Origin of the sequence: Enterobacter sp. Y17, assembly GCF_019730495.1 — a bacterium.
GTDB lineage: Bacteria > Pseudomonadota > Gammaproteobacteria > Enterobacterales > Enterobacteriaceae > Enterobacter > Enterobacter asburiae_B.
This window is the reverse complement of sequence record NZ_JAASKP010000001.1, coordinates 2886220-3001562: the sequence shown is the minus strand read 5'-3', so window position 1 is coordinate 3001562 and position 115343 is coordinate 2886220. Positions and strand designations below refer to the sequence as shown.

General features: G+C 56.1%; 105 protein-coding genes, 1 tRNA gene and 1 pseudogene (2 of these 107 only partly in view). 49 read left to right on the top strand and 58 right to left on the bottom strand.

All coding sequences use genetic code 11. The features are described 5' to 3' along the window. Both HCH49_RS14105 and HCH49_RS14100 read right to left on the bottom strand, forming a co-directional pair. Window positions 1-764: the 5' portion of an AraC family transcriptional regulator gene (locus tag HCH49_RS14105; protein ID WP_033144477.1), read on the bottom strand. It extends 61 nt beyond the left edge of the window; the window shows 764 of its 825 coding nt (coding positions 1-764); the start codon lies at window positions 762-764; its stop codon lies off the left edge, out of view. 48 nt (window positions 765-812) lie between these two features. Then, the gene (locus tag HCH49_RS14100; RefSeq protein ID WP_033144478.1) at window positions 813-1856 is read right to left on the bottom strand and encodes a GlxA family transcriptional regulator; all 1044 of its coding nucleotides are present in this window, start codon (window positions 1854-1856) and stop codon (window positions 813-815) included. Between the two features lie 620 nt (window positions 1857-2476). Here HCH49_RS14100 and HCH49_RS14095 point away from each other — a divergent pair. Beyond that, window positions 2477-3931: a beta-ketoacyl synthase gene (locus HCH49_RS14095; protein WP_260454082.1), complete on the top strand. Its 1455-nt coding sequence runs from the start codon at window positions 2477-2479 to the stop codon at window positions 3929-3931. An 85-nt stretch (window positions 3932-4016) separates the two neighbouring features. Here the strand turns inward: HCH49_RS14095 and HCH49_RS14090 are convergent, their stop codons facing one another. Beyond that, window positions 4017-4865 carry an SDR family oxidoreductase gene (locus HCH49_RS14090; RefSeq protein WP_033144480.1) on the bottom strand — a complete coding sequence of 283 codons (849 nt, stop codon included), beginning with the start codon at window positions 4863-4865 and terminating at the stop codon, window positions 4017-4019. An 84-nt stretch (window positions 4866-4949) separates the two neighbouring features. On the opposite strand from HCH49_RS14090, the gene HCH49_RS14085 reads away from it, so the two are divergent. Continuing rightward, complete coding sequence (locus HCH49_RS14085) at window positions 4950-5336, top strand: winged helix-turn-helix transcriptional regulator (RefSeq protein WP_023331869.1); 387 nt, start codon at window positions 4950-4952, stop codon at window positions 5334-5336. Between the two features lie 479 nt (window positions 5337-5815). Here the strand turns inward: HCH49_RS14085 and HCH49_RS14080 are convergent, their stop codons facing one another. Next, on the bottom strand, window positions 5816-7759 hold the full coding sequence (locus HCH49_RS14080) for a bifunctional 2',3'-cyclic-nucleotide 2'-phosphodiesterase/3'-nucleotidase (RefSeq protein WP_221702863.1): 1944 nt from the start codon (window positions 7757-7759) through the stop codon (window positions 5816-5818). A 190-nt stretch (window positions 7760-7949) separates the two neighbouring features. Here HCH49_RS14080 and cysQ point away from each other — a divergent pair, with 190 nt between their 5' ends. Beyond that, window positions 7950-8690 carry a 3'(2'),5'-bisphosphate nucleotidase CysQ gene (gene cysQ / locus HCH49_RS14075; RefSeq protein WP_023310160.1) on the top strand — a complete coding sequence of 247 codons (741 nt, stop codon included), beginning with the start codon at window positions 7950-7952 and terminating at the stop codon, window positions 8688-8690. Here cysQ and HCH49_RS14070 read toward each other — a convergent pair. After that, a complete protein-coding gene (locus HCH49_RS14070; RefSeq protein ID WP_047059492.1) occupies window positions 8684-9241 on the bottom strand; it encodes a YtfJ family protein in 558 nt (185 codons plus the stop codon). The genes cysQ and HCH49_RS14070 overlap by 7 nt on opposite strands. 324 nt (window positions 9242-9565) lie before the next feature. On the opposite strand from HCH49_RS14070, the gene HCH49_RS14065 reads away from it, so the two are divergent. Continuing rightward, window positions 9566-9772, top strand: coding sequence for a DUF1107 domain-containing protein (locus HCH49_RS14065; protein ID WP_008501430.1), 207 nt, complete (start codon window positions 9566-9568; stop codon window positions 9770-9772). 71 nt (window positions 9773-9843) lie between these two features. Here the strand turns inward: HCH49_RS14065 and HCH49_RS14060 are convergent, their stop codons facing one another. Then, window positions 9844-11181 carry a hemolysin family protein gene (locus HCH49_RS14060; RefSeq protein ID WP_032662457.1) on the bottom strand — a complete coding sequence of 446 codons (1338 nt, stop codon included), beginning with the start codon at window positions 11179-11181 and terminating at the stop codon, window positions 9844-9846. 212 nt (window positions 11182-11393) lie between these two features. Beyond that, entirely contained in the window at window positions 11394-12035 is a 642-nt protein-coding gene (gene msrA / locus HCH49_RS14055; protein WP_029741954.1) for a peptide-methionine (S)-S-oxide reductase MsrA, read from the bottom strand. A 224-nt stretch (window positions 12036-12259) separates the two neighbouring features. On the opposite strand from msrA, the gene tamA reads away from it, so the two are divergent. Genes tamA through HCH49_RS14040 form a run of 3 tightly spaced genes read left to right on the top strand, consistent with a single transcriptional unit; the run spans window position 12260 to window position 18113 of the window. After that, a complete protein-coding gene (gene tamA / locus HCH49_RS14050) occupies window positions 12260-13993 on the top strand; it encodes an autotransporter assembly complex protein TamA (protein WP_033144487.1) in 1734 nt (577 codons plus the stop codon). Next, entirely contained in the window at window positions 13990-17766 is a 3777-nt protein-coding gene (tamB, locus tag HCH49_RS14045) for an autotransporter assembly complex protein TamB (protein WP_221702862.1), read from the top strand. The genes tamA and tamB overlap by 4 nt, the downstream gene beginning before the upstream one ends. A 2-nt stretch (window positions 17767-17768) precedes the next feature. Next, on the top strand, window positions 17769-18113 hold the full coding sequence (locus tag HCH49_RS14040; protein ID WP_014830431.1) for a gamma-glutamylcyclotransferase: 345 nt from the start codon (window positions 17769-17771) through the stop codon (window positions 18111-18113). Window positions 18114-18428: 315 nt separating this feature from the next. Here the strand turns inward: HCH49_RS14040 and HCH49_RS14035 are convergent, their stop codons facing one another. From HCH49_RS14035 to ppa, 3 genes are all read right to left on the bottom strand, one after another. Beyond that, window positions 18429-18899, bottom strand: coding sequence for a hypothetical protein (locus tag HCH49_RS14035; protein WP_221702861.1), 471 nt, complete (start codon window positions 18897-18899; stop codon window positions 18429-18431). After that, window positions 18896-19480 (bottom strand): hypothetical protein, encoded by a 585-nt coding sequence (locus HCH49_RS14030; protein ID WP_032662463.1) that lies wholly within the window; start codon window positions 19478-19480, stop codon window positions 18896-18898. The genes HCH49_RS14035 and HCH49_RS14030 overlap by 4 nt, the downstream gene beginning before the upstream one ends. Before the next feature lie 223 nt (window positions 19481-19703). Further along, window positions 19704-20234, bottom strand: coding sequence for an inorganic diphosphatase (gene ppa, locus HCH49_RS14025; protein WP_010427397.1), 531 nt, complete (start codon window positions 20232-20234; stop codon window positions 19704-19706). A gap of 309 nt (window positions 20235-20543) precedes the next feature. Here ppa and ytfQ point away from each other — a divergent pair, with 309 nt between their 5' ends. From ytfQ to HCH49_RS14000, 5 genes are all read left to right on the top strand, one after another. Next, window positions 20544-21500, top strand: a complete 957-nt coding sequence (gene ytfQ / locus HCH49_RS14020) for a galactofuranose ABC transporter substrate-binding protein YtfQ (protein ID WP_014882271.1) — start codon at window positions 20544-20546, stop codon at window positions 21498-21500. Between the two features lie 133 nt (window positions 21501-21633). Continuing rightward, window positions 21634-23136, top strand: a complete 1503-nt coding sequence (gene ytfR, locus HCH49_RS14015; protein ID WP_094935140.1) for a galactofuranose ABC transporter, ATP-binding protein YtfR — start codon at window positions 21634-21636, stop codon at window positions 23134-23136. A 10-nt stretch (window positions 23137-23146) separates the two neighbouring features. Beyond that, complete coding sequence (gene ytfT, locus HCH49_RS14010) at window positions 23147-24172, top strand: galactofuranose ABC transporter, ATP-binding protein YtfT (protein ID WP_165356711.1); 1026 nt, start codon at window positions 23147-23149, stop codon at window positions 24170-24172. Further along, window positions 24159-25160 carry a galactofuranose ABC transporter, permease protein YjfF gene (gene yjfF / locus HCH49_RS14005; RefSeq protein WP_087823520.1) on the top strand — a complete coding sequence of 334 codons (1002 nt, stop codon included), beginning with the start codon at window positions 24159-24161 and terminating at the stop codon, window positions 25158-25160. The genes ytfT and yjfF overlap by 14 nt, the downstream gene beginning before the upstream one ends. A gap of 93 nt (window positions 25161-25253) precedes the next feature. Beyond that, window positions 25254-26825, top strand: coding sequence for a methyl-accepting chemotaxis protein (locus tag HCH49_RS14000; protein WP_221702860.1), 1572 nt, complete (start codon window positions 25254-25256; stop codon window positions 26823-26825). Here HCH49_RS14000 and HCH49_RS13995 read toward each other — a convergent pair. Further along, on the bottom strand, window positions 26797-27153 hold the full coding sequence (locus tag HCH49_RS13995) for a LysR family transcriptional regulator (RefSeq protein WP_033144492.1): 357 nt from the start codon (window positions 27151-27153) through the stop codon (window positions 26797-26799). The two genes, HCH49_RS14000 and HCH49_RS13995, sit on opposite strands and share 29 nt — an antisense overlap. Window positions 27154-27303: 150 nt before the next feature. Next, window positions 27304-28302, bottom strand: coding sequence for a class 1 fructose-bisphosphatase (gene fbp, locus HCH49_RS13990; protein WP_023310178.1), 999 nt, complete (start codon window positions 28300-28302; stop codon window positions 27304-27306). A gap of 197 nt (window positions 28303-28499) precedes the next feature. On the opposite strand from fbp, the gene mpl reads away from it, so the two are divergent. Continuing rightward, entirely contained in the window at window positions 28500-29879 is a 1380-nt protein-coding gene (gene mpl / locus HCH49_RS13985) for a UDP-N-acetylmuramate:L-alanyl-gamma-D-glutamyl-meso-diaminopimelate ligase (protein WP_029739256.1), read from the top strand. 76 nt (window positions 29880-29955) lie between these two features. Here the strand turns inward: mpl and yjgA are convergent, their stop codons facing one another. Further along, window positions 29956-30507, bottom strand: a complete 552-nt coding sequence (gene yjgA / locus HCH49_RS13980; protein WP_029739257.1) for a ribosome biogenesis factor YjgA — start codon at window positions 30505-30507, stop codon at window positions 29956-29958. 95 nt (window positions 30508-30602) lie between these two features. Here yjgA and pmbA point away from each other — a divergent pair, with 95 nt between their 5' ends. The 12 genes from pmbA to HCH49_RS13920 all read left to right on the top strand — a co-directional run bounded on the left by pmbA (window position 30603) and on the right by HCH49_RS13920 (window position 41363). After that, the gene (pmbA, locus tag HCH49_RS13975) at window positions 30603-31955 is read left to right on the top strand and encodes a metalloprotease PmbA (RefSeq protein ID WP_023310180.1); all 1353 of its coding nucleotides are present in this window, start codon (window positions 30603-30605) and stop codon (window positions 31953-31955) included. Window positions 31956-31996: 41 nt separating this feature from the next. Continuing rightward, the gene (gene cybC, locus HCH49_RS13970) at window positions 31997-32383 is read left to right on the top strand and encodes a cytochrome b562 (RefSeq protein WP_008501412.1); all 387 of its coding nucleotides are present in this window, start codon (window positions 31997-31999) and stop codon (window positions 32381-32383) included. Window positions 32384-32699: 316 nt separating this feature from the next. Next, complete coding sequence (locus tag HCH49_RS13965) at window positions 32700-33038, top strand: glycine dehydrogenase (protein ID WP_221702859.1); 339 nt, start codon at window positions 32700-32702, stop codon at window positions 33036-33038. A 10-nt stretch (window positions 33039-33048) separates the two neighbouring features. After that, window positions 33049-33411, top strand: a complete 363-nt coding sequence (locus HCH49_RS13960) for an SFCGS family glycine-rich protein (protein ID WP_023293430.1) — start codon at window positions 33049-33051, stop codon at window positions 33409-33411. Between the two features lie 2 nt (window positions 33412-33413). Beyond that, a complete protein-coding gene (locus tag HCH49_RS13955) occupies window positions 33414-33713 on the top strand; it encodes a DUF4312 family protein (RefSeq protein WP_006810338.1) in 300 nt (99 codons plus the stop codon). 22 nt (window positions 33714-33735) lie between these two features. After that, window positions 33736-34512, top strand: a complete 777-nt coding sequence (locus tag HCH49_RS13950) for a DUF4311 domain-containing protein (protein ID WP_023310182.1) — start codon at window positions 33736-33738, stop codon at window positions 34510-34512. A gap of 13 nt (window positions 34513-34525) precedes the next feature. Further along, window positions 34526-35167: a DUF4310 family protein gene (locus HCH49_RS13945; protein ID WP_023310183.1), complete on the top strand. Its 642-nt coding sequence runs from the start codon at window positions 34526-34528 to the stop codon at window positions 35165-35167. A 42-nt stretch (window positions 35168-35209) separates the two neighbouring features. After that, window positions 35210-36343 carry an amidohydrolase/deacetylase family metallohydrolase gene (locus HCH49_RS13940; RefSeq protein WP_221702858.1) on the top strand — a complete coding sequence of 378 codons (1134 nt, stop codon included), beginning with the start codon at window positions 35210-35212 and terminating at the stop codon, window positions 36341-36343. Further along, entirely contained in the window at window positions 36327-37445 is a 1119-nt protein-coding gene (locus HCH49_RS13935; RefSeq protein ID WP_047059507.1) for a DgaE family pyridoxal phosphate-dependent ammonia lyase, read from the top strand. Before HCH49_RS13940 ends, HCH49_RS13935 begins: the two co-directional genes overlap by 17 nt. Then, window positions 37442-38182, top strand: coding sequence for a 2-dehydro-3-deoxy-phosphogluconate aldolase (gene dagF / locus HCH49_RS13930; RefSeq protein WP_023310186.1), 741 nt, complete (start codon window positions 37442-37444; stop codon window positions 38180-38182). Before HCH49_RS13935 ends, dagF begins: the two co-directional genes overlap by 4 nt. 114 nt (window positions 38183-38296) lie before the next feature. Next, the gene (locus HCH49_RS13925) at window positions 38297-39433 is read left to right on the top strand and encodes a lactonase family protein (protein WP_221702857.1); all 1137 of its coding nucleotides are present in this window, start codon (window positions 38297-38299) and stop codon (window positions 39431-39433) included. 19 nt (window positions 39434-39452) lie between these two features. Continuing rightward, window positions 39453-41363 (top strand): transcription antiterminator, encoded by a 1911-nt coding sequence (locus tag HCH49_RS13920; RefSeq protein WP_221702856.1) that lies wholly within the window; start codon window positions 39453-39455, stop codon window positions 41361-41363. Window positions 41364-41395: 32 nt separating this feature from the next. On the opposite strand, the gene nrdG is transcribed toward HCH49_RS13920, so the two are convergent. From nrdG to treR, 5 genes are all read right to left on the bottom strand, one after another. Then, complete coding sequence (gene nrdG / locus HCH49_RS13915; RefSeq protein ID WP_048980697.1) at window positions 41396-41860, bottom strand: anaerobic ribonucleoside-triphosphate reductase-activating protein; 465 nt, start codon at window positions 41858-41860, stop codon at window positions 41396-41398. Window positions 41861-42001: 141 nt separating this feature from the next. Beyond that, window positions 42002-44140, bottom strand: coding sequence for an anaerobic ribonucleoside-triphosphate reductase (nrdD, locus tag HCH49_RS13910; protein ID WP_032662478.1), 2139 nt, complete (start codon window positions 44138-44140; stop codon window positions 42002-42004). Window positions 44141-44516: 376 nt separating this feature from the next. Beyond that, the gene (treC, locus tag HCH49_RS13905) at window positions 44517-46160 is read right to left on the bottom strand and encodes an alpha,alpha-phosphotrehalase (protein WP_221702855.1); all 1644 of its coding nucleotides are present in this window, start codon (window positions 46158-46160) and stop codon (window positions 44517-44519) included. 51 nt (window positions 46161-46211) lie between these two features. Beyond that, complete coding sequence (treB, locus tag HCH49_RS13900; protein ID WP_029739268.1) at window positions 46212-47630, bottom strand: PTS trehalose transporter subunit IIBC; 1419 nt, start codon at window positions 47628-47630, stop codon at window positions 46212-46214. A gap of 128 nt (window positions 47631-47758) precedes the next feature. Next, window positions 47759-48706 (bottom strand): trehalose operon repressor TreR, encoded by a 948-nt coding sequence (gene treR / locus HCH49_RS13895; RefSeq protein WP_047174646.1) that lies wholly within the window; start codon window positions 48704-48706, stop codon window positions 47759-47761. A gap of 388 nt (window positions 48707-49094) precedes the next feature. On the opposite strand from treR, the gene mgtA reads away from it, so the two are divergent. Both mgtA and HCH49_RS13885 read left to right on the top strand, forming a co-directional pair. Next, window positions 49095-51803, top strand: coding sequence for a magnesium-translocating P-type ATPase (mgtA, locus tag HCH49_RS13890; protein ID WP_221702854.1), 2709 nt, complete (start codon window positions 49095-49097; stop codon window positions 51801-51803). Window positions 51804-52130: 327 nt separating this feature from the next. Beyond that, window positions 52131-54515, top strand: a complete 2385-nt coding sequence (locus HCH49_RS13885) for a beta-N-acetylhexosaminidase (RefSeq protein WP_221702853.1) — start codon at window positions 52131-52133, stop codon at window positions 54513-54515. Between the two features lie 51 nt (window positions 54516-54566). On the opposite strand, the gene ridA is transcribed toward HCH49_RS13885, so the two are convergent. The 4 genes from ridA to HCH49_RS13865 form a co-directional block, all read right to left on the bottom strand. Next, window positions 54567-54953, bottom strand: a complete 387-nt coding sequence (gene ridA, locus HCH49_RS13880) for a 2-iminobutanoate/2-iminopropanoate deaminase (RefSeq protein WP_008501391.1) — start codon at window positions 54951-54953, stop codon at window positions 54567-54569. A gap of 73 nt (window positions 54954-55026) precedes the next feature. Beyond that, the gene (gene pyrI, locus HCH49_RS13875) at window positions 55027-55488 is read right to left on the bottom strand and encodes an aspartate carbamoyltransferase regulatory subunit (protein ID WP_023310197.1); all 462 of its coding nucleotides are present in this window, start codon (window positions 55486-55488) and stop codon (window positions 55027-55029) included. A gap of 12 nt (window positions 55489-55500) precedes the next feature. Further along, window positions 55501-56433: an aspartate carbamoyltransferase gene (gene pyrB / locus HCH49_RS13870; protein WP_023310198.1), complete on the bottom strand. Its 933-nt coding sequence runs from the start codon at window positions 56431-56433 to the stop codon at window positions 55501-55503. A gap of 34 nt (window positions 56434-56467) precedes the next feature. Further along, window positions 56468-56572 carry a pyrBI operon leader peptide gene (locus HCH49_RS13865; protein WP_221702852.1) on the bottom strand — a complete coding sequence of 35 codons (105 nt, stop codon included), beginning with the start codon at window positions 56570-56572 and terminating at the stop codon, window positions 56468-56470. On the opposite strand from HCH49_RS13865, the pseudogene HCH49_RS13860 reads away from it, so the two are divergent. Then, window positions 56552-56669 (top strand): annotated as a pseudogene (locus HCH49_RS13860) (hypothetical protein). The gene HCH49_RS13865 and the pseudogene HCH49_RS13860 overlap by 21 nt on opposite strands. Window positions 56670-56672: 3 nt before the next feature. Here the strand turns inward: HCH49_RS13860 and HCH49_RS13855 are convergent. From HCH49_RS13855 to arcA, 5 genes are all read right to left on the bottom strand, one after another. Continuing rightward, the gene (locus tag HCH49_RS13855) at window positions 56673-57152 is read right to left on the bottom strand and encodes an arginine repressor (protein ID WP_029739272.1); all 480 of its coding nucleotides are present in this window, start codon (window positions 57150-57152) and stop codon (window positions 56673-56675) included. A gap of 80 nt (window positions 57153-57232) precedes the next feature. After that, window positions 57233-58636, bottom strand: a complete 1404-nt coding sequence (locus tag HCH49_RS13850) for a YfcC family protein (RefSeq protein ID WP_047059521.1) — start codon at window positions 58634-58636, stop codon at window positions 57233-57235. Window positions 58637-58683: 47 nt separating this feature from the next. Then, entirely contained in the window at window positions 58684-59688 is a 1005-nt protein-coding gene (gene argF, locus HCH49_RS13845; RefSeq protein ID WP_032647051.1) for an ornithine carbamoyltransferase, read from the bottom strand. Between the two features lie 120 nt (window positions 59689-59808). Next, window positions 59809-60720 carry a carbamate kinase gene (gene arcC, locus HCH49_RS13840; RefSeq protein ID WP_033144506.1) on the bottom strand — a complete coding sequence of 304 codons (912 nt, stop codon included), beginning with the start codon at window positions 60718-60720 and terminating at the stop codon, window positions 59809-59811. Window positions 60721-60730: 10 nt separating this feature from the next. Then, complete coding sequence (gene arcA / locus HCH49_RS13835; RefSeq protein ID WP_221702851.1) at window positions 60731-61951, bottom strand: arginine deiminase; 1221 nt, start codon at window positions 61949-61951, stop codon at window positions 60731-60733. 675 nt (window positions 61952-62626) lie between these two features. Here arcA and HCH49_RS13830 point away from each other — a divergent pair. Next, entirely contained in the window at window positions 62627-63079 is a 453-nt protein-coding gene (locus HCH49_RS13830) for a YhcH/YjgK/YiaL family protein (protein WP_221702850.1), read from the top strand. A 180-nt stretch (window positions 63080-63259) separates the two neighbouring features. Here HCH49_RS13830 and HCH49_RS13825 read toward each other — a convergent pair whose 3' ends face one another. The 4 genes from HCH49_RS13825 to argL form a co-directional block, all read right to left on the bottom strand. Continuing rightward, window positions 63260-63712 carry a DUF3828 domain-containing protein gene (locus tag HCH49_RS13825; RefSeq protein ID WP_221702849.1) on the bottom strand — a complete coding sequence of 151 codons (453 nt, stop codon included), beginning with the start codon at window positions 63710-63712 and terminating at the stop codon, window positions 63260-63262. A gap of 1 nt (window position 63713) precedes the next feature. Then, complete coding sequence (locus tag HCH49_RS13820; protein WP_221702848.1) at window positions 63714-64076, bottom strand: CHAP domain-containing protein; 363 nt, start codon at window positions 64074-64076, stop codon at window positions 63714-63716. A 264-nt stretch (window positions 64077-64340) separates the two neighbouring features. After that, the gene (gene argF, locus HCH49_RS13815) at window positions 64341-65345 is read right to left on the bottom strand and encodes an ornithine carbamoyltransferase (RefSeq protein ID WP_047059078.1); all 1005 of its coding nucleotides are present in this window, start codon (window positions 65343-65345) and stop codon (window positions 64341-64343) included. Then, complete coding sequence (argL, locus tag HCH49_RS13810) at window positions 65315-65410, bottom strand: putative translational regulatory protein ArgL (RefSeq protein ID WP_213705005.1); 96 nt, start codon at window positions 65408-65410, stop codon at window positions 65315-65317. The genes argF (HCH49_RS13815) and argL overlap by 31 nt, the downstream gene beginning before the upstream one ends. Before the next feature lie 99 nt (window positions 65411-65509). Between argL and rraB the strand changes: the two genes are divergently transcribed. The 10 genes from rraB (at window position 65510) to HCH49_RS13760 (ending at window position 74315) form a co-directional block, all read left to right on the top strand. Then, entirely contained in the window at window positions 65510-65935 is a 426-nt protein-coding gene (gene rraB, locus HCH49_RS13805; protein WP_029739283.1) for a ribonuclease E inhibitor RraB, read from the top strand. A 46-nt stretch (window positions 65936-65981) separates the two neighbouring features. Continuing rightward, window positions 65982-66740, top strand: a complete 759-nt coding sequence (gene miaE / locus HCH49_RS13800; RefSeq protein WP_221702847.1) for a tRNA isopentenyl-2-thiomethyl-A-37 hydroxylase MiaE — start codon at window positions 65982-65984, stop codon at window positions 66738-66740. Window positions 66741-66770: 30 nt separating this feature from the next. Further along, window positions 66771-67493 (top strand): hypothetical protein, encoded by a 723-nt coding sequence (locus tag HCH49_RS13795; RefSeq protein WP_048980674.1) that lies wholly within the window; start codon window positions 66771-66773, stop codon window positions 67491-67493. 106 nt (window positions 67494-67599) lie between these two features. Then, a tRNA-Leu gene (locus HCH49_RS13790) sits at window positions 67600-67684 on the top strand. Window positions 67685-68361: 677 nt separating this feature from the next. Then, complete coding sequence (locus HCH49_RS13785) at window positions 68362-69408, top strand: adenine-specific methyltransferase EcoRI family protein (protein ID WP_221702846.1); 1047 nt, start codon at window positions 68362-68364, stop codon at window positions 69406-69408. Window positions 69409-69440: 32 nt separating this feature from the next. Continuing rightward, entirely contained in the window at window positions 69441-70463 is a 1023-nt protein-coding gene (locus tag HCH49_RS13780) for a DNA adenine methylase (RefSeq protein WP_221702845.1), read from the top strand. Window positions 70464-70465: 2 nt separating this feature from the next. Further along, entirely contained in the window at window positions 70466-71014 is a 549-nt protein-coding gene (locus HCH49_RS13775) for a hypothetical protein (RefSeq protein WP_221702844.1), read from the top strand. Between the two features lie 8 nt (window positions 71015-71022). Continuing rightward, complete coding sequence (locus tag HCH49_RS13770; protein ID WP_221702843.1) at window positions 71023-72204, top strand: AAA family ATPase; 1182 nt, start codon at window positions 71023-71025, stop codon at window positions 72202-72204. Continuing rightward, window positions 72201-73493: an McrC family protein gene (locus tag HCH49_RS13765; RefSeq protein WP_221702842.1), complete on the top strand. Its 1293-nt coding sequence runs from the start codon at window positions 72201-72203 to the stop codon at window positions 73491-73493. The genes HCH49_RS13770 and HCH49_RS13765 overlap by 4 nt, the downstream gene beginning before the upstream one ends. Window positions 73494-73847: 354 nt before the next feature. After that, window positions 73848-74315 (top strand): SymE family type I addiction module toxin, encoded by a 468-nt coding sequence (locus HCH49_RS13760; RefSeq protein WP_211438493.1) that lies wholly within the window; start codon window positions 73848-73850, stop codon window positions 74313-74315. 58 nt (window positions 74316-74373) lie between these two features. Here HCH49_RS13760 and HCH49_RS13755 read toward each other — a convergent pair whose 3' ends face one another. The 3 genes from HCH49_RS13755 to trpS form a co-directional block, all read right to left on the bottom strand. Beyond that, window positions 74374-74745, bottom strand: a complete 372-nt coding sequence (locus tag HCH49_RS13755; protein ID WP_221702841.1) for a hypothetical protein — start codon at window positions 74743-74745, stop codon at window positions 74374-74376. A gap of 54 nt (window positions 74746-74799) precedes the next feature. Next, entirely contained in the window at window positions 74800-75144 is a 345-nt protein-coding gene (locus HCH49_RS13750; protein ID WP_221702840.1) for a hypothetical protein, read from the bottom strand. 177 nt (window positions 75145-75321) lie between these two features. Continuing rightward, complete coding sequence (trpS, locus tag HCH49_RS13745; RefSeq protein ID WP_221702839.1) at window positions 75322-76326, bottom strand: tryptophan--tRNA ligase; 1005 nt, start codon at window positions 76324-76326, stop codon at window positions 75322-75324. A gap of 199 nt (window positions 76327-76525) precedes the next feature. On the opposite strand from trpS, the gene fosA reads away from it, so the two are divergent. Continuing rightward, window positions 76526-76951 carry a FosA/FosA2 family fosfomycin resistance glutathione transferase gene (gene fosA, locus HCH49_RS13740; protein ID WP_221702838.1) on the top strand — a complete coding sequence of 142 codons (426 nt, stop codon included), beginning with the start codon at window positions 76526-76528 and terminating at the stop codon, window positions 76949-76951. A 108-nt stretch (window positions 76952-77059) separates the two neighbouring features. On the opposite strand, the gene HCH49_RS13735 is transcribed toward fosA, so the two are convergent. From HCH49_RS13735 to HCH49_RS13720, 4 genes are read right to left on the bottom strand one after another with little or no spacing between them, the layout of a single operon-like run. Beyond that, window positions 77060-77881, bottom strand: coding sequence for an alpha/beta fold hydrolase (locus HCH49_RS13735; protein WP_033144516.1), 822 nt, complete (start codon window positions 77879-77881; stop codon window positions 77060-77062). Window positions 77882-77911: 30 nt separating this feature from the next. After that, window positions 77912-79531, bottom strand: coding sequence for an MFS transporter (locus HCH49_RS13730; protein ID WP_221702837.1), 1620 nt, complete (start codon window positions 79529-79531; stop codon window positions 77912-77914). Next, complete coding sequence (locus tag HCH49_RS13725) at window positions 79528-79935, bottom strand: DoxX family protein (RefSeq protein WP_221702836.1); 408 nt, start codon at window positions 79933-79935, stop codon at window positions 79528-79530. The genes HCH49_RS13730 and HCH49_RS13725 overlap by 4 nt, the downstream gene beginning before the upstream one ends. Continuing rightward, window positions 79935-81806, bottom strand: a complete 1872-nt coding sequence (locus HCH49_RS13720; protein WP_087823592.1) for an amidohydrolase — start codon at window positions 81804-81806, stop codon at window positions 79935-79937. Before HCH49_RS13720 ends, HCH49_RS13725 begins: the two co-directional genes overlap by 1 nt. Before the next feature lie 218 nt (window positions 81807-82024). Between HCH49_RS13720 and HCH49_RS13715 the strand changes: the two genes are divergently transcribed. The 5 genes from HCH49_RS13715 to HCH49_RS13695 all read left to right on the top strand — a co-directional run bounded on the left by HCH49_RS13715 (window position 82025) and on the right by HCH49_RS13695 (window position 89247). After that, window positions 82025-82711 carry a hydrolase gene (locus tag HCH49_RS13715; protein ID WP_221702835.1) on the top strand — a complete coding sequence of 229 codons (687 nt, stop codon included), beginning with the start codon at window positions 82025-82027 and terminating at the stop codon, window positions 82709-82711. A gap of 61 nt (window positions 82712-82772) precedes the next feature. Beyond that, window positions 82773-82994, top strand: coding sequence for a DUF1427 family protein (locus tag HCH49_RS13710; protein WP_217072126.1), 222 nt, complete (start codon window positions 82773-82775; stop codon window positions 82992-82994). After that, complete coding sequence (locus tag HCH49_RS13705) at window positions 82991-83251, top strand: XapX domain-containing protein (protein WP_010427264.1); 261 nt, start codon at window positions 82991-82993, stop codon at window positions 83249-83251. The genes HCH49_RS13710 and HCH49_RS13705 overlap by 4 nt, the downstream gene beginning before the upstream one ends. A 23-nt stretch (window positions 83252-83274) precedes the next feature. Beyond that, window positions 83275-83655: a response regulator transcription factor gene (locus tag HCH49_RS13700; RefSeq protein WP_033144522.1), complete on the top strand. Its 381-nt coding sequence runs from the start codon at window positions 83275-83277 to the stop codon at window positions 83653-83655. 9 nt (window positions 83656-83664) lie between these two features. Then, window positions 83665-89247: an ATP-binding protein gene (locus HCH49_RS13695; RefSeq protein WP_221702834.1), complete on the top strand. Its 5583-nt coding sequence runs from the start codon at window positions 83665-83667 to the stop codon at window positions 89245-89247. A gap of 3 nt (window positions 89248-89250) precedes the next feature. On the opposite strand, the gene HCH49_RS13690 is transcribed toward HCH49_RS13695, so the two are convergent. Both HCH49_RS13690 and HCH49_RS13685 read right to left on the bottom strand, forming a co-directional pair. Continuing rightward, window positions 89251-89868, bottom strand: a complete 618-nt coding sequence (locus tag HCH49_RS13690) for a response regulator transcription factor (RefSeq protein WP_033144524.1) — start codon at window positions 89866-89868, stop codon at window positions 89251-89253. A gap of 185 nt (window positions 89869-90053) precedes the next feature. Next, window positions 90054-90440 carry a VOC family protein gene (locus tag HCH49_RS13685; protein WP_039260954.1) on the bottom strand — a complete coding sequence of 129 codons (387 nt, stop codon included), beginning with the start codon at window positions 90438-90440 and terminating at the stop codon, window positions 90054-90056. A gap of 88 nt (window positions 90441-90528) precedes the next feature. On the opposite strand from HCH49_RS13685, the gene HCH49_RS13680 reads away from it, so the two are divergent. After that, window positions 90529-91131: an ATP-dependent Clp protease proteolytic subunit gene (locus HCH49_RS13680; protein WP_033144526.1), complete on the top strand. Its 603-nt coding sequence runs from the start codon at window positions 90529-90531 to the stop codon at window positions 91129-91131. A 58-nt stretch (window positions 91132-91189) separates the two neighbouring features. Here the strand turns inward: HCH49_RS13680 and HCH49_RS13675 are convergent, their stop codons facing one another. The 15 genes from HCH49_RS13675 to HCH49_RS13605 all read right to left on the bottom strand — a co-directional run bounded on the left by HCH49_RS13675 (window position 91190) and on the right by HCH49_RS13605 (window position 109941). Then, on the bottom strand, window positions 91190-91486 hold the full coding sequence (locus HCH49_RS13675) for a hypothetical protein (RefSeq protein ID WP_058840475.1): 297 nt from the start codon (window positions 91484-91486) through the stop codon (window positions 91190-91192). Between the two features lie 141 nt (window positions 91487-91627). Continuing rightward, window positions 91628-92878: a hypothetical protein gene (locus HCH49_RS13670; protein WP_143347584.1), complete on the bottom strand. Its 1251-nt coding sequence runs from the start codon at window positions 92876-92878 to the stop codon at window positions 91628-91630. Between the two features lies 1 nt (window position 92879). Continuing rightward, the gene (locus HCH49_RS13665) at window positions 92880-93308 is read right to left on the bottom strand and encodes an IrmA family protein (RefSeq protein ID WP_048980632.1); all 429 of its coding nucleotides are present in this window, start codon (window positions 93306-93308) and stop codon (window positions 92880-92882) included. Between the two features lie 25 nt (window positions 93309-93333). Continuing rightward, window positions 93334-93810: a hypothetical protein gene (locus HCH49_RS13660; RefSeq protein WP_058840477.1), complete on the bottom strand. Its 477-nt coding sequence runs from the start codon at window positions 93808-93810 to the stop codon at window positions 93334-93336. 51 nt (window positions 93811-93861) lie between these two features. Then, entirely contained in the window at window positions 93862-94344 is a 483-nt protein-coding gene (locus tag HCH49_RS13655; protein WP_221702833.1) for a hypothetical protein, read from the bottom strand. Between the two features lie 11 nt (window positions 94345-94355). Next, window positions 94356-95054, bottom strand: a complete 699-nt coding sequence (locus HCH49_RS13650) for a hypothetical protein (RefSeq protein ID WP_033144530.1) — start codon at window positions 95052-95054, stop codon at window positions 94356-94358. Between the two features lie 18 nt (window positions 95055-95072). Next, a complete protein-coding gene (locus HCH49_RS13645; protein ID WP_223998095.1) occupies window positions 95073-96467 on the bottom strand; it encodes an SUMF1/EgtB/PvdO family nonheme iron enzyme in 1395 nt (464 codons plus the stop codon). A gap of 130 nt (window positions 96468-96597) precedes the next feature. Then, entirely contained in the window at window positions 96598-97779 is a 1182-nt protein-coding gene (locus HCH49_RS13640; RefSeq protein ID WP_260454080.1) for an ABC transporter permease, read from the bottom strand. Between the two features lie 31 nt (window positions 97780-97810). After that, entirely contained in the window at window positions 97811-98479 is a 669-nt protein-coding gene (locus HCH49_RS13635) for an ABC transporter ATP-binding protein (protein ID WP_197736966.1), read from the bottom strand. 17 nt (window positions 98480-98496) lie between these two features. Continuing rightward, on the bottom strand, window positions 98497-100452 hold the full coding sequence (locus tag HCH49_RS13630; protein ID WP_221702832.1) for a vWA domain-containing protein: 1956 nt from the start codon (window positions 100450-100452) through the stop codon (window positions 98497-98499). Between the two features lie 8 nt (window positions 100453-100460). Beyond that, the gene (locus HCH49_RS13625; RefSeq protein WP_033144533.1) at window positions 100461-101420 is read right to left on the bottom strand and encodes a hypothetical protein; all 960 of its coding nucleotides are present in this window, start codon (window positions 101418-101420) and stop codon (window positions 100461-100463) included. Between the two features lie 6 nt (window positions 101421-101426). Next, window positions 101427-104093: a putative virulence factor gene (locus HCH49_RS13620; protein WP_221702831.1), complete on the bottom strand. Its 2667-nt coding sequence runs from the start codon at window positions 104091-104093 to the stop codon at window positions 101427-101429. Beyond that, entirely contained in the window at window positions 104093-107098 is a 3006-nt protein-coding gene (locus HCH49_RS13615; RefSeq protein ID WP_064673171.1) for a virulence factor SrfB, read from the bottom strand. Before HCH49_RS13615 ends, HCH49_RS13620 begins: the two co-directional genes overlap by 1 nt. Then, window positions 107099-108472 (bottom strand): SrfA family protein, encoded by a 1374-nt coding sequence (locus HCH49_RS13610; RefSeq protein WP_224435043.1) that lies wholly within the window; start codon window positions 108470-108472, stop codon window positions 107099-107101. A gap of 248 nt (window positions 108473-108720) precedes the next feature. Then, window positions 108721-109941, bottom strand: coding sequence for a VWA domain-containing protein (locus HCH49_RS13605; RefSeq protein WP_221702830.1), 1221 nt, complete (start codon window positions 109939-109941; stop codon window positions 108721-108723). Between the two features lie 332 nt (window positions 109942-110273). On the opposite strand from HCH49_RS13605, the gene HCH49_RS13600 reads away from it, so the two are divergent. Further along, entirely contained in the window at window positions 110274-111395 is a 1122-nt protein-coding gene (locus HCH49_RS13600) for a cupin domain-containing protein (protein WP_221702829.1), read from the top strand. Window positions 111396-111494: 99 nt separating this feature from the next. On the opposite strand, the gene HCH49_RS13595 is transcribed toward HCH49_RS13600, so the two are convergent. Further along, entirely contained in the window at window positions 111495-112910 is a 1416-nt protein-coding gene (locus tag HCH49_RS13595) for a PLP-dependent aminotransferase family protein (protein WP_033144539.1), read from the bottom strand. Between the two features lie 176 nt (window positions 112911-113086). On the opposite strand from HCH49_RS13595, the gene HCH49_RS13590 reads away from it, so the two are divergent. Next, complete coding sequence (locus HCH49_RS13590) at window positions 113087-113248, top strand: DUF1127 domain-containing protein (RefSeq protein ID WP_032642726.1); 162 nt, start codon at window positions 113087-113089, stop codon at window positions 113246-113248. A 94-nt stretch (window positions 113249-113342) separates the two neighbouring features. On the opposite strand, the gene HCH49_RS13585 is transcribed toward HCH49_RS13590, so the two are convergent. Both HCH49_RS13585 and HCH49_RS13580 read right to left on the bottom strand, forming a co-directional pair. Beyond that, a complete protein-coding gene (locus HCH49_RS13585; protein ID WP_032660945.1) occupies window positions 113343-113597 on the bottom strand; it encodes a DUF4282 domain-containing protein in 255 nt (84 codons plus the stop codon). An 81-nt stretch (window positions 113598-113678) separates the two neighbouring features. Then, window positions 113679-115067 (bottom strand): PLP-dependent aminotransferase family protein, encoded by a 1389-nt coding sequence (locus HCH49_RS13580; protein WP_221702828.1) that lies wholly within the window; start codon window positions 115065-115067, stop codon window positions 113679-113681. A 102-nt stretch (window positions 115068-115169) separates the two neighbouring features. Between HCH49_RS13580 and HCH49_RS13575 the strand changes: the two genes are divergently transcribed. Next, on the top strand, window positions 115170-115343 hold the 5' portion of the coding sequence (locus HCH49_RS13575; protein ID WP_014882392.1) for a carboxymuconolactone decarboxylase family protein. It continues 306 nt past the right edge of the window; only the first 174 of its 480 coding nucleotides appear in the window; it begins with the start codon at window positions 115170-115172; its stop codon lies off the right edge, out of view.

The following is a 115343-nucleotide window of genomic DNA, read 5'->3' as shown; positions in this document are numbered from 1 at the left end:
GCGCGGGTTAAGTGGGACTGGTCGGTCAGCCCGGTCGCGGCTGCCACTTCGGCGGCTGGCATGCCGTGGGTGAGGAACGCTTTAGCGCGCCAGAGGCGAATGGCCATCAGCATCTGGTGCGGCGTAACGTGAAAATGGGCTTTGAACTGGCGCTGGAAATGGTACGGGCTCAGCGAAACGACGCTGGCCAGCTCGTCCAGCGTCAGGGCGTGCATGTAGTTGTCGTGCAGGTACTCGCGCACGCGTTCGAAGCGGTGCGCGCCTTCCTGAATCACCGGCGCGTGATGGGCCAGCGGCTGGAAGGTCTCAATCAGATCCAGCAGTAATCCTTTTTGCGCAAGCGGATCGTCCGTATGCCACAATCCGTAAATCAGCCTGCCGATTTGCTGCGAGCGCAGCGGGTCATGGCGCGTGACATCGCTAAACCACCAGTGCCGGAGGCCGGTCACCTCTTCCAGAAGATCGGGTTCGATATAGACCATCCGGTAGCGCCAGCCGCCTTCGGTGGCGGATTCGCCGGTATGGATCTCGTCCGGGTTCATGGTGACGACGGATTTTTCCGCCGCGAGATGCTGGGTACCGCGATAGCGAAAGCGTTCGGCACCGGTTTCAATCGTGCCGATCCCGAAGGCTTCATGGGTGTGAGGCTCAAAGGCGTAGTCAGAAATATGCGCGTGATAAAGCTCCAGGCCCGGCAGCTGCGCAAGATGGCGAAAGCGCGCGCTGTCTCTTTCATCATTAAACTGTTCCGGTACGCCTTGCACGTTGAGCCTCCTCGTGGTCATCTTTTCATTATCAGAGATGACCGCAGTTTATGCACTAAACATCTTTGCCCGGACGGTCTTACGGTAATCCCCCGGTGAAACCGTTGTTTTATGCTTAAACTGGCGATTAAAGTGCGCAATATCCTGATATCCAACCGCATTTGCAATCTCCTGAATACACAGATTGGTGGATTGCAGCATTGTCATGGCGGATTCAATTCTGGCGGTTAATAAATACTGCAGTGGGGACATGTCGGTGGCATTTTTAAAGCGGCGATTAAAGTTGCGCAAACTCATGCCAGCCATATCTGCAAGATTCTGCATGGATATATCCGAGGCGCAGTTGGCTTTTATCCAGATTTGAATTTGAACAATATCTTCATCCGGATGGGGTTTGTTTTCTTCACTGTAACACTGACGTTCAAACTGGCTACGAATTTCATGGAAAAATGTCCGTTGAGTATGGGTGGCTACACGTTTCCCGTATATCGTTTCTATAAAATGGATCGTCAGATCGGACAGGGCCTTAACGCTTGCGGCGCAGAAAATATTATCGGCCTGAGTGAGAAAATGCTTTGTCTGTAATTTTACGCTGGGGTAGTCGCGCGAGAATTGTTTGAAGTAGTGCCAGTGGGTGGTGGCGGGCTTTCCGTTTAGCAATCCCGACTCCGCCAGAAAACAGCAGCCCGTTCCGACGGCGGCGATGCGGGTTCCTCGCGCGGCCTGCTCGGTCAGCCATTCCAGAAGTTCAGGCTGTTGTCTGACCACTGCGCGAGGATTGCGCCACAGGGCAGGAAGATAGATAACGTCATAGTGCCTGTCTGCGGCAAGGGTGGTATCGGCGGTAATGCTAAAGCCACTGTGCGTCAGGATGGGCTCGCTGTTTATGCCAATGGTATTCACCTTCAGAATATTCTCCGGGCGACAGAGCCTGAAGGGTGACTTCTCCGGTTTGTGCGTGCCTGCGTGGGATGTTGTTTTTTGCTCAGCTAAATAGCTACTGGCTGCCGCTTTCCACATTTCAATCGGAAGGCTGAGACCGGAACTTAGCATGCGTTCACATAACACAAATCCTATTTGTGTATTTGTCATTTTTGATTAATACCTGTTTTGACTATTATTTTTGGTAGCTCATCGTTGCCGTGGCCAAAAAAGTCAGCGTTTTGGCTGGATTTTCATATTAGCTTTTGTTGGTGATTTGTAAACTAATATCTGAAATTATCGCACTTGCTTAATAAAATAAATCCACGACCACGAGAGAATAAATTATGGTGAAATTACCCGTAATAACGGCTTTTGGCGGCTATGGTCCAGCTGGGCGTAGTTCTTCACATCATGCATTCCGTCGAATGATTATTGAGTCATTATCGGAAGAGGAACGGCAGGATACGTTATTATCGTTAGCCATCCTGATGGGCGTCCTTAAATATGATGAAGGCGGGTATTGCGACATTTCAGGTAAAAGATTTACACCTGCTCAGGCCGCCGCGAGGATAAAAGACGAGGTGCTTGAGGGAACCCTTATCAGAAATATTACGCGCGACTATTTTGATGTCGATGCTATTGCCGGCCATGCAAAATTGAATATGGCTTCAGGCAAAGAGGGATTCAGTTTTAATATATCTGCCAGGCAATTACCCCAACCCTTACCGGCGGGATGGCACGTTGAAGAATTAGCGGATCGGCGTGTCCGTATTACCGTTCAGGGAGAGATGGACTGCAAAATTGAGGCGTTGCTGCGCACGGAGGTTCAGGCTGCAGGGCTGTTGCCGCAGGGATTTCGTCCGGGCGACCATTACAATTCGCAGTTCCATCCGCGGGCGTTACAAATGGCGATTGTCGGAGCGTCAGACGCCATCAACGCGCTGGGGATCCCGTGGCGAGAGGTACAGGCCAAAATCACGCCGGATCAGCTCGGCGTCTATTCGGGCAATATCATGGGGCAGCTCGACGATTATGGCTTTGGCGGAATGCTGCAGTCGCGCCTGAAAGGCCATCGCGCCAGCGCCAAACAGTGCCCGCTGGGCCTGAACAGCATGTGCGCCGATTTCCTCAATGCGTATGTGCTGGGTAGCGTCGGTCATACCAGCGCCACGCTGGGGGCGTGCGCCACGTTTCTGTATAACCTGAATGCGGCAGTTGAAGATATCAAAGCGGGGCGCATTCGCGTAGCCGTCGTTGGCAGCGCCGAAGCGCCGGTCACCTCAGAAGTGATTGAAGGATTCGATGCCATGGGCGCCCTGGCAACGGAGAGCAAGCTTAAGCACACTGATGAAACGGAAACGGCCGACTGGCGCAACAGCAGCCGCCCGTTTGGCAACAGCTGCGGTTTTGTTATCGCAGAATCCAGCCAGTATGTCGTGTTAATGGACGACGAGCTGGCGCTGCAGCTTGGCGCAGAGATCCACGGTTCGGTGGGGAATGTCTTCATCAACGCTGACGGCTTTAAACGCTCTATTGCGTCGCCGGGGCCGGGGAACTACATCACCATGGCGAAAGCCGTAGCCTCTGCGGTATCGATGGCCGGGATAGAGACGGTGCAGAAGGGATCGTTTATTCAGGCGCACGGCTCAAGCACGCCGAAGAATTGCGTCTCCGAGGCCGATATTTTTGACCGCGTTGCGCAAGCTTTTTCGATTCGCGACTGGCCGGTGACGGCGGTGAAATCGTACCTCGGTCACTCCCTGGGCCCAGCCAGCGGCGACCAGCTTATCGGCTGCCTCGGCGTCTTCCGCTATGGTATTTTGCCGGGAATTAAAAGCGTGTCCCACATCGCACCGCAGGTGAACAACGCGCGCTTAACCATTCCTCTTCAGGACTGCAAATTAGAGGAAGGTCAGGGACAAATCGCCTTTATTAATTCAAAAGGCTTTGGCGGTAATAATGCCACGGGGGTGGTTTACTCGCCAAAGCTTACCCATCAATGGTTGCGCAAACGCTATGGGGAAACGGTGTTTGCGGATTATCAGCAGCGTAACCGCCAGGTGCGACGTCAGGCTAACGCCTACGACGAGGCGGCGTCGCAGGGTGAACTCAATGTCATTTATCTTTTCGGCCAGCAGGGGATAAATGAGGAAGATATTAAGATTGATACGAATAGCATCACCATTCCCGGATTTGAAAAACCGATAACATACGCGACGGATAAAGAATACCCGGACTTTTAATCGTTATATCTGATTTTATTATTAATAAATATGAGCGGGCCGGGTAAGGGAAATCACCCGGCCGCAGGAAAGAACGGTGACACCGTTAAAGAATGGCTTTAATGCTCTGCGCCAGCGGGGTCGTTGCGCGCCCGATCAGCTTGCTCAGCGTATGGCTATCGTCAAAGAGTCCCCCTTTGGACGCCCCCACATCCGAGTCCGCCAGCATATCTGCCAGCCCGGCAGGCAGACCGACGCTTTTCAGCGCGGCGGCAAAATCCGCTTCACTGAGATTCTGGTAGGTTACCGGCTTCCCGCTCTGTTTGCTGAGTTCAGCCGCCAGTTCGCTCAGCGTCCAGCCGTGGTCGCCCGCCAGTTCGTAGACCTTGCCCGCGTGGCCCTCTTCAGCAATCACTTTGGCGGCCGCCGCGGCATAGTCTGCACGGGTGGCAGAGGCAATTTTGCCTTCGCCTGCCGCACCAATAAACACGCCGTGTTCCAGCGCAGGCGGCGCGCTCGCCAGGTAGTTTTCGGTATACCAGCCATTGCGCAGCAGGGCATAAGGGATGCCGGACGCCGCCAGCGCTTTTTCAGTGGCAACGTGTTCAACGTGCAGACCCAGCGGTGAGTTGTCCGCATGCAGCAGGCTGGTGTAGGCGATAAATTTCACGCCTGCCGTTTTGGCGGCGTTAATCACGTTCTGGTGCTGGGTCGCGCGCTGGCCGACTTCGCTGGAAGAGATCAGCAGCAGCTTATCCACGCCGCTCAGCGCGGCGGTGAATGCGGCTTCATCCGTGTAGTCCGCCTGGCGAACGACAATTCCCTGCTGGCTTAAGGCCTGCGCTTTCGCCGGGTTACGTACGATGGCCACAATCTGGCTGGCCGGTACGGTTTTCAACAGCTGTTCGATAACGAGATGGCCAAGCTGGCCGGTAGCGCCGGTAATCGCGATCATGATGAATCTCCTTCGTGTTTGTCTGGTGTTGTGGCACACTAGCACCATAGCTAACTTTTAGTAAGTACGTACAAAAAGGTAAGTATGAAAACAACGATACCGACGCTCAGCGAACAAATGCGCGATGGCAATCTTTTCGCGGAACAGTGCCCTTCACGCGAGGTGCTCAAACACGTGACCAGCCGCTGGGGTGTCCTGATTCTGCTGGCCCTGCGCCAGGGAACGCATCGCTTTAGCGATCTGCGTCGTAAAATGGGCGGGGTGAGCGAAAAGATGCTGTCCCAGTCACTCCAGGCGCTGGAGCAGGACGGGTTTGTCGATCGCGTGTCGTATCCGGTGGTGCCGCCGCACGTAGAGTATAGCCTGACGCCGATGGGGATTGAGGTCAGCGAGAAAGTCGCCGCGCTGGCGGACTGGATTGAGGTGAATACGCCGAAGGTGATGGCGAATCGGGACGATCGTGCGGCCTGATGTCTTCACCCTGACCTAATGCCTGCGTGGGCGACCCCCTCTCCCTTGAGGGAGAGGGCTGGGGTGAGGGGGGAACATATAACTCTGGTGGTCATTCCGTTCACTTTATGTTCCTTGCTTCTCTGTAACGACATGGCCTGTGAACGTGCCAGGGCGGCTCAATCGCCGCCGCCCTGGCGACCCGGGCTCCCGGCGGTAAATCGCCGCTTCGCGGTGCCCTCAGCTTATTCCTTCAGGCTATCGGGTCGGGCATGAGCCTGCATCCCTGCAGGCCACGCCCTCTCTGCGCATCCTTGCGCCTCGCCCCGGCCTTGCGGAAACGCTTCGGCGATTTACAGCCGGACCAGGTCATCGCTGCAATTCATGAATTTTTCTGAAGAAATATTCATCGCTTCGAGTTGGAAAATTACTGAGGACCCCTCTCCCATAGGGAGAGGGAACAAACACGAAAAACGGCAACGTATGTTGCCGTTTTGTTTTTACTTACTCAAATCCACCTGATAAATCGCGAACCCGATATCATCCGTTGCGACCTTCTTCATCGGATACTGGGCTTTATCCTTGATGAACGCGGCTGCCTTATCGGACGGCGACGTTTCTATGCGGATATCCAGTTTCGTATCGCTGTGGATCGGCGCGAGTCGCCAGTTGTTGTCCACCGCCGGATGAATTTCGCCCGCCTTCTTCGACTCCGCGCTGATCCACGCCGCCAGCACCGAGCGGTTCTCGTCCGGCGAGGCAAAGGCGATGTGGCTATCTCCCGTACCGGCAAACTTACCGCCGTAGGCGCGGTAGTTATTGGTCACCACCAGGAAGGTGGCATTCGGGTCGATCGCCTTGCCGTTGAAGGTCAGGTTTTTGATGCGCTCCGCCTGCGGGTTAATCGCCTGACACTCGCCGTCATATTTCGCCGGCTGGGTGACGTCAATCTGGTAGTTTACGCCGTCGATCACGTCGAAGTTATAGGTACGGAAGCCGTCCCAGTTAATCAGCGACTGCGGCTTACTGCTGTGCGGGTCAATCTGGTTAAACTGTCCGGCAGAGCACTCCAGCCACTCTTTCACCTCCTGGCCCGTCGCTTTTACCACCACCAGCGTGTTCGGGTAGAGATAGAGATCGGCGGCGTTACGGAAGGTCAGCTGGCCCTTTTCGACTTCAACATAGCTTGCCGGGTCGTTCTTACGCCCGCCAACCTTGAATGGCGCAGCCGCTGACAGGACCGGCAGTTTTGCCAGATCCGGATCGCCCTGCACAAAGTGTTCCGCATAGGCTGTCTGCGCCATGTTGACGACCTGAACGGTCGGGTCGTCCTGCACCAGCGCCAGGAAGCTATACATGTTGTCGGCGGATTTGCCGATCGGCTTGCTGACGAATTCGCGCGTGGCGTCGTGATCGTGCTTCAGCACGTCGACCAGTTTTTTATCTTCCGCCGCCAGAGATTTTTTAGCCGCAGCGTCGTAAATCGGGCGCGCTTCGGCTTTTGACTGCGTCACCTTCCAGCTGCCGCCGTCGTTATTCAGCACCAGATCCACCACGCCAAGATGGTCGCCCCACATGCCCGGCATCACCGAAGGCACGCCGTTGAGCGTCCCTTTCTCAATGTCCGCTCCTTTGATGCTGGCGAAATCTTTGCCCGGGAAGACCGCGTGGGCGTGGCCGAACAGGATCGCGTCGACGCCTGGGACTTCACTCAGATAGTAAACGGAGTTTTCTGCCATGGCCTGATACGGATCGGCGGAGAGACCCGAGTGGGCGACAACGACCACCAGATCGGCGCCTTTTTCGCGCATTTCCGGCACGTATTTCCGCGCGGTTTCGGTGATGTCGTTAACGGTCACTTTACCGTCGAGGTTGGCTTTATCCCACGTCATGATCTGCGGCGGCACAAAGCCGATATAGCCGATTTTCAGCGTCTGTTTTTTGCCGTCCTGGTCGACGACGTTTGTCTCTTTAATCAGGTAAGGGGTAAAGAGCGGCTTTTGGGTCTTAACGTCGATGATATTGGCGTTAACGTACGGGAATTTCGCACCGGCCAGCGCGTCATGCAGGTATTTCAGACCGTAGTTAAATTCGTGGTTGCCGAGGTTGCCGACGGTATAGTCCAGGGTGTTCACCGCCTTATACACCGGATGAACCTCGCCTTTTTTCAGCCCCCTGGTCGCCATGTAATCCCCGAGCGGACTGCCCTGAATGAGATCGCCATTGTCGACCAGCACGCTGTTTTTCACTTCGCCACGCGCCGCATCGATCAAACTTGCCGTGCGTACCAGTCCGAATTTTTCCGTCGGGGTATCTTTGTAGTAATCGAAGTCCATCATGTTGCTGTGCAGATCGGTCGTTTCCAGAATACGCAGATCTACCGTCGCCGCCTGTACGCTTGCTGCAATCAGCGTCGCCAGAAGCGTTGCACTAAACTTAATCATCAGAGGAGTCCTTTTTTCGATGCAGAGCACAAAAGAGTATGTATCTATAGCTTGTTGCTTACAGAAATGTGAATCCTGACAGAAAAAAGTCACCTGAAACCGGAATTGCTTCACAGATAGCGGAATTGTTCACATTACGATATAACTAAAACAAAGAGTTAACCTCACTGCGTTAACAAAGAGGTGGAAAATGCTAGATAAAATTTGTCAGCTCGCACGGGATGCGGGAGATGCCATCATGCAGGTGTATGACGGCAGTAAACCTATGGAGGTGGTCAGCAAGGCCGACGACTCTCCGGTCACGGCGGCGGATATCGCGGCGCATAAGGTGATCCTGAAAGGATTACAGGCCTTAACGCCGGACATCCCCGTTCTGTCAGAAGAAGCGCCGCAAAGCTGGGACGAGCGCCAGCACTGGCAGCGTTACTGGCTGGTCGATCCGCTGGACGGGACAAAAGAGTTCATCAAGCGCAACGGTGAATTCACCGTCAATATCGCCCTGATTGAGAAGGGCAAAGCGGTGCTGGGCGTGGTCTACGCGCCGGTAATGAAGGTGATGTACAGCGCTGCAGAAGGGAAGGCGTGGAAGGAAGAGTGCGGCGTGCGCAAGCAGATCCAGGTGCGCGATGCGCGTCCACCGCTGGTGGTGATTAGCCGCTCGCACAGCGACAGCGAGCTGCAGGAGTACCTGCAGCAGCTGGGTGAACACCAGACCACCTCGATTGGCTCATCGCTGAAATTCTGCCTGGTGGCGGAAGGCCATGCGCAGCTCTACCCTCGCTTTGGGCCAACCAACGTCTGGGATACCGCGGCAGGTCATGCCGTTGCCGCGGCCGCCGGGGCGCATGTTCATGACTGGCAGGGCAAGCCGCTGGACTATACCCCGCGCGAATCCTTCCTCAACCCCGGCTTCCGCGTCTCTATCTACTGAGCCAGCAGCTTATGCAGCAGGTCGACAACCTGCTGCACCTCTTCCTGGGTTAACGCGCCGTCTTTCGCCCACTGTACGCGGCCCTCTTTATCCAGCACGATAATCGCGGAGCTTTCTTCTTCCAGCTGCCAGGCCTTACGGGTTACGCCGTTGCTGTCGACGATAAACTGCGACCACGGGTAGAGCTTTTTATTGCTCTCAAGGCTTGAGCGCACAAACATCCCGGAGCCCGGAATGGCGTCGTCGGTGTTAACAATGGTGGTCGTCTGGTAGCGGTCGTGAGGGAATTTTGCGGCCTTGATCGCTTCCACCAGGGTAGCATTTTTCTCTTTTGCGGATGTACGACCGGCAATATGTTGTACAACTCTCACTTTGCCCGCGAGCTGCGCGCTATTCCAGGCTTTGTAGCTAAACTTATCATTGTCGAGAATCAATTCTCCCCGGTCAGCAATGCCGACTGGCGGTACACGTTGTCCTTTTTCAATGTTGTGAGCGGAAGCCCACAGGGGCAGCAGCAGGCAGGCTGCTGCAAGGATATTACGTAGGGTCATGGCGTTTCCTTATTGTTTGCAGGTGATCCGACCACTTGGTCTTGCGCTTTTAATCATAAGTGCGATCAATGGGGTTTTCCCGCAATCCCGATGCCAGTTTGCGGGCGAACGCACATATCCATGAAAAAACGACGGCTTATACTGCGCCCGGTCACGCTTTGCAAAGATTATTCTGAATAATTGTAATCAAACGGTAAATAAACTTATGCACACTGGGTAACACCGTAGTTCTGGTCTATAGTCATTGGGCATTAAAATTTGCGCTCAGGACAGTCGGGCCGATTGTGGCACCGCAAGAGCGTATGATTCGCAGGAGATACAAGAATGAAAATTTTCCAACGCTACAACCCGCTTCAGGTGGCGAAGTACGTGAAGATCCTGTTCCGTGGACGGTTGTACATCAAGGATGTTGGCGCTTTTGAGTTTGATAAGGGCAAGATCCTTGTCCCAAAAGTGAAGGACAAACAGCACCTGTCTGTGATGTCCGAAGTCAACCGTCAGGTTATGCGTCTGCAGACTGAGATGGCTTAACCAACGTGCTATGCAGTAGTTAAAAAAACGGCTCCCAATGGGAGCCGTTGATGTTTGTAGAGGCTGGTACTTTACGCCGACACCTTCTCTTCCGCGTCCGGCAGCTTCGGTACCAGTACGGTCGGTTTGTTATCGATGCGCGTCACCAGCAGCTGGTCGATGCGGTAGTTATCAATATCCACCACTTCAAACTTGTAGCCGGAGAACTTCACCGAGTCGGTACGTTTCGGGATCTTACGCAGCATAAACATCATAAAGCCGCCGATGGTCTCGTAGTTGCCGGACTGCGGGAACTCGTCGATATCCAGCACGCGCATCACGTCTTCAATCGGTGTGCCGCCATCAATCAGCCACGAATTATCGTCGCGCTGAACAATCTGCTCTTCCAGCCCCTGGCCAACCAGGTCGCCCATCAGCGTGGTCATCACGTCGTTCAGGGTGATAATACCCACCACCAGCGCGTATTCGTTCATGATAACCGCGAAGTCTTCCCCGGCGGTTTTGAAACTTTCCAGCGCTTCTGAGAGCGTCAGGGTGTCCGGCACAATCAGGGTATTGCGGATCTGCACGCCGCTGTTAAGCGCCAGGCTCTGGTTTGCCAGCACGCGGTTCAGCAGGTCTTTGGAGTCGACGTAACCGATGATGTGGTCGATATCTTCATTACAGACCAGGAACTTAGAGTGCGGATGCTGCGCCACTTTGTTCTTCAGGCTCTGCTCATCTTCATGTAAATCGAACCAGATAATGTTTTCACGGCCCGTCATGGAAGACGGCACGGTACGGGATTCCAGTTCGAATACGTTCTCAATCAGCTCGTGCTCCTGCTTGCGCAGCACCCCGGCCAGTGCGCCGGCTTCCACCACCGCATAAATGTCGTCAGAGGTGATGTCGTCTTTACGCACCATCGGCAGCTTAAAGATGCGGAAAATGACGTTCGCCAGGCCGTTGAAGAACCACACCAGCGGACGAAACACGTACAGACAGAAGCGCATCGGGTTGATGATACGCAAAGCCACAGCTTCTGGCGCAATCATACCGATGCGTTTCGGGGTCAGGTCTGCAAAGAGGATGAACAGGCCGGTTACCAGCGAGAAGGAGAGGATAAAGCTCAGCTGTTCGGCCAGTTCAACGGACATGTACTTAACAAACAGACTATAAAACGCCGGAGAAAACGCCGCATCACCCACGATACCGCCGAGAATGGCGACCGCGTTGAGGCCAATTTGCACCACGGTGAAGAACATCCCGGGATTTTCCTGCATTTTCAGGATGCGGGTGGCATTGATGTTGCCTTCATCGGCAAGCAGCTTCAGTTTGATTTTACGGGACGCGGCCAGCGAGATCTCAGATATCGAGAAAAACGCGCTGACGGCAATCAGACAAAGTATTACTAAAATACTGTTTAACATAGTTTATCCGGCTTATCGCCAGATCCTCAGAAGGGGAGTTGATACCATTTGTGTGAAAACACATTGAAAATCAGCTCGTAGCGTTGAGCCGATTATTTCAGCGGGTAGTATAGCGTAAAGAGATGTAAATCTGCCAGAGGTCACATTTTGGCATAAAAAAGACCGGACAGCGTGGCGCTGTCCGGTACGGGCGACGATTTAACGGCTGATAATCAGGCCAGCTGTGGCGGCAGGCAGACGCCGATGCCCCCGATACCGCAGTAGCCGTACGGGTTTTTATGCAGATACTGCTGGTGATCGTCCTCGGCATAGTAGAACGGTTTCGCGGTGGTGATTTCCGTCGTCACCTCGCGCGTATCGCCCGCTTCACGCATGGCCTGCTGGAAACGCTCAAGGCTGGCGCGCGCGGCGGCATCCTGCTCGGGCGTGAGCGGATAAATGGCCGAACGGTACTGTGTGCCGTGGTCGTTGCCCTGACGCATGCCCTGCGCCGGGTCGTGGTTTTCCCAGAAGACCTGCAGGAGCTGTTCGTAGCTAATGACTGCAGGGTCATAGACCACGCGTACCGCTTCCGCATGCCCGGTTTCGCCGGAGCAGACTTCGCGATAGGTAGGATTCGGCGTGTAGCCGCCCGTGTAGCCAGCCGCCGTGCTGTAAACGCCGGGCAGCTGCCAGAAGAGGCGCTCAACGCCCCAGAAGCAGCCCATGGCGAACAGGGCGATTTCCATTCCCTCCGGCACGTTGGTCATGGAATGGTTATTGACGGCGTGTAAGGTCGCCACAGGCATAGGGGTGTTGCGTCCCGGTAATGCATCAGTTTGTGAAACCAGATGCTTTTTGTCGAATAAACTCACGATGGGGCCTCCCGGGGTGCGATGTTTCGGTTAAGGTTGTCACGAAGCGTTTAATTGAACACAATAAATGCGCTGAATGAGTCTAGATTTAATCATAAGAAATATTTGGGTGTTACACCCGTTTTCAACCCGTGATTTGGGTTTTTGGCCAACAGGCCGTATTTTGCCGCGGAGCGGTACTTCATTTGCTTCCAGGGTGGAAACAGGGATATTCAGGAGAAAACGTGACAAAAATCCGCCAGTTATGTTTAGTCAGTGTGTTGCTGACAAGCGGGATTGCCAGCGCGGCGAATGTCCGTTTGCAGGTTGAGGGGTTATCCGGGGCGCTGGAAAAAAACGTGCGTGCGCAGTTGTCGACCATCCAGAGTGATGAGGTGACGCCGGACCGGCGTTTTCGCGCGCGCGTCGATGACGCTATCCGTGAAGGGCTTAAAGCGCTGGGGTATTACGAACCCACCATTGATTTCGATCTTCGCCCGCCGCCAAAGAAGGGGCGCCAGGTTCTTATTGCCCGCGTTTCGCCGGGTGAGCCGGTATTGATTGGCGGCACGAACGTTATCCTGCGCGGCGGGGCGCGTACCGACCGGGATTACCTGGACCTGCTCAGCACGCGGCCGAAAATCGGTACCGTGCTTAACCACGGTGACTACGACCATTTCAAAAAAGAGCTGACGAACGTTTCCCTGCGTAAGGGCTACTTCGACAGCCAGTTCAATAAAAGCCAGCTGGGGATTGCGCTGGATCGGCGTCAGGCCTTCTGGGATATCGACTACGACAGCGGAGAACGCTACCGCTTTGGCGATGTGACGTTTGAAGGTTCGCAAATTCGTGAAGAATACCTGCAAAACCTCGTGCCGTTCAAAAAAGGGGATTACTACCAGTCGAGAGACCTGGCGGAACTGAACCGTCGTCTTTCCGCTACCGGCTGGTTTAACTCCGTGGTTGTCGCACCGGAATTTGATAAGTCTCGCAAAACGAAGGTGTTGCCGCTGCATGGCGTTGTCTCGCCGCGCACCGAGAACACCATTGAGACCGGTGTTGGCTACTCGACGGATGTTGGACCACGCGTGAGAACCTCGTGGAAAAAGCCGTGGATGAACTCGTACGGTCACAGCCTGACCACCAGCCTGAGCCTCTCTGCGCCCGAGCAGCAGCTGGATTTCAGCTACAAAATGCCGCTGCTGAAAAACCCGCTTGAGCAATATTACCTTGTGCAGGGCGGTTTTAAGCGCACCGACTTGAACGACACCAAGCAGGATTCTACGACCCTTGCGGTCTCCCGCTTCTGGGATCTCTCCAGCGGCTGGCAGCGCGCCATTAACCTGCGCTGGAGCCTGGACCACTTTACCCAGGCCAACGTCACCAATACCACCATGCTGCTTTATCCGGGCGTGATGATCAGCCGTACCCGCTCGCGCGGCGGCCTGATGCCGACCTGGGGCGACTCACAGCGCTACTCCATTGATTATTCCAACTCCGCCTGGGGCTCCGACGTGGATTTCTCGGTGATTCAGGCGCAAAACGTCTGGATCCGCACGCTGTACGACAAACACCGCTTTGTGATGCGCGGCAATCTCGGCTGGATTGAAACGGGCGACTTCGAGCGCGTTCCGCCGGATCTGCGCTTCTTCGCCGGGGGCGACCGCAGCATTCGTGGGTATAAGTACAAATCGATCTCGCCTGAGAACGAAAAGGGCCAGTTGACCGGGGCATCAAAACTGGCGACCGGATCGCTGGAGTATCAGTACAACGTCAGCGGAAAGTGGTGGGGCGCTATGTTTGTTGACGGCGGTGAGGCGGTGAACGATATCCGCCGCAGCGACTTTAAAACCGGCGCGGGCGTGGGCGTACGCTGGCAGTCACCCGTCGGGCCCATCAAGCTCGACTTCGCCGTGCCTGTCGGTGACAAAGAAGAGCACGGATTACAGTTTTACATCGGTCTGGGGCCTGAATTATGAGTTTATGGAAGAAAATAAGCCTCGGGGTGCTGATTTTTATCGTGCTGCTGCTCGGTACGGTGGCGTTTCTGGTGGGAACGACGACCGGGCTGCATCTGCTGTTTAACGCTGCGAACCGCTGGGTGCCGGGGCTGGAGATTGGCCAGGTAACGGGCGGCTGGCGCGATCTGCGTCTGAAGAATATCCGCTACGAGCAGCCGGGCGTGGCGGTGAACGCCGGGGAGTTCCACCTGGCGGTGAAGCTGGGCTGCCTGCGCGACAGCAAGCTCTGCGTCAACGATCTGTCGCTTAAAGACGTCAACGTGGCGATAGATTCGAAAAAAATGCCGAAGTCTGCGCCGGTCGAGGAAGAGGACAGCGGCCCGCTGAATCTCTCCACGCCGTACCCGATCGCGCTCTATCGGGTCGCGCTTGATAACGTCAATATCAAAATCGACGACACTACCGTGTCCGTGATGGATTTCACCTCCGGCCTACGCTGGCAGGAGAAAAACCTCACCCTGACGCCGACGTCCCTGCAGGGCTTGCTGATCGCGTTGCCGAAGGTGGCCGACGTGGCGCAGGAAGAGATCGTCGAGCCGAAGATCCAGAACCCGCAGCCGGAAGAAAAGCCGCTGGGCGAAACGCTGAAAGATCTCTTCTCGAAGCCTGTCCTGCCGGAAATGACCGACGTTCACCTGCCGCTGAACCTCAACATCGAGGAGTTCAAAGGCGAGCAGCTGCGCCTGACCGGCGATACCGATCTGACGGTCTACACCATGCTGCTGAAAGTCAGCAGCATTGACGGCAACATGAAGCTCGACGCGCTGGATATCGACACCAACCAGGGCTCGGTGAATGCGTCAGGGAATGCCCTGCTGCGCGACAACTGGCCGGTGGACATCACGCTGAACAGCGCGCTTAACATCGATCCGCTGAAAGGCGAAAAGGTGAAGGTCAAAGTGGGCGGGGCGCTGCGCGATAAGCTGGATGTCGGGGTGAATCTCTCCGGCCCGGTGGACATGGTCCTGCGCGCGCAAACGCAGCTGGCGGAAGCCGGGCTGCCGCTCAATCTGGAGGTTGTCAGCAAGCAGCTTTACTGGCCGTTCACCGGCGAAAAGCAGTTCCAGGCCGATGATCTGAAGCTGAAGCTGAGCGGCAAGATGACCGACTACACGCTCTCGTTCCGCACCGCGGTGAAGGGGCAGGGCGTGCCGCCTGCGAATATCACGCTGGATGCGAAGGGCAACGAACGGCAGGTCAACCTCGACAAGCTGACCGTCGCGGCGCTGGAAGGCAAAACCGAGCTGACCGCGCTGCTCGACTGGCAGCAGGCGATCAGCTGGCGCGGCGAGCTGAAGCTGACGGGTATTAACACCGCCAAAGAGGTACCGGACTGGCCGTCGAAGCTGGATGGCCTGATTAAAACCCGCGGCAGCCTGTACGGCGGTACGTGGCAGATGGACGTGCCGGAAATCAAGCTCACCGGGAACGTGAAGCAGAACAAGGTTAACGTTGAAGGCTCGGTGAAAGGCAACAGCTATCTGCAGTGGGTTATCCCGGGGCTGCACGTGGCGCTGGGCCGCAACACGGCGGATATCAAAGGCGAGCTGGGGGTGAAAGATCTCAATCTGGACGCCACCATCGACGCGCCGAATCTGGATAACGCCCTGCCGGGGCTGGGCGGCACGGCGAAAGGTCTCGTGAAAGTGCGCGGTACGGTGGAGGCACCGCAGCTGCTGGCGGACATTACCGCCAATAACCTGCGCTGGCAGGAGCTGAGCGTTGCCCGCGTCCGCGTGGAAGGGGATGTGAAATCCACCGATCAGATCGGCGGTAGCCTGAACCTGCGCGTGGAGCGCATTTCTCAGCCGGACGTGAACATTAACCTGGTCACCCTGGACGCCAAAGGGAACGAGAAACAGCACGACCTCCAGCTGCGCGTGCAGGGCGAGCCGGTCTCCGGCCAGCTTCACCTCACCGGCAGCTTCGACCGCAAAGAAGAACGCTGGAAAGGGACGCTGGATAACACGCGCTTCAATACGCCGGTCGGGCCGCTGGCGCTCTCGCGATCCATTGCCCTCGACTACCGCAACGCCGAGCAGAAGATCAGCATTGGGCCACACTGCTGGACCAACCCGAATGCGGAGCTGTGCGTGCCGCAGACCATCGATGCGGGTGCGGAAGGGCGCGCGCAGATCAATCTCAACCGCTTCGATCTGGCGATGCTGAAGCCGTTTATGCCGGATACGACCCAGGCCAGCGGCGTCTTCAGCGGGAAAGCCGATGTGGCCTGGGACACCACCAAAGAGGGACTGCCGCAGGGCAGCGTCACGCTGTCCGGGCGTAACGTGAAGGTGACGCAGGAGGTCAACGACGCGCCGCTGCCGGTGGCGTTCGACACCCTGAACCTGAGTGCCGATCTGCATAACAATCGCGCGCAGCTGGGGTGGACGATCCGCCTGACCAACAACGGTCAGCTGGACGGGCAGGTCCAGATTACCGATCCGCAGGGACGGCGTAATCTGGGCGGCAACGTCAACGTCCGTAACTTCAACCTGGCGATGGTGAACCCGATTTTCGCGCGCGGGGAAAAAGCGGAGGGCATGCTGAACGCTAACCTGCGCCTGGCCGGTAACGTGCAAAGCCCGCAGCTGTTCGGTCAGATGCGGCTCAGCGGCGTGGATATCGACGGTAACTTCATGCCGTTTGACATGCAGCCCAGCCAGATCGCGATGAACTTCAACGGTATGAGCTCGACGCTGAGCGGCTCGGTATTGACGCAGCAAGGGCAAATCAACCTGAGCGGCGACGCGGACTGGAGCCAGCTCGACAACTGGCGCGCCCGTATTGCCGCGAAGGGCAGCAAGGTGCGCATCACCGTACCGCCGATGGTGCGCCTGGACGTCTCGCCTGATGTGGTCTTTGAAGCCACGCCAAGTCTCTTCACGCTTGACGGACGCGTCGACGTGCCGTGGGCGCGCATCGTGGTTCACGACGTGCCGGAAAGCGCGGTCGGCGTCTCAAGTGATGAAGTGATGCTCAATGAAAATCTGAAACCTGTCGAACAGAAGAGCGCGGGCATACCGATCAATAGTAACCTCATCGTGCACGTGGGGAATAACGTGCGGTTGAATGCGTTTGGGCTGAAGGCGAGGCTCACGGGCGACCTGAAAGTCGCGCAGGATAAACAGGGGCTTGGCCTGAACGGGCAGATCACTATCCCTGAAGGGCGTTTCCACGCCTATGGTCAGGATCTGATTGTCCGCAAAGGCGAGCTGCTGTTCTCCGGTCCACCGGATCAGCCCCTGCTGAATATCGAGGCGATTCGTAACCCGGAAGCGACGGAAGATGACGTCATTGCTGGCGTTCGCGTCACCGGTTCCGCCGACGAACCGAAGGCGGAGATCTTCTCTGACCCGGCGATGTCGCAGCAGGAAGCGCTCTCTTATCTGCTGCGTGGACAAGGTCTGAACAGCGGACAAAGCGACAGTGCGGCGATGACCTCGATGTTAGTGGGTCTGGGGGTTGCACAAAGTGGGCAGGTTGTGGGTAAAATCGGCGAGACGTTCGGCGTAAGCAATCTGGCGCTGGACACCCAGGGCGTGGGTGACTCCTCGCAGGTGGTGGTCAGCGGCTATGTACTGCCGGGTCTGCAGGTAAAATATGGTGTGGGGATCTTTGACTCACTGGCAACTCTCACGTTACGCTATCGCCTGATGCCCAAGCTATATCTGGAAGCAGTGTCCGGCGTAGACCAGGCACTTGATCTGCTCTATCAGTTTGAGTTTTAGCAATGCGAATATTTGTCTACGGCAGTTTACGAACCAAGCAAGGCAACAGTCACTGGATGACCAATGCCCTGCTGCTGGGGAATTACAATATCGAGAACTACCAGTTGTACAGCCTGGGCCACTATCCAGGCGCGGTTCCGGGCGAAGGAACAGTACAGGGTGAAGTCTATCGTATTGATAACGCGACGCTTGCCGAACTTGATGCCTTGCGCACCAGGGGCGGTGAATACGCACGCCAGTTGATCCAGACGCCGTACGGAAGTGCGTGGATGTACGTCTACCAGCGTCCGGTCGAAGGGTTAACGCGGATTGTAAGCGGTAACTGGTTAGACAGAGACCAGTACTGAAAAAAACAACGCCACCGTGAGGTGGCGTTGTTTTTTTTATTCCTTCAACTCTCTTCTGTATCCCGGCGTCGGGTTAAAAACAGAGGAACGAACAGCATGATGTACGGGGCAATAAGCCATAAAAAACACAAGGCGCGTGAACGGCCATAGTAGTTTATGCACCGCGTATTGCTTGAAATGACGGGCAGGAAAAACAGTAAAAACAGCAGAATCACATAATCGCTTCGATAAGGGATCCATAAGTAAAACAAAAACCAGGCAAGCTGGAATGTCATGATGCAGAGATACTGCCATTTACTGTCTTTACCGTAACAGTCAAACGCCTTTATGTAGCCCATCTTTATGCTTTGAAGAAAGAAACTTAGCATGTATAACGCTCACGATCGCGACGGTCAGGAGTGTGCTCATCAGCAACGCCCCTAAAAAATAGCTGTGGGTGATATCAGTAGCACCCGAGCCTAAAGTATGCAATTTACTATAACCTCTATCTACTGCAACAAAAAGCGTATATAGCCCTATGTTAATAAAGAATTGCAGAAGACAAGAAAAGAAGATATTTCTGGGAATTGTTTTTAATAGAGTGAGCAACGCATAAATAATGCTTGATGATAGCGCGAAGTAAAGTCCGTTAAGTAAACCAGATAGTAATGCGCTATTTATTTGAATGAATATTAAATGATCGCTTCCATAGTACCATGACAGATATTCAACATAAGTACTTCTGCCAAAGAAAAAGGAGGCAATAATAAGGACGGATAGGCTTATGACATGGCTTTTCTTACTCATAATTTTGCTCCCTTAGATAGCAGCTCCTTCATCGTTTTACTGGCTTCTAGCTGATCTTTGATTATGGCAAGGTCACGAGTATTGTGGTTATATTTTGCAATAGCGGTTGGTGTACCCTTACCACCATTATCCATAAAGAAGACTATATCCTTACGACCATAAAGAAGGACTTGTGGGATGGGATCACGCCCATAACTCACCGCCTGTGGAAGGGAGTGGATAGACTCAGTCGTGAGGAAGCGAGGAATATTTTCATGCTCAATATTACCTAAAGGCGTGGTGGCAACAAGGGAGCCGATAAAATCGGTCGTATACACTAACGCATCTGTATCCTTGGTCGTTACTTTTGAACCCGTAATATATTTTATCTGTTGCCAAAGGGTAATATCTTTAGGGGTAACCTTAACACCATCCATAAACATATCCTGCTTGCGTTTTAGCTGAATGACAGTACGGTGCACCTGTGTCAAAGAGGGGCTGATTTCCCCAATAGAAGGCATATAACCATCGCGGGAATACAACCGTTCAATGATAAAATAAATTCCAGTTGGGCGGGCAACATCAATGTTAATGGATGACATATGAATCCTGTAATGAATGGGGATTAATGATCATCATGACAGTATGTTGTGAACAGCCAGGCTATTCAACCACTCCCACTATAAATGATAGGGAGTCTTTTTTTGTTTTTAATATCCAAAACAAAAGGAATGGGATTATTCTTAAAAGTTAAGTTTGTACTACTCTCAACCAGGGAAATAAAAAAGCCCCGACTCGCGGGGCCTTCATTAACAGCAGTAAGAATTACTTCTTAGCAGCGCGTTCGAAGGAGGCGATGATTTCTGCTTTCGCCGCTTCTGCGTTGTCCCAGCCGTCAACTTTAACCCACTTGCCTTTTTCGAGGTCTTTGTAGTGCTCGAAGAAGTGAGTGATCTGCGCTTTCAGCAGCTCTGGCAGGTCGTTCACATCTTTGATGTGATCGTATTCTTTGCTCAGCTTGGTGTGCGGTACCGCAACCAGCTTCGCATCTTCACCGGATTCGTCGGTCATTTTCAGCACGCCAACTGGACGGCAGCGAATGACGGAGCCTGGCTCCAGTGGGTATGGCGTTGGGACCAGCACATCAACCGGGTCACCGTCCAGAGACAGGGTGTGGTTGATGTAACCGTAGTTGCACGGATAGAACATCGCGGTAGACATGAAACGGTCTACGAACAGGGCGCCGCTCTCTTTGTCCACTTCGTATTTGATCGGATCTGCGTTAGCCGGGATTTCGATAACTACGTAGATGTCTTCTGGCAGTTCTTTACCCGCTGGGACGTTGAGTAAGCTCATGTCGGTGTCCTTTAAAATGGATGGTAAACAAGTGGCAGGTATTATAGCCAACTCGCGCTGAATGTCTCCGCCTGTTTTCGCTTTCTCTCCCCGCTTTCTCCACTTTTCAGACCGATTCCATGACAGAAAAATCCATAAACTCAGCCGCATTTTTCATGGCGAAATGAAAGCGATTACAAACTTGTGATTAACGTTTTATTCACTTTTCTGAAGTGTGATGTAACGCAATTCGTTACATATTTCATGGGCTATAGTCATTTCGCAGAACATCTTTTAACCAACAATAAACACCCCTACGAGGACGCTCATATGTGGAAGCGCTTACTTCTTGTCACAGCAGTTTCGGCAGCCATGTCGTCTATGGCGATGGCCGCTCCCTTAACCGTAGGTTTTTCGCAGGTCGGCTCTGAATCTGGCTGGCGAGCGGCAGAAACCAACGTTGCCAAAAGCGAGGCTCAGAAACGCGGCATTACCCTGAAAATCGCTGATGGTCAGCAAAAACAAGAGAATCAGATCAAAGCCGTGCGCTCCTTTATCGCCCAGGGCGTGGATGCCATCTTTATTGCACCCGTCGTGGCGACCGGCTGGGAACCCGTCCTGAAGGAAGCGAAAGACGCTGAGATCCCGGTCTTCCTGCTCGACCGTTCCATCGACGTCAAAGACAAATCCCTCTATATGACCACCGTGACCGCCAACAACGTGCTTGAAGGGCAATTGATTGGCGACTGGCTGGTGAAACAGGTCGACGGCAAGCCGTGTAACGTCGTTGAGCTGCAGGGCACCGTCGGCGCGAGCGTGGCCATCGACCGTAAAAAAGGCTTTGCTGAGGCCATCGCTAAAGCGCCAAACATCAAGATTATCCGCTCTCAGTCCGGCGACTTTACGCGCAGTAAAGGTAAAGAGGTCATGGAGAGCTTCATCAAGGCTGAAAACAACGGCAAGAACATCTGCATGGTTTACGCCCACAACGATGACATGGTGATCGGTGCGATTCAGGCGATTAAAGAAGCGGGCCTGAAGCCGGGCAAAGATATCCTCACCGGCTCTATCGACGGCGTGCCGGACATCTACAAAGCGATGATCGACGGCGAAGCCAACGCCAGCGTGGAGCTGACGCCAAACATGGCGGGCCCGGCATTCGATGCGCTGGAGAAATTCAAGAAAGACGGCACGATGCCTGAGAAGGTGACGGTCACCAAGTCCACGCTCTACCTGCCTGACACGGCGAAAGAAGAGTTAGAGAAGAAGAAAAATATGGGCTACTAAGACCCGCGCCCCTCACCCCAGCCCTCTCCCCGGAGGGGAGAGGGAAAAAGGCAGGGCGGAGCTGGATATTAACAATTGGCACGATCAATCCCCTCTCCCCTCCGGGGAGAGGGTCAGGGTGAGGGGGAAAACCATGACCACTGAACAACACCAGGAAATCCTCCGCACAGAGGGCTTGAGTAAATTCTTCCCCGGCGTAAAGGCGCTGGATAACGTTGATTTCAGCCTGCGGCGCGGTGAGATTATGGCGCTGCTGGGCGAGAACGGCGCGGGAAAATCGACGCTGATTAAATCCCTGACCGGCGTTTATCACGCCGATCGCGGCACCATCTGGCTGGAAGGCAACGCCATTTCGCCGAAAAATACCGCCCATGCCCAGCTGCTGGGGATCGGGACGGTGTACCAGGAAGTAAACCTGCTGCCGAATATGTCGGTGGCGGATAATCTGTTTATTGGCCGTGAGCCGCGACGTTTTGGCCTGCTGCGCCGCAAAGAGATGGAGGCGCGGGCGACAAAGCTGATGGAATCGTACGGCTTCTCCCTTGACGTCCGTGAGCCGCTGAACCGCTTTTCCGTGGCGATGCAGCAGATCGTCGCCATTTGTCGCGCGATCGATCTCTCGGCAAAGGTGCTGATCCTCGACGAACCCACCGCCAGCCTCGATACCCAGGAAGTGGAGATGCTCTTCACCCTGATGCGCCAGCTGCGCGATCAGGGCGTCAGCCTGATCTTCGTTACCCACTTCCTCGATCAGGTATATGAGGTAAGCGATCGCATCACGGTGCTGCGCAACGGCAGCTTTGTCGGCTGCCGCGAAACCCGCGAGCTGCCGCAGATCGAACTGGTGAAAATGATGCTGGGCCGCGAGCTGGAAACCAACGCCCTTCAGCGCGCCGGGCGCACGCTGCTCAGCGAGAAACCGGTCGCCGCGTTCAGCGATTACGGCAAGAAAGGCGTGATATCGCCGTTTAATCTGGAAGTCCGCCCGGGCGAAATTGTCGGGCTGGCGGGCCTGTTAGGATCCGGACGAACCGAAACCGCCGAGGTGATCTTCGGGATCAAGCCGGCCGACAGCGGCAGCGCGCTGATCAAGGGCAAACCGCAAACCTTACGATCCCCGCATCAGGCCTCCTGTCTGGGCGTCGGCTTCTGCCCGGAAGACCGAAAAACGGACGGCATTATTGCCGCGGCCTCGGTGCGGGAAAATATCATTCTGGCGCTGCAGGCCCAGCGCGGCTGGCTGCGCCCGATCCCGCGTAAAGAGCAAAACGCCATTGCCGAGCGCTTTATCCGTCAGCTGGGTATTCGTACCCCGAGCGCGGAACAGCCCATCGAGTTCCTCTCCGGCGGCAACCAGCAGAAGGTGCTGCTCTCCCGCTGGCTGCTGACCAAACCTCAGTTCCTGATCCTCGACGAACCGACCCGCGGCATTGACGTGGGGGCGCACGCCGAAATTATCCGGCTTATCGAAACCCTGTGCGCGGACGGTCTGGCGCTGCTGGTTATTTCGTCCGAGCTGGAAGAGCTGGTGGGCTATGCCGATCGCGTCATCATCATGCGCGATCGCAAACAGGTGGCAGAGATCCCGCTGGATAAGCTGTCCGTTCCGGCGATCATGAATGCCATCGCGGCATAAGGAGTAAATCGTGATGCCCCGTTCGCTTTCGCAAACCGGTGAGTCTAAGCGCCGCTTCAGCTGGCCAACCGGCACGCCGCAAATCGCAGCGCTGCTGGTGGTGCTGCTGGTTGATAGCCTGGTCGCGCCGCATTTTTTCCAGATTATCGTGCAGGATGGCCGCCTGTTTGGCAGCCCGATAGACATTCTAAACCGTGCCGCGCCCGTGGCGCTGCTGGCCATCGGGATGACGCTGGTCATCGCCACCGGCGGGATTGACCTTTCCGTCGGCGCGGTGATGGCTATCGCCGGGGCCACGGCCGCCTCCATGACCGTGTCCGGACACAGCCTGCCGGTGGTACTGCTGGCGGCCTTAGGCACCGGCGTGCTGGCCGGATTATGGAACGGCATTCTGGTGGCGGTGCTGAAAATTCAGCCCTTTGTCGCCACCCTTATCTTAATGGTGGCCGGGCGCGGCGTGGCGCAGCTGATCACCTCCGGGCAGATTGTCACCTTTAACTCGCCGAGCCTGGCGTGGATCGGGAGCGGCAACCTTCTGTTCTTCCCGACGCCGGTGATCGTTGCCCTGGTCACGCTCGTTGTCTTCTGGCTTTTCACCCGCAAAACGGCGCTGGGCATGTTCATTGAGGCCGTCGGGATCAACATCCGCGCCGCACGCAACGCCGGGGTCAACACCCGTCTGATGGTGATGCTGACCTACGTGCTGAGCGGCGTCTGCGCCGCCATCGCCGGGGTCATCGTCGCCGCTGATATTCGCGGGGCCGATGCCAACAACGCGGGGCTCTGGCTGGAGCTGGACGCGATCCTCGCGGTGGTGATCGGCGGCGGGTCGCTGATGGGCGGGCGCTTTAACCTGCTGCTTTCGGTGATTGGCGCGCTGATCATTCAGGGAATGAACACCGGGATCCTGCTTTCGGGGTTTCAGCCGGAACTCAACCAGGTGGTGAAAGCGGTGGTCGTGCTTTGCGTGCTGATCGTCCAGTCGCCGCGCTTTGTCAGCATCATTAAGGGGATCCGTGGCCATGATAAAACGTAATTTACCGTTGATGATCACGCTGGGTGTGTTTGTGCTGGGGTATCTCTACTGTCTGACGCAGTTCCCCGGTTTTGCCTCGACGCGCGTGATCTGCAATATACTGACCGATAACGCCTTTTTAGGCATCATCGCCGTCGGGATGACCTTTGTGATCCTCTCCGGCGGGATCGATCTCTCCGTCGGGTCGGTGATCGCGTTTACGGGCGTGTTCCTCGCGAAGGCGATCGGCTTCTGGGGCATCTCTCCGCTGGTGGCGTTTCCGCTGGTGCTGGCGATGGGCTGCGCGTTTGGCGCCTTTATGGGGCTGCTGATCGACGCGTTAAAAATCCCGGCGTTTATCATTACCCTCGCGGGAATGTTCTTCCTGCGCGGGGTGAGCTATCTGGTCTCGGAAGAGTCGATTCCGATTAACCATCCGGTGTACGACACGCTCTCCAGCCTGGCGTGGAAAATTCCCGGCGGCGGCCGCCTGAGCGCGATGGGGCTGCTGATGCTGGGCGTGGTGGTGATTGGCATCTTCCTCGCCCACCGTACCCGGTTTGGTAATCAGGTTTACGCCATCGGCGGTAACGCCACGTCGGCAAACCTGATGGGGATCTCCACCCGCAGCACCACCATCCGCATCTATATGCTCTCGACCGGCCTGGCGACGCTGGCGGGTATCGTCTTCTCGGTGTATACCCAGGCGGGCTATGCCCTTGCAGGCGTGGGCGTTGAGCTGGATGCGATTGCTTCGGTGGTCATCGGCGGCACGCTGCTGAGCGGTGGGGTCGGTACGGTGCTGGGGACGCTGTTCGGCGTGGCTATCCAGGGGCTGATACAAACCTATATCAACTTTGACGGCACGCTCAGCTCCTGGTGGACGAAGATCGCCATCGGCATTCTGCTGTTTATTTTTATTGCCCTGCAGCGTGGCCTGACGGTGCTCTGGGAGAACCGCCAAAGCTCACCTGTTACCCGCATAAACACATCGGTAACAGAGCGATAACACGCTGAATTTGCTTAAAGTCTAAACATTTTCCGGTAGCGGCCGATACTCTTTTTTTATGCCCAGAAATATCTCGCTACCGGAAATAATATCATGCTTAAAACGCTATCGATTCGTACCGGCTTGCTCTCTTTACTGGCCGTTATGACCCTTCTGCTGCTGATTGTCAGCGGCATTGGCATTTATGCCCTCACACAGAGTTCTTCTTCACTGCAGCGTATTAATCACCTTCAGGGTGAGCAGATGGTGCAGCTTAATTCAGGCTATACGCTGATCCTGCGCGCGCGCAATGAGGCGGGCCAGGCCGTCCGCATGATGGAAATCGGCATGCTGGACGATGCGGCCAAAGCGGTAAAAAACATCAATCAGGAAGTTGCCCTGGCCCAGAAAACGCTGAAAGGCGTGATCGACGGCGGCGTGGCTGACGAGCAGGGACAACAGCTGCTCGATAAAGTGGCGGCCAGCCTGGCGACGTATAGCCAGCAGGGGATCAACCCGATGCTGAAAACCCTGAATGACCAGAGCGCGGACGGGTATTACGATCTGCTGGAGAAGACGCTGATTCCGGTGGCGAAGCAGTTTGATAACGATATGCAGGCGTTCCAGAAATGGAGCGAAGCGCGTGGTCAGGCGGAAGTGAGCGCCGTGCAGGCGAGTAAAACCCGCGTACTGATCCTGATTATCGTCGCAGCGCTGCTGACGGCGGGCATTATCGTGCTCGCGTGGCTGGTGCTGCGCCATATGCTGCTCAATCCGCTCTCTGCATCGATCGCTCAGCTGGAGAACGTGGCGGCGGGGGATTTAACCCATACGCTGAATGCCCCCGCGAGCCAGGAGTTTAACCGCCTCAACGCGGTGATAGAGGATATGCGGCAGTCGCTGATGAACTCGGTTATGCGGGTACGCGATGCCAGTTCGCAAATTGACACCGGTAGCCGCGAGCTGACGCTGGGAAACCGCGATCTTGCCGAGCGTACGGAATCCACCGCCACGTCGCTGGAGCAGACGGCGGCCAGCATGGAACAGATCACCGCGACGGTGAAGCTCAACGCCGATAACGCCGAGCAGGCGCACCAGCTGGCGAAGTCGGTGTCCGACACGGCCGATCACGGCAGCGAAATGGTTTGCTACGTAATTGAAAAAATGCGCGATATCTCCGGCAGCTCGGCGCGCATCGCCGACATCCTGAGCGTGATCGACGGTATTGCCTTCCAGACCAATATCCTGGCGCTTAACGCCTCCGTGGAAGCGGCGCGCGCGGGCGAGCAGGGGCGCGGGTTTGCCGTCGTCGCGGGCGAAGTGCGAAACCTCGCCAGCCGCAGCGCCGACGCGGCGAAAGAGATCCGATCGCTTATCAGTGATTCGCAGACCCACGTTAACGAGGGCAGCGAGCTGGCCCAGCAGGCTGGCGAAACGATGGACGAAATCGCAACAGAAGTGCTGCGCATGACCAAACTGATGCGTGAGATTGCGACCGCGTCTCAGGAGCAGAGCCGCGGCATTGAGCAGGTGAATATTGCGGTGAATCAGATGGACGAAACCGCGCAGCAGAATGCCGCGCTGGTGCAGCAATCCTCCGCCGCGACCCGCTCTCTTGAGGAGCAGTCGCGTCAGCTGATGGAAGCCATGTCATCATTCAAAGTGACGACTCAGACCGCTGCATAATATTACCCAGCCCCGGTACGTTCTGTGCCGGGGTTTTATTTTTTCCGGAATTAACTGCCGCAATATTATCGTGAATTTCACCCATTAATATTTCCAGTGAGCTGGTTAAGGCTAACGCCTTTTCCGTCGGTTCAAGATATAAACCTTTGCGGAAAAATAACGGTTCATCAAAGAGTTGATTAAAACGCTTTAGGGCCAGACTCACCGCCGGACGTGACATCTCCAGACGCAAAGAGGCTTTAGCCATGCTGCCGCAGCGGACGATTTCAATAAATACAGGGATAAGATTTAAATCAATGCCGGTATTAGCACGGGAATAATTGTTCATTGCGATTCTGCTCCACGAAATATCTGTCAAACTGTTATGGAAATAATGCAGGAGCAGTGGTGAATATTAAAGCATGTTTTTTATAAACACTTATACGGTAAAATATATAAATGAACAGGGGAGCCAGAACGGCTCCCCTGTAGAGAGGCATTACGCGTCCGGGTACTCACGGATAAAACGTTCAACGTCTTCAACCATGTGGTTGTTGCCGACGAAGAATGAACGGCGCTGGTGAAGGCTTTCCGGCACGATATCCAGAATACGCTCTTTACCGTCGCTCGCCTTGCCGCCCGCCTGTTCGGCGAGGAACGCCATCGGGTTGCACTCGTACAGCAGGCGCAGCTTCCCGTCCGGGTGGCTGGCGGTGCTTGGGTAGAGGTAGATACCGCCTTTCAGCAGGTTACGGTGGAAATCCGCGACCAGAGAGCCAATATAGCGGGACGTGTACGGGCGCTGGGTCGCTTTATCTTCTTCCTGGCAGAATTTAATGTACTTCTTCACGCCGTTCGGGAAGCGGATGTAGTTGCCTTCGTTGATGGAGTAGGTGTTGCCCTTCTCCGGGAAGCGCATGCGTTCCTGGCTCAGGCAGAAAACGCCCAGTGAAGGATCGTACGTAAAGGCGTGAACTCCGCAGCCGGTGGTGTACACCAGCATGGTGGAGGAGCCATAAACGACGTAACCGGCAGCAACCTGGTTAATGCCCGGCTGCAGGAAATCTTCTTCGGTTACCGGCGTGCCAACAGGCGTGACGCGGCGGTAGATGGAGAAAATGGTACCGACAGAAACGTTAACGTCGATGTTTGAGGAGCCGTCGAGCGGATCCATCAGAACAACGTATTTAGCGTGTTCACACCCTTCGAAAACAACAATTTCATCTTCTTCTTCAGAGGCGATACCCGCAACGATGTCGCGCGCGCGCAGTGCAGCTTTCAATTTTTCATTTGCGAACAGATCGAGCTTCTGTTGAACCTCGCCCTGAACGTTCTCGGCACCGCTGGCACCCAGGATATCGACCAGACCGGCCTTGTTGATATCGCGGTGGATGATCTTAGCGCCCAGCTTTATTGCCGACAGCAAAGCAGTGAGTTCACCGGTAGCATGAGAGAACTCGTGCTGCTTTTCGACAATAAATTCACCTAACGTTTTCATAACACTTTCCCTGCATCTTTGTGAGTAGAGCGATTGTATGTTCACTAAAACGACTAAAGCCCAACAATCTTAACAAACATTCAAATATTAGCGCAGAGGTGAATCGCGCCAGCAACATACGGATTTACCTGAAATGCGTTTCACAGCCGCTAACATGTGAGTAAAATGTGCGCCACATTGAAGAAGGATAGTGACGTATGCGCATTCATATATTGGGGATTTGTGGCACTTTCATGGGCGGACTGGCAATGCTGGCGCGCTCGCTGGGCCATGAAGTGACAGGTTCGGACGCCAATGTGTATCCGCCAATGAGCACACTTCTGGAGAAACAGGGCATCTCGTTAATTCAGGGCTACGATGCCAGCCAGCTGGATCCCGAGCCGGACCTGGTGATCATCGGCAACGCCATGACCCGCGGCAATCCGTGCGTCGAGGCGGTTCTGGAACGCAATATTCCGTTCATGTCCGGCCCGCAGTGGCTGCATGACTTCGTCCTGCGCGACCGCTGGGTGGTTGCCGTTGCCGGTACCCATGGCAAAACCACGACTGCGGGCATGGCGACCTGGATCCTCGAAGCCTGCGGCTACAAGCCGGGCTTCGTGATTGGCGGCGTACCGGGTAATTTCGACGTTTCTGCGCGTCTGGGTGACAGCCCGTTCTTCGTGATCGAAGCCGACGAATACGACTGCGCGTTCTTCGACAAGCGTTCTAAGTTCGTGCATTACTGCCCGCGCACGCTGATCCTCAACAACCTTGAGTTCGACCACGCGGATATTTTTGACGACCTGAAAGCGATCCAGAAACAGTTCCACCACCTGGTGCGTATTGTTCCGGGCCAGGGGCGCATCATCCTGCCTGAGAACGACATCAACCTGAAGCAGACGATGGCGATGGGCTGCTGGAGCGAGCAGGAGCTGGTGGGCGAGCAGGGCCACTGGCAGGCGAAGAAGCTCAACGCCGATGCCTCCGAGTGGGAAGTGCTGCTCGACGGTGAAAAAGTGGGTGAGGTGAAGTGGGGCCTGGTGGGCGAGCACAACATGCACAACGGCCTGATGGCTATTGCTGCGGCGCGTCACGTTGGCGTTCTGCCTGCGGATGCGGCCAATGCGCTGGGCTCGTTTATCAACGCCCGTCGCCGTCTGGAACTGCGCGGTGAAGCCCACGGCGTTACCGTGTATGACGATTTCGCGCACCACCCAACGGCTATTCTGGCCACGCTTGCCGCCCTGCGTGGCAAGGTTGGCGGGACAGCCCGCATTCTGGCGGTGCTGGAACCGCGCTCGAACACCATGAAGATGGGCATCTGCAAAGATGATCTCGCGCCGTCGTTAGGACGTGCCGATGAGGTCTTCCTGCTGCAGCCGCAGCATATTCCGTGGCAGGTGGCCGAAGTGGCCGATGCCTGCATTCAGCCCGCGCACTGGAGCGCGGATGTGGATGCGCTCGCGGATATGGTGGTGAAAGCCGCACAGCCTGGCGACCACATTCTGGTGATGAGCAACGGCGGTTTTGGTGGGATCCATCAGAAGCTGCTGGACGGTCTGGCGAAGAAAGCGGAAGCGGCAGCCGCAGAGTAAAAAAAAGCCCGGTGGCGCTTGCGCTTACCGGGCCTACATTCTTTCCTCCCTCGCCCTCCGGGGAGGGGGGAACTGATTACTCTTCGTTCTCAGACAGCTCGCGCAGATACTGGAAAATCAGGCGCGCAGACTTCGGCGGCTTATTCCCTTCTTTCTCTTTCTGCGCGTTGCGGATCAAGGAACGCAGCTGCTGGCGGTCGGCATCCGGCCACAGGTTCAGCACTTCCGGTACGGCATCATCACCCTGTTCAATCAGGCGATCGCGGATCTGCTCAAGCTTATGGAAAAACGCAACCTGCTGGTTGTGGCGGTTTTTCAGCTTGTCCAGCGCCTGGCGGATCGGATCGACGTCGCGCTGACGCAGCATTTTCCCGATAAGCTGAAGCTGGCGACGACGGCCTTCTTTCTTGATTTTCTGTGCCAGTTCAATGGCATCACGCAGATCCTGGTCGAGCGGGATCTTGTCCAGCGCGTTTTTACCCAGTTCTACCATTTCCGCGCCAAGCTGTTTTAACTCTTCGGCGTCACGTTTAATTTCACTTTTACTGACCCAGATGATCTCATCATCTTCGTCTTCGATGTCATCACCGGGAACGTCGTCGAGCCAGTCTTCGGGCTGCTTAGTCATGTCAGGCTCCTTAAAAAAAGAGGCTAATGTTACCAGTTAAGACGCGCACTGAAAAACGGTTCTCTGTTAGACTTCAGATAACTCTCTCTTACAGTATGGCATTTGCGATGAAAGTAACCTCACAAGTTGAAGCGCAGCGTAAGATTCTGGAAGAAGCCGTCTCCACCGCGCTGATGCTTGCTTCAGAAAAATCAGATGGCGCCGAAGTGGCGGTCAGCAAAACCACCGGCATCAGCGTGAGTACCCGCTATGGTGAAGTGGAGAACGTAGAATTCAACAGCGATGGCGCGCTTGGGATCACGGTGTATCACCAGAACCGCAAAGGCAGCGCGTCATCTACCGATCTCAGCCCGGATGCCATTGCCCGTACGGTGCAGGCGGCGCTGGATATCGCCCGTTATACCTCTCCGGATCCTTACGCAGGCGTGGCGGATAAAGACCTGCTGGCGTTTGACGCGCCGGATCTCGATCTTTTCCACCCGGCGGAAGTAACCCCGGACGAAGCGATCGAACTCGCCGCGCGCGCCGAGCAGGCTTCCCTGCAGGCCGATAAGCGCATCACCAATACCGAAGGCGGCAGCTTCAACAGCCATTACGGCATCAAAGTCTTCGGCAACAGCCACGGCATGCTGCAGGGCTACTGCTCTACCCGTCATTCGCTCTCCAGCTGCGTGATCGCCGAAGAGAACGGTGACATGGAGCGTGACTACGCCTATACCATTGGCCGCGCGCTGGGGGATTTGCAATCTCCTGAGTGGGTGGGTAAAGAGTGTGCCGAACGCACGCTGTCACGCCTGTCGCCGCGTAAACTCTCCACCATGAAGGCCCCGGTTATTTTTGCCAACGAAGTGGCGACCGGTCTGTTTGGCCATCTGGTGGGCGCTATCGCGGGCGGCTCGGTTTACCGTAAATCGACCTTCCTGCTCGACTCGCTGGGCAAGCAGATCCTGCCGGAATGGCTCACCATTGAAGAACATCCGCACCTGCTGAAAGGGCTGGCCTCCACGCCGTTCGACAGCGAAGGCGTGCGCACCGAACGTCGCGATATCATCAAAGACGGCATTCTGACCCAGTGGCTGCTGACCAACTACTCCGCGCGCAAGCTGGGGCTGAAAAGCACCGGACACGCTGGCGGCATCCACAACTGGCGCATTGCCGGACAGGGCCTGAACTTTGAGCAGATGCTGAAAGAGATGGGCACCGGTCTGGTGGTCACCGAGCTGATGGGCCAGGGCGTAAGCGGCATTACCGGAGACTACTCGCGCGGCGCGGCGGGCTTCTGGGTGGAAAACGGCGAAATTCAGTATCCGGTGAGCGAAATTACCATCGCTGGCAATTTGAAGGACATGTGGCGCAATATCGTTACGGTCGGTAACGATATTGAAACACGTAGCAATATACAGTGTGGTTCTGTACTTCTGCCGGAAATGAAAATCGCCGGTCAGTAATACCCGTAAAGGCGTTTTAATAATAAAAAAGGAAGTGAGCAATGCGTAAACATCTGTTAGCGATCGTCGCGGCTTCAACGCTGGTTCTTGGCTCTTCTGCGTTTGCTGCCGATCTTGAAGACGACATGGGCATCCTCGGTCAAAACCTGAAGGTGGTGCAGAAAACCGACAATGCGGCTGAAATGAAAGACGCGCTGACCAAAATGCGTGAAGCGGCGCTGGACGCACAAAAAGCGACGCCTCCGAAGCTGGAAAGCAAAGCGGCAGACAGCGCAGAAATGAAAGACTACCGCCACGGCTTTGACGTGCTGGTCGGCCAGATCGACGGCGCGCTGAAGCTGGCTAACGAAGGCAAAGTGAAGGAAGCCCAGGCGGCGGCCGAGCAGTTTGTGACGACCCGTAATACCTACCACAAGAAGTACCGTTAACCGATCGCGCATCTGACAAACAACCAGCGGGGGCCAGCGGCCCCCGTTTTTTTTTGACGCGGTAATAAGTAAACCCTATCGCCATCACATTTTTGCGTCACCACGCTGAACGTTTCGTTTCCACGGCGCGCGTTTTGCCGCTGGAATACGTGATATTCATCACGCAAATACCGGGATTAATTCAGATTCACCGCATTTATGTGGCACAGATCACTGCTGCGGCTCGCCTTTCCACTTCGAAGTGGAAAACAACTCGCTACAAACAATTCCCCCCCAACGTTAGTTTTATTCCAGAGCCATTAACGGGGTAAGACCAGTGATTAACGGAGCGGTAATGAACGACGTTGGGGAACAGGCGGAGCAAACAGAACAGCTCGCGAACACCATGCTGCAGCAGGTTTATGCCCTGCTGGCCCGAAACAACATCATCCCCAATGCGGTACAGGAGCAGATGCTCACCTCCCACGTGCGCGCAATGGCGCTCCGGTCCGTGACCGGCGAGCCGCTGCCGGAGGTTGAAGCAGAGCTGTTTGACGAAATTTCACCGGATTCAATGCGGCTCGCCCGTGAAGTGGTCGCGCAGTTTGGCAATCTTCCTGATGAAGAAGCCTGGCTGCTCTCCGTTCACTTTGAAGTCGCGAAAGACAACCTTTAAGGAGCAACACATGGAACAGATTACAGTCGTGATTGGCGATCGCCTGGGTAAAGGTCAGAAAGTGGCTGCCGGTGTGGAAAAAGCAGGTGGACGCGCGGTGGTCGTACCGGGCATGGCGGCGGACATGAAGCTCGGCGACGTGATGAAAGCGGAAAACGCCACCTTCGGCATCTCCTTCTGCGGCAGCGGCGGCGCGGGTGCCATCACTGCCCAAACCAAATATGGCTACAAGGCCAAATACGGCATGCGTTCCGTGGAAGAGGGCGTGACCGCCATCAACGAAGGCTGCAACGTGCTGGGCTTCGGCTTTATGGATAAAGAAGAGCTGGGCGAGCGTCTGGTGCAGGCGTGGCAGAAGAAATACGGCGCATAAGCATGAAAGAACAGTTCACAACCACGGTGAGAGTGAAGGGCAAAGGCGACGCCAAAGCGCGCGCCTTTGCCGACGCGCTCAACCACGTTCAGGCCGCGGTGATGAAAGCCTCACCGCATATCTTACTGCGTATTGAGCCACAGGATGTGCAGGTCGTTCAGGCGCAAGAAGCGGTGCGAAAAGAAGCGTTTCTGTTCTTCTTTCTGCGCCGGGAAAGACGCACCTACAGCGTGGAGCTGGATGTGACCGTCAACGTGACCGCTATCAATCTTGACCAGGTGGATTTCGTCACGCAACGCTGATTATTCATAAAAGGGCAGACTGATGTTCTTAATTATATTAATAAAATCGCTCATCATTGGCGGCCTGGTTGGCGTCGGTGTCGGAGCCGGGGCTGCACGCATGTTTCATGCGCCTACCACTCAGGGTATGGGCGCGTTTCGTACGTTGGGGGAACTGAACTCCTGCGAAGGGGATCCGGCGTCCCACTTCTCCTTTGGGTTAGGTTTCTTCTTTAACGCCTGGGCCTCTTCCGTGGCCGCAGGTGCTTTCACACAGGACGTTGACCACCGCATCATCCCGAACTGGGGTGCTGCTGCGCTGATGATCAAAAACCGTAACGTCGGCGAAACGCTGCACGACCCGCGCAAAATGGCGATTGCCTGCGGCGTGATTGGCATGCTCGTCGTCACCTTCCTGAACCTGACCGCCTCCTCCGTTCCGGCAGCGCTTCAGGTCACCGCCGTGAAGGTTCTGGTACCGGCGGCAAACCTGCTGGTCAACACCGTGATGCCGGTGATCTTCTGGCTGGCAGCTATCGACGCGGGTAAAAAATCGGGCTTCTGGGCCACCATCTTTGGCGGCGCGGCGCAGCTGATTATGGGGAATGCCGTACCGGGCCTGGTGCTGGGGATCCTGATCGGGAAAGGCGTGGAAGAGAGCGGCTGGAACCACGTCACCAAAGTGATGATGGCGGCGATCGTCCTGCTCTTCGTGCTGAGCGGCTTCTTCCGCGGCTTCGACATGAAGATGATCGAATCCTTCCATCTGACCGTGCCGAACTGGCTCGACATGATCCACAACTCGCTCAGCGGTAAATAACAGGAGCCTCTAAATGGAACAGAATAAAGGTTTTTGGTATGCCGACTGGTCGTTCCCGATCTTCGTTGGCCTGCTCTCCTCCGGCGTCTTCGCCGGGACGCACATGTACTACCTCTACGGCATCGGCGCGTTTAACGAAGTGGCCTTCGTGGCGATGCTGAAAGCGGGGATCGATACCGGCGTCTACGGCGCGGTGGCGGCGTTCGGCGCGAGCTTTCTGTTCGCCCGTATTATCGAAGGGTCGCTGGTGGGTATTCTCGACATCGGCGGCGCGATCCAGACCGGCGTGGGCCTCGGGGTTCCTGCGCTGCTGCTGGGCGCGGGCATCATGTTCCCGGTGACCAACTTCATTGCCGCGCTGATTACCGGCCTGGTGATTGGTCTGGCGATTGGCTACGTCATTATCCTGGCGCGTAAGTTCACCATCAACCAGAGCAACTCCACCTACGGTGCAGACGTGATGATGGGCGCGGGTAACGCCTCCGGCCGCTTCCTCGGGCCGTTGATTATCCTCAGCGCCATGACCGCCTCCATTCCTATCGGCGTCGGCTCCCTGCTGGGTGCGCTGGTGTTCTACATCTGGCAGAAGCCGATCACCGGTGGCGCGATCCTCGGCGCAATGCTGTTGGGCTGGCTGTTCCCGGTCGCCCTTTAATACCCGCGGGCGCTCAGGCGCCCGCCTTATCAGGAGATCCTCATGTTTGATTTACTCCTGCGCCGTGCGCGCCTTGCCGACGATACCCTGACCGATATCGCCATTCAGGACGGGAAGATCGCGGCGCTGGGCGAGATTGACGCCCCCGCGCATAAAACGGTTGAGCTGAACGGCGACGTGTTCGTCAGCGCAGGCTGGATTGACTCCCACGTTCACTGCTACCCGAACTCCCCGATTTACCACGACGAGCCGGACAGCGTGGGCATTGCTACCGGCGTCACCTCCGTGGTGGACGCGGGCAGTACCGGCGCCGACGACGTGGACGACTTCTATGACATCACCCGCAGGGCCTCCACCGAGGTGTTTGCCCTGCTGAACATCTCCCGCGTGGGGCTGATTGCCCAGAACGAACTGGCCAACATGGCGAATATTGACGCCGACGCGGTGAAGCTGGCGGTGAAGCGCCACCCTGATTTTATCGTCGGCCTGAAGGCGCGCATGAGCAGCAGCGTGGTCGGTGAAAACGGCATCACGCCGCTGGAGCGGGCGAAAGCCATTCAGAAAGAGAACGGCGACCTGCCGCTGATGGTGCACATCGGCAACAACCCGCCGAACCTCGACGAAATTGCCGAACTGCTGAGCTCCGGCGACATCATCACCCACTGCTACAACGGCAAACCCAACCGCATTCTTACGCCCTCCGGCGAGCTGCGCGCCTCCATCACCTCCGCCCTGAAGCGCGGCGTGCGTCTGGACGTCGGCCACGGCACGGCGAGCTTCAGCTTTGAGGTGGCGAAACGCGCCATCGCGATGGGCATTCTGCCGCATACCATCAGCTCGGATATCTACTGCCGCAACCGCATCAACGGTCCGGTCGGCTCGCTGGCGAGCGTGATGTCGAAGTTTCTCGCCATCGGCATGTCGCTGCCGCAGGTGATTGACTGCGTGACCGCGAACGCTGCCGACGGCCTGCGCCTGGCGCGCAAGGGCCGCATCCAGCCGGGTCTCGACGCCGACCTGACGCTGTTCACGATTAAACGCCAGCCGACGGTGCTGACGGATGCCGAAAACGACAGCCTGCAGGCTGAACACATTCTGGTGCCGCTTGCCGCGATCCGCGCGGGCAAGGGCTACATGACCGAACAAGGGAGCACGGAACATGCCTTCGATTTATGAGAAGTACCATTTAAAGCAGGTTATCAACACCTCTGGCCGCATGACGGCGCTGGGCGTCTCCACGCCGCGCCCGGAAGTGGTGCAGGCGGCGATGGACGGCATGAATCACTATTTCGAGATGAAGGATCTGGTCAATAAAACCGGGGAGTACATCGCGAAGCTGCTGGATGTGGAAGGCGCGACGGTGGTTTCCTGCGCGTCGGCGGGCATAGCCCAGTCCGTGGCGGCGGTGCTGGTCAAAGACAGCGACTGGCTGCTGGAAAACCTGCACGTGACCCCGATTGAGAACAACGAAATCGTCCTGCCGAAAGGCCACAACGTAAACTTTGGCGCGCCGGTGGGCACCATGGTGGCGCTGGGCGGCGGCAAGCTGGTGGAGGCGGGCTACGCCAACGAATGCTCCGCCGATCAGCTGGCGGCGGCGATCACCCCGCGCACGGCGGCGATCCTCTACATCAAATCGCACCACTGCGTGCAGAAAAGCATGCTCAGCGTCGAGCAGGCGGCGGTGGTGGCGCGCAAGCACGATCTCCCGCTGATCGTCGATGCGGCGGCGGAAGAAGATCTGCACGCGTACTACCGATCCGGTGCCGATCTGGTGATCTACAGCGGCGCGAAGGCGATTGAAGGCCCAACCAGCGGGCTGGTGATCGGCAAAACCCAGTACGTTGAGTGGGTGAAGCGCCAGACCGCGGGCATTGGCCGCGCGATGAAGGTGGGCAAAGAGGGCATTCTTGGCCTGACCTGCGCCATCGAACACTACCTGACGGCGACCAAAGAGAGCGGGGCCGAGATGGTGGCGAAGATGACGCCGTTTATCGAGGCGCTCAACACCCTCAACGGCGTGACCGCGCGCGTGGTCTGGGACAGCGCCGGTCGCGATATCGCCCGTACCGAGATTAAGTTCGACGAAGCCACGACCGGCGTCGGCACGGGCGATCTGGTGGCGAAGCTGAAGCAGGGCGAATACGCCATTTACTTCCGTGGCTACAAGGCCAACGAAGGGATTATCGAGGCGGACGTGCGCAGCGTGAACGCTGACCAGCTGAACATCGTCTACCGCCGCATTAGCGAAGTATTAGGACAGGAGAAAAAAGCATGAAACTGACCCCCAACTTTTACCGTGACCGCGTCTGCCTGAACGTGCTGGCAGGATCGAAAGCCAACGCCAGCGCCATTTACGAGGCGGCGGAAGGTCACGTGCTGGTGGGCGTGCTCTCCAAAAATTACCCGGACGTGGCGAGCGCCGTTGCCGATATGCGTGAATATGCCGCGCTGATTGATAACGCGCTCTCCGTCGGCCTCGGCGCGGGGGATCCGAACCAGTCTGCTATGGTGAGTGAAATCTCCCGTCAGGTGCAGCCGCAGCACGTTAACCAGGTCTTTACCGGCGTGGCCACCAGCCGCGCGCTGCTGGGGCAGAATGAGTCGGTGGTCAACGGTCTGGTCTCTCCGACCGGCACCGTCGGGATGGTCAAAATCTCCACCGGACCGCTGAGCAGCAACGCTCCGGACGGCATTGTGCCGGTTGAAACCGCGATTGCCCTGCTGAAGGATTTCGGCGGCAGCTCCATCAAATACTTCCCGATGGGCGGCCTGAAGTGCCGTGACGAGTACAAAGCGGTGGCGGAAGCCTGCGCCCGTCACGACTTCTGGCTGGAGCCGACCGGAGGTATCGATCTCGAAAACTATGAGGAGATCCTGCAGATCGCCCTCGACGCGGGCGTGAGCAAAATCATCCCACATATCTACAGCTCGATTATCGACAAAGCCAGCGGCGACACGCGCCCGGAAGACGTGCGTACGCTGCTGGAAATGACGAAGAAGCTGGTGAAGTAGTATCTGCCCTCACCCTAACCCTCTCCCAAAGGGAGAGGGAACTTTTACCCCCTCTCCCTTTGGGAGAGGGCCGGGGTGAGGGAAAACAAACCGCACAAACCTGAAGGAGCCACCATGCATACCCGTACCCTGCTTGTTGCTTCACTCTCAATGTTCGCCACCGCCGCTATCGCCCAGCCGCAGTACGCCTGGGTGGGCACCTACAACCCCAACGGTGAAGGGCTGTACCGCTTTACCGTTGACCCGCAAAGCGGCGCGCTGGCGAATAAAACGCTGGTGAGCAGGCTGCCGAACGCCGCGCAGCTGGCCGTCTCGCACGACGGCAAAACGCTGTATCTGGCAAGCGAAGTGGAGCAGGGCGTGGTGCAGGCGCTGCGGGTGGGGGATAACGGCGCGCTGAGCGAGCTGAATCAGGTGGCCTCCGGCGGCGCGGGGCCGGTTTACCTGTCGCTGACGCCGAACGGTCGCCATCTTCTGGTGGCGAACTATGTCAGCGGATCTATCGCAGTGCTGCCCGTTAAAGCAGACGGCAGCCTGGGTGACGCTACGGACAAACGTCAGGATCAGGGCGAACCGGGTGCAGCGAAGCCGGAAGCGGCTGTCGAAGGAAGCTTTGCCATCAGCGATCACAACGGCCCCCACGCGCACATGATCGCCGCCGATCCGAGCGGGAAATACGTGTTTTCCACCGATCTTGGGCTGGATCGCCTCCACCAGTACCGTTTTGACGATCGAACAGGGAAGCTGACGCCTAACGATCCGCCGTTTATCAGCGCCTCCTCAAAAGGCGCCGGGCCGCGCCACTTTGTCTTTACGCCAAAAGGCGATGCCCTGTGGCTGATTAACGAAGAGGCGTCTACGCTCACCCATTATACCGTGAACGCCAACGGCACCCTGAAAGAGGGCAAAACGCTCTCAGCCCTGCCGGAAGGTTACAAAGGCACCAGCTTTGCTGCCGGGCTCGCATTAAGCGCCGACGGTAAACAGCTGTATGTGGCTAACCGTTTGCATAACAGCATCGGGCACTTTACCGTAACAGCGGAGGGCACGCTGACGCATCAGGACGACGTGTGGACGCGCGGCGACTACCCGCGCACCCTGACGCTCGATAAGCAGGAACGCTGGCTGTACGTCATGAACCAGCGCAGCGACAACATCACCCGTTTCCGCGTGGCGCAGGACGGGAAATTAAGCTTCGAGCCGGACTATACCCCGGTCGGCAGCCCATCTCAGATGGTCATTTCACCTTAAGCTGTAAGAGGACAAACCCGTGCGATTTCCGAACCAACGTTTAGCGCAACTGTTCGATCTGTTGCAAAACGAGACGCTGCCGCAGGACGAGCTGGCGCAGCGGCTGTCGGTCTCCACGCGAACCGTCCGTGCCGATATCACCGCCCTGAACGCGCTGCTGGCAGGCCACGGCGCGCAGTTTATATTGAGCCGGGGCAACGGCTATCAGCTCAAAATTGATGATGCCCAGCGCTACCAGCAGCTGCAGGCATCCCACCCGCGCGCGCTGCGTATTCCCCGGACCGGGCCGGAGCGCGTGCACTATCTGGTGGTGCGTTTTCTGACTTCGGCATTTTCTCTTAAGCTGGAGGATCTGGCGGACGAGTGGTTCGTCAGCCGCGCTACGCTACAGAGCGACATGGCCGAAGTCCGCGAGTGGTTCCACCGCTATAACCTGACGCTGGAAACGCGTCCGCGCCACGGGATGAAGCTGTTTGGCAGCGAGATGTCGACCCGCGCCTGCCTGACCGATCTGCTCTGGGAGCTTGCGCAGCAGGACAGCCTGAACCCGCTGGTGACCGACGTGGCGCTGAATGCAGGCGTGGCGGAGCAGATGGTGCCCGTGCTGCACGAGGCGCTGACGCGTCATCACATCCGTCTGACCGATGAAGGCGAGCTGTTCCTGCGCCTGTACTGCGCGGTGTCGGTGCGGCGCATCAGCGAGGGCTATCCGCTGCCGGAATTCCACGCCGAAGACGTAGAAGAGAACGTGCGCGAGGCGGCGAAAGATATCGCCGTCACTATCCAGCAGCTGGCGGGCAAAGCGCTTTCACCTTCGGAGGAGAGCTGGCTGTGCGTGCACATTGCGGCGCGGCAGATTCAGGAGATTGCCCCGAGCGCCATTAACGCGGATGACGACGAAGCGCTGGTCAACTACATCCTGCGCTACATCAACACCCACTATAACTACAACCTGCTCAGCGACGCGCAGCTGCACGCGGACCTGCTCACGCACATCAAAACCATGATCACCCGCGTGCGGTATCAAATCATGATCCCCAATCCGCTGCTGGATAACATCAAGCAGCACTACCCGATGGCGTGGGATATGACTTTGGCGGCGGTGTCGAGCTGGGGAAAATACACGCCTTATGTGATCAGCGAAAACGAAATCGGCTTCCTGGTGCTGCACATCGGCGTCGGGCTGGAGCGCCACTACAACATCGGCTACCAGCGCCAGCCGCGCGTGCTGCTGGTGTGCGACGCAGGTAATGCCATGGTCCGCATGATTGAAGCGGTGCTGCAGCGCAAGTACCCGCAAATTGAGGTGGCCCGCACGCTCACCCTGCGCGAGTACGAGCTGGCGGAAACGATTAGCGAAGACTTTGTGATCGCCACCGCCCGCGTAAGCGAAAAGTCCAAACCGGTGGTGACGATCGCCCCGTTCCCGACCGATTACCAGTTAGAGCAGATCGGCAAACTGGTGCTGGTGGACCGCACCCGCCCGTGGATGCTGGATAAATACTTCGACGCGTCCCATTTCCGCATTATCGACAAGCCGATCGATCAGCAAACGCTGTTCCGTGAACTGTGCGCGCAGCTTGAAGGCGAGGGGTTTGTCGGCGCGGAGTTCCTGGATTCTGTCGTCGAGCGTGAAGCCATCGTCAGCACCATGCTCGGCGACGGCATCGCGCTGCCGCACTCCCTCGGCCTTTTAGCGCAGAAAACCGTGGTCTATACGGTGCTCGCCCCGCACGGCGTTCAGTGGGGAGACGAAACCGCGCACGTCATCTTCCTGCTCGCCATCAGCAAAAGCGAATACGAAGAGGCGATGGCGATTTACGATATCTTCGTCACTTTTCTGCGTGAGCGGGCGATGTCGCGGCTCTGTAGCTGCGGAGATTTTGCCGGGTTTAAGGCGGTGGCGATGGAGAGTTTGAGTCGGTTTTGAGGTAAGGGCGGACGGATAACATCCGCCTTTGTTCATCGCAAATGGTGCACAACCTGGTTGCTGCTGCCGCGCCAGATCAGGGCCGGGTCTTTTAAATCCTGCACGAACTTGCCGTCGACCAGGACGTTAATCAGATCCACTACTTCTCTTTGCTGCGCATTGAGTTCATCCAGCTTATATCCCGTCCAGACCCAAATATCTTTGCCTGCACATTCGCGGCGAATGCGCTTCACCAGCTTCAGGATCTCCGGCACGTTTTGCGGGTGCAGCGGATCGCCGCCGGAGAGCGAAATCCCCTGGCGTTTGATGCGTGAATCGTTCAGGTCGTTGACGATCCGGTCTTCCATTTCGGCGGTGAACGGCATGCCGGAATTTAAGCGCCAGGTGCTTTTGTTATAGCAGCCGGGGCATTCGTGGACGCAGCCTGAAACGAACAGGGTGCAGCGGGTGCCGGGGCCGTTGACGATGTCGACGGGGTAGTATTGATGATAATTCATAGCGTTAACCTGATGCCCTCACCCCGCCCCTCTCCCACAGGGAGAGGGAGAAAACCGGTGTCAGGCTTAGCAATGTGCTCGATCGGTTCCCTCTCCCTTGAGGGAGAGGGGTAGGGTGAGGGGGAGAACCCTGCGCAGAACTTACCCGATCTGCCCATTCCCCAAATGCTTCACGCGACGCTTCACCTCTTCCTGCTTCCCGGCGTTAAACGGACGCGCGTCCGGGCTGCCGAGATAGCCGCACACGCGACGGGTCACGGAGACGCGAGCCGCATCGTGGTTGCCGCATTTCGGGCAGGTAAAGCCTTTGCTCGTACACTCGAACTCACCGGTAAAGCCGCACTCGTAGCACTCGTCGATTGGCGTGTTGGTCCCGTAATACGGCACGTGCTGATAGCTGTAATCCCACACGTCTTCCAGCGCCTTCAGGTTGTGCTGAATGTTCGGGTACTCGCCGTAGCAGATGAAGCCGCCGCTGGCGATCGGCGGATACGCCGCTTCGAAGTCGATCTTGTCGTACGGGTTCACCTTTTTCTCCACGTCGAGGTGGAAGCTGTTGGTGTAATACCCTTTGTCGGTCACGCCTTCCACGATCCCGAACTCGGCGGTGTCCAGACGGCAGAAGCGGTCGCACAGGTTCTCGCTCGGCGTGCTGTAGAGGCTAAACCCGTAGCCGGTTTCCTCTTTCCACTGGTCAACCGCGTCGCGCAGGCGCTGAACGATGGCGATGCCTTTCTCACGCAGGGCCTCGCTGTCGTACATATGCGTATCCCCAGCCAATGCGTTGATGGTCTCGTGAATACCGATATAGCCCAGCGAAATCGACGCGCGGCCGTTTTTGAAGATCTCCGACACGTCATCGTCCGCTTTCAGACGTACGCCGCAGGCCCCTTCCATATAAAGGATCGGCGCGACGCGGGCCTTGACCCCTTCCAGACGTGCAATACGTGTCATCAGCGCTTTGCGCGCCAGCTGAAGACGTTCATCCAGCAGCGTCCAGAATTCCGCTTCATTGCCTTTCGCCTCCAGCGCGATGCGCGGCAGGTTAAGGCTGATGACGCCCAGGTTGTTGCGCCCGTCGTGGATCTGCTCGCCGTTTTCATCTTCGTACACGCCGAGGAAGCTGCGGCAGCCCATTGGCGTTTTAAACGAGCCGGTCACTTTCACAACCTGGTCGTAATTCAGGATGTCCGGATACATGCGCTTGCTCGCGCACTCCAGCGCCAGCTGTTTGATGTCGTAGTTCGGATCGCCAAACTTGTGGTTCAGGCCGTCGCGAATGGCGAACACCAGTTTCGGGAACACCGCCGTTTTGCGGTTTTTGCCGAGACCGGAAATGCGGTTGCGCAGGATGGACTGCTGGATCAGGCGCGATTCCCAGCTGGTGCCCAGACCAAACCCGAAGGTCACAAACGGCGTCTGGCCGTTGGCGGTGTGCAGCGTGTTTACCTCATACTCCAGCGACTGGAAGGCGTCGTAGCACTCTTTCTCGGTGCGGGAGTGCGCATAGCCGTCGGCGTCCGGGATCTGCCACTCTTCGGCCGTTTTACGATGCTTGTTGAAGCTTGCCGTCACGAACGGGGCCAGCACTTCATCAATGCGGTTAATCGTGGTGCCGCCGTAAATATGGCTGGCGACCTGAGCGATAATCTGCGCCGTGACGGCAGTGGCCGTGGAGATTGATTTAGGCGGTTCAATCTCGGCGTTACCCATTTTAAAACCGTGGGTCAGCATGCCTTTCAGGTCGATCAGCATGCAGTTGAACATCGGGAAGAACGGCGAATAGTCGAGATCGTGGTAGTGAATTTCACCGCGCTCGTGCGCCGAGACCACGTCGCGCGGCAGCAGGTGCTGACGGGCATAGTGTTTGGCGACGATACCGGCCAGCAGGTCGCGCTGGGTCGGGATCACTTTACTGTCTTTGTTGGCGTTTTCATTGAGCAGGGCGGAGTTGGTCTGCTCCACCAGGCCACGGATCTCCTGGTTCAGACGACCGCGCTTCTCACGCTGCACGTCACGATCGTGACGGTACTCAATGTAGGCGCGCGCCAGCTGCTTGTAAGGCCCCGCCATCAGCTGGTTCTCAACCGCGGTCTGGATCTCACTGATATCGACCTGGCTGCGTTCGTTCATCTGGCTGCTAACGACTTCTGCGACGGTGGCGCAGTAATCTGCGTCATCGACTCCCGCTGCTTTAGCTGCACGCAGAATGGCTTCCTGGATGCGCTCTGATTTAAACGGCACTTTACAGCCATCACGTTTCATCACATGCGGTGTCATGATCACTCCATTTTTTGAAAACAGGTTATCCACAGAGGTGGAGAAGTCATAACCGGGCGTATTCCCCGCCGGGCCAAAGACTTCCCGCGTTCCCAGCTCGTGTTATCCACAATTCCGGCCAGCGTAAGCGCCGTCTTGTTGTTGGAATAGTAGACGATAAATACAAGATGTTGGGTCGGCGTGCATTTTAAGTGCTACATATAGTGATTTGCATCAAACATGTTTGCGATTTATTTGATGCAGAACAAAGTAAAAAGACGAGAGTACAAACGACGGGCGCTTCAGCGATTGTAAAGGCGCGAGAGAAAAATCTGATTATTTACTCAACAAAAACAGTAAAGTAAGCCGGGTGCTGAGCCGCACCCGGCAGGGAAAGTTACTGCTGCAACCACCAGACGGCTTCAAACGGACGCAGCGACGTCGTTTGCGGCGCCGGGTAGTTACTCATCAGCACCTGCGACCTATCGCTGAGAGCGTCTGCCTGCCATTCCTGCGGTATATTACTCAGGTTTGCCGCCACCATCAGCGTCTGCCCCTGCCACTGACGACGGTAGCACCAAAGAGAAGGATGTTCCGGCAGAAGATCCTCATAATCTCCCCACGTCAGCACCGGCAAGGTTTTACGCAGGCCGATCAGCGACTGGTAGGTGTAGAACACCGAATCCGGGTCGTCGAGCGCGGCGCGGGCGTTCACCGTCTCGTAATTGTCGCAGACGCCAATCCACGGCTCGCCCTCGGTAAAGCCCGCATTGTGCGAAGCGTCCCACTGCATTGGGGTTCGCCCGTTATCGCGGGACTTACTCGCCAGAATCGCCAGTAATTCATCCGGTTCGCGGCCGTTGGCGCGCAGTTCGGCGAACATGTTCAGGCTTTCCACGTCGCGATAGTCGGTGATGCGGCTGAAGTGCGGGTTGGTCATCCCCAGCTCCTCGCCCTGATAGATATACGGCGTGCCCTGCATGCCGTGCAGCACCATGCCGAGCATCTTCGCGGCCTGTACGCGGTATTCCCCTTCGTCACCAAAGCGCGACACGATGCGCGGCTGATCGTGGTTACACCAGAACAGCGCGTTCCACGCCCTGTTGTGCATCCCCTGCTGCCAGTGGCGGAAGAGGGTTTTCAGCGCCACGAAGTCCGGTTTCGCCTTCGTCCATTTTTCGCCGCCGGGGTAGTCCACCTTCAGGTGGTGGAAGTTAAAGGTCATCGACAGCTCGCGTCCGTCGAGCGAGGCGTACTGCTGGCAGTTCTCCAGTGAGGTCGAGGACATCTCGCCCACCGTCATCAGGTTGCGCGGGGTGAAGACGTCCCGGCTCATCTCCTGCAGATATTCGTGAACGCGCGGCCCGTCGGTGTAGAAGCGGCGGCCGTCTCCGGTGTTGTCGTCCGGGAAATCCGGGTCTTTTGAAATCAGGTTAATCACGTCGAGACGCAAGCCGTCCACGCCGCGATCGGCCCAGAACTCGCACACCTTTTTCAGCTCGGCGCGCACTTCTGGGTTCTCCCAGTTGAGGTCCGCCTGCTCCGGGGCGAAAAGGTGCAGGTAATACTGCTCGCTCTCGGCGTGCCAGCGCCAGGCGTTGCCGCCAAACTTGGAGCGCCAGTTGTTGGGAAGCTGCTCCGGCGTGCCGTCGCGCCAGATGTAGAACTGGCGGTACGGGCTCTCTTTGTTCAGCGACTCGCGAAACCAGGCGTGCTGCGTGGAGGTGTGGTTAAACACCATGTCCAGCACGATGCGGATGGCGCGCTCGTGCGCCCGGGCAACCAGCTCGTCGAAATCATCCAGCGTGCCGTAAGCCGGGTCGATGGCGGTGTAATTCGCCACGTCGTAGCCGTTATCCACCTGCGGGGAGATATAAAACGGCGTCAGCCAGATGGCGTCGATGCCGAGGGTTTTCAGGTAGTCCAGACGCTGCGTCACGCCGCGCAGATCGCCGGTGCCGCTGCCGGTGGTATCCTGGAAGCTCTTTGGGTAAATCTGATAGATGACGCCGTTCTGCCACCAGTGAGGAAGGGTATTCATAATGCGTTCCTGCAAATGCGAAGGGGCGCAACTGCGCCCCGAAAGAAGAAGTTAAACAATCTGCAGCGAGCCCTGACGGAACTTACGCTGGTAAACCACGGTGGTGAGCGCCATAGGGACGATGATCGCGATGGCCATCGCCAGGGCAAACACCTGCCAGTAAGCCGGCTGGATGGAGAGAATGCCCGGCAGGCCGCCGACGCCAATCCCGTTCGCCATCACGCCGTTCAGACCACACACCAGGCCCGCCAGACCCGAACCGATCATCGCGCAGAGCATCGGGAAGCGGTATTTCAGGTTGATACCGTACATCGCCGGTTCTGTGACGCCGAGGTAAGCAGAGATGGCTGCCGGAACGGAGATCTCACGCTCGTTGTGCTTGCGGCTGACGATGATGATGCCGGTAACCGCCGACGCCTGCGCAATGTTAGACAGGGCGATAATCGGCCAGACCGGCGTGCCGCCGAGGCTCTGGATCATCTGCATATCAATGGCCAGCGTGGTCTGGTGCACGCCGGTGATCACCAGCGGGGCGTACAGGAAGCCAAACAGCGCGGCACCGATTGGCGCAAAGCTGCCGGTCATCAGGTGACGCACCGCGAAGGCCACGCCGTCGCCGATCATGCGGCCAAACGGACCGATAAAGGCGTGCGCGAGGAACACCGCCAGAATCAGCGAGCAGACCGGCACCACCACCAGATAGAGATAATCCGGCACGATGCGCTTCAGGCGCGTTTCAATAAAGCCCAGCGCCAGACCCGCCAGCAGGGCCGGAATGACCTGCGCCTGATAGCCCACTTTGGCAATGGTAAACAGGCCGAAGTTCCACACCTCGGGCACCTGCTGACCAAGTAAGTAAGCGTTCATTAACTGTGGAGAGACCAGCGTGACGCCCAGCACGATACCGAGAATCGGCGTGCCGCCCATTTTGCGCACCGCGGACCAGCAAATCCCGACCGGCAGATAGAAGAAGATCGCCTCGCCAATCAGCCACAGGAAATCGTAAACGGTTTTCAGCGCCGGATACATCTGCGCCAGGGTTTTGCCGTCGCTCATCGGCACATCGCCGATGACGTTACGGAAGCCTAAGATTAAGCCCCCGCTGATCAGCGCGGGCAGCAGCGGGAAGAAAATTTCCGCGAAGTGGGAAATCAGCTGCTCGTGCCACTTCATATTCTGGCGCGCGGCCTTCTTCGCCTGCTCTTTATCGGCAGAAGAGTGCCCGGTTGTCGCCAGCAGAGCCTGATAGTAATCGCCCACTTCGGTACCAATAACGACCTGGAACTGCCCGGCGTTGGTGAAGCAGCCTTTGACCATGGAAAGTTCTTCAATGGCCTTCGGGTTGGCTTTGGCCGGATCGTTCAGCACGAAGCGCAGGCGGGTAATGCAATGGCTGACGGTAGCGATGTTTTCGCGTCCGCCGACCAGGACGATCAGCCGATCGATATCTGCTTGTTTGACTTTACTCATCATGAAACCTCATGACAGATGGTGAGGGGTGTAATGACCTGAGCGCAAGCCTACTCCTTCAGCGTGACGGCGAAAATGGGAACGTTCCCGAAATCAGGCGAAGATCACAATAATCTGTTTTAGAGGGGTTACGAAAGGTGAGCGGGAATGACGATCTGACGAGGCTCTGAACGCCCGTTTATCTGCTCGATAAGCTGTGCTGCGGCCTGTCTGCCGGACTCGGCGTAGCCCGGATCGACGGTGATGATCTCCGGGTGCAGGAACTTCATCAGCGGCGTGCTGCCGACGCTCGCCACCTGCAGGTTATCGATGCGCTGCTCCTGCAGATATTTGCTGGCACCCAGCGCCAGGGTATCCGTGGCGCACACCAGCGCCGTGGTCTGCGGCGTAAGAACGCTGGCGGCCTGCTCGTAGCCCTGCTTCATGCCCAGCCCCGGCAGGGAGGCCACGGCGGAGAGGTTGTGCTTTTTGCAAAAGGCCAGATAGGCCTCATGCCGACGTTTGCCGGTGGTGACGTCCGCGTGCGGGACGCCGAGGAAGCTGATGTGACGATGGCCCTCGTCAAACAGGCGCTGCATCAGGGTGATAATCGCGCCCTCATCGTCGTAGCAGACGGAGGCAAACCCGTGTGCATCGCGCGCCAGCAGCACCAGCGAAGGCTGCCAGGGTTTCAGCATCTCGTCCTTAATGCCGGTAAAACCGAACAGCACCACGCCATCAATGTTGCGCCGCTGGAGCATCCCCAGATGCTCTTCAACCAGCTGCACAGAGAACTGGCTCTCCATCATGATCGGATCATACCCCTGCTCATAGAAGGCGGGCAGCATGGTCTGCACGGCGAGATTTTCAGACAGAGAGTCCAGACGAGAAACAATGATGGCGACGACTTTGTCACTCTGCCCGCGCATGGCGCGCGCGGAGCGGGAAGGGGAAAAACCGTGCTGATTCATAACCGCCTCAACGCGCTCGCGGGTGCGTTCGCTGACGCCGCTTTCGTTGTTCAGCACGCGTGAGACGGTCGATTTCCCCACGCCGCTTAAACGCGCGATGTCTTTAATCGTAAGGCGGTTCTGCATGCTGTATTCCCTGTAACAACGACGATGTAGTGAATTGAGCCTAATGCTATAGCGCGATTTCGCTATGGGCAAAGTCTGGTTTACGTTCGGTTTATTTGCAGGGGGGTATAATACCGCCCGAATCGTCATAAAGGGTACGCTTAAATCCTTATACTGCGCGGCGACACCCTGTTTTTTTACTTACCGGAGGCTTCATGGATCCCGATCCCACACCTCTCCTGAACGGGAGAATGCGTTCTTTCCGGTAAGCCAGCTTTTGCTGTCTCACCGGCGTGAGGCAGCAACGTCTTAAACGTTCCTGCTTGAAAAATTGAGTGCCTCTCAGGTACGGCTTTGCCACGCCTGAAGGAATTGCTGCGTCCGCCCAGGCGGATGCGGAGGAATGACTATGTTTAAAAATATCACCCGGCAGCTGCAGGCCCTGCTGAGCCGCCACCTGCCACACCGTCTTGTTCAGCGCGACCCGCTGCCAAACGCCAAAAACATGGCGGGGGCGGCGATCCCCGCGTCCCTGACCGAACGCTGCCTGAACGTGGCGGCGATGGATGAAAACGAAGTCTGGCGCGCGTTCGGCGGACACCCGGAAGGGCTAAACGCGGCCGAAGTGGAAAAAATCCGCGCCGTGCACGGCGATAACCAGATCCCGGCGCAGAAGCCGTCTCCGTGGTGGGTGCACCTGTGGCTCTGCTACCGCAACCCGTTCAACCTGCTGCTGACCGTGCTCGGCCTCATCTCCTACGCGACGGAAGATCTGTTTGCCGCAGGCGTCATTGCCCTGATGGTGGGTATCTCCACGCTGCTGAACTTTATTCAGGAAGCCCGCTCCACCAAAGCGGCGGATGCCCTGAAGGCGATGGTCAGCAACACCGCGACCGTCTCGCGCGTGATTAACGATCTCGGCGAAAACGCCTGGGTGGAGCTGCCGATCGACCAGCTGGTGCCGGGCGATCTGGTGAAGCTGGCCGCGGGGGACATGATCCCGGCGGATTTACGCATCATCCAGGCGCGCGATCTGTTCGTCGCTCAGGCCTCCCTGACCGGGGAATCCCTGCCCGTAGAAAAGGTAGCGCGCAGCCGCGACCCGCAGCAGATGAATCCGCTTGAATGCGATACCCTGTGCTTTATGGGCACCACGGTGGTCAGCGGTACGGCGCAGGCGATTGTCACCGCCACCGGGGGCAACACCTGGTTTGGACAGCTTGCCGGGCGCGTCAGCGAGCAGGAGAGCGAGCCAAACGCCTTCCAGAAAGGGATTGGCCGCGTCAGCATGCTGCTGATCCGCTTTATGATGGTGATGACGCCGATCGTGCTGCTGATCAACGGCTACACCAAAGGCGACTGGTGGGAAGCGGCGCTGTTCGCGCTCTCCGTGGCCGTTGGCCTGACGCCGGAAATGCTGCCGATGATCGTCACCTCCACGCTGGCGCGCGGGGCGGTGAAGCTCTCTAAACAGAAAGTGATCGTCAAACACCTCGACGCCATTCAAAACTTTGGCGCGATGGACATCCTCTGCACCGATAAAACCGGCACCCTGACGCAGGACAAAATCGTGCTGGAGAACCACACCGATATCTCCGGCAAAACCAGCGAGCGCGTCCTGCACAGCGCGTGGCTGAACAGTCATTACCAGACCGGGCTGAAAAACCTGCTCGACGTCGCGGTGCTGGAAGGGGTGGACGAGGAATCCGCCCGCACGCTCTCCGGCCGCTGGCAGAAGGTGGATGAGATCCCGTTCGACTTCGAGCGCCGCCGCATGTCGGTGGTGGTGAGCGAGCAGACGGACGTGCATCAGCTGATCTGCAAAGGGGCGCTGCAGGAGATCCTCAACGTGTCGACGCAGGTTCGCTATAACGGCGACATCGTGCCGCTGGACGACACCATGCTGCGCCGCATCAAGCGCGTCACCGACAACCTGAACCGTCAGGGGCTGCGCGTGGTGGCGGTCGCGAGCAAGTTCCTGCCCGCGCGCGAGGGTGACTATCAGCGTATCGATGAATCCGATCTGATCCTCGAGGGCTACATCGCCTTCCTCGATCCGCCGAAAGAGACCACCGCGCCGGCGCTGAAAGCGCTGAAGGCGAGCGGTATTACCGTCAAAATTCTCACCGGCGACAGCGAGCTGGTGGCGGCCAAAGTGTGCCATGAAGTGGGGATGGACGCGGGCGACGTGGTGGTGGGAAGCGATATTGAGCACTTGTCCGACGACGAGCTGGCGAAGCTTGCCCAGCGTACCACGCTGTTTGCCCGGCTGACGCCGATGCACAAAGAGCGCATCGTCACCCTGCTTAAGCGCGAAGGGCACGTGGTGGGCTTTATGGGCGACGGCATCAATGACGCGCCCGCGCTGCGTGCGGCGGACATCGGTATCTCCGTCGATGGTGCGGTGGATATCGCCCGCGAGGCGGCGGATATCATCCTGCTGGAAAAGAGCCTGATGGTGCTGGAGGAGGGCGTGATCGAAGGGCGCCGCACCTTCGCCAATATGCTCAAGTACATCAAAATGACCGCCAGCTCCAACTTCGGTAACGTCTTCAGCGTGCTGGTGGCGAGCGCGTTTCTGCCGTTCCTGCCGATGCTGCCGCTGCATCTGCTGATCCAGAACCTGATGTACGACGTGTCTCAGGTGGCTATCCCGTTTGATAACGTGGACGACGAGCAGATCCAGAAGCCGCAGCACTGGAATCCGGCGGATCTCGGGCGCTTTATGTTGTTCTTTGGGCCGATCAGCTCCATCTTCGACATCCTGACCTTCTGCCTGATGTGGTTTGTGTTCCACGCCAACACCCCGGAACACCAGACGCTGTTCCAGTCCGGCTGGTTCGTGGTAGGCCTGCTGTCGCAGACGCTGATTGTGCACATGATCCGCACCCGCCGTATTCCGTTCATCCAGAGCCGCGCCGCGTGGCCGCTGATTGTGATGACGGGCATTGTGATGGCGCTCGGTATCGCGCTGCCGTTCTCGCCGCTGGCAGGCTACCTGCAGCTTCAGGCGCTGCCGCTGAGCTACTTCCCGTGGCTGGTGGCGATCCTCGCGGGCTATATGGTGCTGACGCAGATGGTGAAAGGATTCTATGCGCGTCGGTACGGGTGGCAGTGAGTTATGTTTGCCGGGTGGCGGCTTCGCCTTACCCGGCCTACTCCCGAAACGTAGGCCCGGTAAGCGCAGCGCCACCGGGCAATAGCTTTCCTCTCAAATTCAACAACCTGTGATCTCCGTCGGCGCATTCGCTTGACGACAAATTGAGCGCATGTTAACAGAATGTTTTGTCTTTATACCCTAAATAATTCGAGTTGCATGAAGGCGGCAAGGGAGTGAATCCCCGGGAGCTTACATAAGTAAGTGACCGGGGTGAACGAGTGCAGCCAACGCACAGGCAACTTGAAGTATGACGGGTATATTTGGCCCGTCAGATAAGGAACATTCATGTTACGGTACAGTCTCTTAACCGCCGGGCTGATGCTCGGCGCCTCTGCGTTTGCCGCCCCGGCAGGCGATCTCCCTTTGATGCCCTGGCCTGCGAAGGTCGAACGCCCGACGACCCAGGGCGCGCTGGTGCTCAACAACAACGTATCCATTAGCGTCAGCGGGGACGATCTCGGTGACGCCGTCAACCGCCTGCGCCAGCGCATTGCCCTACAAACCGGCTGGACGCTGCAGCCCCAGGCTGAAAAACCAGATAAACCGACCATCCGCATCGCGATTGCCAAAAAGGTCAAGCCGCAGCCGCTGCCGGACAGCGATGAAAGCTATAAGCTCACGGTGGACGCCAACGGCGTTGATATCTCCGCCAACACCCGCTTCGGCGCGCTGCGCGCCATGGAAACCCTGCTCCAGCTGATGCAAAACGGGGCGGAAAACACCTCGCTGCCGTGGGTCACCATTGAAGATTCGCCGCGCTTCCCGTGGCGCGGGCTGCTGCTCGACTCGGCGCGTCACTTTATTCCGCTGCCGGATATCAAGCGCCAGATCGACGGCATGGCCGCGGCGAAGCTCAACGTCCTGCACTGGCACCTGACCGACGACCAGGGCTGGCGCTTCAGCTCGAAGCGCTACCCTAAGCTGACGCAGCTTGCCAGCGACGGGCTGTACTACACGCCTGAACAGATGCGTGAAGTGGTGCGTTACGCCGCCGAACGCGGTATCCGCGTGGTGCCGGAGATCGACATGCCGGGCCACGCCTCGGCGATTGCCGTAGCCTATCCGGAGCTGATGAGCGCCCCGGGGCCGTACGCCATGGAGCGCCACTGGGGCGTGCTGAAGCCGGTTTTAGATCCCACCAAAGAGGCAACCTACGCCTTTGCCGACGCGATGGTCAGCGAACTGGCGGCGATCTTCCCCGATCCGTATCTGCATATCGGCGGCGATGAGGTGGACGACAGCCAGTGGAAAGCGAATGCCGCGATCCAGAACTTCATGCGCGACAACAGGCTGGCGGACAGCCACGCGCTGCAGGCGTATTTCAACCGCAGGCTGGAAACGATCCTTGAGAAGCATCACCGGCAGATGGTCGGCTGGGACGAGATCTACCATCCCGACCTGCCGAAAAGCATTCTGATCCAGTCCTGGCAGGGGCAGGACGCGCTGGGGCAGGTGGCGCAAAACGGCTACAAGGGCATTCTCTCGACGGGCTTCTATCTCGACCAGCCCCAGTCCACCGCCTATCACTACCGCAACGAAATTGTCCCGCAGGGGCTGAACGGCGTGGATGTGATTGCAGACAGCGACAGCGTCCAGAGCTGGGCCTTCTCCATGCCGCGCCTGAAGGGCAAGCCGGTGGAGGGGAGCTTTACGCTGGTGAAAGGGGATTCAGGCTGGCGCGGGTTTATTGATTTTGCCGGGAAATCCCGCCGCGCGGTGCAGGATATTGAATGGCGCGATGACAGCCAGGTGACCTTCACCGTCGACACGTGGATGGGCGAGACGCGCCCGGTGGTTTCCGTTGATAACGACAAGCTCACCGGCTATTTCCTGGTGGGGAATACGCGTTACCCAATCAGCGGCACGCGTCTGGACGCGGTGCCGAAAGGCATTCCGCCGGTCGTGCCGGACGTGGCGAATCAGGCCAACCTGCTCGGCGGGGAAGCCGCGCTGTGGGCGGAAAACGTGGTGGCGCCGGTGCTGGATATCCGCCTGTGGCCGCGCACCTTCGCGGTGGCGGAGCGGCTGTGGTCGGCGCAGGACGTCAACGACGTCGACAACATGTACACCCGCCTGCAGGCGATGGACAGCTGGTCGACGGTGTCTGTCAGGCTGCAGCAGCATACCCAGCAGCAGGTGCAGTTCACGCGCCTTGCCGGTAATGCCGACACGCTGCCGCTGCAGATCCTCGCGCAGGCGGTAGAGCCCGCGCAGTATTACACCCGCCAGCACCTGAAGTTCCAGGCGGGAAATTATCATCAGTTCGAACCGCTCAACCGCTTCGCCGATGCGCTGAACGCCGAAAGCGCCACCGTGCGCCAGATGAACAAATGGGCGGACCGCCTGGTGAGCGATGCGGAAGACGCGGAAAGCGCCGACGCGCTGCGCCACGTCTTTAACCGCTGGCAGAGCAACACCAGCGACGCGCTGGCGCTAAGCGAAAACAGCTATCAGCTGAAGGCGATGAAGCCGGTGATCCAGGAGGTGGATAAGCTGGCCTCCATTGGCCTGAGGCTGACGGATCTGGTGGCGCGGCAGGGCACGCTGGATGATAAAGAAATAGCGTCAATTCAGAGCGAGCTGGATAACGCAGCGAAGGTTCAGGACGAGGTGGTGATTGCGGCGGTCTATCCGCTGGAGACGCTGCTCAGGGCGACGCGGAATCAGTAGCAAGCAACAAAAAAGGCAGCCTGGGCTGCCTTTTTTTATCGCCAAAGCGAATTAGCGACGTACTGCAATCGCTTCGATTTCAATTTTCACGTCTTTTGGCAGACGGGCCACTTCCACGCAGGAGCGCGCCGGGAAGGTGGCGTTGTGCTCGGTGAAGAACGCTTCGTAAGTGGCGTTAACGGTCGCGAAATCGTTCAGATCCTTCACGAAAACGGTGGTTTTCACGATATCGCCCACTTTCAGACCGGCAGATTCAACGATAGCCTGCACGTTTTCCAGCGACTGACGCGCCTGTGCCGCGACGTCTTCCGGCACCGCGCCGGTTTTTGGGTTCACCGGGATCTGACCGGAAGTGATGATCATGCTACCCAGATCAACGCCCTGAACGTAAGGGCCGATAGCCGCTGGTGCATTTTCCGTCGCGAGTACTTTGCTCATGTTTTCTCCAGAATTACAGCGTTAAGAATGTTCCCGGCCATTATAACAGCCGGGATTTCATTACCAACCTCAATTAGTTGGCCAGCACCACATAATGAGAAAACTCTTTTTCGCAGTATTTGCATTTGAGCGCGATGTCATCGGCGCGTTTTTTCACTGCAAAGCTGGAAGAAACCGGCTCAGCATGACTGATGCAGTTGCTGTTCGGGCAGACCAGCACGCTTTCAATGCGATCCGGCAGGCTCGGACGGGATTTGCCGACCACTTCATACTCGTCGATGCGGTTGACGGTGGCGTCCGGCGCGTACAGCGACAGCTGGTTGACCTGCTCGTCGGTCAGGAAGGTGTTCTCGATTTTAATCAGGTCCTTGCGGCCCATCTCGCCCGACGGCAGGTTCAGGCCGATGGTGATGCGCTGGTCGGTTTCGGTCAGTTTGAACAGCGTCAGCAGCTTAAAGCCCACCTGCGCAGGGATGTGGTCAATCACGGTGCCGCGCTTGATGGCTTCAACCTGGAGTTTGTTATCGTGTGTCATGGTCGTTTCCCCTTACAGTGCCAATTCGCGATTCAGAACCAGTGCCAGTAACGCCTGGCGGGCGAAGATGCCGTTTCCGGCCTGCTGGAAGTACCAGGCGTGCGGCGTTTTATCCACGTCTGTGGTGATCTCATCGATGCGCGGCAGCGGATGCAGCACCTTCATGTTGTCGCGCGCGCCCTCGAGGTCGCTGGCGCGCAGCACGAACTGTGCCTTCACGTTGGCGTATTCGGACGGATCCAGACGCTCTTTCTGCACGCGGGTCATGTAGAGAATATCCACGTGGCTCATCACCTCTTCGATGCTGGCGTGCAGGCTCCACTGAATGCCTTTTTCGTCCAGCATGTCGAGAATGTACTGCGGCATCGCCAGCGCGTCCGGGGCGATGAAGAAGAAGCGGTTGCCGTTAAATTTCGCCAGCGCCTGGGTCAGGGAGTGGACGGTGCGGCCATATTTCAGGTCGCCGACCATGGCGATATTCAGGTTCTCGAGCTTGCCCTGCGTCTCCTGAATGGTAAACAGATCCAGCAGGGTCTGCGTCGGATGCTGGTTGGCACCGTCACCGGCGTTCAGCACCGGGATGCCGCCGGAAAATTCGGTCGCCAGGCGCGCCGCGCCCTCCTGCGGATGACGCATCACAATCGCGTCGACGTAGGTGCTGATCACTGAAATGGTGTCCGCCAGGGTTTCGCCTTTTTTACCCAGCGACGTGTTGCTGCTGTCCGAGAAGCCCACCACGCTCGCGCCCAGGCGGTGCATGGAGGTTTCAAAGGAGAGGCGGGTGCGGGTCGAGGCTTCGAAGAAGCAGCTCGCAATCACCTTGTGCTTCAGCAGCTCCGGTTGCGGATTAGCCTTCAGTTTTGCCGCGGTTTCCAGAACCAGTTCCAGCTCTTCGCGGCTGAGGTCGTTTATGGAAATGATGTGTTTTTGATAAAGCGGATTCATGTTTATCTCCTGACGCCGGGCAAAAAAAAGCCCCTCAAATGAGGGGCTCTGGGAATAGGTTTAGCAACGGGAAGAAAAACGGCAGGCCAGCGTCTGATTTCAGACGCGGTAAGACGTTATATCGTACACGCTTGACCATGCTTCCTCCCGGCAAATTGTCGGGCATTATACGCAGCTCGCTTTTCGGATCAAGCGATTTAATGCACGCTTTACTCAATGCAAACGGTTCTTTATGAATATTAATGCGTTCTGAGTAAATAATTAATTTGCTTATGCACCAGGGCGGTGCGCTTCACGACCCGGGGAGCGACCCAGACGATACTGCTGCCGGCCACCACGCCTAAAATTTCCGGCAGCTGGTGATAATCCAGAATACGCGCCACCGCGCGGCCATATCCGGCGACGGTATGAACAAGGATAAACTCGCTATTGTGCTCGACGCTGACCACCATTTCGGACACGGTACGCGCGGCGTCGGGGGCAGGGCGCAGCTGGGGATTCAGCGAATAAATCTTTAGCCCTTTGGCATTTCGAATTTTTATGACGCCGAGCAATTTAAGCAAACGTGAAACGGTGGACTGGCTGATGGTCTCAAAACCACGCTCCTGCAAATCCCGGCGGATCTCCTCCTGAGAGAGATAGCTTTTTTCTGCGATCAGGCGCTGGCAGACCGTCAGCTGTAGTTGCTCTTTGGGAGAGTACTCTTCGTAATCCATCATAGTTCCCATATCAGTTCCTGAAATAACCGGTGGCACCGCACCGATCCGTAGGCCGGATAAGCGCAGCGCCATCCGGCAAATCACAACAAGGCACCCAGACTTAACGCCACCATAATCACCACCGTTAAAATGCCCAGCAGCGGCGCCACCCATTTCAGATAGCGCACGTAGGGCACGCGGGCGATGGCCAGCCCGCCCATCACGACGGCAGAAGTGGGCGTGACGAGGTTAACGATGCCGGAGGCCGACTGGTAAGCCGTCACCACCAGGTCGCGGTTGACGTTAGCGAAATCGGCAAGCGGCGCCATGATCGGCATCGTCAGAACGGCCAGGCCGGATGAAGAAGGCACAAGAAACGACAGCACGACCTCCAGCCAGTACATCACGTTGATAAACGCTACCGTGGACAACCCGCTGACCAGCCCTTCCGCGCTGTGCAAAATGGTGTGGGTAATCATGCCCTTATCCATGATGACTACGATACCGCGCGCGATGCCGATAATCAGCGCGACGCCCAGCAAATCTCGCGCGCCGTTGATAAACGTCGACGTCAGCTCCTCTTCGCTCATGCGGGCAATCAGGCCGACGATAATCGCGCTGGCGAGAAACACCGCTGAGATCTCCGCCATCCACCAGCCCAGCACCGCCACGCCGTAGATCATCACCGCGAAGGCGAGGGCGAAAATCACCAGGATGATTTTGCGCACCGGGGTAAATTCCAGCGACTGTTCGCCCTTGTCGCCGAGGAAGTGGGCGCGGTTCTCTTCCTGTTTGTCTGCGACGATCGACAGCGACGGATCCAAACGCACCTTACGGGCGTAACGCATCACCCACGCCACGCAGATGACCCAGCCGATGACCAGCAGCGCCACGCGCAGGGCGATGCCGTTAGTGAAGGGGATCCCGGCGGCGTTGGCGGCGATCACCGTGGCAAACGGGTTAATGGTGGAGCCGAGCGTGCCGATCCCCGCCCCGAGCAGCACGGTAGAGGCGGCGACAACCGGATCGAACCGAGCGGCCAGCATCACCGGTACCAGCAGGGTGTAGAACGGCAGCGACTCTTCGGCCATGCCGTAAATCGTGCCGCCCGCGGCAAACAGCGCCATCAGGATCGGGATCATCCACTCCTCGCGCCCGCGCAGCCGGGTGGTGACGCGCTCGATCCCGGCGTCAATCGCCCCGGTTTTGGTGACGATCCCGAGAAAACCGCCGATGATCAGGATAAACAGCGCGACGTCGATCGCCCCGGCCTGGCCGGAGACCGGATCGTACAGCCCGGCGATGGGCGCCATCAGGACGGAAACCAGCCCCTGCGGATGTGCCGCTACGTGCGCGTACGTTCCGGCAATCGGGACTTCTTTACCGAGGGTTTCGTTCATCGCCATCTGGTACTGACCGGCGGGGACGACCCAGCTCAGCGCCGCCACAACGGCAATCAGGAAAAAGAGAATGGTGTAAGCGGAGGGAAACTTAAACTTGCCCATGATGTTCTCCTTAAACCCGGCGCACCGCGCGGCGCGCCGGGCGGTGATTAGTCGCCGAGTGTCGCCACCATGACCGCTTTAATGGTGTGCATGCGGTTCTCTGCTTCGTCGAAGACGATGGAGTTCGGTGATTCGAAGACCTCTTCCGTCACCTCCAGCCCCTTCAGGCCGTAGGCCATCTCGATCTCGCGGCCCACTTTGGTGTGTTCGTTGTGGAACGCCGGCAGGCAGTGCATAAACTTGACGTTCGGGTTGCCGGTGGCTTTCATCACGTCCGCGTTGATTTGATACGGCTTCATCAGGCTGACGCGCTCGGCCCAGGCCTCCTTCGGCTCGCCCATGGAGACCCACACGTCGGTGTAGAGGAAATCGGTCCCCTGCACACCTTCTTCCACGTCGTCGGTGAGGGTGATGCGCGCGCCCGTCTCTTTCGCGATGGCGCGGCACTGCTCAACCAGCCCGGCTTCCGGCCAGAAGGATTTCGGTGCGACGAGGCGGATATCCATCCCCATCTTGGCCGCGCCGACCATCAGCGAGTTGCCCATGTTGTTGCGCGCGTCGCCCAGGTAGGCAAAGCTCAGCTCCGGCAGGGTTTTGCCCGGCGCGTGCTCCAGCATGGTCATCAGGTCGGCGAGGATCTGCGTTGGGTGGAACTCGTCGGTCAGGCCGTTCCACACCGGCACGCCCGCGTACTCGCCCAGCTCTTCGACGATGGCCTGGCCGTAGCCGCGGTATTCGATGCCGTCATACATGCGGCCCAGCACGCGGGCGGTGTCTTTCATCGACTCTTTATGGCCGATCTGCGAGCCGCTTGGGCCGAGGTAGGTCACCTGCGCGCCCTGGTCGAACGCGCCCACTTCGAATGCGCAGCGGGTGCGGGTGGAGGTTTTTTCAAAAATCAGGGCGATGTTTTTCCCGACCAGGGTTTGCTTTTCACGTCCGGCTTTTTTGGCCGCTTTCAGCTCGATGGCGAGGTCGATCAGGTACTGGATCTCCGCCGGGGTGTAGTCCAGCAGTTTCAGGAAGTTGCGGTTTTTCAGGTTGATGGTCATGTGGGAAATCCTTTTAAAAATTAGCTGTCTGATGCCCTCACCCCGGCCCTCTCCCACAGGGAGAGGGGGGCTTACATTCCCTCTCCCTTAGGGAGAGGGTTAGGGTGAGGGGAAAACGACTCAGTTACGAATCAACGTGCCTTTCTCGCCTGCCAGGATCTCCGCGCCGTCGGCCAGCGCGCCGATCCCGGCAATGCCGTTGCAGGCCTCAACAAACTCGCGGCAGGCGGCCACTTTCGGCCCCATCGATCCGGCGTCGAACTGCATGCCTCTGAGCAGCTCCGGCGTTACCTGCGCCAGCGGGCGCTGGGTCGGCTTGCCCCAGTCGAGGTACACCGCGTCGGCATCGGTCAGGATCAGCAGGGCGTCGGCCTCGATCTGCCTCGCCAGCAGGGCGGCGGAGAGGTCTTTGTCGATCACCGCCTCAATGCCGCGATAGCCGTTGGCGTTCTCCACTACCGGCACGCCGCCGCCGCCGTTGCAGATCACCAGGTGATCGCGCTGGATCAGCGCCGTGATGGCGTCGCTCTCGACGATGCGCTTCGGCTGCGGTGACGGCACCACGCGGCGGACGTAGCTGCCGTCGGCCTTGAACACCCAGCCTTTTTCCGCAGCGAGCGCTTTCGCCTGGGCTTCGCTGTACACCGGGCCGATGTATTTGGTGGGGTTGCTGAAGGCCGGGTCGGCGGCGTCCACTTCCACCTGCGTGAGCAGGACGCTCACCTCGCGCTGCGGCAGATTGTTTTTCAGCGCCTGCTGGAGCATGTAGCCGATCATTCCCTGGCTTTCGGCGCCGAGAACGTCCAGCGGGTAGGGTGTGACTTTGTCGTAGGCGCTGTTCTGCAGCGCCAGCAGCCCGACCTGCGGCCCGTTGCCGTGCACCAGCACCACGCGCCACTGTTCTGTTAATCCGGCGATGGTGCGGGCGGCCTGCTCGATGTTCTGACGCTGGATTTCGGCTTCCAGCGGCTCGCCGCGCTTGAGCAGCGCGTTGCCGCCAAGGGCCACAACCAGAGTGGGTTTTCGTTCCATGATGGCTCCTTTAAATTCCGTCGCGTTCCAGCGGGCAGCTCATGCAGCGCGCGCCGCCGCGACCGCGTCCGAGCTCATCGCCCGGGATAGGCAGCACGGTGATGCCCGCTTTGTCGTACTTCTCGTTGGTCCAGACGTTGCGCTCGTAGCCAATTACCACGCCCGGGCGGATGGTCAGCACGTTGTTGGCGTCGTTCCACTGCTCGCGTTCGGCTTCAAAGGCGTCGCCGCCGGTGGTGATCAGGCGCACCTGGTTAATGCCGAGCGCTTTCTCGATGGCGTGCAGCAGGTCGGTTTCCTGGGTGCGCAGCAGGCCGCCGCGTCCGTCCGGGGTGAGCGTCCAGCACTGGGCGTCTTTGCGCACCACTTCCGGGTAGACGGAGAAGGTGTCGATGTCGATGTGGGTCATGACGGTGTCGAGGTGCATGCAGGAGCGGTGTTTTGGCAGCTCAACGGCGATCACGCGCTCGGCCTGACGGTGTTTGAACAGGCTGTTGGCGAGGAACTCCACGCCCTGCGGCGTCGTGCGCTCGGACATGCCGATCAATACCGCCCCGCGGCCAATCACCAGTACGTCGCCGCCTTCTAGCGTGGTGTGGTCATAATTAATATTCTCGTCGCCGAAATACTTAATAAAATCGCCGTCGGCAAACGCCGGGTGCCAGCGATATATTGCCCGCAGGTTATTGGTTTCACGCTGACGGGCCGGTTTCGCCATTGGGTTAATAGAGACGCCGTTATAAATCCAGCACGAGGTATCGCGGGTAAATAAATGGTTCGGCAGCGGCTTCATAATAAAATCATTCGCCGTGTGGGTATCCACCACCATATTTTTAATGGCCGCCGGAATTTCGCCATAGGTTAATCCTCCGCTCAGTCTGCGCGCCAGTTCGCGGTGCGGCATATCCGCCAGCCAGCCGCGCACGTCGCCGGCAAAGGTTGGGCCGAGGCGATAGTCAGAGATTTGGGTATCCAGAAGCCAGGCTTTCGCTTCTGCAATATCAAGGGTTTGTGTCAGAAGGTCGGTCAACAGCAGGACTTCCACACCCTGCTCGCGCAGCGTGTTGGCGAAGATGTCATGCTCCTCACCCGCCCGCTCAACCGAGAGCACGTCATCGAAAAGCAGCTCCTGACAGTTTGATGGCGTTAAGCGTTTCAGACTTAAATTAGGACGATGCAGCATAACGCTACGCAATTGACCAATTTCAGAACCGACGTAATGCTTTTCCATAATTATTCCTTTAACTGTTTTTCAGAATAAAAAGGGCATGCGCCATGTGATGTGTTTAATTTCATGGCGGCTAAGCTCAATTGATTTCGTGATTCATACTAGGCAGTTAAATAATCCGTATTGTGATATTGCTCACGCGAAACCGGATATTAAGGAGTTTGTTTTCATTTGCATGATTCGCATCAGATAATGATTAATTTCATATTATTGAGGGGTGAATAGCTAAGCAGGATTCGGTGGCATTATTTGAGATTGTTATTATTTTGTAGATTTTAATGTTTTGAAATATATCGTTATGTGGCTGATTTTAAATGATAAATATCATGAGCAAGAATTGCTATGCAATTAAAGTAATTAACTATTTTTGACTTAAGAAAAATCAATAAATAATTATGGTTTTTTAGAGCAAATTATCAAAACAGTAAAGTGTGAGGCGGCAACGGGTTTTGTTAATTAGAGAGCATGATCAAGAGGTTAGAACAGCCGTCCGACAAGCGCTGATCGAGGTTATGCATAACCCCTGCATAATTGCCTGGACAGGATTAACAGTGGGTTAACACCTTTCCCGATAAACATGCGCTCGCGCAAACCTCTTCGAAAAAGGGCTGGTATGGCAGTCTTAACTCTCGTATAAAAGATAAAAATGAAACGTTGTTTTACGTAGAGGGATTTCACATGATTATCGGCAACATCCACCATCTGCAGCCCTGGCTGCCTGACGCGCTGCGCCAGGCGATTGAGCACGTTAAAGCCCACGTCACCGACGCCACGCCGCTCGGCAAGCACGACATCAACGGCAGCAGCCTGTTCTATCTGGTCTCGGAAGATATGACCCAGCGGTTCGCCGAGCGCCGCGCCGAGTACCACGCGCGCTATCTGGACATCCAGATAATTATGAAGGGCCAGGAAGGGATGACCTTCAGCACCCTGCCGCACGGCGCGCCCGACACCGACTGGTTGGCGGAGAAAGACATCGCGTTCCTGCCGGAAGGCGAGCAGGAGAAAACCGTGGTGCTGAGCGAAGGGGATTTTGTGGTGTTCTGGCCGGGTGAAGTGCATAAGCCGCTGTGCGCGGTGGGCGCGCCTGCGAAGGTGCGCAAGGTTGTGGTGAAAATGCTGATTAGCTAATCGGGTTTACTCCCTCTCCCACAGGGAGAGGGCCGTATCGGTGCTTGATTTGCCCGGTGGCGCTGCGCTTACCGGGCCTACGATTATTGATATCGTTGCACAAAGTAGGCCGGGTAAGCGCAGCGCCACCCGGCAAGAAAGGCGCACTGAACCACTAGAGTGATAAGAACTTTGTTTGGCTCATTTAGATATAGCCAGATTTCTTGAAAAATCCGCATTAGAAACTGACTGTACCTTCCATAAGTTGTTTTCTTTAACCATGCAGTCTATGACTATGTGCTCCTGCTTTTTGCCAAATGCAATGTATACGTTGACACAAACTGGATCGGTATCCCCGGCTATGGCTGTTACATTCTGGGGCCAGTCATCGCCAACGTATTGCGCTTTTAAAAACATATCGGCTTCGTAAAACTCTTCGTCGGCATAACGCGGATCCTGCGTATGACGGAGTTTTTTCATTGTTGATGCTGTGACATATTTATCTATTTCATTTCCATCAGTAATGGGAAATGCATCTTTGTTGATTTGATTAACGTACCAGCTGTTAAATTTTACAGCACGCTCAATCGGGTCAGAGTGGCCAGCCATTACAGAGAAAGAAAATATGAAGAGAAGCAGTAAGATATTTTTCATATCAGTAGTGCCTGTAAAGGGTGATTTTTGGCTGTATCTTACGATATGTCTGGCCGGGATAAAGGCTGTTCTGTTTAAAATCTGAATACCAGGTACCCGATTCGTCGTAGATACATGCATGCCCATTCTGATGCGCACCTGGTAATGCGTCAATTACTGCGACATCACCCTCAATGGGTGTGCCGTACACCTTGCTGAATCCTGCCTTCTCAAGAGAGCGCCAGAAGTTTTTTGCATCAGCACCATCAATTTTCAAACCTCCGGCACGAATAGCTGCAGCGACGGCGCGAGCGCAGTAACCCGTACTGTTATGATGTGCGTGGCTGCGGGCATATGACACAGCTTCATGCTTATTCCATGACATAAAATAATCCTTATTTTATTAACGAAACGTAGTAATAAGGAAACATTACACCGGATATTTACAATGGTTTGTAATTGATAATGATCTAATATTAACCATCATCAATCTAATAAATAATGGTTAATAAAATTATAAATACATATTATGGTTGATGCTTATCTGAGGATGCGTCAGTAAAATGATTTTTTTGCTCGTAAACTGGAAATGATTATCTGCTGAAAAATAATTCAGCAGATAATCACCATCTCAAGGTAAGAGAGAGGCTCACTCCCCAAGCGTCGCCACCATCACCGCCTTAATCGTATGCATCCGGTTTTCCGCCTGGTCGAACACGATGCTCGCCGCCGACTCAAACACCTCGTCCGTCACTTCCATCCCGCCGTGCAGGTCGAACTCTTTCGCCATCTGCTTGCCGAGCGTGGTCTGGTCGTCATGGAACGCCGGCAGACAGTGCAGGAACTTCACGTTTGGGTTGCCGGTCAGCGCCATCATCTGCGCGTTCACCTGATACCCGCGCAGCAGCGCAATCCGCTCCGCCCACTTCTCTTTGGCTTCGCCCATCGACACCCACACGTCGGTATAGATAAAGTCCGCGCCCTTCACGCCTGCCGCCACGTCTTCCGTCAGGACAATCTTCCCGCCGTGCTTCTCCGCCAGCGCGCTGCACTCCGCCACCAGGCTCTCTTCCGGCCAGCAGGCTTTCGGGGCCACCAGGCGCAGATCCAGCCCGGTCAGCGCCGCCGCTTCCAGCATCGAGTTGCCCATGTTGTTGCGCGCGTCGCCCGCGTAGACCAGCGTCATCTCGTTAAACGCCTTGCCCGGCAGGTGCTCCTGCATGGTCAGCAGGTCCGCCAGCAGCTGGGTCGGGTGGAACTCGTTGGTCAGCCCGTTCCATACCGGCACGCCCGCGTACTGCGCCAGCGTCTCGACCACTTCCTGGCCGTGGCCGCGATACTGAATGCCGTCATACATCCGCCCGAGAACTCGCGCGGTGTCCTTAATTGACTCTTTATGCCCAATCTGGCTGCCGCTCGGCCCTAAATAGGTGACGCGCGCGCCCTGGTCAAATGCGGCAACTTCGAAAGAGCAACGTGTACGGGTCGAGTCTTTTTCGAAGATGAGCGCGATGTTTTTACCGGTAAGCTTCTGTACTTCCTTGCCATTTTTTTTATCGGCTTTTAGCTGTGCGGCAAGGGTCAGCAGAGAAGTGAACTGTGCAGGGGTAAAGTCGAGCAATTTCAGAAAGTGTTTCTTGTATAAATCGGACATCTTATCCTCGCATGGCGAACGCCACTTATTGAATTAAAATTCACTTTATATGTGTAATTATTCATTTGCAACCCCGTTTCACAATTCTTTCTTACAAAGGTGGAGGCAAACCCGTCCGTGTGTGAAAATAGAAGTATCTGCCGCACTTTAAAGAGGATTGAGCCATGGCAAACCCGGAACACCTGGAAGAGCAACGCGAAGAGACGCGTCTGATTATTGAAGAACTGCTGGAAGACGGTAGCGATCCGGACGCGCTGTACACCATCGAGCACCATTTCTCTGCGGATGATTTCGACGCGCTGGAAAAACTGGCCGTGGAAGCCTTCAAGCTGGGTTACGAAGTGACCGAGCCGGAAGAGCTTGAAGTGGAAGAGGGCGACACCGTCATCTGCTGCGACATCCTGAGCGAAGGCGCGCTGAAGGCGGAGCTGATCGACGCGCAGGTAGAACAGCTGATGAACCTGGCCGAGAAGTTTGAAGTGGAATACGACGGCTGGGGAACCTACTTCGAAGATCCGAACGGTGAAGACGGCGAAGAAGGCGACGACGAAGATTACGTCGACGAAGACGACGACGGCGTGCGTCACTAAGCGTTTCAGGCGGTGGCGCGCGCCACCGCTTTTTCAAGGCAGAACCATGGATTACCCGCAGATACTCGCCCCCATACTCAGCTTCCTCCAGTGCCCGACCCCGCAAGCATGGATTGATAAAGCCCGCGACCCGGCAAACCTGCCGCTGCTGCTCACCGACCACATGGTGTGCGAGCTCAAGGCCGCCCAGACCGCGCTGCTGCTGGTGCGTAAATACGTCGCCGACGAAAGCGGTGCCGACGCGCTGCTCGACTGGCTTAAACCCTACGAACAGTTCACCTTCCGCGACGGCCCGGAGCCGGACTTCATCGCCCTGCACAAGCAGATTGGCAAAAGCGTGATGCCCAAAACCGACGACCCGTGGGGCCAGGCGCTCATCGACAGCATGGTGCTGCTGATTAAAGAGGAGCTGCACCACTTCTGGCAGGTGCGCGAGGCGATGCTGGCCCGCGATATTCCGTACGTCAAAATCACCGCCAGCCGCTACGCCAAAGGGATGCTGAAGGACGTGCGCACCCACGAACCGCTGACGCTGATCGACAAGCTCATCTGCGGCGCCTACATCGAAGCCCGCTCCTGCGAACGCTTCGCCGCGCTGGCCCCGTTCCTCGACGACGACCTGCAGAAGTTCTATCTCTCGCTGCTGCGCTCGGAAGCGCGCCACTATCAGGACTACCTGACGCTTGCCCGGCAGGTGAGCGACGACGATATCTCACCGCGCATACAGCATTTTGGCGAAATTGAAGCCACACTTATCTCGACACCGGACAACGAGTTTCGCTTCCACAGCGGCGTGCCGGTGTAAACCGGCACAACTCAAGGATAAGGATGCGAGATGAATAAAACGTGGACCCGTACCGCGATGGTTGTTGTGGTGGCCGCCGCCGTGGCGTTCTGGGTGTTCTTCGACAGGCAGCGCGCTCCGGAACGGCAGATGGATTCCGCCCTTAACGCGATGCCCGCCTGGCAGGTGATTAAGGAGCAGGAGCCCGCGCTGCATCAGCGCATCCTCGACCAGATGGCCGCCCTGCAAAAAGCGGGCGAGCCGGAGCAGCAGATTATCGACACCATCCAGCCGCAGATCCTGCATCTGCAGATGTCGCGCCTGCAAAACGCCCCGGACGCCAACGTGGTGAACTACATGACCATCAACATGGAGCAAACCGCCGCCATCCAGAAGGTGAGCGACGACGCCTGCTTCCGCTTCCTCTACCCGACGGTGAAGGGCGGCGTGAACCCGATGCGCATGCTGGATAAAGACCTGATGACGCGGCGCATGCAGGCCGACGCCGACATGATGCGCGCAGCCTACGGCAAAAACCGCCACACCGTGACCCAGGCCGAACGCGAGGCGGCCGTCGAGGACGTGCGGCCGATTATGAAGCAACTTGCCGATAAGTACGGCGAGGACATCCAGCTGCTGCAGATGCCGGAGAAGGCGGCGGGTAAAGAGAAGCTCTCCTGCGATATGGTGCAGGAGATGTGGGCGAAGGTGCTGGCGCTGCCGGAGCAGAAGGCGGCGGGGGTGATTCGGCTGGCGGTGTCTGAGCTGGAGTGACGAAGGGCGCTGGTTTTTTGGGCACTTAGCGCGTGTTTAGCGCGTCGTCGCTTGCATGGCGGCGCGCGACAGGTATAATCCACAACGTTTCCGCATCCCCTTCAGTGCCGAAGTGGCGAAATCGGTAGACGCAGTTGATTCAAAATCAACCGTAGAAATACGTGCCGGTTCGAGTCCGGCCTTCGGCACCAAAAGACATAAAATCTTAGGTAAATGTATACGGGTTTTATCTTCTTTCAATTTTTATGTTAAAACCATAAATGTCAAATCATTATTTTTCATGTTAGGTGTTTTTACTGGGATATATGGAAAATATACGGCTTTAATAGAATTTATAAAAAAATATAGTTTCTCGATGATTTTTCCATGTGAGAGTTTTTTATAAATAAATATTTTATTGGTAACTTGATTTTTAACATTGTATTCCTGGTGTTGATTTTTTTGATATGCCATCAGGCTGATTGCGAAATAATTTCGATACTCATATTTTTGTTGTGCCATTTTGTAATTTGTTTTTAGTTTTTTGTCCTGGTTGTTTAAATTGTGATTCTCCTTAATATATGTAATAACTTGTTTGTTTTAATTAATTGTAGCATGTCGCGCTGGATGCTTTGGCTTTATTTGGTTATGGTTTTTGTAATGCTCTTTATATATTGTTGGTGATATGAATGCTTTAAGAATATTGTGAGTTCCGGTTGGTTTTTTGTGATGTAATGTTTTCTGTTTTCTGTTTTCTGTTTTCTGTTTTCTGTTTTCTGTTTTCTGTTGATAAGATGTTCAGGCTTTTTGATGCATAACTGACTAAATTATTAATAATGAGCTTGACGATTTGAAAATAATTGCTAATATGTCTGATGCTTAGGAGTTAATGATGATGAAAAACAACACTGCACCCACTACGCGAAACATGGATTTCAAGCAAGCAAGATATGCAAAAAAGGATGAGTTTTTTACATCACTAGGTGACATTGAGCTTGAACTAGAACATTACATCGAACATTTTCAAGGAAAAGTTGTTTATTGTAACTGTGATGATCCGAGAGAAAGTAATTTTTTTCGTTATTTTTCAGAAAATTTCCATAGGCTTGGGTTAAAAAAACTTATTACAACATGTTACCGCAGTCAAGACGCTGATTTATTTATGAAAAATGAATCTGGTAAAGCAGTTTATCTAGAGTATTCTGGCGAAAAACGTGGTGATCAGATCCCAAATGCTGAAGTTATCGGTATCAAACAGCTTAGCGGTGATGGGGACTTTCGTAGTTCCGAAAGCGTGGCATTACTTGAGCAGGCCGACATAGTGGTAACAAATCCTCCCTTCTCACTTTTTAATGAATATGTAGCTCAACTTGTTAAGTATAATAAAAAATTCGTAATTATTGGAAATATGAATGCTGTAACATATAAAAATATATTCCCTTTAATTCAGACCAATAAGATATGGTATGGGCCAAGTATTCGTAGTGGTGATCGAGAGTTCCGTGTTCCCGACGACTATCCACTAACCGCAGCCGGCTCAAGGATTGATGAGCAAGGAAATAAATATGTTAGAGTAAAGGGTGTGCGTTGGTTTACAAACCTCGATTATCCGAGTCGATATGTTGATTTAGTCTTGGAAAATACATATTCTCCAGATAAATATCCTAAATATGCAAATTTTGACGCTATTGATGTCGGGAAGAGTAAGGATATTCCCAAGGATTATTCTGGTGCGATGGGGGTTCCAATTACCTTTTTAGATAAATTTAACCCTGAGCAATTTGAGATCTTGGGTTCAAGTAAAACCTTGAGCCGACCTATGTCGCAGATTGCTGCTAAAGGTACATATCAACCTGGAGGGCCTCGTTTTTACCTGCCAAATGGTGATGGTACCTATCGTCGTATGTATGAACGCATAATCATTAAGAAGAAATAATTATATTCTAAATAAAAGGTAATGGGGAAATTATGTCGTTCCGTTATTTGGGCAATAAAACTCGGTTGGCTGACTGGATTGTAGGAGAAATTGCACAAATTCTACCGGCTGGCTCATCAGTAGCAGACCCAATGTGCGGGACTGCTTCTGTTTCTCTAGCTTTGGCCCGTGCCAACTACTCAGTAACAGCTGCCGATACTTTAACTTTTCCTGTAATTCATGCAAAGGTTCGATTGCTTGCGAAGCAAGAGCCTGCTTTTAGCTCATTTGGCGGCTATAGCCAAATGTTGGAATGGATGCGTTCAATTGAGCCCGTTGAGGGGTATTTTTTTCGTGAGTTTGGGGAGTCTGGTAGACCAGAAAATGGGCGAGCGCCGCGCCTGTACTTCTCTGCAGAGAATGCAGCACACATTGATGGCGTTCGAGCTGGCATACGTAATGTTGTTAAATCCGGCGATATTAGTGAAATTGAGCATAGCCTAATGCTCCATCATCTCATCCTCTCTACAAATAAAATTGCAAATATCAGCGGGACCTATGGATATTTTTTGCGTAAACTGTCTCGTTCTGCCCTTCAGCCGATAACGTTTGAGCGTATTGAATTTGAGAACACGCCTGGGTGCCATCGGGTTATTCAAGGGGCCATTGAAGATAATGCATCACTGCTTAAAGTGGATGCAGTTTATCTTGATCCCCCTTATACTAAACGGCAATATGCTGGAAATTATCACATATTAGAGACTATTGCTCGTGAAGATGAGCCAACAGCAATTGGTGATGGTGGACTTCGCCCATGGCAAGAACAGGCATCTGATTTTTGCTATCGGCGCAATGCTATTATGGCTTTTCGCAAAACTCTAGAACAACTGGACGTTCCTCACATATTTATTTCCTACAGCCAAGATGGGCAAGTGGGTGAAGATGAACTGTTATCCTTATTAAGGGAGTACGGAAAGGTAGCTTTGCATGAACTCCCTTACACTCGTTATCGTAGTAATAACCGCGTAAAAGATGGATCTGTCCTTGAACGTCTTTACCACATAGAGGTATGTTAACCATGTCAAACAAATTAGTGATAAGCCGTATTTGGTGGCGTAATGTACAACCGGGCGAATTTTACAATATCGAGCGATTTCATCGGATAGAGGGCGGTGGTGGCTCCCTCTATATTGAAATTCCGGGATCAATGGTTGCCGCCACCCTTGATTTTCTTGATGTGGCTGCAATTGACGTGAGCGTTCTTCCTGTAATAACTATACAGGCAAAAGTAATTGGACAGCCTCATATCTATGGACCTATTGAGTTCCATCGGAAGGCTGGAAATCGGATGCGAATTGCCCGCCAGAATCGCCAGCAACCCGGTTCTCAGCGCCATCCTGCTTGGACTTCAGTAAATGGATTCCCACGAGCCCCTGACGGCGTAAGTAGTACAGAAGATGCACGGCAGTTCTTCCCTGCTGGTGGTCTACGTATTTATTTAGCGAAAACAATTGAAGGAGAATACTTTGCTGGCTACACAGTAGGTAATCGGCCTTCTGATTTGTTACCAACAGATCCTATGTGGCAACTTTATGGTGACGGAGTCGGTGGCGTTATTATTGCTTAAGGTGTGTTATGGATAATAAACTCAATGAAATACTTGCTTCATGGGAAGCTGGTAGGAATGTTCTTTTATATGGTCCGCCTGCAACTGGAAAGACCAGACTTATAAGTGAACTTTTCCAGCTTTTAAGTGTTTCTCCTGAAAGCACCACAGGAATCCTCCTCGATCCAAATGAAACTCAGGTACCTTTTACTCGACCAGAGAAAGAAATTGCCATACCGAGACCTGTAAAGGTTGTTTGGACTACTTTTCATCAATCTTATAGTTATGAAGACTTTGTTTTAGGCTTGCGCCCTGAAATTTCACCAGACGGCACACGTCTTCAGCCATGGGCTGGACTCTTTTTAGATGCAGCTTTAGAACTCAATGATCCTACTTCAGATTACAAATCCGTAGTAGTTTTTATTGATGAAATTAATCGAGGAAATGCTGCTCGTATTTTTGGCGAGTTCATGACTTTTCTTGATTTTGATTATCGTGAAGAAGGACGGGTTGCGCTTCCTTTACCACTCCGTCAGCTTAATTATAAAGATGGGCGAAGTGAAAAAATCTGCCGACCAAACGGTAGAGTGACTGATATCCCTGAACATTTCACATTTCCTAAGCATATTTATATCGTATCAACAATGAATAGCGTTGATAGAGCTGCTATACCAATCGACAGTGCTCTCTCGCGGCGTTTTGATAGGATAGAGATGCGCCCCAATCTTGGTGTTCTCGCCCGGCATTGGGGGTTAGATAGAAAAGCAATAAGTTCATTAACTCAAGATAGTTGGGAGACTCTTAACCCATATGTCACTGGCTATCTTCTAATGGACAGGTTAAATGTTGCTATAGCTTCTGATTTAGGCCCGGAATTCGAACTTGGCCACGGCCTTTTTACCTCAATTACAGCTAGTACAACCCTTACAGATGACGCTGAGCAGTTGATTGATGAAGATAGGGCATGGCAAAGTTTAGCATCGGCATGGGATGAAGTTATTTTTCCCCAACTTGAGGACCGATACTCAGGAAGACCTGAGCAGTTGAATGAACTTTTACACGTTGATGCAGCCCCTTCAGTTGGTAATTATGCGTGGACGCTTCGCACTTCTCAGGCGAGCTCTATTGTGTCGAGAACGCTTACTCCTGTGCGTGTTAGTGAACTTGAGATTGATACTATCAAAAGGTCTTTCAGGTGGTTAACTCGTTGAAATTTGGTAAACGTATCATCCTACAGGAATATGGTGACCCTGTTGTTCATTCTATGGAAGATATTGACCTTGATGCTTTACTTGAAGCAAATAAGCACTGGCGTAAATCTCTAGGCCTTTCAGTTGACCCTATACGAATTGAGAATATAGGGAAGGAATTTGTAACTCTGAGGGCTGAAGCTGTTACAGGTGTAGTACGAGCTGGCCTGATGGATATTGAAATCGTTCCAAAATTTCTCAGTGGTACCAATGATTGCTGGCAATCAATATTATGGCGAATCTTAACTGTCGTTGAGGGGGGGTATATTGATGACAATTTTACTAGCGCACATCAATTCGATTCGTTATCAGTCCCTGACTTACTTACTGAAATTTTTCTAGCATCTTTTGCTAAAGGAGCGGCACGCGGATTACCTCAAAGCTATCTTGCTAAGCGAGAAAGTGGGAATACACTTCGAGGCCAATTAGATTATTCCAGATTAGGTGAATGGTTAGCGCGTCCTTGGGTGCTTCCTTATATTGCGGATCTGCTGACAAATGATACACCTTTGGCTAGGTTGATCCGTTGGACTGCGCAGTGCCTTGCGACAACTGTTAAATCTCTTGGGCGGTCTCGAGCTTTACTTGAGATCGCGGCTAGCCTTGCTCATGTTCGGAAAAGTCCACCTTGCTTACTTGACGCTCAACGGATATATCTTGGTCCTCAGCATAAGGGGTTAGAGGCCGCGTTGTTTATTGGTTTATTACTATTGCAAGGTGCTGGCGTCCATCACGCTAGCGGGAAATATTCATTGTCAGGTTTTTTGTGGAATTCTGACGCAATCTATGAAAATTATATTTATTGGCTTTGCCAGCGTGCAGCCAATCTACGTGGAAAGCGAATCACGAAAGCTGAGAAAAAGTTCGGTCAGGTAATTATGGGGGAAGGTGACTTATTGAAAACTACCCCTGATGTCATTTTTCATGATGCGGATGGTGTTCCTTCTGCAGTAACAGATGCTAAATATAAAAGATTTAATTCTCGACCAAAGGCACAGGATACATATCAGGTGCTTACCGCAGGTCATATTTTGGGTTGTCAGCGAGTCTCATTAACATATCCTGTAGCTATAAATAGCGCACCTACAGTTTGGTTAGTACCTTCCGCTTTGGGTGGGAAAAATATTGAATTAACCGCACTTCCGCTAAATCTAATGCAGTTGGCTTTGCCAGAAGGACATGAGGTGTTAATCAATGTTATAGGGGATTGGTTGGATGGGTACTATGTAAGCCAGATGCCGAAAAATTAGTACATTTACCCAATAAATATAGGTAATGGACGGTCCGTAAATTTCCGATAATTATTGCTTTGCGAAATAATATAAATAATTGCGATGATGCTCGCAAAACTCAGACCAATCAACCCACAATCAACAAAACATGACCTTACCGCACACAACTCTATTTCCTGAACCCCCCTCACAAATTCCAAATTTACCCCACACCAAACCGCTGTATTTATATTCAGTCCTGTATAATGAGCACCAGAAATTACGCCGAACGGCAAAGGAAATATTGAAGAATATTTAAAGAAAAATTCGCGATATGAAGGTGCTGCAACACCCCCATACCGCTAACCACAAACAACTGAAAAGGAGTTGAAAATGGCTGCGACGAATTTTAAGCCAGAGTTTACTGTTTGCAAAACAGAATCAGACGCTTTCACCGGCATGATTGAAAACCGCGAGCTGGTACGCAAAAACAGCGCCCGCCGCCTTCACGGAAACCAAACCAACGCGGCACCCGTTCATCCCCGCGCTGAAACGCCTCAGGACAGTGCAGCCTGCTGCGAACTCTATGCACGCATAGACATTAAATACCTTCTTCTGGGCGGCGACTGGTTAACCCGCGCAGGTTTTATCAACGGTATGCCGGTAAAAATCCGCGCCATGAAAGACTGCATCGTGATTACGCCACAGCATACAAGAGAATTATGGGGATGCCTGGAAGGTATGAGCGTGGTGAATATAAATAAGCAGAAAGTCGCGCAGTGGTTGAAGACCTTCCCGGGTGCATTGAATGATACAGGTGATGTTCCGGTGATTAAGCGTGGGAGTGGGCAGGCTGTTTAAACTTCAAGCCAGTATGCACGGGCATGTGAGCGCATGCCCGCACTACGCTAAAAGTCACTCAATCATGATGTATTTGTTCTCTAACAGCCTTAACCAGGACAGCATGGAGTTCGCCAACGGTTAAATCGCGTATCACAGGTTCCGGAATGCCCCGTAGCCTGCGAACCAGGCGGCAGATACCGAAGTAATCTATGCCCTCGGTGCTAAAAAGAAACTCGTTTTCAGCGAGGGAAAAAGTTTTCTCATAGCCATCTTCTTCAGTGACAAGCGTAACGCCAAACGCTGCCTCGCAGTCTTCAATCAGGGCATCGCCATCCATGCCGCAGAAATCAAGGTCGGCTTCGATTAGGGTGTTCTCATCAATGCGCTTGCGATGATGTCCCGAGGACTGACGTACAATCTCAATGACCTGCGAAAGAGTGGGGTACATTATGTTGGATTCCGAGGGTGAAGAAATGACGTAGACATTGATTAATAGACCGAGTTAACGCCTGGGGCTTATTATTGAAGGTCCCAAAAAAACTAAAACAACCCACACAAACATCCCAATGATTTTTAGCGGCCAGGGTTCTAATACATCAATGCACACCATCGCGCCAATAACTAATAGTGGTCCTCCCAATACTTCCAGTATTCCTTCTAAAATAGATAACTTATGAGGCAATACACGATTCAGTAAAACACAAGTAAGGTGTGTGCCTTCTAAAATAATGATTATAGCTAGAGTGCATTCTTTCCAGTTATCAGAGATACCTAAGCAAATGAGGCACAGTGCAATCACAAAAACACACAGTAATGTATTCAGCATGGAAATAATTAACTTACTCATATCATTTTGCGCCGCGCATTAAAAATATAAAGAAGCCATGAATATAGCATTCCTGAAAGAATGATAAACGGCATTGGCTAATAAAGGATTTAATACTTTATTGCGCCTCGTTTATTTCCGTAATAATCGAGTTAGCGGCTTCGTACTCTTCCCACTCACTCCACCGCTAATTCTAACTTAACTAAACACCGGCACCCCCAGCCCAACCTTCACCTCCCTCAACGTCTCCTGCGTCACCCCCTGCGCCCGTTCCGTGCCACGCTTCAGCATCGCCATCAGCTCCCCCTTATCCTGCATATACATCGCCCTCCGCTCACGCATCGGCGCAATCAGCTCCTGCAGGCACCCCTCCAGCTCGTTCTTACAAACCCGGTCACCCAGCCCGCCCGCCTGATAGTGCGCCTTCATCGCCGCCACTTTCTCCTTGTCCGAATGAAACGCGTCGAGGTACGTAAACACCACGTTCCCCTCAATCTGCCCCGGGTCGCTCACCTTCAGATGGTTCGGGTCGGTGAACATGGCGCTGACCGCACGGTGAATGGTCTCTTCGCTGGCCGAAAGGTGCAGCGTGTTGCCCAGCGATTTCGACATCTTGGCGCTGCCGTCGATGCCGGGCAGACGGCTGGTGTCGCTCAGAATCGCCTTGCAGTGGCGCAGCACCGGAGCGGGCAGCAGGCTGTTCATCTTGTGCACAATCTCGTTGGTCTGCTCAATCATCGGCAGCTGGTCGTCGCCGACGGGCACGCACTCAGCTTTGAACGCGGTGATGTCCGCCGCCTGGCTGATGGGGTAGGCCATAAACCCGACCGGCAGCGAGCGGGCGAAGCCCTTCTGCGCAATCTCGTTTTTCACCGTCGGGTTACGCTCCACGCGGGCGACGGTGACGATGTTCATGTACAGCATCGTCAGCTCGGCGAGGGCGGGCAGGGCGGACTGCAGGCAGATCGTGGTCAGGTTCGGGTCGATGCCGGCGGCGAGGTAGTCGGCCAGCACTTCGGGGATGTTGTCGCGGATCTTCTGCGGGTTGCTGCCGTTGTCGGTCAGCCCCTGCAGGTCGGCAATCAGCACAAACTGGCTGTGCGTCTGCTGGAGCGCCACGCGCTGGCGAAGCGATCCGACGAAGTGGCCGAGGTGCAGCGGGCCGGTTGGGCGGTCGCCGGTGAGGATGGTTTGCGTGTTCATAAAGACTCCTTAATGTGCAGTTGCCGAAAGGGGTCTTAGAAATGTGAAAGCCGCCTTTCGGCGGCTATCTGAAAATGGGGAAAACTACTCCGAGCCGCCTTTAAGAAGGCAGCCACCAGCGGTTTACGGTGAGCACGGCGTGGTTTATGTTCATGCTTTTACCGTATCACGTCCGGCGCGAAAAACAAAAGGGCACGTCATGCTGCAATCACTCAATCATCTGACCCTCGCGGTCAGCGACCTGCAAAAAAGCGTCACCTTCTGGCACGAGCTGCTGGGGCTGACGCTGCACGCCCGCTGGAATACCGGGGCCTATCTCACCTGCGGCGATCTGTGGGTCTGCCTGTCGTACGACGAGGCGCGCGAGTACGTGCCGCCGCAGGAGAGCGACTACACCCACTACGCGTTTACCGTGGCGGAAGAAGATTTTGAACCGCTCTCGCAAAGGCTTGAGCAGGCGGGCGTCACCGTCTGGAAGCAGAACAAAAGCGAGGGGGCGTCGTTCTATTTTCTCGACCCGGACGGGCACAAGCTGGAGCTGCACGTGGGCAGCCTCGCCGTGCGGCTGGCGGCGTGTCGGGAGAAGCCCTACGCGGGCATGGTGTTTACCTCAGACGAGGCTTGAGGCGCGCACCTTCAGCCTGCAGGTCCTGTCTCAGCGATCACTGGCTACGTGACGCTGGCGGAGCGAAAGCGCCGGGTGGCGGCTGCGCCTTACCCGGCCTGGAAAAAATTACAGCGACTTCACAAACGCCAGCAGGTCTTCGTTAAGCTGGTCCTGGTGGGTTAGCGCGAAGCCGTGCGGCGCGTTGTCGTACACCTTCAGCGTGGCGTTTTTGATCATCTCCGCCGCCAGCTTGCCGGTGCTTTCAAACGGTACGATCTGGTCGTTGCTGCCGTGGATCACCAGCGTCGGCACGTCGATTTTCGCCATATCCGGGCGGAAGTCCGTTTCGCCGAACGCGGTCACGCAGTCGATGGTACCCTTCAGCGACGCCAGCAGGGCGATGTTCAGCGTCTGGGTCAGGGCTCCGGCGGAAACGGTCTGCCCGGCGTTGATGCCGTAGAACGGCGTCGCGAAGTCGCTGATGAACTGGGCGCGATCTTTACGCAGTCCGTCGCGAATGCCGTCGAACACGCTCTGATCCACACCCTGCGGGAAGGAGTCGGATTTACCGAAGATCGGCGTCACCGCGCCCAGCAGCGCCAGACCGGCCACGCGCGCGCTGCCGTAGTTGTTGATGTAGCGGGTTACGTCGCCACCGCCCATGGAGAATCCCACCAGCGTCACGTCCTGCAGGTCCAGGGTGGTGATCAGGTCGTTGATGTCGGACGCAAAGGTGTCGTAGTCGTAGCCGTTCCACGGCTGATCCGAGCGGCCAAAGCCGCGACGGTCAAAGGCGATGGCGCGGAAGCCGCGCTCGGCCAGGTAGTTCAGCTGGCTGTCCCACATGTCGCCGTCCAGCGGCCAGCCGTGGCTGAAGAGAACCGGTTTGCCCGCGCCGCCGTCCTTGTAGTAAATCTGCGTGCCGTCTTTTGCCTTAAACGTTGCCATAGTGTGTTCCTGTGCAGGTGATGGTTATGGTTATACCGGCGCGACCAGGTAGCGTATTGCCGGTGATGTTGTGCCCTGATGAAAAGCCAGAACGCGGCTCTGCAGCAGGAGGTCATTCATGGTGTGGCGCTCCTGCTGGCGCAGATGCTCAATCCACGAGCCCATCAGGAAGGTCTCGATAAACAGGCCGGGACGCTCAATATCCTCGTACACCGCCCAGCTCATCGCCCCGGCGCGGCGGCGCACCCGGCGCAGCTCGTGAACCGCCTCCAGGAAGGCCTTCGTATTCTGCGGGTCGATGATGTACTCGTGCGACACCAGCACCGGGCCGCGCTCGTTGGGCAGATCGATCTCCACGCCGTCCAGCGGCTGGCCGCTCAGGTCGAGGTTCAGGTCCGGATCTTTCCCCAGCTTCCAGCGGAACACGGTGGCGCTCGCCAGCACCATCCCCAGCGTGGCGACAACCAGCGAGGTTGGGGTGCCGAAGCGGGAAGCGATCTGCCCCCAAATGGCGCTGCCCGCGGTCATCGAGCCGAAGAACACCGTCAGGTAGACCGCCAGGGCGCGGGCCTTCACCCAGCGGGCGGCGCTGCGCTGCGCGCCGATATTCAGAGTTGAAAGCACCGCAATCCACGCGAAGCCGGTGAAAAACTCAAACAGGTTGAGCAGCCAGACGTGACGCACGAACGCCAGCGCCAGCATGGTAAGGGCAAAGGTCAGGCTGGCGGCCACCATCAGGCGGTCGGCGTCGAGCCGCTGGCGCAGGCGCGGCAGCAGAATGGCCCCGGCAATCGCCCCCAGGCCAATGCACGCCAGCATCACGCCGTAGCCCGCCGGGCCTAAGCCCAGCTCGCGGCGCGCCACCAGCGGCAGAAGCGCCCAGCCCGCGCTGCCGAAAACGAAGAAGGCCACGGTGCGCACCAGCACGTTGCGCAGCACCGGCGCGGCGTGCACGTAGCGAATCCCGGAGCGCACCGCGGAGAAGAAGTGCTCCGGCGGCAGGCGCTGTATGGACGGTGCCGGACGCCAGCGCCACAGCACCCACGCCACGCCGACCACGGACAGCGCGTTCAGGGCAAACACCATCCACGGCCCGGCGAGCGACAGCAGGAAACCGCCCAGCGCGGGGCCAATTGCCCGGCTGATGTTAACCCCGAGCGAGTTGAGGGCCACGGCGGCGCCCAGCTCCGGCTTGCTCACCAGATCGGGCACCACGGCCTGGAACGGCGGCGAGCTCATCGCCGCGCCCACGCTCAGCAGAAACGTCGCCACCAGCAGAACGGCGGGGGTGACGTGTCCGGTGAAGGAGAGCACCGTCAGCCCGGCGGCGGCGATGAACACCCACAGCTGGGAGAAGAGCAGGTATTTACGCCGGTCGACGATGTCCGCCATCACCCCGGACGGCAGGGCGAAGAGGAACATCGGCAGGCTGCTGGCCGCCTGCACCAGCGCGATATCCAGCGGGTCGGCGCTCAGGGTCAGCATGCTCCAGTTGATGCCGACGTCGCTCATCCATGAGCCGACGTTAGAGACCACCGTGGCGATCCACAGCATGCGGAACACCGGCTGGCTCAGCGGCTGCCAGGGCGAAACCGTCGGTGCGGGCGTCGTCTCGACGTGTGCGTCGCGAACGTCGTTAACCTGCGTCATGCGTACCTCTCCGCTGTCTTACGCTGCAGCCGCCACTGGCCCGGCCCGGTGAGGGCGAGGGTGGTGAAGATAATCAGCAGCAGCCAGCCAAACTGCCCTTCGGCAATCGACCAGTTCGGGTGGACCGCCAGCATCGCCACCAGCAGCACGGCGATAATCGGCAGGCACGCCAGGCGGGTGTACACGCCCGCAATGATAAACAGCGGGCAAATCACCTCGGCGACAATCGCCGGGATCAGGCTGGCGTAAGGCCCGAAGCCGAATGGATCTTCAATGCGCGTCAGCTCGTCGCTGAAGTGCAGCACCTTCGGCAGGCCGTGCACGTACAGCAGCAGCAGGCTGCCGGTCAGGCGCAGGAAGAACAGCCCCAGGTCGACCCGGGGCGGAGCAAAGGTGTTTTTCATCAGAATGCAAAGCAGCTGCAGCCCAGCGCCCCCCAGAAAGCGTTATCGTCGGACACCGGCATCTCTGACGTGCGGGCGAAATCATGCTGGTGGCTGTGAACCCCGCACGGGCCGCTGCAGTGGTGGATGGCGCTCATCCCGACGCGGGCGGCCTGCGGCGGCGCGCTGCGGTAGTGGCCCGGTACCTTGACCACCGGGGACCACTCGGGCAGAACCGGAATGGCCGGCGGCGCGAGCGGGCCAAAAGCGCCTGCGGCGTACACAATGTCGCCGTTGACCACCGTCAGAACGGATTCAATGCCCTTGATCTCCTCTTCCGGCACGCGGAAGAAGTCTTTGCTCAGCACGGCCAGGTCGGCGAGCTGGCCGACCTTGATCTGCCCCTTCTGATTCTGCTCGCTGGAGAACCACGCGCTGCCCTGGGTCCAGAGCATCAGGGCGGTATCGCGATCCAGACGGGCGCTATGGTCGTACATCTGCATCCCGCCGACGGTGCGGCCGGAGACCAGCCAGTAGAGCGCGGTCCACGGGTTGTAGCTCGCCACGCGGGTGGCGTCCGTCCCTAAGCCCACCGGCACGCCGGTCTCGAGCATTTTTGCCACCGGCGGCGTGTGGCGGGTAGCTTCGATGCCGTAGCGCTCGGCAAAGTACTCGCCCTGGAACGCCATGCGGTGCTGGACGGCAATGCCGCCGCCGAGCGCTTTGATGCGGTCGATGTTGGCCTGGGTAACGGTTTCCGCATGGTCGAAGAACCAGTGCAGGCCGTTGAACGGAATGTCGCGGTTCACCTTCTCGAAGACGTCCAGCATGCGGCTGATGGATTCGTTATAGGTGGCGTGCAGGCGGAACGGCCAGCGGTGCTCCACCAGATGGCGCACCACGCGCTCCAGCTCGTCCTCCATGCCCGGCGCGAGGTCCGGGCGCGGCTCGAGGAAGTCTTCAAAATCGGCGGCGGAGAAGACCAGCATCTCGCCCGCGCCGTTGTGGCGGAAGAAGTCGCTGCCCTGGCCCGGCGTGAGCATGTCGGTCCATTTTTCAAAATCTTCCAGCTCGTGGCCCGGACGCTGGGTAAACAGGTTGTAGGCGATGCGGATGGTCATCTGCTTTTTCTCGTGCAGCTCGGCAATCACCTCGTAATCTTCCGGGTAGTTCTGGAAGCCGCCGCCCGCGTCGATGGCGCTGGTCAGCCCCAGGCGGTTCAGCTCGCGCATGAACTGACGGGTGGAGTTAACCTGCTGCTCCAGCGGCAGCTTCGGCCCTTTGGCGAGCGTGGCGTAGAGGATCATGGCGTTCGGACGGGCAATCAGCATCCCGGTCGGGTTGCCGTTGGCGTCGCGCTGGATCTCCCCGCCCGGCGGGTTTGGCGTGTCTTTGGTGTAGCCGACCACCTTCAGCGCGGCGCGGTTGAGCAGGGCGCGGTCGTACAGGTGCAGGATGAAGACCGGGGTATCCGGCGCGGCGTCGTTAATTTCGTCCAGGGTCGGCATCCGGCGCTCGGCAAACTGGAACTCGGTCCAGCCGCCCACCACGCGCACCCACTGGGGCGACGGCGTGCGCAGGGCCTGCTCTTTCAGCATCCGCAGGGCGTCGGCCAGCGACGGCACGCCTTCCCAGCGCAGCTCAAGGTTGTAGTTCAGCCCGCCGCGAATGAGGTGCAGGTGCGAGTCGTTCAGGCCGGGGATGGCGGTGTGGCCTTTTAAGTCGACCACTTTGGTGCCTTCGCAGTGGTGCTGCATCACCTCGGCGACGGTACCCACTTCCAGAAATTTTCCGTCGCGCACGGCAACGGCTTCCGCGACGGGGTTCTCGCGATCGACGGTGTGAAACTGGCCGTTAACCAGAATGAGATCGGCTTTACCAAGGGTAACCATAAACTGCTCCTGACTGAGAGGGGAATGGTCAGGATTATGGGAACCGGTTTCGGCAAAGATCCAGTTATACAATAGGATAGGTATACCAAAGTATAACTATACCTAAGGTTAACTATACGAATAGATAATTACGCGCAAAGACGGAAAACCGCAGGATGAGGGTGACTTTATCGTCGCGGCGCTCGCGGCGATTTCACCCTTAACCACTGGAAAATGCTATGACCTCTTCAAAGCTCGAAGTGTTAACCCCTGCGAACTGTCAGGTAATCTTTATCGATCACCAGCCTCAGATGGCGTTTGGCGTGCAGTCTATTGACCGTCAGGTGCTGAAAAACAACACCGTGGCGCTGGCGAAAGCGGCTAAGGTGTTCAACATCCCGACCATCATCACCACCGTTGAGACCGAAAGCTTCTCCGGTAACACCTATCCGGAGCTGCTGGACGTGTTCCCGGGCCAGGACATTCTGGAGCGTACCTCCATGAACTCCTGGGACGACCAGAAGGTGCGTGACGCGCTGCAGGCCAACGGCAAGAAGAAAGTGGTGGTTGCCGGCCTGTGGACCGAAGTGTGCAACAACAGCTTTGCCCTGTGCGCGATGCTGGAAGGCAATTACGAAATTTATATGGTGGCGGACGCGTCCGGCGGCACCTCCAAAGAAGCCCACGACTACGCGATGCAGCGCATGATCCAGGCGGGCGTGATCCCGGTGACCTGGCAGCAGGTGATGCTGGAGTGGCAGCGCGACTGGGCGCGTAAAGAAACCTACACCGCGGTGATGGATATCGTGCGCGAGCACTCCGGCGCGTACGGCATGGGCGTGGATTACGCCTACACCATGGTGCACAAAGCGCCGTCTCGCCAGAAGAGCGAGCACCGCACCTTAGCGCCGGTCCCGGCTCGCTAAGTTCCGCTGGCGGGCTGGTCCCTCATCCGGCTCGCCGCTGCCTCTTTCTCTGGAGTTCACAATGAGTACTGGGCTGATATCCCTTGCGGCAGGCGTGTTGATTGGCCTGATGTATGCCGTGCTGAAGGTGCGCTCCCCCGCGCCGCCCGCGCTGGCGCTGATTGGCCTGCTGGGGATGCTGGCGGGTGAACAGGCGACGCGACATCTGTTATCCCGCGACGGCACGCCGCCGCCTCCGGTGACCGTTCCGCAGGTCAACTCGCAGACGGGAGCGTCGTCATGAAAGCATGGATAATTTCGCTGGTGTGCGGCGTGGTTGCTGGGGTAATTTACGCCCTGCTCGACGTGCATTCCCCGGCACCGCCGGTTGTCGCCCTGCTTGGTCTGTTTGGCATGCTGGTGGGCGAGCAGCTCATCCCGGTGGGACGGCGTTTACTGAGTCGCGAACCGCTTACCCTCGCCTGGTTTCGTCACGAATGCGTGCCGAAAATCAGCGGCACGGCGCCCCCTGCGCCCGCGAAGGACGATCGCGACGTTTAATGATTTGTGAGAGGAAAGAGAGCATGACGCTGCCGTGGCGCATTGCCATCATTGATGACGAACGATCCGTCCGCAGCGGGCTGAGTAATCTCCTGGAGTCGGAAGGCTATGCCGCCGATACGTTTGATTCGGCAGAGGTGTTTCTGAGCCATCCTTTCGCCCTGTCCGGTGCGGCGCTGGTGATCACCGACATCAAGCTGCGGGGCATGAGCGGCCTGGAGCTGTTTGAAAAGCTGCGGCTGCTGGCCGTACCGCCTCCGCCCGTGCTCTTTATCTCCGGTCATGCTGATGAAAATATGCAGCGGTACGCTCTTGATCTGGGCGCCGCTGCATTTTTGCGTAAGCCCATTAACATCGATATTCTGCTGGATCATATTCAGCGGGAGATGGCCCGCCGACAATAAGGATCGCGGATGAACGAACACGAGCAGCCTGCATTCTGGCCCGCCCTGGGGAATCTTCACCAGGGGCGGGTTTTTGTCCTTAAAGAGGATGTGATTTTTACCGTGCTGGCGCAGGAGGGCGGAATCGCCTGGATGCACGCGCGACATCCTCATTCCGGCGGCTCGTTCATTATCGCTACCGCGGTCAGCGACGAAGAGGAAGAGCGGGCCACCCGGCTGCTCAAAAACGAGTTTGCGCTGCGCGACGTGCTGCAGGACAGCTGGGCCATTCGCGCCGTTGCGTCAACGCAGTACCGGGGGCGCTTCGCGCTGGTGTACGCCCCGTTTTCGTTTGAGCTGCTGGCGCGGCGCGCGGGCAGGGCGATCTCGGGCATCACGCGCTTTCTCGAGATGGCTATCCAGATCTGCGTTCCCCTGCGCCAGATGCATCTGCAAAACCTGATCCACGGCGATATCAAGCCCGGCAGTATTTTTGTTCATCACGACGGCACCTGCCGTCTGGGCAGTTTTGGCCTTTCCAGCAGTCTCTCCGATGCCATCACCCAGACCCGGCTTGCCGTTTCAGGCGGTACGCCCGCGTATATGTCGCCGGAGCACACCACCCGCACCCAGCGCCCCGTCGACGGCCGCAGCGATCTCTACAGCCTCGGCATGGTGCTGTATGAACTCCTGACCGGACGCCTGCCGTTTGAGCTGGGGGAGGACGATCGGGACAACTGGGCGCACTACCATATTGCCTCCGCGCCGCTGGCCCCGGACGCGATCCGCCCGGACGTGCCGGGAATGCTGTCGACCATCATCCTGAAGCTGCTGGAAAAGCACCCCGATAACCGCTACCAGACGGTCGACGGGCTGATTGCCGACCTCCGCCGCTGCCAGGCGACGCTGACCTGCGAGGGCGAGATCGTCGCCTTTACGCCCGGCCAGCAGGACCGCACTCCGGCGATCCATCTGGCGGACTCCCTGTTCGCGACGCATCCGCAGGCGAACGACGTTATTGCGGCGTTTGAGCGGGTGAGTCAGAACCTGGTGCCGGAGCTGGTGACAATTGGCGGGCCGTCGGGGATCGGCAAATCCTCAATTATCGCGACGGCGCTTAAAACGCTGCAGCAGCGTACGGTGCTGCTGGCGGTGGGCAAAGTCGACCAGTTTTCGCCGTCGCTGCCCTACGGCGTATTAAGCTCCGCGTTCCGCACCCTGACGCTGCACCTGCTGGGGCTGCCCGCAGAGGAGGTGGCGAAGTGGAAAATCCGCCTGTCTCGCGCCCTGGAGGGGCACGAGGCGCTGGCCGTCAGCCTGGTGCCCGAGCTGGGCCTGCTGCTGGAGAGCAAGCCGCGCTTCTCGGCCGATACGTTTTCCATAGATGCCCGGGCGCGCTTCAGCCATATGGTGCTGGCGCTGGTAAAAACCTTTGCCTCGCAGGGCTGCCCGCTGGTGCTGGTGCTCGACGATCTCCAGTGGAGCGACGCCGCCAGCCTGCATACGCTTAAATACCTGCTGATGAACTGCGGCGCTGTTCCGCTGCTGGTGGTCGCGGCCCACCGGGATATCAGCGCCGTGCCCGACGCCGCCCTGCAGGCGCTGCTGGCAGGCCTGCCGGAGGCGGCGCAAAACGCGAGCGAGATTGTCCCGCAGGCGCTTTCCGTGAAAGCGGTGGCGCGCTGGCTGGCGACGGTATTTCGCACCCGCAGCGCGGCGACGACCGACCTCGCCACGCTGATCCACGAGAAGACGGGCGGCAACCCGCTCTTTGTGCACGAGTTTTTCCGCCGCATCGTGGATGACGGCCTGGTGGTGCACAACAAATATCAGGACAAGTGGCACTACGATCTGCAGGCGATCCGCGCCAGGCATTACACCGAAAACCTCGTCACCCTGGTGCTGGAGCAGCTTGAAGAACTCCCCGACGAGACGCGCCGCCTGCTGGGCAGCATCGCCTGCCTCGGCGGCACGGGCGAGATGGAGATGATCTGCCGCGTGGTCGGCATGTCGATGGCGGAAATGCGCTATGCGCTGCACCCGGCGGTGATGGCCCAGCTCATCGTGCTGGCGGAAAAAAAGTACGCCTTCACCCATGACCGGGTGCAGGAGGCCGCCTTTGCGCTGCTGGATCGGCATGAGAGAAGCCATATTCACCTGACCACCGCCAGCCTGCTGGCCGACGCCGCGCGCCAGGCGGCGGGGAACGAGCTGCTGTTCCGCGCCGTGCACCACGTCACGGCCGCGCTGGACAGCATCCAGCCCGCCCCGCAGCGCGAGATGTTCCGCGAGCTGAGCCTGCTGGCCGCGCGGCGCGCGAAGCGTTCGGGGGATTATCCTTCGGCGCTCGGCTATATCCAGACCGCCAGAGCGCTGGGCAACGCCGGGACGGTGTCGGACTTTATGCTCGATATCGAAGAGGCGGGCTGCGAGTTTGCGCTGGGGCATCTGGAGCGCACCCGCGAGCTGTGTGACGCCATTCTCGGCTGCCCCGGCGGGCTGACCGAAAAGGCGCTGGCGGCCAACCTGCTGGTGGAGGTGTACATTCGCCAGTCGGACAGCCGTCTGGCGCTGGAGGCGGCACTCTGCTGGCTGGGGATTTTTGGGATCCAGATTAGCCGCTATCCGGAAGATGCCGACTGCGACGAGGCCTGGACGCTCTTTTGCAACCGCACGGCCGACGCGCCGCAAAACCTGTTTGCCCAGCTGTCGCGGATGGATAACCCGGAAACCGAAGCGGTGATGAACCTGCTCTACAGCGCCAGCATTTGCGCCGGCTTCATCTGCCCGCGCCTGCACTTTTTGCTGCTCTGCCGCATGATGCACCTGACCCTCGACCACGGCATTACCGGCGCCTCCACCACGGCGATGGCCTGGTTTGGCGTGCTGATTGGCCACCGCTACGCCGAGTATCGCCTCGGGTTCCAGTACGGCACCCTTGCCCGCGAGCTGGTGAATCGCCACGGCTACGACGCGTTCGAAGCCAAAACCCTGCTGCCGCTCGACCAGCTCAGCGTCTGGACCCAGCCTTTATCGTTTACCATCGAATGCGCGAAGGCTTGCTTCACCTCGGCGGTGACCCACGGGGATATGACGATGGCCTGCTTTGCGGCCTGCCACCAGGTGATTAACTTCCTCTCGCGGGGCGATCACCTGGACGGGGTGTTGACCAGCATCGAGCGCGGCCTGGCGTTCGTGCGTAAAACCCACTTCCAGGACGTGGAGACCATTCTGATGGTCCAGCGCGGCTACGTTGAGTTTCTGCGCACGCCGGTCATCGGCACCTGGAGCGCGTCGCAGGTGCTGCCGGAGGCGCTGCTTCCCGCGTCGCCGGAGCAGGCGCCGGAGAAGAACTCCACCATGCTGTTCTGGTACTGGCTGTATCGCGGCATGGCGCACTTTACCTGCGGCGAATATGCCGACGCGCAGGCGGATCTCGAGATGGCGGGCTGGTACGCGTGGTCTGCGCCGGGCCACATCCATCTGCTGGATTACCATCTCTACAGCGCCCTGGCGCTCTCCCGTCAGCTGACGCCGGAGACCTTCTCGGCGAACCACCGCCGCAGCATTCACGCCCACTACGACAAAATCGCCCTCTGGGCGCGCGTAAATCCCGGCACGTTCGCGGATAAAGAGGCGCTGATTTACGCCGAAATCGTGCGTCTGGACGGAATGAACAGCATTGCGCTCGAGCAGTATGAGAAGGCGGTCCGGCTCTCCCGCGAGGGCGGCTTTAACCCGATCAACGCTCTGGCCCACGAGCTGGCGGGCCGCTTTGCGCTGTCCTGCGGCTACCCGACCGCCTCAGACGCGCACTTCCGCGGCTCGATTGCCGCCTGGGGCCGCGCGGGCGCGCAGGCCAAGGTGCGCCAGCTGGAGCAGGATTTCCCGCACCTGCTGACCTCCGGGCAGGCCAGCGCCTACGACACGGTGGCGTTCGCCCAGAATGAGACGATCCGCGATCTGCAAAGCGTCATCAAAGCCTCCCGCGCGCTGTCGGAAGAGATTAACCTGGAGCGCTTAATCGAAAACCTGATGACCATCCTGCTCGAACGCGCCGGGGCGCAGCGCGGCCTGCTGCTGCGCGTGAGCGAGAGCCTCATCCCGGAGATTGAGGCCAGCGCCTGGACCAGCACCGAGGGCGTGCGGGTGCGGATCCTGAAAGACGTGCCGACGGCTACCGACCTGCCGCTGTCGGTGCTGGCGGCGGTGATCCGCACCGGGCAGGAGATCCGCACCGGCAGGCCGGAGGAGTTCCATCCCTTCAGTCAGGACCCTTATCTGGTGACCTCGGGGGCGGCGGTCATGTGCGTCCCGATGTTCAAACAGGCGCGGCTGGTGGGCGTGCTCTACCTCGAAAACCGCCTGATGCCGGAGGTCTTCACTGCCGAGCACTCGCGCGTGGTGAGCCTGCTGGGCGCGCAGGCTGCGGTATCCCTTGAGACGGCGCGGCTGTACGCCGAGCTGCTGGCGGAGAACATCCAGCGCCGACGGGTGGAGAAAGAGCTGCGATCCAGCCAGACCTCGCTGATGCTCGGCGAGCAGATCAGCCACACCGGCAGCTGGCGCTGGGAGCTGGAGCAGGATCTGATGTTTGTCTCGGAAGAGTACGCCCGCATTCTCGGCCTGCCCGGGCAGCAAAAGACGATCTCCATGGCGGAGTTTTTGACCTTCGTCCATGAGGACGATTACGCCCGCATCAGCGCCATCGTCACCCAAAGCGTGCGCGACGGGCTCTCCATGCGCGCGGAGTTTCGCGTTAAGCGTACCGACGGCTCAACGCGCTACATACTCGGGATTGGCGATCCGGTGGGCGTGGGCAGCGAGGTGAACGAGTATTATGGCATCATCACCGATATCACCGGGCAGCGCGCGGCGGAGGATGCCATGCGGGTCGCGCAGGCGGATCTGGCGCGGGTGTCCCGGGCCACCACCGTCGGACAGCTGACCTCATCCATTGCCCACGAGATCAACCAGCCGCTGATGTCGATCGTCTCGAACGCCGGGGCGAGCCTGCGCTGGCTCAACCGCGAGCCCGCCCGGCTGGATAAAGTGCGTGAGGGGCTGGAGGAGATCGCCGCAGAAGGCGCGCGGGCGGGGGAGATCATTCGCAGCATCCAGTCCCTGACGCGCAAGCAGGATCCCACCTTCTCGCGCATCGACATGCACTACCTGATCCACCATATCATCACGCTTTCGCGCAGCGAGCTGGAGCAGAGACACATTAGCGTTGATTATCTGTTACAGGCGCAGGACAGCTTTATCACCGGCGATAGCGTGCAGATCCAGCAGGTGCTGTTGAACCTGGTGATGAATGCGGTAGAGGCGATGGCCGAGGTGAAGGATCGCGCCAGCACCATAACCCTCAGCACCGCCAACGCGGACGGAAAAGTGATCGTCGAGATCGCCGATACCGGGAGCGGCATTGAGCCCGAGCGGCTGGAGCAGATTTTTGACTCGTTCTACTCCACCAAGGCGCAGGGGATGGGTATGGGGCTGACCATCAGCGCCAGCATCATTGAGCGCCACTGCGGGAAGCTGAGCGCGCGCCGCCGCGAGCCGTACGGCACGGTGTTTGCGTTTGCGCTGCCGCTGGCGGCGCAGGAAGGGTAAAGGTTATTCCGCAGGCTGGCTATTGGTCAGGCGCTCAACGGCCCTGACCAGCTCCGCCACGGAGCGCACCTGCATTTTCTCCATCACGCGGCGGCGGTGCACCTTCACCGTGATCTCGCTGACGCCCAGCTCGGCGGCAATCTGCTTGTTCAGCATGCCGCTTATCGCCAGCGTCAGCACCTCGTGCTCGCGCGGGGTGAGGGACATGTGGCGCTGCTTCAGGGCGTAGTGCTCTTTATTGCGCACGGCGTTGTGTTCCGCCAGCTGAAGCGCGGACTCGATGGCGTCGATAAGCGCGGTGGATTCGACGGGCTTGGTGAGAAATTCGTACGCGCCGCCTTTAATGGCGCGCACCGACATCGGGATAGTGCCGTGGCCGGTAAGAAAAATAATCGGGATCTCGCGCCCGCTGTCCTTTAGGGCGTCAGCCACCTCAAAGCCCGAGATGGCGGGCATTTGCATATCGAGGACCACGCACGACGGGAGCTCTTCAAAGCGGTGTTGAAGAAACGCTTCTGCCGATGAAAAGCCGACGGCGTTCAGGTCCGCCGAATCCAGCAGCCCGATCACGGACTGCCTGACTGCGTCATCGTCATCAACCACATACACAATGTGTTCCATTCACCGCCCCGGTGCTGATTTACATGTCGAGGATGCAAACAATCCCGCCGGTTACGTAAGGGACTGTTTATGCTGACTTTCATCTTAACACATTAACTATCATTATCATTTAACAATATGATAACCGTATGAAGATGAAGTATAGCGATCCGTGACCGGGGTGGCTAAGCAACGAAACGCTGATTTTATGCACCCACAAGCTCGATGCGGTTGCCGTCCGGATCCGCAATTACCGCTTCATAGAAGCCGTCCCCGGTCATGCGAGGGGCGCTGAGCAGCGTGCCGTTGGCCTGTGCCCGCTCGGCCATGCTGTCTACCTGCGCTTTGCTGCCGACGTTGATGGCGATATGCGCCCAGCCGATAAACTCCGGGTGTGCAGGGGCGTCGGGCAGATCCGGCAGCGTCATCAGCTCGATGGTCGGCCCGTCATCCAGCGTAATAAAGTGTGATTCGAAACCGGGACGATTTTTACTGACGTAGCGTTCGTTACTGCGGCCACCAAACACCGTTTCCCAGAACTGAACCTGCGCGTTCAGGCTGCGGGTCCAGAGTGCGACATGGGCAATATTCATAAGCTCCCTGGTTATTTGTCTGTGAGGACTTTCACCGGTAAAACAGGCTACACTCTGGTTTTGAGCGCGACAAGCTGAGGAAATAACAATGCACTACACACTGAAAGATAGCGACAAGGAAAAAGCGGAAGGGGCAAACGGCGCGGGCGCTCTGCAGCAAAAACTGCTGGAGTCTCGTTCGATTGTGATCTCCGGTGAGATCAACCAGGAGCTGGCGCAGAAGGTCATCACCCAGATGATCCTGCTGCAAAGCGTCAGCAACGATCCGATCAAGCTGTACATCAACAGCCAGGGCGGCCACGTGGAAGCGGGCGATACCATCCACGACTTCATCAAGTTCATCCGCCCGGAAGTGCACGTCATCGGCACCGGCTGGGTGGCGAGCGCCGGGATCACCATCTTCCTGGCGGCGAAAAAAGAGCACCGCTACTCGCTGCCAAATACCCGCTTTATGATCCACCAGCCGCTGGGCGGCGTGCGCGGTCAGGCGACGGATATTGAGATCGAAGCGCGCGAGATCATCCGCATGCTGGATCGCGTGAACAAGCTGATCGCTGACGCCACCGGCCAGCCGCTGGAAAAAGTGAAAAAAGACACCGACCGCAACTTCTGGATGTCTCCGGCAGAAGCGCTGGACTACGGTATCGTGGGTAAACTGATTACCCATTATGACGAGCTGAAGCTGGATTAAGTTTTCGCGGCGTGTTTGAGTCGGGTGGCGGCTTCGCCTTACCCGACCTACGCCGGACCTAGCGTACCTCGAACACCACCGCCATCCAGTTCGTTCGCGTGCCTGGCGGAAACGCCGGGTAAGGATCGAGCCGTGTGCATGCCCCCGCCCAGATGTATGTATCCTCATCAATGCGATACCAGTGCACGTTGCCTTCCACCGCATCCCCCATCACCGCAGCCTGCACCGTCAGCTGGCTTCCCGCAGGGAGTTCACGCGCCACGGGCGAGAATACCGAGGGGTTCTGTTTACGCGTGTAGACCGCTGTTGTGGTCTTAACAAAGCCAGTGACCGGCAGTTCAGTGAAATCGCTCATTTCAGGCCTCATGACAGTTCTCTCTTAACATAACGATATAAGCCGCTGTAAATATGGCGATCACGATAAAGCGTGAAACTGTCAGAATGTGTCATGCGGAAGTCTGAAAGGCACCCGTTGAGCGGGTGCCTGGAGGATTACTTAATTCTGGGCTGCGATGCTGATAAGTTCGTAGATTTTTTTTGCCCCGGCATTTGATTGAGTCAGTTCAATATTATGTTTCTGGCCATTCTTCATATGCAGGACAATTTTTTTATTAAAGGATCCTTTTATGACTACGCTACTGACTTCGCTGAAGCGGGCGTAGAAAGTTTCATACAATTTTCCCAACACGCAAAAAACACCGTCATCGGTTAATACCACACCATGATCCCCTTGGCCGAAAACCGTTTCGTCGTAGTAGAACAGGATCGCATCTTCCGTGAGAGGAGGCAGTGATTGACGATGACTGGCCGCCTGGACGAAATTGCTTATTTTTTTCGCGTTGAGATTGTCGTAGCGGTAAAAATTGTGGTCTTTGTTCGTCGCATACTGTGTCAATTCACCCCCGGCTGGTTTGTGTTCCAGCGCTGGCAAGGTTTGCTGTGGCTGTTGTGGTGTTGTTATCGTTGCCTCCGATACGGAACCAACCATAGAGGCCCCAACAGCTCCCATCCCCGGAAGCGTCTGGGAGGTCACGCTATGTTGAATAGTGGTCACAGTTCGGGTGTAAGCGTTGACATGGCTCCCGCCTCGCATATGCGCTGATACGTTTTGCGGGGTTTTGACCACGGTCTGCACCGGGGTCAGCACGGTTCTGAATGCCGCGCGCAAGGATGCCACAATCGAGACGATCAGAAGTGCGATAAGTGGGACCGAAAGCCACATAATTGAAAAATAGAAAATACTTTGCTTAGTGTTGGTTGCCAGCTGCGTTAACCTGGAACAATAAAGCCCTGCAGTTATCACGTACACGACACCACAAGCGATAGTGGCAGCCATGTTGCTCTCCCCGTCCATTGCCATTTCCTGGATAACGGGAAAGAGCAAACATCCATAAAGAACAGCGCTAAAGAGCGCATCGGGAAGTAATGTTTTTATCGTCTCAAAGGCTTTCGCAATATTGTAGAAGATCCACAGAAGTAACAATATCCAGCCAATGACAGGAATAGCTGCGGCGATAGCCATAAGTATCATGCTGACGATCATACTGCCAAGAATATTACCTAAATGCCCTTCCGAAATAAGATACCAGATAAAATACAGGAAGGAACCGGCGAGAACGGCCGGGAAGGCGACCACAACGCTTGCAGGTATAAAGAAAACGAACCCGCCAAAGATAAGTAATAACAAAAAGCAAAGGGCAGGTCCATTATTGTCAGGTGTTGAGTTTGCTTCAGCGTCTATAGACATATTAGTGATCTGCCTGCGGGTTAATGATAGGGAATGGAATAAATGCCCTTGGTGTAAGCAAACTGAGAGGTAAAGGCTGTTTGGTCTTTCCGTTAACTAATGCCAGTGACGTCAGGCGCAGCGTGAGATTGCTTTCGCAATAATGCTCGCCTTCGGCGAAAGCCGTTTGGTATCGCGTGGCATCAGAATCGCCGAATGGGTCTACCTGCAAAGTATCATGAGCTACAAGGTTATTTTTTGCATCAACGAGGTCAAAGCCTATCTCTAACGAACCAACGCTTTCCATACCACTGTCCAGCGTGAAAGTGGCGCTGCACATCCCTTGATTTGCCCAGACGGTGTTTGAGTGCCAGATCTCAATCGCATGAGTTGGAGCAGCGAATAAAAGACATGCGAATACTGTGCTACAGTGTAAGTAACGGCTCATCATATTTTACCATCCTGAAAATGATGTATTAATCAACATAACCGTATGTTGCATCATCACCGGTGTCCGCTTCTTTTACGAGGCCTTGACCGCGATATTCATTAGGTAAAAACCCCCCATTAGTGCACTCTTTTTTCATGATGAGCTTTTGGTTTTTATATACTTTCAGGCCGGTATAATCCCATCCTTTTCCCGTACCGCTATAAACAACATAGCTGTAGTTGCCATTGATGAAACGATAATAATAAGCGCCTCCACCTGAGAACGTCATTTCACCCAGGCGAACCTGCGTTTTGTCTCCCTCATTTTGGGGGAGAGTCATTTCTACTTTTTCAAGTGAGCCGTAATAATAAGTAGGAACATCGTGATCCAGACGGACGATAACGTATTTTCCGTTCGTGAGTTCGCAGTTGAAAATAAGTTCAGGCTCAGGCGGTGCAGCATGAACGCTTGGCGTTGTCGCCAGAAGTGTCAATAATCCAGCAGAGAGTAATTGAGATTTCAACGTTATTTTTCCTTAGCAGGTAAAGCAGCCGGTAATCCGGCTGCTATTTTATTATTGTGAAGCCAGTGTTTCTTGTAATTCATTCAGCTGTCCCTGCAGCTTCTGCAGTTCCATCTGTTTTTGCAATTCGGAAGCGCTTGGTTTGTTTTGCGCCTCCTTCATACTTTTTTCCAGGTCTGAAACTTGCTTTTGAGCATCAGCCCGGCCAGCTGTTTTTTTCTTCAACTGGGCGACCAGATTGTTCATCGACTTTTGCAGTTCTTGCTGCGATTTTTGTTTACTGGCTACGTTGGCATTGCTCAGTGCTTTCTCTTTTTCAATCGCATCATTCACCGCTTTGAACTCTTTATTCAGTTCCTGATCGTGTTGCAGCGTTTTTTGTTTATCTTCAACGCGCTTATCCCAGGTGCCGGAGTAGTTGCAGTTAAATTTGGTAATAATGCTGACATCACCGGTTGTCGGGTCACAATCTCGCGCGTTAGTGGCACAGCCGGCTAATATGAGTGCGCTGAGTGCAAGAAAAATATAACGCATTGCTATTCCCCTCAACCGACTTTCAGCGCGGTGCGCTGGGTATAGAGGCTATCGAGCTCGCCCTGCAGAGAGCCAATTTTGTCGCGCATCAACGCAATCTCGCTATCCAGATTTTGGGTATCACTGCCGGATTTGCTCATGTCTGCAGAAACGTCCTGCCACTGCTTCTCATGTTTTTTCATGTCGGTGATGGTGCCGCGAAGGTAAGCAATGTTGGCATCCACTCCTTTAATTTGCTTCTGTACGGCGTCTTTTTTCACCGTGTTTGCAGCCATATCTTTTTCTATTTGAGCGAGGGTCTTTTTATCAGAGTCGATAACCGATTTTGCAACGCTGGTTGCGTTCTGAATGCGTTTGTTTTCGGCTTCAACATCCTTAATCGTTGCGTTTAACTGCAGCTCTTGGGAGGCGTATTTTTTGCGCTGATTATCCAGATAGGCGTTAGCCCCCATACCCACACCGCAACCGGCGATAGCGGCGGCGGCCATACATACCGCTTTGTTGCTGGAGTTACTGACAGCGCAGGCCAGTGCGCCGATTACCGCGCCGCCAGCACAGGCCTGCCAGCCTGATTTATTGAAAAACTCAACGTCCTGATTATTGGCAAGGCGCGGGTCGACGCCGCCACTACTTCCCGTACTGCCATTCTGGCACCCCGCCAGAAATACCATCATTCCTGCTATCACTGCTGTGCGAATAACCTTTAACATTCCAATCTCCTGAACTATTTAATTATTTTTTTTACATGAACTAAGCCACGCCTCGCGCGCAACTTTTCCATCTTTCCAGTACCCCTGAAGGTTCTTCCAGTAGGTATCGAGATAACCGTTAAGGTTGGTTTTTCCGCGTGCAGCCATCTGTTGCAATACGACAGCGACCTGCGGTTCGATGAGGGGTTTGTCATAGGTTGTGCCCATGTCTACAAGGGTGTCAGCGTAATAACTGGTAATAAAATCAAGGGCTTTTTGATGTTGACCAAGCTGTTCCTGACGGCGGGAGCAATTAGCATCAAGCTGGCTGCCTGCGGCACAGGTTTTGGTGAAGAGCTGGTTGAGACGATCGTAAAACTCGCCGTCATCTTTCATTTTTGTGCACAAAAAGGCGCCCAACTGTAACGATGTGCGTATTGCCTGATCCCGTTGTTCATCCCGAAGCTGGCTATTTGCGCGCAGCTCACCGCGCAGTTGCTCAAGTTGTTTCTTCAGTGCGTCATCCTGGACTTTTGCCGAGATAGCATTCAGGTTTTTTAGCGAATCATCAGCTTTGCCTGCAGGTGTCTCCTTTTTACCCGTGCCTAATGATTGCCACTCTTTTTCAATCTCTTTCACCCGCTCGCGTGATGTCAGGGTTGTGGAAACTAAAACCAGACGAACACCGGTGCTTTTGGTTGTATTCTCGCCCGCATTGGCATAGTACGGCTCCTCTCCACGCAGTGAACTGCGGATATCCGCCTGAGGAGTCATATAACTGCCCCCCCGAACGACATAGCCCCCAGCCTTACCATGCAGGCGATCGAGCTTGTTCAGGCGGAACGGGTCAAACATCATCTCTGCTGCGTTGCCCAGTATGTCGTGCAATCCGAGCGGGTTAGGTTTCAGCAGGCCGGTAAGCTGAAGTTTTCCATTTGCAGACTGTGCCCCCGCAAACCAGACATAACCGTTTAATCCTTCAGGCATGGGGAAGTGGCGATCGCGGAACTCTGCGGGGGAAACCGCGAGCCCGCCGCGTGCGGCAAACTCCCACTCGGTTTCTGTCGGAAGCCGTAAAAATCCCGCCTGACCATCATCTTCAGGCAGTGCAGAAAGTTTTTCTTTTCGTAACCACAGGTTGTATTGATTTGCGAATACCATGGCATCCATCCAGCCAATACTCACCTTCGGTAAACGTCCTTTCATATCCGTCGTCGGGCATTCCCCAGAAAGCGCGCGATACTGCAGGTCGCTCAGTTCATATTTGGCCATCAGGTAATAACGGCCCTTACCACCCTTCTCCGGGAAACTGCCTGCAATGTGTTCCTGGCGAGATTGTTCAACGTATCCCCAGTCGTCGCCTTCTTGCCCCAGCGTGATGTTGTAATCTTCCAGCGGTTTATTCAGCGGGATAGCGACTTTGCGAAATGCCATGGCACCGTCGCACGGCATAGGCAATATCACGTCATCGGCCAGAGGTTTTGGGTTCCAGAACTTTTCATCCCAGGTGGCTTTCGCCGCGCAGGCGTACCCGAGTCCAATGATAGCCAGGCTCATCGCCAGTTTAGATTTCACGTAAACTCTCCGCAGGTTCGATTTTCAATGCGCGCAGTGCTCCGATAGCGGCCACGCCTAACGCCACGGCAAGGACACAGAGCAATGCGGCGATAAAATGAAGGGGGTCAAGGTGACAGATGAATGCCTGGTCCGGTAAAGAACTGCCCAACACATGGTTGAACAATGCGCTGCCCAGCAGGTAGATGATCACACCCAGTCCGTATGAGACGCCGGTCAAACACAGCGCCTGAATAATAATAAAAAGCGTCACAGCGCGACGGCGAAAACCCAGAAGGCGCAGCACGGCCATATCTTTGCGCTTACGATCAATGTTGGCGATGAAGGCACCGACTAACGAGGCGATGCACCCTGATGCAGAGATCCAGGCAATCACGCCAAAGATAATCCCCAGCACACGGTCGATGGCACGCACAGACTCAATTTGAGCTGACTGAGTGATAGCCTCAATGTTCTGCGTCTCCAGCCACCGCGCGAGGAGTGAAACGTCATCTATCGAACTGGCATAGATACGTGCTCTTGAATAGCGGGTTCTCTCTCTGGGCGGCTTGCCATCGCTGACCCCCAGCAAGGGAACCTGAAAGCCATCGCGGTAGTCTTCCAGAGCAACAAGCAAAGGCAATGTAATAAAGGCACCTTGACGTGAAAATTTTGCGTCATCCAGCACGCCGGTAACGGTTAAAGCGAACGTGGCGCGTTGGTTTTTCCCTTCGCTTTTTCGGCTCACCATCAGGCGCAGGATATCTCCTGGCTGCACGCCAAGGCGCCGTGCCGCACTGGCGCTGAGTACGGTATCGCTGTCTTTGACCGGTGCTCTGACATCCTGCAAAAGAGGATCGCCTTTGGCCGTCGGGATCACTTCAGCACCCGGGACAAAGTGTTGCCCGTCCCGGACCAGATCGGCCTGAGTGTTCAGCGAACGGGTTAACGGAATCGAAAATCCGACTTCTGAACGACGGGCGAGCTTATCAAGCCAGGCAAAATCATAATTACCATTACCCGTTATACGTACTTCCCGGGTGCGAGGGTCGTCGAGAAGCTGATGGCGAAGCTGGCTGACAATGCCATTCTTCAATCCGAACAGCAGCAATAACGGTGCGATAACGGCAATCAAAGAGAAGATGATGCACAGCGCGACCTTGCGATCGTGAATGAGATCGCGCAGAGCCATACGGCATAGCAGGGTGCCTGACGCTGGCATATCAGCTGGGTAAGAAGACACTTTTTCCCTCTCCGGTCACGGCCTGATATCGGTCAATCCCAAAATGCGTCACGCGCTGCCAGTCGTGGCTCACAACAATGGCTGCCATATCCAGTGAGCGCACCATGCCGATCATCAGGTCAAACAGCCGGTCTGCATTATCAGGATCCAGCGCCGCAGTCGGTTCATCGGCAAGGAGTAAGCGTGGCTGGTGGGCAATCGCACGGATGAAGGCAACGCGCTGGCGCTCGCCGATAGAAAGCCGGGAAGGCATTTTTGTCAGCAGCGGCCGCACGCCCAGGCTGTCGATGGCCTTATCGAGCCAGGCTGACTGTAGGCTAAGTCCTGCCAGCCTGCGAACCAGAGTGATGTTTTCTATCACGGGTAACCAGGGCAACAAGCCGCCGTGCTGTAGCATAAACCCAAGCTCGCGTGCGCGAAGCGCGGCCAGGACAGGCTCGTTTTCAGCCATGAGCGGTATTGAAATATCGCGACCGGCGAGCCGGTATTCGGCAAGATGCGCTGGGCGGAGGATCGCCCCTATCATCTCCAGAAGCGTGCTTTTACCGCACCCGCTAGGCCCGGTTAGAGCGACCACCTCTCCCTTTTTCAACGAGAGGTGCGGGAGGGCGACGCTATAGCCATGCGTCCCGCCCCGGCTGATCTCCATATCGCGGATCCTCAACATCAGGGCAGGTTCTCCAGAGGTACCGGATAAACGTTATCGCGTGGGTCGCTATCGGGCGCTAATGACACCCAACGGTCTACATCCTGGTTGTAGCGTTGATAGTAATTAAGCTTGGTATTCAGCCTGCGGATGAAACGCTCCTGCTCAAGGCCATCCCAGCTTTTCCAGGTTTCTTCGTCCAGGCTCAATACTTCACTGAGGTAAGGTAAGCTCTCGATATATTCACCGAGCAGTCCCATCTCTCCGAGGCGGGTCGCATTTTTTCCTTTCGCCTGGTTTGGATCGTTGCCCATGGTTGCCGCCAGAGAACGCAGGCTGGCAAACATGTCATCCGGAGAGATCATCCCCTCATTGGCGGCATTGACGATCTTCTTCATGATATCGCTCAGATCGCTGAGCTCGCTTTTCGTGAGCAGTACGCGCACCTCGGTCGCCGGGATGTTTTGGTCAATCAGATCGCGGTCGCTTATCCATGACTTGAATACCGGTGGTGCCGTGGTGCCTTGCTTTTCACCCAGATAGGCAAGACGCATTGCCTTACTTAACTTGTCGGCATCACTGAGCAGGGGATCTTCTTTCTTACCGGCATATTTAGGGCTTGCCCCCAGCGCGCTCCCCGCCGTTTCTTCGCCGCTCCAGGCTGTTTTAATCTGGCCGGTAATGGCATTCGCCAGGTTATCGACCATACTACCGAAGCTATTTACATCACCTGAATCAATAGGATAGTAGAGCGGTTTGTGCAGGAATGGATTTAACGTCAGCTCCTGATACTGGGCTTCAGCAGAACTGTGATTTTTCTTACCATCAGAGGTTTTCAGATGTAACGCATACAGCGCAACGCCACGATAGGCGGCTTCCTGACGCACCTGGGCGGCATCCAGATGGGTTGACGAGAGCTTATCTGTGCCATCAAGCGCGCCTGCGTCAGTAATCAGTACAACGTAGCGGGCGCCAAACTGCGTCCAGTCCACTTTGTCCAGCGCTGTCATGACCCCGCCGTAAGCATCTTCATCAACCTTGCTGCTGGAAACGGTAGCCTGCTTCAGGTCATGTACTTTAGCGAGGAAGTCTTTACCATCTTTAACGGTATTGGGGTCGACATACATCTTGCTGTCGTATTCAAGACCCGGAACCGCTTTCACGCTGGAGCGGAAAGCTACCAGGCCAAACTTGACCTGATCCTGTAAGTGTTCCTTCTCGATCCTCTTGTAGATCTTATCGATCGCCTCTTTAGTGCGATCGATATACGGCCCCATCGAGATGGTGGAGTCGATCACAAAGACAACCGAGGCGGAGAACCCTTTCATCATGTTCTTTTCATCAGCAGCGGACGCGGCCTTTTTTGCGGGCGACTTTTCGCTGACGGAGGCAACGTTGAGTACACGTACCTGGAAGCCGGTATCGGTAAACACATCATCTGAGCCAAGAACAGGTAAGAGATAAAAGTTTTTTAACTGATCCACCATGTAATCAGGCTCGCGTGCCAGAACCTGCGGGACCGGTTTATGGCTGCTCAAACTGTTGAGCATTGGTTGCAATGTTGCCGCAGGGTTTTTGCTGTTCAGAAGAGACTCAACGTCGGATTTCTCTTTAAAGAACAGCATCGGTTGACGGCCAGCAGGATTGGTAAACGCCAGCGTCAGCTGCATTTTCCAGTCAACGGTGCAGGAGGAATTCATCCAGCCAGCGGTATGACCAAAGCTGTCCGGCCCAACCTGCAGCCACGTGTCCTGACCCTGCGTTGTCCTTTGGTAAACATAGAATCGACTGAAGGCCGGCTGCTCTTTACCTGCTTCACCTGCTTTGGCGGACAGCTGGCAGCCTGGGTAAGTCAGTACCCGCTGGAATAACGCATGTTTACCTTCCTGCAAAAGCGGCTGTTTACCCGCGGCACAGGCGGGGGATGCCAGCGTTGCGGCACACACCAGGCTACTGAACCAATGCATGTATTTCATTGTTTATCCTATTTCTTCAGCTCAGCTAAACGGGCTTTGGCCTCGTTATTCTGCGGGTCCTGATTTACAACCGATTCATACCAATACGCCGCTGTCTCTGCGTCAGGATTGAAGCATCCCCCTGGTTTTGCGGTTTTCGGGTCATATTCTTGTGCATAACGAACAGCTATCTGCGTATCGCCGGACTGGGCTTTATAGGCGTAAAGGCGCTGAGCGATATCGCAATGTTTTGCCGCTTTCGCTTTTGCGATGACGTCCAGCAGTTGTGCACTACTTGGCTGGCTACGCAGGCACCCTTTAACGAACGCCATTTCATTGCCGCTCGCCATTTGTTCATCACCACACGGCCCGGTAGTTTTCGCGACGGGCGCGGGAGGTGCCGCTGGAATTGCAGGCTCTGGCTTACGGGTAAACCACCACCCAGCAGCGGCCAGCAGGAGCAATAGAATGGCTAATCCCGCAAATAACGGCAGCTTACTTTTCGGCTTATGCGGCTGTTGAGATACAGGCTTTTCTGCGACAGGTTCTAAAACGACAGGTTCCGGTTCTTGAACGGACATCGGCTGCACGATGGGGGTATCATTCAGCGTCTGTATATTTTCCGGGAGTGGGTTTTCACCACCGGCCTGGGAGCTGAGTAGCCCTTCAGCGATGGTCAGAATCCCCATATCCTTATTACTTCCATCTTTGATGGTGATGCGATAGGCCGCCTGGCGGTTGGCGAGTAGTGGATCGATCAGAGAAGGGCCGACCTGAACGCAGGGCGTCTCCTCATTTTGTATCAGTGGAGGAAGGGCGAGGAAAATCTCGCCACTGACCCAATCACCGTGGCTATCCAGATACAGGCGATCCTGATTACGTACTACCGAGATTGTGACGCCCTCGGCATCGCCTTTCCAGCCTTTCAACAAGAGCAATGCGAATCCTGGTTGTATAGGGGTCAGCGTCTTAAGTTCAGGTTTGATCACGTCCAGTTACTCCTTTGCCAATTTAATCTGGCGGAGAATGACGCCCAGATTTTCGTTCTGCGCGACGCTAATCTCGCGTCCGGCAGAATGACCTGCGTTTTCGGTAATGAGTGCTTCCAGGCCAACCAGCCAGTCGATGATAAAGAAGGCACTGTAGTTCAGCTGTTGCGGCGTCAGGCGTGCCAGGCGTTCATCACCTTTCCAGACCACGCTGTCGCACGTTGGTGGACGGGTAAAGATCGGCTGTTCGGGCTGGTTGAGACGGGCCGGGCGTTTCGATTCCGGCATATTTTGATAGCCCAGCCAGGTGATGAAATCGCTCATCACGTGAAGCACGCGTGAAACCTGACGCTCGACCATACGTTCGCGACGAACGCCAGCCTGCTCGGTATTTTTCATTGCATTGACCAGCGCGTCCTCGACACGTGAACGCAATAACCCCGTGATCAATTCGTCTACCAGCGCTTCGGCAATCGGGCGCGGAAGACTGATGTAGTTGAGCATGGCGGCGGTTTCAGGCAGGCCGCGCAGATGGTTAATCCAGAGCTGAACGCTCTGGTGCGCGAAAGCGATCTCATGGCTGTGCGTCGTCACCGCAGTTGCGCTGCTTTCGAAAGCATCTTCCACACCGATATCAAAGAATCCTGCATCTTCTTCTTCTGCTTCAGGCGCAGACAGGGTCGTTTGCTGCATGTAAAGTGCATGGAGAGCGCGGCGTGCCGGAACCAACCGCGCCAGCAGTTCGCCGTGCATGCCGCTGCGTTTTTTCAGGGTGGCAAGGATCTCTTGCGCAATTCGGGATTTTCTGGACAGCTCTTCTTCGCCGTCCGGCTGGTACCAGTTCCCCAGTCCCCCTTCGACCAGTTCGTGGCGGATCTCGTCGAGCTGTTCTGCGATCCGCTCCAGTTTCAGTTCAGGGCGGGCGACGCGGGCCAGATAATCGGCCATTCGGCGCATACCACCGTCGTTGAGGGTGAGCATCGCATCCCAGGCTTCAGCAGGGTTCGCGATGTAGCGAGCGACAGCTTCATCTTCAAGGAAGGTTTTCCGCATCAGTGCTAGCTGCCCGCCATTGTCGTCGTTGAAAGCCGCTTCACTACCTGCGTTCATGCGGATAAAGGGCGTTTGCTGGCGCGGTTTGCGTACCAGGAACGTGTTATTGAACGCCTGACCCTGGCTCCATTCCTGCATCCATTTGTACTGGCCAAAACGCTCGGTCATCGCCATTTTGATCATCCCGCCAAGCCCCCAGGACTGGCGAAGAAGTGCTTCGTCATGGGAAAGGTTTTGGCTAATGCGCAGATCAAACATGGTTAATGCCCAGACTAGGCCAGGTAAGCGACGACCACGCGCGTCGGCATCGGCGCCCTGAGTGTAACGGATCCACTCGTCCAGAACGCCGCCCACTTCTTTGACATCGGACTGTTTTGTTGAGGCCGTACACACCACCAGGACATTCATCTCCTGGTTTTCGGTGTAGCGTTCAAAAAGATAGGCCACTTTTCCGCGCAAAATTAACTGCGCTAGCGGGTTGCTCTCTGCATTTTTAACCTCGCGAGTGACATCACTCATGGACTCCACCGCCAGACGGCCGCGATAACCCGGGAAATCAAGCAAGTCGACGGCTTCGAAGATTGTTTCGCGAGGCGGAGCCATTAACGGGATATGCAATTCAACGGTAAGCGCAGTGAGCTCTGCCAGCGATAGCGAAATAGACGCACCCGTTTGCCCATTTACCACAGGACAGACTTCAATAGTCTGATCCGACGGGGTATTCAGCCGCTCCAGCATATCGACGTTCATGATGCTATCCCGCTGGATAAGCAGGCCGTTTTCGTTACGAACCAGCGTGCTCAGCGGGGCACGCAGCTCCTGCACTCCACCGAGACGCTGTAGCGTGTTGGCAAAACGGATATAGGCATTGGTTAGTTCTGGTACTTCGCCCCATAAAACGGAGAAAAGCTGGCCGCGATCTTCAACAGAAAGCCATGGTGCGAGGCTTACTGCCTGTGGCCAGTAGGTCAGGGCAAAACGGCTTTGCGTTTTCTCAGCATGGCGGATGAGGTAATCCCAAAAAGAAACTACGTCATCTTCGGTCACGCCAGGGCTGCGGGAGGTCAGGCGTCGTTTCGACAGGGACGTTAACAGATCGCTGATGCGTTTTTCATCGAACTGCCAGTCAAATTTTTCCTGGTTGAAGTCATGGATGAATGCGTTGGCGAGGATCTTCCCCATTTCCACTTCGTTGAAGAGCTGTAACGTGACAGGCCAGCGGTCGTCTGAGCTCTGAGCACTGCGGCTAAACCGGGTAACAAGACCCGTCGCCTCTTTGCCGCCGCCAGGCGGGTTGATGTGGGTCAAAAAATCGAGCTGATTGCCGCCGAGGCGTGTTTCCAGCTTTCCGTTTTCACCCGCAGCCAGCGCGGAAATGAGATACGATTTGCCTGCCTGCGACAAGCCAAAGAAGCCGATTGTCATCGGTTTCGCTGCGGCCTGCGCCAATCTGCGTGCTTTGTTACGGCTGCGGCGCAAGTTCATGGTCAGGCGATCGGCTTCAGTGTTCAGGCGCGGCGCGTCCTGACGAACGCTTGCGATCCAGTCAATGGCCCGGCCTGCACCTTGTTCGACGCCATTCCAGCCCTGGATAATGGTGTTGGGATGAATAGTGCTCATTAGCTTTTAATACTCCCGCTATCCAGCCAGTAATGGGTTTCACTCAGCCCATTACCGACCATTGTGTTCAACTGGAATGCAACATCTCTACGACCATAACCGCGCTGTGCGTTTTTCATTTCCATCGAGCCAATCTGGAAGCGCTCCGGACTGACCGGTTCTTCGCTACTACGTCCACGTCCCTGTTCTGCGGTTAAACCGATGCTTATTACAGCATCACCCGACAGCTCGCTTGCCAGGTTCGCACTGGTAATTTTTAGGGTGTAAAGTGCGGTCGATGGCCAGCGTTCGTTATCAAGCTGGCGGAAACCGATACGCACTTCCCCCCGTGCTTCAAAGCCTTTCCCTTCCGGTAACTGGAAATCAGCGGAGTCCAAATCAACGTCGCGATAGGCGACATTGCTGTCTTTAATCACATTGTTTCCATCAAGCATCCCGACATAGCGGATGGTTGAATAAGGCTTAAAGTTCGCAGTGCGGAAGAAGAAGTTGTTGAGCCTGGATTTCTCCGCTAACAGGCACAGCATCGCCCCCACAACGGCTGTCGATTTCGGATCGTCAATGCATCCTTTCTTGTTAAACGGATACCAGCCACCGGTTTCATAACCGTGGAGTGGCAGCACGCGAGAAGGGGGAACAGGTTGAAGCTGGCGAATGAGCGCTTGAATTCCCGGCAGGCGGGATGGACGACCGGTTAAAAGTAATACATCGCAGTTGTAGTGCCAAAGCACTTCGCACAACGCGCGCAGGCTGTGGCAAATGTTCATTCGCCCGCTGCGAGGGTCGATAAATTCATTGTGCAGACGCGCAAGATCCAACTCCAGCGGTACATCCAGAATGGAGAACGGTACTTCGCTCGCAAGCTGTCCGGAACGGGCAACGTCGTTGACGTAATCCTGTACTTTCTCGGTTGGAAGATTATCGGCAAGTAGCTCACGGAAAGTGTAATTCAGTATCTCCCGACCATTTTCCGGGGAGTACTCTTCATAGCGATGCAAAATAGATAACGCCAGAGGCGCGAAGATCTGCAATGTAAGCTGCTGACGTAATACCTGTTTTCCGGCTTCGATCGATTCACTACCGAACAGTTGTGACATCATTGATTCGGCTGCAAGATCGCTGTGGCCGACTTTGGTCATGGCCGCTTTTACTGCTGGCTGGAGGAAAAGCCGTATAACATCCAGAAGTATGTCGTCGCCTGCTACCTTAAACCCTTCACGGAAAAGCTGTTTCGGGGTAATCCGGACGTTAATGCCCTGGCCTTCATCCAGCGTGTAGCGAGAAATGACGAGATCGGTCGTTCCTCCGCCAATGTCAATCGACGCGATTTTTAATGAGCGTGTATCGCTGGTGTCCTTTTGAGTATCGGGACGGCGAGTAGCTGCAAAAAATTCGTCCGTGCGACCGCCAAAGTAGTTCTGCGTTTCGTTATAGAGATATACCAACTGCCCACAGGTGGCTTCGTCCCACTTCACGTGTACGCCTGGATGGGCGTATTTCAAGCACTGCGGGTCATCGCCTTCATAATCCATCTCTTCCCAGCCGAGCGCTTTCCAGACCATGCGGATAGCGTCATGCATGCTCTCCTCAAAGATAGCGCGCTCAGGCTTTGGCATCGCCGGAGGGACAGTCATAATGACATTTCGTAAACGACGCGGTGTGCTGGCGTGGTTCATCTTCAGCCGCTGTGAAGGGCTGTTGATTTGCATGAGAGCCTGGCTTAATACCTCTGACAACATCATCGTCATCAGCGAGCTACGACTGTATACCGGCGTGAAGACGGGCATACGGTCTTCTTCATTTTTCAGGCGAATGAGCAATTTCCCCTGATCGTTGATCATATACAGCAGCGGTGCTGCAGTGGCTAACGGCTCTCTGTCACTTTTCACGAAGGCCTGGCTAAAGCGCCATCCCGGTGAATAGGGTTGATCGTCCCAGAGGTAGCGTTTAGGGCTGGAGATCCCTGTTGAGCCCTCGGTACCCAGGCGTTGAGCCGCCATTCTGAAGGCTTCTCCGCCGACGCGTCCAATGGTTGGCCATGTGAAGGCATCGCTGCGCCCGCTTTTTAGCGAGAAATCCTGCTTGCCGAATTCGGCCTGGGCAAACTCGAGACGGCTGTCAAAAGGCTCGTTATAAACAAATTGCGGTTGGCTCAAATCTCGGAGCTGAAGCTGATAAAGTTGAGAAAGCCCTTTATTGTCGTCACGATGTTCTTCGATCAGGATGCCGCAGCTACGTGAGTTACCAATGTCCAGCACGAGATCTACAGGTATCGCTGAGTCCCGGATTTTTACGTCGTTGACCTGTACTTCAGGAACGACAATCGTCGTCGCCAGGACATGCAGCAGGTTAAGATAATGCGCCTGATGTTCTTGCTGCAGTAGTTGTTCATCAATGTCATCAATATGTTGGCGTAATACTTCGCGAGCCTGAGTACTGAAAATTTCCCGTAGCCATTCATTCACCCATGGCAGTGAGAGAAACTCCCCCATCTCGTGAGGATGGCGTGCCAGAGCAAATCCCGCGCCTGAACGGATATCATCCTCGCCCGGTGCGAGATACTGCGTATTCTCGCGATCCGGGAAAATTTTGGTATCAAAAATCAGAGTAGCGCGCCAGGTATTGCCCTTTTCATCCGGCTCAGGCAGCTCATGGAACTGGACGCGTGACCAGTTATACGGCCCGTGAGCAAAGGCTCGTGGCGGGTTGAAGCGGAAAAATGGCAGCGGTAACCAGAGGCCGCGATAGAGGCGTAGCGACTCTTCGGTCGTCAATGTGTAGTCGGAGTCTGCGTAGCGAGGAGGTTCGCTGTCAGGCTGAGGGATCTGCAGCTTATCTTCCCTCTCATTATAGATAAGCCGCATAATAGCCTCGTCACCCTGTTGACGAAGAAATTCCCCATATTCTTTACGCGTGGGCAGGGTAAAGGCGAAATCAAGGAACTGGATCCCGCTGTCGCGAATAAGTTTGACCTGTTTTTTAAAATCAGTGAGTTCAGCGAGCATTTACTGACTTGCCTCCTGCTTCATCGAAATAGGGAAAAGTGTTTTGGCGTCGTAACGGCCTTTGCAATCCGCAATGTTTTGCGCGCCGGGAGCACACAGAATTTCTGGCATTTGGTAGCGTGAGCCATCGGAGCACTGTGCTTCTCCCTGATTGTTAATGGCGAGATGACCTGACTGAATGGCCGCGTTGACCGCGCCACGACAGGTCACACCGTCGCCACGGATCATCTGTACTTCGCCCTTACCGTCATTGATTTGGTAACTCAGACTAAGGGGCTTTCCTGTGCGTTGATCCTGAATACCAGCCCCTGCGTGCCAGTTCCCGTTCAGAAAACGGGTGTTTCCTTGGGCCAGTGAAGATGCGGGCAGGGTCAACGGGACTTTAGCGCCAGTTGAGGTATTGGCCGATGGCGCTTCGAGAGCAGGTGCTGTTCCGCCGGGATGAGGGCTATTCGTGGCTGACGCAGGATCCACAGCAGATGCCGTTGCTGCTGCGCTTTGTGACGGCGTTTGTAATGCTGATTGCTCTTGTGACGTTGTGAGTGAAGTGCCCGTGGTGCTTAAAATCTCACTGCCCGTTGTCGAATGCAGGTTCGCCTTAGACGTTGTTGTGCTGATGATGGCCCTTGACGACGGCGCAAGAGATTCGGCTGTTGGAAGGTGGGGCGCGGGCAAAGCGGGTACGGAAGATGAAATACCAGGGATCGTTATGCCTGGCATGCAACCCCGTAAGAACAGTAACGCTAAAAGGAGTAACAGAAGTAGCGGCAGTAGCCAACGCAACCATGCGGGTAAGAGCAACCACCAGCGTCTTTTGGCGTGCCTTTGATGCGTGAAAGTGCGTTCTGGTATCACCGGTTCAATACTGGCTGATTGCGGAGGCAAGGCTGTAGATATGGGACGCAAACAGTCTAACGGCTCGATGCGGGCCTGGTTAGTGGCGTTCACAAATCCCCAAAAACTGATGACCGGCTTTCCACCTACCAGCCACACGTGCTGCTGATCGGGGAATTGCATCGCTTTTTCAAGTAATTTCCCAAAGAGCCGGCGTTCCGGCTGCTGGCTTTGGGCAAATTCATTACTTATCTGGCGAAACGCTGCATGGGTGGTTTCGAGTTGCGCGAGCGCGGCCTGGCGCTCAGCTTCCGTTGCGGCCGTCCATGGAATAACGTCACCGGCCAGCGGGGCATACCAGTCGATTCGATCGCCATGCTCGCTGATTTGCGGGATGGCTAAAGTGTCAGCAACCGCCGTTTGTTTTCTAAGTCGTAGGGTTTCACGCAGCTGTAATGCGGAAATATATACTGCCTGTCCATTCTCACCCATCGACTGATATTTATCGAGCTTGTCACTGCATAGAAAAATTTCTTTCACGCTGCATGCCTTTGCTGTTAAACGAACAAGTGAAAGCAAGTTCCACTGTGGAAAAGGACGCCGCAAATACGCCGGGTAATCTGCGTCAATTGTTTATGGCAACAAAATATTGAGTATTATCGGCAAATGGCCGAAAACGTTTAGACCTAAACTAAACTTATTATTGGGACGTGCGCATATCCGATTGCCGCAAAAAAGTTTCGCTGTGAAACTATATTTCTGGCAATGTATTCATTTTCTCTAATGTGTTAATCACAACCCTGCGGTATATATTCCTTCACGGCGTTGTTCATCATCTTATTAAACTCCTGCGTATTATTGACAGCAAATACCTTTCCACCTGTATTGCTGGCAATACAGTTTCCGGCGCCGGTATTCATGATATCGACAACATTGACCTGTAATCGGGGCTTACGTTTTTTTAGCTCAAGCGCGACATCGCAAGGCGAGCCTCCGCATGTCTCTTCCCCGTCCGTCACCAGTAGAATTATGGCATCACGGTCAACGCCATTAACTCGTTTTCCCGCCTCTTCTAACGCCTCTGCCAGAGCGGTTTTACCCACCGGCTGGATTTTATCAATTAACTTTTTTAGCTCAGCGCGTTGTTCCGGCAGGAAAGCCGGAGTTGCGTTCACCTGGTGGCAATTAGCTGCGGCAATAAGGCTAATGTTCATGTCATTTGGCACGTCATCGATAATGTGTTTAGCGGATTGATGCGCGAGCGTAATGCGACGAGGTTCACGATCGATACCGGGTACAGGTTTATCCTGCATCCACCGCATTATCTCTTCTGGTGTGGCATCCATGCTCATGGCCATAGAGCCAGAAGCATCAAAAATAATAACCATTTCAGGTGCCTGCTGTTTTGTCCGCTGTGCCGGGCAGAGCATTTTGACCTGATGCTCAGGGGCTGGCTGGACGGGAGAAACGGCAGGAGTGGCTACTTTGACAGTCGGCCAGCAGCCGCGCAGGAGAACAAGAGCCAGAAGCAGAGCCAGTGCTAAAAGCCCCAGCCATAACCACCCACGCTTTTTAGCCAGCGGTTCTGCCGGCAACTTAGTTTCAGGCATGATGTCCCAGCCTGTAATCACAGGCTGACCGTCAACGATCCATATTCTTTCTGGTGAGGGCTGTCTGGCTATTTTTGCCAGTAACTGCAGTGTTTCGGGAGAAGTCTGCGCGCTAGTCGAGAGTGTTTGATGAAGTTGAGTGAGTGCCGCCAGCTTTTGTGAGAGGAGTATGGCGATTTTGTCTCGCTCAACGACGTTTAAAGCGTTAAAGCGTTGGGGTTTACCATTTATTTCGCTATACCATTCAACCGCACCATCTTCAGCCTGCTGAGGGCGGGCAAAAAGATTGAGATAAGTTTTAGAAAGGTGTCGGTCAATAAGATTATTTAAGGCAGAAAAGGTTGAAATATATTCTTGTAAGCAATGTTCGCTTTCAACAGTCCTTGTGATTCTAATCATTGCCTTTAATGAGCCAGGTATGCAAAAGAAAATAGCTTAGAGCTAAATATAAAGAATGACAATCTCTAATGCTAATCTTGTTCTTAAAATTAAAAAACTACCAGTTTTAAGAGGTAAGATGCCTTGAGTAAAAGTAAACGTCGGACGGGGGAAAAGGTTCAGGAAAAAGTATCATTTAAGTTTTACTTTAATACTACTTCACCTAATGACCAGGTTTAATCATTGCCAACACGCGCGTGGCAGGCAAATCATCTGCGCTTGACCCACGACAAAGCAGCCCTCCACGCTCTCCACCATAATCGCGCCTGTTTCCCCTCTCACTGGTGCTACCCATGGCGTATCAACTGAACCTGAACTGGCCGGAATTTCTTGAGAAATACTGGCAAAAACAACCCGTAGTGCTGAAAAATGCCTTCCCGAATTTTGTCGACCCGATTACCCCGGACGAGCTGGCAGGGCTGGCGATGGAGCCGGAAGTCGATAGCCGTCTGGTGAGCCATTTCAACGGCAAATGGCAGGCCAGCAATGGTCCGTTTGAGCACTTTGACGATCTGGGCGAAACCGGCTGGTCGCTGCTGGCGCAGGCGGTGAACCACTGGCATATGCCTGCCGCGGAGCTGGTGCGTCCGTTCCGCGTCCTGCCGGACTGGCGTCTAGACGACCTGATGATCTCCTTCTCCGTGCCGGGCGGCGGCGTGGGTCCGCATATCGATCAGTACGACGTGTTTATCATTCAGGGGATGGGCAGCCGCCGCTGGCGCGTGGGGGACAAGCTGCCGATGCGTCAGTTCTGTCCGCATCCGGCGCTGCTGCACGTCGATCCGTTCGAGCCGATCATCGACGAAGATCTGGCCCCGGGCGATATCCTCTACATCCCGCCAGGATTCCCGCACGACGGCTTTACCCATGAGACGGCGCTCAACTACTCCGTCGGCCTCCGCGGGCCGAACGGTCGCGATCTGATCAGCAGCTTCGCCGATTACGCGCTGGAAAACGATCTGGGCGGCGAGCACTACAGCGATCCGGATTTGACCTGTCGCGAACATCCGGGCCGCGTGGAGCAGTACGAGCTCGATCGCATTCGCCAGATGATGATCGAGATGATCAGCAAGCCGGATGATTTCACAAAATGGTTCGGCAGCTTTGTCTCCACGCCGCGCCACGAGCTGGATATCGCCGCCGCTGAGCCGCCGTACGCGCCGGAAGAGGTGCTGGACGCGCTGCAGGGCGGCGAAACGCTGTCTCGCCTGAGCGGCCTGCGCGTGCTGAACGTCAACGGCAGCTTCTTTATCAACAGCGAACAGCTGGAGACAGTAGACGCGAAAGCGGCGGATGCGCTGTGCCGCTACACCGAACTCGGCCAGGCCGAGCTGGGCGATGCGCTGAATAACCCGGCGTTTGTTGAAGAGCTCACCGTGCTGATTAACCAGGGATACTGGTACTTCGACGAGTAACCTGCCTGTTGCCCGGTGGCGCTGCGCTTACCGGGCCTACAGGATCGGTTTTCTCCCTCTCCCTGTGGGAGAGGGTCGGGGTGAGGGCATCAGGCCGCACTACTCCTCCATTGCAATCACAATCGCTTCACCCATCTTCTTCAGCGCCTCGCGATTCTTCTCCGTCGGCGGCAGCGCCACGTTGATCCGCAGACAGTTGCGGTACTTCCCGGAGGCGGAAAACAGCGATCCGGCCGCGGCCTGGATCTTCAGCCGACACAGCTGCTTGCTGACGCATACCATGTCGACCTTTTCCGGCAGCTCAATCCACAGCAGGAAGCTGCCCTGCGGGCGCGTGACGCAAATCTCCGCCGGAAAATACTGCCGCACCCAGCAGGTGTAGGTTTCCATATTCTGCTGATAAATCTGGCGCATACGGCGCACGTGGCGATGGTAATGGCCGTCGCGAATAAACGCCGCCACCGCCATCTGCGTGCCCGGCACGTTAAACCCGCCCGCGGCGTATTTCATGTGCATCACCCGGTCGTAATAGCGCCCCGGCACAATCCAGCCGACGCGCAGGCCCGGCGCCACGGTTTTGGTAAACGAGCTGCAGAGGATCACGCGGCCGTCGATATCCATCGAATGAATGGTGCGCGGGCGTGGGTACTCCGCCGCCAGCTCGCCGTAAATATCGTCCTCCACAATCACGATATCGTGCCGCTGAGCCAGGGCTAAGACCTGCTTTTTCCGCGCTTCCGGCATGATAAACCCGAGCGGGTTATTGCAGTTGGGCACCAGAATCACGGCCTTGATCGGCCACTGCTCCAGCGCCAGCTCTAATGCCTCGATGCTGATCCCGGTCTCGGGATCGGTAGGAATTTCAATCGCCTTGATGTCAAACCCGCGCAGCATCTGCATGGTGCCGTGAAACGACGGCGACTCCACCGCCACGATATCCCCCGGCTTGCACACCGAGAGCAGGGCAATCGACAGCGCGCCGTGGCAGCCGTTGGTGATGACAATCTCGTTCGCCGCCACGGTGGATCCGCCGTCCAGCATCAGGCGGGCGATCTGCTCGCGCAGCTCCAGGCGGCCGTCGAGCACGTCATAGCTCAGCATCTCGGCAGGATTATGCTGCGCGATGCGGCTCATCTCGCGCCACAGGGGCTTCAGGCTCGGCTGGTTAATATCCGGCGAGCCGCCGCCGAAGGAGATCATCTCTTTGTCGGCGCGGGCGTCCAGCAGCATCATCACCTCATCCCACTGGGTGACGTCCACGGGGCGCTGCACCGGGCGCGTCATGGCCGGAACCGGCGGCTGGGCCTTGCGCTGCGAGACAAAATAGCCGGAGCGCGGCTGAGGGGTGATCAGCTGGAGATTTTCGAGGATCTGATAGGCCTGCTGTATGGTGCTGATGCTCACGCCGTGCTCCTGGCTCAGCGTGCGCACCGACGGCAGACGTTCGCCGCTGCGATACAGCCCTTGTTCAATACGTTCTGCCAGAAGGTTGGCCAGATGTTGATAGCGCGTCATGCTGTATCCTTTGTTTTCACCATACAGATTACAAAACCAGTACAGATTGCCGTAAAAATTGGCATGCAGATACTGTTTTAGCGGATCTGTATGTTAAACAAAAGGTGTTTTTGAGTCTGTATTGCACAGGCCGATTTCCAGGATGATAACCCCACTGGTACAGTGAGGAGAGCATCATGGAATTCTATGAGAATCGTTCAAAACGTCCGTTCGTCGTGTTTGTCTGGATCGGCAAAACGATCTGCAACTGGTATCGCATCAACCGCACCCGCCGCATTCTGAGCCAGATGAGCGACGAGCAGCTCAAGGACGTTGGGTTGTCGCGGCATGATGTGTGAGCATAGGATTGCCCGGTGGCGCTACGCTTACCGGGCCTGCTCGATCCCGTAGGCCGGGTAAGGCTTAGCCGCCACCCGGCATATAAAAAGCGGATTATTCGGCAGATTTTACCGACGTGTTTTCAGCGATACGGCGCAAATATTCGTTGTTCTTGAACGCAACCATAATCAGTTCGAACATCACGCGGCATCCGACCAGGCTGCATATCGTACCGATAAAGCCCGTGATGAGGTGGTCGCTGAACATGGTATACACACCGCCCGCAAAAATAAGCAGCATGGCGATCCAGTAAAATAAGACCAGCACGCGTGGTGTTAATAAATAATCAAATCCCAAAATTGATTTCATTTTCTTTTCCTTAGAAATGTAAAAAAGCCATCAGATTATATCGATATTTTAAATCGGTGCTAATTGGGCAGATATCTGATTTCAGAGTAATATTTCAAGCGTCTCCCGTTTCGGCCTCTCCAGCAACGCCAGCGCCTCTTCATACGACCGCACGTTGTTATAGCCCATCACCAGCCCGTAGCGTTTGCCCGACCCGCAATACCACTCCGAAAGCGCATTCACCTGCAGCTGCTGTTCCTGCCAGCAGCGCGCCACTTCCCGGTCACCGCTGCCTCTGGTCAGGAACGCCACGATATGCATCCCGCCGTCGTTTTGCTCGGTGAAAAACAGATCGCCATACACCTCGCGGAGAGCCGCAATCATCCAGTCGCGGCGGGTCTGATACAGCGCGCGCATCTTTTTCAGGTGACGGAAAAAATGCCCTTCGTTGAGAAACGCGGTGAGGATCTTTTGCGTCAGCACCGGCTGGCCGCTGGTGGTAATGTCCGCGCAGTCGGTAAAGGCCCCGACGGTGCTGGCGGGCATCACCACGTAGCCCATGCGCAGCGACGGCATGATGGTTTTACTGAAGGTGCCCATAAAAATTACCCGGTCGTGCTGGTCGAGGCTTTTCAGCGACGGCAGCACCTTGCGGGTGTAGTGAAACTCACCGTCGTAATCGTCTTCGATGATCCACGCCTCGTTCTGGCTGGCCCAGTCGAGCAGCTGCTGCTTGCGCGGCAGGGAGAGGGTGACCGCCAGCGGGCTCTGGTGCGACGGGGTGACGATGGCAAAACGGGCGTCGCGATGGTGACGGAGCAGGTATTCCGTATCGATGCCGCAGCGATCGACCGGCACCGTGTGCAGGCGCGGCACGATCCGCTTGAGCAGCTGCTGGCCCATAAAGTAGCCCGGATCCTCAAACACTACCTTGTCGCTGCGGCTGGCGAGGGTGTCGAGGATCAGCCGCAGGCTGCCGCTGTAGCCGCTGGTGATCAGCACCTGTTCGGCGCTGCAGGACAGCCCACGTGAGATATTAAGATAGCTGGCGATGGCCTGGCGCAGCGGATACCAGCCCAGAACGGGCGGATTGAGCATCGCCTCCTGACGCATGGCGCGCGTCGCCTGACCCGCCAGCAACAACCATTTTTTATACGGGAAGCTGTCGAGGGCGGGGATGCCAGGGCGCAGAAACCCGGCCCGCTCGCGCTGGCTGATGAGCGATGCCGGAAGCGCGCCGGTGGGCTGCTCCGCTGGGGCACTCTTATCCGGCAACAGTAGATCCGGGTTGACCCGCGTGCCGCGCGCGCCCTGGCTCACCAGATACCCTTCCCCCGTCAGAATGGCATACGCCGTTTCGACGGTTTTACGCGCCACCTTCAGCTCTTCCGCCAGCACGCGGATAGCCGGCACCTTATCGCCCGGCTTCAGCACGCCGCGCGTGATGTTGTCGCGATAGCGGGAATAAATCTCGTGATAGCCCGGCTTCATGTCCTACCTCGTTTCACGCTTTTTGTGTCTTTTTACTATGTCATGAACGGCGTAGATTTGCCGCATCGCATGACATATGCCGCACAAAAAAGAGGAAAGACAATGAGCACTCGCGTTAACCACCACAAAGTTACACCCGCCCTCGCCAACGCGCTGTCTGCCCTGAGCATGGAGGTGGCAAAAACCTCCATCGACCCGGCGCTGAAGCACCTGATCGACATTCGCGTGTCGCAGCTGAACGGCTGTACCTTCTGCCTGGATATGCACTCGAAAGAG

Bases quoted from the DNA above. Each gene is read 5' to 3' on its own strand.
- HCH49_RS13700 (WP_033144522.1), top strand. From the start codon at position 83,275: ATGACGCTGCCGTGGCGCATTGCCATCATTGATGACGAACGATCCGTC.
- HCH49_RS13640 (WP_260454080.1), bottom strand. From the start codon at position 97,779: ATGGCTCTGCGCGATCTCATTCACGATCGCAAGGTCGCGCTGTGCATC.
- HCH49_RS13705 (WP_010427264.1), top strand. From the start codon at position 82,991: ATGAAAGCATGGATAATTTCGCTGGTGTGCGGCGTGGTTGCTGGGGTA.
- mpl (WP_029739256.1), top strand. From the start codon at position 28,500: ATGCGCATTCATATATTGGGGATTTGTGGCACTTTCATGGGCGGACTG.
- ytfR (WP_094935140.1), top strand. From the start codon at position 21,634: ATGACCACTGAACAACACCAGGAAATCCTCCGCACAGAGGGCTTGAGT.
- HCH49_RS13825 (WP_221702849.1), bottom strand. From the start codon at position 63,712: ATGAAAAATATCTTACTGCTTCTCTTCATATTTTCTTTCTCTGTAATG.
- nrdD (WP_032662478.1), bottom strand. From the start codon at position 44,140: ATGACACCGCATGTGATGAAACGTGATGGCTGTAAAGTGCCGTTTAAA.
- HCH49_RS14040 (WP_014830431.1), top strand. From the start codon at position 17,769: ATGCGAATATTTGTCTACGGCAGTTTACGAACCAAGCAAGGCAACAGT.
- HCH49_RS13635 (WP_197736966.1), bottom strand. From the start codon at position 98,479: ATGGAGATCAGCCGGGGCGGGACGCATGGCTATAGCGTCGCCCTCCCG.
- HCH49_RS14030 (WP_032662463.1), bottom strand. From the start codon at position 19,480: ATGTCATCCATTAACATTGATGTTGCCCGCCCAACTGGAATTTATTTT.
- HCH49_RS14100 (WP_033144478.1), bottom strand. From the start codon at position 1,856: ATGACAAATACACAAATAGGATTTGTGTTATGTGAACGCATGCTAAGT.
- ytfQ (WP_014882271.1), top strand. From the start codon at position 20,544: ATGTGGAAGCGCTTACTTCTTGTCACAGCAGTTTCGGCAGCCATGTCG.
- HCH49_RS14035 (WP_221702861.1), bottom strand. From the start codon at position 18,899: ATGAGTAAGAAAAGCCATGTCATAAGCCTATCCGTCCTTATTATTGCC.
- HCH49_RS13585 (WP_032660945.1), bottom strand. From the start codon at position 113,597: ATGAAATCAATTTTGGGATTTGATTATTTATTAACACCACGCGTGCTG.
- HCH49_RS13595 (WP_033144539.1), bottom strand. From the start codon at position 112,910: ATGACGCGCTATCAACATCTGGCCAACCTTCTGGCAGAACGTATTGAA.
- treC (WP_221702855.1), bottom strand. From the start codon at position 46,160: ATGAATACCCTTCCTCACTGGTGGCAGAACGGCGTCATCTATCAGATT.
- HCH49_RS13690 (WP_033144524.1), bottom strand. From the start codon at position 89,868: ATGGAACACATTGTGTATGTGGTTGATGACGATGACGCAGTCAGGCAG.
- arcA (WP_221702851.1), bottom strand. From the start codon at position 61,951: ATGGAAAAGCATTACGTCGGTTCTGAAATTGGTCAATTGCGTAGCGTT.
- cybC (WP_008501412.1), top strand. From the start codon at position 31,997: ATGCGTAAACATCTGTTAGCGATCGTCGCGGCTTCAACGCTGGTTCTT.
- yjfF (WP_087823520.1), top strand. From the start codon at position 24,159: ATGATAAAACGTAATTTACCGTTGATGATCACGCTGGGTGTGTTTGTG.
- fbp (WP_023310178.1), bottom strand. From the start codon at position 28,302: ATGAAAACGTTAGGTGAATTTATTGTCGAAAAGCAGCACGAGTTCTCT.
- HCH49_RS13885 (WP_221702853.1), top strand. From the start codon at position 52,131: ATGTTACGGTACAGTCTCTTAACCGCCGGGCTGATGCTCGGCGCCTCT.
- treR (WP_047174646.1), bottom strand. From the start codon at position 48,706: ATGCAGAACCGCCTTACGATTAAAGACATCGCGCGTTTAAGCGGCGTG.
- argF (WP_047059078.1), bottom strand. From the start codon at position 65,345: ATGTCCGATTTATACAAGAAACACTTTCTGAAATTGCTCGACTTTACC.
- trpS (WP_221702839.1), bottom strand. From the start codon at position 76,326: ATGAACACGCAAACCATCCTCACCGGCGACCGCCCAACCGGCCCGCTG.
- HCH49_RS13755 (WP_221702841.1), bottom strand. From the start codon at position 74,745: ATGTACCCCACTCTTTCGCAGGTCATTGAGATTGTACGTCAGTCCTCG.
- HCH49_RS13925 (WP_221702857.1), top strand. From the start codon at position 38,297: ATGCATACCCGTACCCTGCTTGTTGCTTCACTCTCAATGTTCGCCACC.
- HCH49_RS13580 (WP_221702828.1), bottom strand. From the start codon at position 115,067: ATGAAGCCGGGCTATCACGAGATTTATTCCCGCTATCGCGACAACATC.
- HCH49_RS13775 (WP_221702844.1), top strand. From the start codon at position 70,466: ATGTCAAACAAATTAGTGATAAGCCGTATTTGGTGGCGTAATGTACAA.
- arcC (WP_033144506.1), bottom strand. From the start codon at position 60,720: ATGGAACGAAAACCCACTCTGGTTGTGGCCCTTGGCGGCAACGCGCTG.
- HCH49_RS13750 (WP_221702840.1), bottom strand. From the start codon at position 75,144: ATGAGTAAGTTAATTATTTCCATGCTGAATACATTACTGTGTGTTTTT.
- ridA (WP_008501391.1), bottom strand. From the start codon at position 54,953: ATGAGCAAAGTACTCGCGACGGAAAATGCACCAGCGGCTATCGGCCCT.
- mgtA (WP_221702854.1), top strand. From the start codon at position 49,095: ATGTTTAAAAATATCACCCGGCAGCTGCAGGCCCTGCTGAGCCGCCAC.
- HCH49_RS13615 (WP_064673171.1), bottom strand. From the start codon at position 107,098: ATGCTCGCTGAACTCACTGATTTTAAAAAACAGGTCAAACTTATTCGC.
- HCH49_RS13655 (WP_221702833.1), bottom strand. From the start codon at position 94,344: ATGCGTTATATTTTTCTTGCACTCAGCGCACTCATATTAGCCGGCTGT.
- pmbA (WP_023310180.1), top strand. From the start codon at position 30,603: ATGGCATTTGCGATGAAAGTAACCTCACAAGTTGAAGCGCAGCGTAAG.
- HCH49_RS13945 (WP_023310183.1), top strand. From the start codon at position 34,526: ATGGAACAGAATAAAGGTTTTTGGTATGCCGACTGGTCGTTCCCGATC.
- HCH49_RS13620 (WP_221702831.1), bottom strand. From the start codon at position 104,093: ATGAGCACTATTCATCCCAACACCATTATCCAGGGCTGGAATGGCGTC.
- HCH49_RS13670 (WP_143347584.1), bottom strand. From the start codon at position 92,878: ATGTCTATAGACGCTGAAGCAAACTCAACACCTGACAATAATGGACCT.
- HCH49_RS13725 (WP_221702836.1), bottom strand. From the start codon at position 79,935: ATGAAAAACACCTTTGCTCCGCCCCGGGTCGACCTGGGGCTGTTCTTC.
- HCH49_RS13590 (WP_032642726.1), top strand. From the start codon at position 113,087: ATGGAATTCTATGAGAATCGTTCAAAACGTCCGTTCGTCGTGTTTGTC.
- HCH49_RS13665 (WP_048980632.1), bottom strand. From the start codon at position 93,308: ATGATGAGCCGTTACTTACACTGTAGCACAGTATTCGCATGTCTTTTA.
- HCH49_RS13695 (WP_221702834.1), top strand. From the start codon at position 83,665: ATGAACGAACACGAGCAGCCTGCATTCTGGCCCGCCCTGGGGAATCTT.
- HCH49_RS13955 (WP_006810338.1), top strand. From the start codon at position 33,414: ATGAAAGAACAGTTCACAACCACGGTGAGAGTGAAGGGCAAAGGCGAC.
- HCH49_RS13820 (WP_221702848.1), bottom strand. From the start codon at position 64,076: ATGTCATGGAATAAGCATGAAGCTGTGTCATATGCCCGCAGCCACGCA.
- miaE (WP_221702847.1), top strand. From the start codon at position 65,982: ATGGATTACCCGCAGATACTCGCCCCCATACTCAGCTTCCTCCAGTGC.
- dagF (WP_023310186.1), top strand. From the start codon at position 37,442: ATGAAACTGACCCCCAACTTTTACCGTGACCGCGTCTGCCTGAACGTG.
- HCH49_RS13730 (WP_221702837.1), bottom strand. From the start codon at position 79,531: ATGACGCAGGTTAACGACGTTCGCGACGCACACGTCGAGACGACGCCC.
- HCH49_RS13935 (WP_047059507.1), top strand. From the start codon at position 36,327: ATGCCTTCGATTTATGAGAAGTACCATTTAAAGCAGGTTATCAACACC.
- pyrB (WP_023310198.1), bottom strand. From the start codon at position 56,433: ATGAATCCGCTTTATCAAAAACACATCATTTCCATAAACGACCTCAGC.
- argF (WP_032647051.1), bottom strand. From the start codon at position 59,688: ATGACCATCAACCTGAAAAACCGCAACTTCCTGAAACTGCTGGACTAC.
- HCH49_RS14080 (WP_221702863.1), bottom strand. From the start codon at position 7,759: ATGATTAAGTTTAGTGCAACGCTTCTGGCGACGCTGATTGCAGCAAGC.
- HCH49_RS13720 (WP_087823592.1), bottom strand. From the start codon at position 81,806: ATGGTTACCCTTGGTAAAGCCGATCTCATTCTGGTTAACGGCCAGTTT.
- HCH49_RS13770 (WP_221702843.1), top strand. From the start codon at position 71,023: ATGGATAATAAACTCAATGAAATACTTGCTTCATGGGAAGCTGGTAGG.
- argL (WP_213705005.1), bottom strand. From the start codon at position 65,410: ATGAATAATTACACATATAAAGTGAATTTTAATTCAATAAGTGGCGTT.
- HCH49_RS14070 (WP_047059492.1), bottom strand. From the start codon at position 9,241: ATGACCCTACGTAATATCCTTGCAGCAGCCTGCCTGCTGCTGCCCCTG.
- HCH49_RS13950 (WP_023310182.1), top strand. From the start codon at position 33,736: ATGTTCTTAATTATATTAATAAAATCGCTCATCATTGGCGGCCTGGTT.
- HCH49_RS13715 (WP_221702835.1), top strand. From the start codon at position 82,025: ATGACCTCTTCAAAGCTCGAAGTGTTAACCCCTGCGAACTGTCAGGTA.
- HCH49_RS13675 (WP_058840475.1), bottom strand. From the start codon at position 91,486: ATGAGCGATTTCACTGAACTGCCGGTCACTGGCTTTGTTAAGACCACA.
- pyrI (WP_023310197.1), bottom strand. From the start codon at position 55,488: ATGACACACGATAACAAACTCCAGGTTGAAGCCATCAAGCGCGGCACC.
- HCH49_RS13680 (WP_033144526.1), top strand. From the start codon at position 90,529: ATGCACTACACACTGAAAGATAGCGACAAGGAAAAAGCGGAAGGGGCA.
- HCH49_RS14060 (WP_032662457.1), bottom strand. From the start codon at position 11,181: ATGTTAAACAGTATTTTAGTAATACTTTGTCTGATTGCCGTCAGCGCG.
- HCH49_RS13785 (WP_221702846.1), top strand. From the start codon at position 68,362: ATGATGATGAAAAACAACACTGCACCCACTACGCGAAACATGGATTTC.
- HCH49_RS13650 (WP_033144530.1), bottom strand. From the start codon at position 95,054: ATGTTAAAGGTTATTCGCACAGCAGTGATAGCAGGAATGATGGTATTT.
- HCH49_RS13995 (WP_033144492.1), bottom strand. From the start codon at position 27,153: ATGAACAATTATTCCCGTGCTAATACCGGCATTGATTTAAATCTTATC.
- nrdG (WP_048980697.1), bottom strand. From the start codon at position 41,860: ATGAATTATCATCAATACTACCCCGTCGACATCGTCAACGGCCCCGGC.
- HCH49_RS14065 (WP_008501430.1), top strand. From the start codon at position 9,566: ATGAAAATTTTCCAACGCTACAACCCGCTTCAGGTGGCGAAGTACGTG.
- HCH49_RS13600 (WP_221702829.1), top strand. From the start codon at position 110,274: ATGGCGTATCAACTGAACCTGAACTGGCCGGAATTTCTTGAGAAATAC.
- HCH49_RS13795 (WP_048980674.1), top strand. From the start codon at position 66,771: ATGAATAAAACGTGGACCCGTACCGCGATGGTTGTTGTGGTGGCCGCC.
- fosA (WP_221702838.1), top strand. From the start codon at position 76,526: ATGCTGCAATCACTCAATCATCTGACCCTCGCGGTCAGCGACCTGCAA.
- HCH49_RS14000 (WP_221702860.1), top strand. From the start codon at position 25,254: ATGCTTAAAACGCTATCGATTCGTACCGGCTTGCTCTCTTTACTGGCC.
- HCH49_RS13960 (WP_023293430.1), top strand. From the start codon at position 33,049: ATGGAACAGATTACAGTCGTGATTGGCGATCGCCTGGGTAAAGGTCAG.
- HCH49_RS13685 (WP_039260954.1), bottom strand. From the start codon at position 90,440: ATGAATATTGCCCATGTCGCACTCTGGACCCGCAGCCTGAACGCGCAG.
- tamB (WP_221702862.1), top strand. From the start codon at position 13,990: ATGAGTTTATGGAAGAAAATAAGCCTCGGGGTGCTGATTTTTATCGTG.
- HCH49_RS14095 (WP_260454082.1), top strand. From the start codon at position 2,477: ATGGACTGCAAAATTGAGGCGTTGCTGCGCACGGAGGTTCAGGCTGCA.
- HCH49_RS13710 (WP_217072126.1), top strand. From the start codon at position 82,773: ATGAGTACTGGGCTGATATCCCTTGCGGCAGGCGTGTTGATTGGCCTG.
- HCH49_RS13780 (WP_221702845.1), top strand. From the start codon at position 69,441: ATGTCGTTCCGTTATTTGGGCAATAAAACTCGGTTGGCTGACTGGATT.
- HCH49_RS13940 (WP_221702858.1), top strand. From the start codon at position 35,210: ATGTTTGATTTACTCCTGCGCCGTGCGCGCCTTGCCGACGATACCCTG.
- HCH49_RS13605 (WP_221702830.1), bottom strand. From the start codon at position 109,941: ATGATTAGAATCACAAGGACTGTTGAAAGCGAACATTGCTTACAAGAA.
- HCH49_RS13850 (WP_047059521.1), bottom strand. From the start codon at position 58,636: ATGGGCAAGTTTAAGTTTCCCTCCGCTTACACCATTCTCTTTTTCCTG.
- HCH49_RS13855 (WP_029739272.1), bottom strand. From the start codon at position 57,152: ATGATGGATTACGAAGAGTACTCTCCCAAAGAGCAACTACAGCTGACG.
- treB (WP_029739268.1), bottom strand. From the start codon at position 47,630: ATGAGTAAAGTCAAACAAGCAGATATCGATCGGCTGATCGTCCTGGTC.
- ppa (WP_010427397.1), bottom strand. From the start codon at position 20,234: ATGAGCTTACTCAACGTCCCAGCGGGTAAAGAACTGCCAGAAGACATC.
- HCH49_RS13735 (WP_033144516.1), bottom strand. From the start codon at position 77,881: ATGGCAACGTTTAAGGCAAAAGACGGCACGCAGATTTACTACAAGGAC.
- HCH49_RS13760 (WP_211438493.1), top strand. From the start codon at position 73,848: ATGGCTGCGACGAATTTTAAGCCAGAGTTTACTGTTTGCAAAACAGAA.
- rraB (WP_029739283.1), top strand. From the start codon at position 65,510: ATGGCAAACCCGGAACACCTGGAAGAGCAACGCGAAGAGACGCGTCTG.
- HCH49_RS13645 (WP_223998095.1), bottom strand. From the start codon at position 96,467: ATGGCATTTCGCAAAGTCGCTATCCCGCTGAATAAACCGCTGGAAGAT.
- HCH49_RS14085 (WP_023331869.1), top strand. From the start codon at position 4,950: ATGAAAACAACGATACCGACGCTCAGCGAACAAATGCGCGATGGCAAT.
- HCH49_RS14090 (WP_033144480.1), bottom strand. From the start codon at position 4,865: ATGATCGCGATTACCGGCGCTACCGGCCAGCTTGGCCATCTCGTTATC.
- HCH49_RS13865 (WP_221702852.1), bottom strand. From the start codon at position 56,572: ATGGTCAAGCGTGTACGATATAACGTCTTACCGCGTCTGAAATCAGAC.
- yjgA (WP_029739257.1), bottom strand. From the start codon at position 30,507: ATGACTAAGCAGCCCGAAGACTGGCTCGACGACGTTCCCGGTGATGAC.
- HCH49_RS13630 (WP_221702832.1), bottom strand. From the start codon at position 100,452: ATGAAATACATGCATTGGTTCAGTAGCCTGGTGTGTGCCGCAACGCTG.
- cysQ (WP_023310160.1), top strand. From the start codon at position 7,950: ATGCTAGATAAAATTTGTCAGCTCGCACGGGATGCGGGAGATGCCATC.
- HCH49_RS13830 (WP_221702850.1), top strand. From the start codon at position 62,627: ATGATTATCGGCAACATCCACCATCTGCAGCCCTGGCTGCCTGACGCG.